Source organism: Vreelandella neptunia, assembly GCF_000712975.1.
GTDB lineage: Bacteria > Pseudomonadota > Gammaproteobacteria > Pseudomonadales > Halomonadaceae > Vreelandella > Vreelandella qaidamensis.
The window spans coordinates 288,358-403,700 of sequence record NZ_JHQL01000003.1 but is presented as its reverse complement, the minus strand read 5'-3'; the positions used below and the strand labels follow the sequence as shown (position 1 = coordinate 403,700).

The window sequence follows — 115,343 nt, the reverse complement described above, 5'->3', positions numbered from 1 at the left end:
GTTGACCTGCTTGTTCCGGGGCGATATCCACCCACTGTACTTCCCGCCCTTCGGACATTAACGCTCACTCCTGGTGTGATCTTATAGCAACAGGCTAAAAACGGCATTCTAGCGTAGACCAATGCGCATTGCGTCAATTGCTGGTAGTTGTCTTTACTGTTATATTCCAAAACGTTCAGCGGCCAAGTGTGGCTTACCCGTAAAAAGACACGTCGTAACGGGTGCGTTACCACGCTTCGCCTAGCGCCTGCCCGACAAACACGCAGGCCAGAGCATAGGCAAAATGGCGTAGTGTACGCATTACCCAAACGCCTAACGCATTGAAGCGACTACTGAAATAACGTACTGGATAGACAGTTACTTTGTCGTATGTTTTTTGGCGGCAAATACACATTTGCTTTGCCCGCAATGGCAAGCAATTTGAATTAACAAACGTCACGCCCCAAGCGGCTTCTCCTGTTCGTCACAAGGTGCTGCTCGACTTGGGGCGCCAAGTTCAACGCTGTGCCGATAACCGGCGTTGACGAATCGATGAATGCCAGGTGTTGGCGGTGTCAGCAGAGCCGGATGGACGTGACAGCCACCGAAACATGTTCTGCCTCCGCCACGTACTCAACGCCCTTTCGGCCGGGATGGCATAATTGCCTTTCCGGTTTAATGCGTCAGCATAGCAATGCGCCGAGCACAAGCACGCAGCACCCAACGATTCGTCTACTCCACGGCTCGTCGGCACGCAATGCTATGTGAGAAAACATGAAACGGATGCTAATTAACGCAACCCAGCCAGAAGAGCTTCGGGTTGCACTGGTAGACGGGCAACGCCTTTACGATTTAGACATCGAATCTGGCGCCCGAGAGCAGAAAAAAGCCAATATTTACCGGGGTAAGATCACCCGAGTAGAACCCTCCCTTGAAGCCGCCTTTGTTGATTTCGGTGCCGAGCGTCATGGCTTTCTGCCGTTAAAAGAAATTTCACGCGAATATTTTATTAAAGATGTTTCTGGCCGCCCCAGCATCAAAGAAGTGCTGAAAGAAGGACAGGAAGTTATTGTCCAAGTTGATAAAGAAGAGCGCGGCAATAAAGGTGCTGCACTCACTACTTTTATTAGCTTAGCGGGTCGCTTTCTTGTACTGATGCCTAACAACCCTCGCGCGGGTGGCATTTCACGCCGCATTGAAGGTGATGACCGCAGCCAACTGAAAGACGCGATGGGCCAACTGACAGTGCCGGACAAAATGGGCCTGATCGTTCGCACCGCTGGTATCGGCCGCAGCCCGGAAGAGCTTCAGTGGGATCTGGATTACCTCGTCCAAGTGTGGGAATCCATCACCACTGAGGCAGGCAAGCGTTCGGCCCCTTTCCTGATCTATCGCGAATCTAATGTCATTATTCGCGCCATGCGTGATTACCTGCGCCAAGACATTGGCGAAGTGTTAATTGACAGCCCTGAGATTCATGCAGAAGCGCTGGGCTTTATTCGTCAGGTAATGCCTTCTTACCAGCAGAAAATTAAACTTTACGCAGATGAAGTCCCTCTTTTCTCGCGCTTTCAAATTGAGTCGCAAATCGAAACTGCTTACCAGCGCGAAGTAAAACTTCCTTCTGGTGGCTCTATTGTTATCGATCACACCGAAGCACTGGTCTCTATTGATATCAACTCTGCCCGGGCTACACGTGGCAGCGATATTGAAGAAACCGCACTGCAAACTAACTCTGAAGCAGCTGACGAGATTGCTCGACAGTTGCGCTTGCGTGATATCGGTGGCCTTGTAGTTATCGACTTTATCGATATGGGCCCTGCGCGAAATCAGCGCGAGGTTGAAAACCGCATGCGCGATGCGCTGAAGCTTGATCGTGCACGCGTTCAGATTGGTCGGATTTCACGCTTTGGCTTAATGGAGATGTCGCGCCAGCGCTTACGTCCTTCGCTTGGTGAGACCAGCGGTGTGGTTTGCCCACGTTGTAACGGCCAGGGCACGATTCGTGACGTACGCTCATTGTCGCTCTCCATTATGCGCCTGATTGAAGAAGAGGCGATGAAAGAGCGCAGCGCTCAAATTCGCGCTATTCTGCCGGTACCAGTGGCTACCTACCTGCTGAACGAAAAGCGTAGCGTTCTAGCAGACATCGAATCACGCCAAGGCGTGCGGGTAGTTCTTTTGCCGAATCCCGAAATGGATACGCCGCATTATGACGTTCAGCGGCTGCGTGATGACCACTTAGACGATGACGAGAGCCTAACGCTATCCAGCTTCGAGCTATCGACTGATACCGAAGTGGGCAAAGAACCAGACCCAAGCTTTACTCCGCCCGCCATGCGCGCTGAAGCCGCGGTTAAAAGTGTTGTGCATAACGCACCAGCGCCCGCCTCTCTTCAGACAGAAGAGAAGGCAGAGAAGGTTACAAAAGCAGACAAAGTCGTTGCTGCGACCACCCCTGTTGCTGAAGAGCAGCCTAGTGTGATTGGCCGCTTTATCAGAGGCTTTGCCAAACTGCTAGGGGGGGAAGATAGCAGCACGAGCGAGCCTAAACAGGAAGCTCCTGTTGCCCGTAAGCAGCCTGAAAAAACAGGCAGCAACCGCACGCAGCGCAGCGAAAGCAAGCCAAAGCCGGCTCGTGAACGTGGCGAAAGCACTAGCAAAAACGAGCAACGCAGCCAGCAGCAGCCGAGTAATCAGCAACCTAGCCAACCGCGTAATACTGATAATAACGACGACGCTAACGACAAACGCAGCGGTCCTAGCCGTACTCGTAATCGTCGACGCCACCCTCAGCAAGACGATGCCAAGACCCTAGACAACGACCAGAAGAGCAGTCGTCAAAAAGAACAGCAGACAAATCAAGCGGCCAAAGAATCGCCTAAAGATGAGCCAGCTAAACCTACTGCTCAACCAGAAAGCCGTCGTGATAAACCGCGTGATGCAAAGCAGAAAAACGAAACTACCCGTGAGCCTGCATCACAAACGGACGACAAACAAGATGACGGCAAACCGAAGCGCACGCGTAATAATCCGCGTAACCGCACGCGTAAACAGGCCGTTAACCCTCAAGCCGAAGCGGAACAGCTGAAACTGCAAGCCGAAGCGGCTGAAGCCACCTCTGCGGAAGCCACCTCTGCGGAAGCCCCTTCTGCTGAATCACCCGCTGTTGAAGTACCCAGCAGCGAAGCAGCGCCTGCAAGCCCCTCTTCACATGATGAGGCCAGCACAACAGCGGTGCCAAGCGATGAAGTAGCGACTGAAGCGCCTGACCAAGCTGTAGAAGAAACAACAGTTGCCGATGGAACAACGGCTGAGCGCCCTGCTGAAAAGGCAGATAAAGCACGTAAAGCTACTCGCCAGCGTCGTCAACCGCAGAAAACGGAAGATAACGCTGAAACTGCCGCAACAGAAGCGAGCGTAGAGAAAAGCTCTGAGGATAAACCTCAACAGCCGACTGATGACCAAACCACTGTTCAAGAAGCGCCTCAAGAGGCTAACAGCCGCTCGTCTGAGGTCGAGAATATTGAACCTTCGTCAGTTAATACGGAAGTAGAGCCACAGGAAGAGCCTGCTGCAAACGTGAAGGAGTTTGATACCGCACATAGCGAATCAACAAGCTCACGTGATGAAGAAACTACACAAGAGACTGATAAGCCCCAGCAGCCGACACCTCAAGAACTTGTGCGCCAGGAACCGGTGTTGCCTCAAGTGACTCAAGAGACAGCACAAGAAACATCAGCACCCGCTAGCACACAGGCAGAAGTGCCAAAAGTTGCTGAGGACGAGACTGTCGATAGCACTGATAACCGTCAGGTGCCCTCGCACGACGTAGCGGCTAGCACTGAGGCCAGCTCACCAGAGACAGCTGAGCAACCGGAAGCTTCTTCAGACAATAACGCGGAGAGCAATACGAACGCTTCAGACACTAAAACCGCGCCAGAAGCCGCTGACATTACTGCTACTGATCAAGAAAGCGATCTTCAGCCTACGTTAGCGAACAATGAAGAAGAGGCTCAAACGCCTTCACCAGAAGCTCCCGAAACAGTAACACCTGAAGAAGCACAGCAAGTGACTACCGTTTCTACACAAGACGAAGTACCCAAGCCACGTCGCCGTCGTCGCGCTCATAACGATCCTCGTGAACTGCGTAAACAAGCACAGAACACGACGAATGAGTGATCGCTAGCACTTAAGACACGTGCTGCACTAAAAACCCCGCTAAGCGGGGTTTTTTCATGCTTGTATTAAGCGTGGTTCGGGCTCTAACTCAACACCAAATTGGCCATAGACCTTGCGGACAATATACTTAGCAAACTGCAGTAGCTCAGGGCGATCACCGCCGCCAAAATGCACAAGCACCAATGCTTGCTGTGTGTGAACACCGAAAGCTCCTTGCCGAGCTCCTTTCAACCCGCACTGGTCAATTAACCACCCCGCTGCCAGTTTGCTTTTCCCATCAACCTGGGGAAAATATGGCATGTTAGGATGCGCTTGTAACAAGCGCGATAGCTGTTCGCTACTAACCAGCGGGTTTTTAAAAAAGCTTCCCGCATTCGCGAGCATATTAGGATCCGGCAATTTTTCTCGACGAATAGCGCACACCGCTTGAGCTACCGCCAAGCAACTTGATGAGGCCGATACACGGGCAGCTAAATCCCCATAACCTAGTCTTGGTTGCGGTTTTTTTGATAATCGAAGCGCCAACTGAGTAATAACAACTTTATCTGCTAGCGCTTTTTTGAAAATGCTATCACGGTAACCAAACTGGCAATCATCGGTGCTTAACCAACGGACCTTGCCTGAGGCTAGTTCTACTATTTGCACTCCCTCTATGACGTCTTTAAGCTCAACACCATAAGCACCGATATTTTGCACTGGTGCTGCACCGCAATCACCTGGTATTAACGCTAAGTTTTCAATACCCCACAGGCCACGAGCCGCTAGCGTCATTACTAACGAGTGCCAATTAACACCAGCCCCCACATAGGCAACAACCGACTCTCCGCGACTTTCTAGCCACCACTGCTGTATACCTGGCCGAATCGCAATGCCTTTCAATGCCGTAGGAAGCAGCACGTTACTGCCACCTCCCAAGAGGGTAATGCGCCACCGTTTATCAACGGCTTCACGCACGACATACTGGAGCGCATTTAGTGTTTTAGGAACCACATACCGTTCCGCCTGACAGGGTAAACGCAGCGTATTTAAAGAGGTTAAATCGACCGATTGGCAACAACTGAGCAAGTCACTAACACTTCTTTCACACCCTGTGTTTTCACAACCTGTGTTTTCACAACCTGTCATTTCTCAGCCCGTCGTTTCTCAGATGGGCAATTAGCCCTACAGAAGCCGCCTCAATTAAATCCAGGACATGTTCAAAACCCTCGTCTCCACCATAATAAGGGTCGGGCACTTCTGCCTCAGGCAGATCAGCAAACTCTAAAAAAAGCCCCACATGGGCACGACTATTGCTCGGCTGAAGCGCTTGCATCGCCTTGAGGTTGTCGCGATCCATGCCTAATACGTAGTCAAATTCAAGAAAGTCACCAGCACTGAGCTGACGAGCGCGCAAATGACCAATATCGATACCACGCCTTGATGCGGCTACTTGCGCGCGGGTGTCTGGCGCTTTTCCAACATGCCAGTTACCTACACCACAAGAGTCAACGATAATATGACGATTTAACCCAGCCTCTTCAACAGCGTGCCAAAAGACGCCTTCGGCCGTTGGCGAACGGCAAATATTACCTAGGCAGACAAACAGTACACGCTTCATTCGCTGTCACCTCCACTCGCTAGTAGCGCTCTCACCCGGACTAAGTCTTCAGGCGTATCCACACCCGGCGGGTTAATAGTGCTGGCAAGCGCAACTTGAATGGCATAGCCATGCTGAAGCGCACGCAACTGTTCCAATTGCTCCAACTGCTCAAGACTCGATGGTGCCAGCTCACGATAAGCAGCAAGAAAACTGGAACGGTAGGCGTATATACCGATATGACGCAACCAAGCATCGGTAGCTAACAGCTCGGGCTGTGTTTTAAATTGCTCTCGATCCCACGGAATGGGCGCACGAGAAAAGTACAGGGCTCGGCCCTGTAAGGAGCGAACCACTTTGACGACGTTAGCGTTAAATAACGTTTCAACATCGGCAATGGGCTCAGCAAGTGTCGCAATGGCTGCTTCTGGGTCTTCGGCTAACCGCATGGCCACTTGGTCAATTAAAACCGGCGGAATAAGCGGCTCGTCTCCTTGCACGTTCACTAACAAAGCGTCATCGCTTAGCCCAAGGCATTCTGCCACCTCAGCCAATCGATCGGTGCCAGAAGGATGATCCGAGCGCGTCATCACGACCTCTGCACCGTAGGGCAACATCGCCTCACGGATGCGTGAATCATCAGTGGCCACCACAACACGGCTTGCTTGGCTTTGACAAGCCCGGCGCCAGACATGGGCAACCATAGGCTCGCCCGCTATATCCAGCAGCGGCTTACCCGGTAAGCGGGTTGAGCCAAATCGTGCGGGAACCACAGCAATAAATTCGGTTTGAGCGACTGACATTACGCCTCTCCGGTACGACCTGGCGAGATAGGCAATTTTTCATCGGCATCCATCGTGCGCGCCTCTTCAGGAAGCATCACAGGAATGCCTTCTTGAATAGGATACGCCAAACCGTCGTAGTGGCAGCAAAGCTCTTGGGCTTCACGGTTATACTTGAGCTTGCCGTTGCAAAGTGGGCAAACCAGCATTGCCAATAGTTCTTTATCCATCGGTGTATCCCTTTTTAGAAAGCGCTGACAATTTAGCTGCCAGCCAGTGTTCAAACTCTGGCGGAAGCAAGGCTTCTACCTCTAGCACCCAGCTATCGGGTGGCGCAAACGCTTGGCACTTCACTGCATCTTTGGCAGTCATTACAACTGGGCGCTGATGACTAAAACGGAAAGTCTGGTCATCAAACCGCTGATGATCTGCTAGCGGACGCATCTCGCCGTCCACACCCAAACTGCGCAGCGTATTAAAAAAACGCTCAGGATGGCCAATACCCGCCACAGCATTCACAGGTGGCACAAATGGTAGCGGAGTGATCGGCACACGCTGACCATCCCGCATTCGACGCCAACTTAGCGGCGCTAATTGCATCGCTATTCCTTCAACTGGCAAGGGGCAACACTGCTCACCATTAATAATCACAGCATCAACTTGAGCTAATCTACTAGGCGATTCTCTCAGCGGCCCAGCGGGTAAACACCAACCATTACCCAGTCCCCGCGCCCCATCAATGACGACTAATTCAATATCACGTCCTAACGCCAAATGCTGTAATCCATCGTCACTAACAATAATATCGCACCCTTTATCAACCAAGGTTTTAACACCTCGTGCACGGTGCGGGTCAGCCACTACCGGACAGCTCGTTTGCTGCACCAGCATTAATGGCTCATCACCACTTTGGGCCGGATCGGTTAGTGCGGTTACTTCTAATGGATAGTGCGATGCTTTACCACCGTACCCACGAGTAATGATGCCTGGGGACCACCCCTGCGTCCTCAGCCAGTTGACCAGCCACGCAACTAAAGGCGATTTACCAGTTCCACCAAGGGTAATATTACCCACCACAATAACGGGCACACCTGCTTTAAAAACTGGTTTTTTACCAGTGTGGTAGCGGGTGTTTCTCCACATCATAAGATAACGGTATAAACAACCCAATGGATATAACGGTGTTAGCCAACGGCTTCCATGATAGGCCGCTTTGAGCCAGCGTTGCTCAACACTCATTCATTATCCTGGAACTGAAGTTGATGCAGTGCCGCGTAAGCGCCTCCGGCTTCTAATAGCGCTTGGTGGGTCCCCTGCTCAATAATACGCCCTTGGTCCATGACCAAAATACGGTCAGCTCGTTCAATCGTGGATAGGCGGTGGGCAATGACCAGCGTTGTTCGGCCTTTACACACATGCTCTAGCGCTTTTTGTATATAGCGCTCGGATTCGGTATCCAGTGCTGATGTCGCCTCGTCCAAAATAAGAATAGGCGCATCTTTAAAAATCGCCCGCGCGATGGCCAAGCGCTGACGCTGGCCACCCGAAAGCATCACGCCATTTTCACCCACTACCGTGGCATAGCCCTGGGGCAGCTTCTCAATAAACTCACTGGCATAAGCCGCCTGAGCAGCGGCTTCAATAGCGGCTGGATCTGGGTTGGTTACGCCATAGCCAATGTTATCTGCAATGGTGGCATTGAATAGCGTGACTTGTTGCGATACCAATGCAATATGCTGACGCAATGGACCCAGCGCATATTCATCAACATTTACCCCATCAATCAAAATACGTCCTTCGCTAGGCCGATAAAAACGCGGCAACAGGCTGACCAATGTCGACTTACCGCTGCCTGAGCGGCCAACAATTGCCACTAACTCGCCTGGGGCGACGCTAATGTTAATATCACGTAGTACGTTAGGCTGATCGTCAGCGTAGCGAAAACTAACATTATCGATCACTACGCTACCCGTTAGCTGTTGAGGAATTTTTTTACCTTCATCCTGTTCAGGGGTCATATCAAGTAGGCCAAATAGCTCAGCCGCCGCCGCGATGCCTTTTTGAATCTCACTGTTCACTTCAGTGAGCTGACGCACGGGTTTGATCATTAGTGCAGCCGCTGTAATAAAGGCTACAAACTCACCCGGCGTCATGTTTTCCATCAGTGCAGGTGCCATCGCTAACCAAACCAAAATCGCCATCGAAATCGCGACCAGCATTAAAATTACTGGTGAGCTTACGGCACGCGTCATCGCCTCTTTCATACTTTGGCGACGATTTTCTTCACTTACTCGCTCAAAACGCTGTTTTTCATACGCTTCAGCCCCATGCGTGCGCACGACACGGTAGCCAGAGAGCGCTTCAGAAGCGACATGGGTAACATCTCCCATGGAGTGTTGAATACGCTTAGAGATTCGTCTAAACCGTTTGCTGACATAGCCCACTACTCCAGCGATCACCGGCGTTACGCCTAAAAATAACAGCGTTAGCATCCAGTTTGTCCAGAAGAGATAACCAATCAACCCAATAACGAATAAGCCTTCACGCAAAATAATAGTGACAGCTTTCGTGGCAGCGCCTGCCACCTGTTCTACATGATAGGTAACCCGAGATACCAAATGACCGCTAGAGTGATGATCAAAAAATCGCCCTGGCAAATGCAGTAAGTGCGCAAAAACATCACAGCGTAAAGTATGAATCACATAGCGTCCGACATAAGACATAAAATAAGTGCTTAAAAATGTCCCTACCCCGCGCGATGCAAACATAATCACCACAAATAGTGGGAGCAGTAGCCGAAAAGTAGCATCAGGATTTTGAATACCATCAATCAGTCGTTTCATCATTTCAGCTAATGCCGTACTGGAAGCGGCATAAATGACGAAGCCCACTATCGCTAACGCAAATGCGCGCCAGTGGGGCTTTACGTAAGTTAACAATCGTTTATAGAGAACCCAACCTGAATCAGTCACACGCGCTCCTGGCCATAGTGTGCAGTTGCCAGGATTCTACCTTATGGTGACGCGCATCAACACCGCTTACGAGCACCCGGTAGTTTTCGCATGGGAATGACCTGAATGGGCTGGGTAGCCATAAGGCTAAATTCAAGCGCCCCATCCTGGGCAGTGCTCCATAAACAGCTCTGCTGTTGGCGAAAGCGGCGGACTACCGCATCAACTGGATGATTAAAGGGGTTGTCTTTTCCAGCACTAAAAATAACATGTTGAGGACGGCTGACCTGCAAAAATTGGATTCCCGAACTTGTATTGCTTCCATGATGCCCAGCCACTAACACGTTAATCGGCGTAATAACTTTTGCTAATATTCTTCTTTCAACGTCCTTGCCTACATCTCCCGTGATAAGCAAACGTTGTTCTCCCGCGCTTACCTGCAGCACACAAGATCGATCATTTGAGGAGAGCGCGTTATCCCCCGCTGGGGGCCATAATATCTGATAGTGAATGCCATCGCGTCGCCACTGCTGCCCTTGAACACATTGTGTACTGGCAACGGGCAGTGACTCGCCTCGTGGAGTCGACCATAGCGTCACTTGATGGTCTTTTAAAAGCGCACTGACACCCCCAGCATGATCGGTATCGGCATGACTTACGATAACACGATCAAACGATTGGCCTGGGGGCCACAAGGTTTGCAGTGGCATAAAACCACTGCGAAAACGTGGCCCGGTGTCATAAAGCAAGCGATAGTTAGTACTACGCAACTCGATCAGTTGACCTTGGCCAACGTCATAAATCACGACACGTACCTCGCCCGGATTAAGCTGTGCATCTGCTGGCCACCAAGGGAAGCTTAGCAGTAGCAATGGTACGCTGAATCGCAGCCAACCTGGGACAGTGGGAAATGCCCAGCATAGCGACATCAGTACCAATATACCTACCAGCGGGTACACCATCATTGACGGCGGCTGCAAAAGCGGCGCCCAATGCACGGTAACAACTAATAAATAGTGAAAAACTTGTAACGCCTGCTCAAAACACCACCACATAAATAACCCTATCCCGGGCAGTGGTGACAATACCCATCCCAATAATGCACTGGGCACCATAACGGAACTGACCCAAGGGACAGCAAAAAGATTAATCAAAGGGGCCGCAGGGGCAACTCTCTCAAACGCCACTAACACTGCTGCCGCCATTAGCGGTGCAATGAGTAGTTGGGAACGAAGTAGCGCCCAGCACCAGCCTTTCACCCCTTGGGGGCGGGGACGGCCTTGCCAAATTACAATCAACCAGGCTACCGCAATAAACGATAGCCACAGTCCAGGTCGCCATAATGCAAGTGGGTCAACGACGATTACGATGCCAAGCGCAAGCCACCAAGCTTGCCATGGGCCAGGTGCATGACGACCGCTTAGCACCCACAAGCCTAACAGCGTCATAATCATGGCCCGCATGGCAGGAGGGGCCAGCCCAGCTAATATGGCGTAACCCACCGCCGCCACTCCTGCTAACCACCATGGCCAAGCTCGTAGACGCCAATGGGTTGGCGTTACCAACCTGGCAATAAAGCGAGCTAATAGCAGCACAAACGAAGCAACAAGCCCGACGTGTAAACCAGAGATAACCACTAAATGCGTCGTACCCGTTGCATTGAGCAAGGTCCAATCATCCTGGGTCAATTGCTCACTATCACCCAGCGTTAGCGCCGCAAGCCAGCGCCGAGTTTGCTCTTGCAACGGTTGACTAGCCAGCCTTTCAATAGCCGATTGGCGAATTGTCGGCGCAGCCTCCGACAAACGTTCAGGCTTCGGCTCTTGGCGCACATAGCCCGTTGCGTGTACCCCTTCTCGCCATAGCCACTGTTGAAAATTAAACGTATTGGGATTAGAAAAGCCACTGGGAGGGCGAAGCCGCAACGTCATTTGCCAGCGCTCTCCCAAGAGGTAGCGTTGATCATCGTAAGCACTTACTCTCACACTGCGTAGAGCGCTACAGCTAGGAAGATGCTCAGGAGAGTGACAGGATTCAATAGATAGGCGTAATCGCGACGACCCGTTTTCCGCTTGAACGTTTACTATCTGGGCCTGAATAATGACATCTTCACCACTGAGCCCGCTTGGCAACCGACGCCCCCACTCATGCTGCACACTGATAAAAACCCAGCTCAAAATAACCAAAAAAATCAGCAGATTACGCCTATACACCACCAAGAAAAGCACGGCCACAAATATACCTGCCAGCAGTGCTTGCAAGCGTGCATCTGGGCCGCTTATCCATGCCAATAGCGCACCCATGAAACCTGCCAATGCAGCGGGTAGTGCAACGCCTATGTGCATATTCCCTCCTTGGAACAAGATCATTCAAAGCCACGCGTAGCCGAAGCACACTGCTATATGGATAATAGGAGGCACCTATTAAAAGAGTACCTGACATGCCGCGCCGTTTCCTGCAGCGCTACATGCCAAAACCCGATACATTAAGGCGTCAGCGTTCTCTACGCTTTATCGCGCCATTAATTGCAGATCCTGGGCTATGGCTTTTAACACGTCGAAGCGTTGCAAATGCGTTTAGCGTGGGGCTTTTTTGCGCCATGCTGCCTATACCGTTTCAAATGGTAGTTGCAGCATTGGGGGCTAGGTTTACCCGTTGCAACTTAGCTCTATCGGTAGGTCTAGTGTGGATCACGAACCCACTCACCATGCCGGTTATTTTTTATTTTAATTACCGTATTGGCACATTTCTTTTAGAAGCCCCCGTTAGAGAGGCTCCATCGCGCATCTCAACGCGCTGGATTGCAGAGCAAATGCACGACATTATGCCGCCGCTGATGCTTGGCTCGCTAATTTCTGCCGTTTTACTAGCGATTATCGCCAATATTGTCATACGGCTAATTTGGCGCTGGCATGTTTCTCATCACTGGAAGCGCCGCCGCCTAAAAAGGCGGCAGCGCCGAGCGCGCATTGAGTCAGAATTCGATGACTAACCTCACAAGCTATTAGGCATTTTGCTGCTCAATTAACTGCCCGCCATCCAATTTCAACACTCGATCTTGATGAGCAGCCAAGCTGACATCATGGGTAACAATAACAAACGCGCAAGCGCTCTCTTTAGCCAGTTCATCCATAAGTGCTAATATAGTTGCTGCGGTAGTTTGATCTAGGTTCCCGGTTGGCTCGTCCATCAGCACAAGACTGGGGTCGGTCACTAGCGCACGAGCAATAGCCACTCGCTGACGCTCCCCACCCGAAAGCTCGCCAGGTTTGTGATCCGCCCGCGTCTTCATGCCCACCCGTTCAAGCAACTGCATTGCGCGCTGCTCCGCCACTTTTTTAGATTGGCCGCGAATAATGAGCGGCAGCGCAGCATTCTCAACTGCGGTGAACTCAGCTAGCAAGTGATGAAATTGATAAACAAAGCCAATATAGCGATTCCGAAAACGACCGAGCGCCGCGTCATTAAGACCCGAAAGCGGCTCGCCAGCAATCACTACGCTACCTGCGCTAGGACGATCAAGACCTCCCAACAGGTTTAACAGCGTTGTTTTACCCGAACCAGAGCTGCCCACAATGGCAACACGCTCTCCTGCATGCACCTTAAGCTCAAGCTGATCTAATACGGTAAGATCTTGAGGACCTTCGTCGTAAATCCTTGTCAGGCTGTTACATTCCAGCATAATCGCTGCTGTGTGCGGTGTACTTGAGGTCATCATTGCGTCCTTATTCATAACGCAGTACGTCGGCAGGCTGAACCCGAGCGGCCCGCCAAGCGGGATAAAGCGTCGAGAGGAAGGTCAGACCAAAGGCAGCGATAACGATATCGCGTACATCGCCCCACTGCAGCTTAGAGGGCAGGTCGCTAATAAAGTAAACCCCAGCATCTAAAAATTGAATACCGAAAGCTGTTTCAAACCAGCCAATTAAATCTGAGATAGTAAGCGCTAAGATAACCCCTGCCGTAACGCCGATCGCAATACCAATCAGTCCGATAGTCAGCCCCTGAACAATGAAAATCCCCATAATTGAACGCGGGGTAGCACCTATGGTTCGTAAAATGGCGATATCCGCTCGCTTATCGGTAACCACCATTACTAACGTAGACACAATATTAAACGCAGCGACAGCAATAATGACGGTAAGTAGCAGTGCTATCATGCGCTTTTCCATTTGAATTGCTTGGAAAAGACTGCCGTGGGAAAAGGTCCAATCCGTACCGCGGTAACCTGAGCCCAGTTCGTTAACAATCGCTTGAGTTTCACTGCCAGATACAAACAGGTCATCCAGCTCCAGCCTCAGACCACCCACCGCATCGCCCAGACGCGCTAAGGTTTGCATATCCTCAATATTGGCATAAGCCAAATTGGCATCTAAATCAGCGCCTACGCTAAAGATACCGCTAACGGTAAACCGTTTTAGCCTTGGAAAAACCCCAGCGGGGGTAATCGATGCCTCCGGAACAAGTAGCGTAACTCGGTCTCCTACCCCTACGCCCAAGCGACGTGCCAACATAGATCCCAAAACTACGTTCCACTCGCCAGGCACTAGATCGGAAAGCTCACCTTCGCGCATATGCTTTCCAATAATCGACACTTGGTCTTCCCAGTCCGGATGGATGCCATTCACCATAGCCCCCTGGTTTCTACCGCCCGCTGAAAACATACCTTGCTGTTCAACATAAGGTGCTGCGCCAATGACCCGCTCTCGCTCAACGAGCCTTTCTGCTAACGCTTGCCACTCGACTAATCCTTCTTGCGACTCAATTTTAGTGTGAGGCACCATCCCCAAGATACGGGTACGGAGCTCATGATCAAAACCATTCATGACCGACAGCACAAGGATTAGCACAGCCACGCCAAGCATTAATCCCAACATTGAAGTTAGCGAAATAAACGAAATAAAGTGGTTCCGGCGTTTAGCGCGCACGTAGCGCAGCCCCACCAGAAAAGGCAAACGATCAAGCATGGCATCATTCCTTAGTAATAAGCGTCCATGGTACGGTTTTTTTAGCATGGGTGCATGTAAGAACGCAGGGTTAGAGTAACAGGACCACTTGCCGTTCCCTCAAGTACGGTAACGCTTGCATGTTAGTAAACAAGCCCCTAAATTGCGCCCGTTCTCCTTGTCTTCGGAGATAACCTCTAGGGCAAGCATTTTTTCGACTATTAAGAGCATCTGTGACGTTGGCTAACAAAACTTACCGTTTATTGCCTGAGTGGTATCCCCAAGACGGCTTGCAACTGACTTGGCCGCGCCCAGATGGCGACTGGGCATCGTTGTTATCGCGTATCGAGGCAACACTTGAGCGTATCGTGATAGCCACGACACGCTATCAGCGCGTGCTGATCAGCGTTCCTGATGTTGCCACCCAGCGCCGCTTGGCTGCGACGTTTGACGCCTATGGCATTCCTCAATCACAACTGATGCTCATTGTCGCGCCCACAGATGACACTTGGGCTAGGGACCATGGGCCGATCACCGTGGTAGACGAAGCTCTGCAGCCGCTCATACTGGATTACACGTTCACTGGCTGGGGCGGTAAATTCCCTGCCGAGCATGACAATCGGCTTACTCAATGGCTGGACGATATAGGCGTGTGGGCCTGCCCTGTCACTACACGGAATATGGTACTAGAAGGCGGTGCAATTGAAACCGACGGTGAGGGCACGCTGCTAACCACCGAGGCCTGCCTGCTGAACCCAAATCGCAATTCGTCACTATCACGCACAGATGTTGAAGCTCAATTAGCGAAAGATTTCGGTGTCGACCGATTCCTATGGCTAGCAAACGGGCATCTTGAAGGTGACGATACCGACAGCCATGTTGATACGCTCGCACGCTTTTGCAACGCCTCGACCATTGCTTATGTCCGCTGCGACGACCCCACCGACCCTCACTACCCAGCATTAAATGCGATGGAGCAAGAACTGATGGCGTTTCGCCAGCGCAACGGCGAACCCTACCAATTAATTGCTTTGCCATGGCCTCAGGCCTGCTTTGATCCTGACGATGGTCATCGCCTTCCTGCTACCTACGCAAATTTTTTAATTATCAATCATGCCGTACTGGTGCCCACTTACGGCGATCCTGCCGATCTGATCGCACTGCAAGCATTGAGTGTTGCCTTCCCAGAACACACGATGATTCCAATTGAGTGTGTTAGCGTCATTCGCCAGCATGGCAGCCTCCACTGTTTAACCATGCAGCTACCAAGAGGCACTCTTGTCCCTGCACTTAGTCACTCCTAAGGAGCCATCATGCCTAACAGCTTAATCGTCGGTGTTGTTCAACAGTCAGCGTGGCCAGATAAAGCACGTAGTCTTGCTGCCAGCGAAGCTGGCATACGCTCAGCCGTTAGCCAAGGGGCACAATTAGTGTTGCTTCAGGAGTTGCATGCCACTCATTACTTTTGCCAGTACGAAGACCCTGCACTGTTTGATTTAGCTGAACCACTAGACGGCCCTACTGGGCAACGCCTAGCCGAACTGGCTAAAGAGTTGGATATCGTGCTGGTAGGGTCACTATTTGAAAAGCGTGCAGCGGGGCTTTACCACAATACAGCCGTCGTTTATGACCGCGCAAAAGGACGTGTTGGGCAGTACCGTAAAATGCACATTCCTGATGATCCAGCCTTTTACGAAAAGTTTTACTTTACCCCTGGCGATGCTGATGACGATCGCGGCCAAGGCTTCACGCCCATTGACACCTCTGTTGGGCGTCTAGGGGTCTTGGTTTGCTGGGATCAATGGTATCCAGAAGCAGCACGGTTAATGGCACTAAGTGGTGCAGAGCTACTTCTCTACCCCACCGCCATTGGCTGGGACCCAAATGATGATGACGCTGAAAAAGCGCGTCAGAAAGATGCCTGGACTATTATACAGCGCTCCCATGGCGTTGCTAACGGGTTACCCGTAATGGTCGCTAACCGTGTGGGCTTTGAACCCGACCACTCTGGCGTTGGTGACGGCATTACGTTCTGGGGTGGAAGCTTCGTATGCGGCCCACAAGGTGAAATGCTAGCGCATGCAGGAGAGGAGTCGCAGCAATTAGTAGTCAAGATAGACATGGCTCGTAGCGAGAACACTCGGCGCATTTGGCCATATTTACGCGACCGCCGCATTGATGCTTACGGTGATTTAACCCGCCGCTATCGCGATTGATAACCAGCCAGTTGGCTAATAAACCTAACCTGATAAAAACCTAACCTGATAAAAACTTTACCTGATAAACCCCTCGCCTGATAAAAACCTCAGATGATAATAACATGGACGCCTGCTCTCATAGAGAGCAGGCGCAGTCATTAAAACACCTGCATGTGGCAGTTGGCTTTATTTCCAAAAATCACGAATAGACGCAATTCCCTGGGCGCCAACGGCGCGTGCATGGCTAGCATCAAAGCGTGTCATACCCCCCAATGCATATACCGGCATACCCGCACGTTCCACTAGCTGTTGAAAGTCATGCCAGCCTAGCGGCGCTACTTCTGGATGAGAAGGCGTGGTGCGTAATGGCGAAAGCGTCACAAAGTCACAACCTAAAACTGCTGCCTGGGAAAGCTGCGTTTGATCATGAGTTGATGCTGATAGCCATTTATTTTCAGCGATCGGGCGACGCTCAAGGCTCATTAACCGCGCGCTCGTCAAATGGATACCGTCAGCATCAATCCTATCAAGCAACGCAGGCTCACCGTTCAATAGAAGCCTTGCATCGTACTGACGACAAAGGCGCAGAGCACGCTCAGCACGGGCGACATAAGCCGCTTCATTAAGATTTTTCGCCCGCAGCTGTACTAACCTTACGCCGTCTTCATGTAATGCTCTTTCTAGCAGGCTATCAAAACGCTCTTCATCGGATTCTTCACCGGTAATCAGGTAGTCAGTGGGCAACATCACTGCACGCAAAATAGGCAAGTTAGCGGCAGGGAAAGGATAATTTGCCAACTCTTCCATGGGCACCCAACGTACAGCCTGCCCTTCACGGCCAAACGGCTCACCTGCAAACTCTTGCACTTGCCAAACATCCAGAAGAATATGCTTATCAGGATACTCATGATGGACGCGGATAAGCGGCCGGGCACGTACAATCTCAACGCCTAGCTCTTCATGCAGTTCGCGTTTGAGACCTTCAAGCCCTGTTTCATAAGGTGCCAGCTTGCCACCGGGAAACTCCCAGAGGCCGCCTTGATCGACATTAGAGGGCCGACGTGCAATCAGCACTCGCTTTTGATCGGCGCTGATCATTGCAGCCGCCGCAACATGAACCCGTCGTTTTACCATTACACTCATTACGTCTTTACCCACTTTGTGCGCGCCGCCTTAAACGAAGACGGCGCTATCTCGCTGCGTTAGCACGTCACTGCAACTGTTTTCAGCTACTTTCCAGCGCTTTTCAGCTACTTTCCAGCGCTTTCAGCTACGGTAATCCGCGTTGATAGTCACATAGCCATGAGATAGATCCGAGGTCCACACAGTGGCGCACTCTTCCCCACGACCCAAGTTAATGCGAATGATGATCTCTTCTTTCGCCATGACCGCACTGCCCGCGGCTTCGGTATAACTGGCTGCTCGGCCACCTTTTTCAACCAAGCGCACGTCACCCAAGTCAATGACCACCTTATTGACATCGAACGCTTCCACTGGCGCGCGTCCTACGGCAGCTAGAATACGCCCCCAGTTAGCATCAGAGGCGTAGAGAGCAGTTTTCACCAATGGCGAATGGGCCACGGTAAAGGCAACATCCAACGCTTCTTGCCGAGTAGACGCTTCATTCACCTGGAGCGTCACAAACTTAGTCGCTCCTTCACCATCACGAATAATCGCTTGAGCGAGTTCAGTCATGACACGCTGGAGCGCATTACGGAAAACGGCTATCTGCTCTTCACTTTCAACACGAGCGCCAGTGCCAGTCGCTGCTAGCATGCATGCATCGTTAGTTGATGTATCGCTGTCAACAGTGATGCAATTAAAAGAGCGATCCACCGTTTCACGTAGCAAGCTCGCTAATAACGTCTGCTCAATCGCTGCATCCGTCACCACGAAACCCAACATGGTAGCCATATTGGGCTTAATCATGCCAGACCCCTTGGTTATGCCGTTGATCGTCACCTGCTGGTCACCGATTGAAACAGTTACGGTAGCCCCTTTGGCCCGAGTGTCAGTCGTCAGAATTCCTTCGCCTGCCTGTTGCCAAGCGAGGCTATCATCTGCCATGGAGCTCAGCGCATTCGGTATACCTGCAAGCAGCCGCGCCATAGGCAGAGACTCGCCAATCACACCCGTTGAAAACGGTATAACCTGACTTTTATCAACATTCGTTTGCTCAGCAAGCGCTTCACAGCTGGCATAAGCATCCTGCAGGCCTGATGCGCCAGTACCTGCATTAGCATTGCCTGTGTTAATTAACCAGTAACGAGGCGCATGCCCTGCGTTTGCGCACGCTTCCAGATGCGCTTTCGCTACGACTACAGGAGCAGCACAAAATGCGTTCTGTGTAAAAACACCTGCTACTGTTGCCGTTTTAGGCAGTTCAATCACCACGACATCACGGCGATCTGGCTTCTTAATCCCTGCCATTGCACTGCCCAGACGCACCCCCTTAAGGGGTGGCAAGTCTGGAAAGGGAACATTACCCACCGCCATGTTTTTCTCCTTTATATTCGCTTTCGCCACGCGTGATTAGCTCAGTTTCCCACAGCACTGCTTATATTTTTTACCCGACCCACATGAGCACGGATCATTGCGCCCTACTTTTGGCCCTTCACGACGCAACGGACGGCCATCAGCCCCTGGCGCTTCTTGTGACACTTCTTCCTGCTGGGCATTAGGATCATCATGACGGCTAGCAGCCATCGAGCGCTCACGCACTGACTCTTCACGACGCTTCTGTTCTAGTGCATCAACCTCTTCTGGCTGGCGAACCTGCACGTGACTTAGAATACGCGTAACGTCAGCTTTGATGTTGGTTAGCAAGTGCTGGAATAGCTCGAAGGACTCACGCTTGTATTCTTGCTTAGGATTCTTCTGGGCGTAGCCACGTAAATGAATGCCACGACGCAGGTGGTCCATCGACTGCAGATGCTCTTTCCAGCGAGTATCCAAAACTTGCAGCATTACCTGTTTCTCAAAACGACGAATTAACGCAGCTCCAGCAGCTTCAACTTTGGCTTGGTAAGCATCGCGGTGCATCGCTTGTAGACGCTCACGCAACTTCTCTTCACTAAAACGCTCATCCTCTGCCGCCCACTGTGTAACAGGAGCCTCAAGATTAAATTCAGTTTTAAGATGCGCTTCTAATCCTGGTAGATCCCACTGCTCAGCAAGGCTCTGAGGCGGCACGAAATCGCTAATGGTATCTTCCATAACTTCTTCACGAATACCAATAACAGCCTCGGAAACCTCATCAGCAGAAAGAATTTCATTTCGTTGCTCATAGATAACGCGACGCTGATCGTTAGCGACATCGTCGTATTCCAGCAGCTGTTTACGGATATCAAAGTTGCGCCCCTCTACTTTTTTCTGGGCACGCTCAACCGCATTAGAAACCATCTTGTGCTCAATCGCCTCGCCTCGCTCTAGACCGAGAGCCAACATCAAGCGTTTCACCCGATCAGAACCAAACAGGCGCATCAAGCTATCTTCTAACGAGAGGAAGAAACGTGTAGAGCCTGGGTCACCTTGACGGCCTGCGCGGCCACGCAGCTGATTGTCAATACGACGCGACTCATGGCGCTCAGAACCAACAACATGTAAGCCACCCGCTTCTAAAACACCATCATGACGCTTCTGCCATTCTGCCTTTAGTGCATCAATCTGCTCTTGAGTGGGATTTTGCAGTTTAGCCGCTTCCGCTTCCCAGTTGCCCCCCAGAACAATATCGGTACCACGACCTGCCATATTCGTTGCGATAGTAATGGCACCAGGACGACCTGCTTGAGCGATAATTTCCGCTTCGCTCTGGTGCTGTTTTGCATTCAACACATTAAATGTCAGGCCAGCCTCGCGCATAAGGCGAGCTAGGTATTCTGACGTTTCAATTGACGCCGTACCCACCAAAACAGGACGCCCTGCTTCAGTTTCAGTTTTCACATCTTTAATAATCGCTTCGTACTTTTCTTCCGCACTGAGATAGACCAAATCATTCAGGTCTTTACGAGCAAGCGGACGGTTCGTTGGAATAACGACCACATCCAGGCCATAAATTTGCCGGAATTCGAATGCTTCAGTATCGGCAGTGCCGGTCATACCAGCGAGTTTTTCATACAGACGGAAGTAGTTTTGGAATGTAGTGGATGCCAGCGTCTGACTTTCTCGCTGAACAGTGACGCCCTCTTTCGCCTCAACCGCTTGGTGCAAGCCTTCTGACCAACGACGCCCCGGCATAGTACGACCAGTATGTTCATCAACGATAACCACCTGGCCTTCAGACACGATGTAGTCAACGTCTAAATGATAAAGGTGCCGTGCACGCAGCGCGGAGTGCATATGCTGAAGCAAGTTTAGATTTTGTGCAGCATAAAGCGATTCGCCTTCACCCAATAGGCCTTCGGCACGCATCAGCTCTTCAACTTTGTTATGCCCCTGCTCGGTAAGCTCTACCTGCTTTTGTTTTTCATCAAGCAGAAAGTCTCCCGTGACGGGTGCATCACTGTCCTCAGAAGCCTCGCCCTCTTCTAACTGCTGAGCTAGACGATTCACAATGCCGTATAAATCAGTATTTTCATCTACTGCGCCCGAGATAATTAACGGCGTACGAGCCTCATCAATTAAGATAGAGTCGACTTCATCGACGATGGCATAATGCAGGCCACGCTGCACTTTATCCTCAAGCGAGAACGCCATATTGTCACGCAAATAATCAAAACCAAACTCGTTATTGGTGCCGTACGTGATATCACACTGATAGGCATGACGCTTCTCTTCGCCAGTTTGTCCAGCAAAAATAACGCCTACCGATAATCCAAGAAACTCATATAAAGGCCGCATCCACTCGGCATCGCGGCGAGCAAGATAGTCGTTAACGGTGACAACGTGCACGCCTTTACCTGGCAACGCATTTAAATATACGGCAAGTGTTGCCACCAGGGTTTTACCTTCCCCCGTTTTCATTTCAGCAATGCGTCCACGATGCAGCGTCATTCCACCGACCATCTGAACATCAAAGTGGCGCATGTTCATTATCCGCTTACTGGCCTCGCGCACCACGGCAAATGCTTCAGGCAACAAGCTATCAATCGACGCGCCTTCTGCTAATTTCTCTCGCAGTAGCCCAGTCTTTGCCTGTAACTCAGCATCGTTTAGTCCTTCAAGCGCTTGTTCTAAAACGTTAATGCTGAGTACGCTTTTTTGCATGCGTTTAACATCGCGATCATTTTTAGAGCCAACGACTTTACGTAACAAATTATTAATCATGAAAGTTCCAAATCTTTACGAGCGGCCCCTAGAGGGGCGCCCTTTTATATAAGGCAAATAAAGGTAAATTAGCGAACAGAAAGAAAAACTGGCGGGCCACGTGGAGTCAACACATCAATTGCAGCAACCAATCGATGTGGAAGATGAGAAAAACAGTAGGCAGAGTGCTTGATGACAGAGGAATAAAAATACCTTTGCTCGCCTATCCAACGGCACAGCGCACACCGTTTTTTAGCTATCCATTTTGATTGGGCGCGCAGCATCGCCGGCACCCAAAAACAGATAATCACACCACGCTCACCGCTACGCAATGTCTCGGAAGGATGTAAACTAGCAGGTAATAAACAGCTCACTAAGAGGCCTGCCAGCCACCAACGCGCTAAGCCGTTTCGGCGTTGCCGCCGCGGCGAAGCAGACAAAACATCTGGCGTTGATGACATACTGTGGGCTGGCTCCTGAGCGTGTTAGGCTCTACCAATGAAAAGACAATATAAGACGCTAGTGGCAACCGTCAGTGTGACGCAACCAATAACGTTCTAGGAATCAAGTTGATGAGTATAAAGGTTAAGCGATCTCGCGCACAGCCCATTACCCAACTGCTGACCAAGTCTGGCAGCATGGGCCAGCTTATGCGACAGTCCCGCTTAATTGATCAGGCCCAACGTCATTTACGCGCCCACCTTCCTGATTCAATGCGAGAGCATATCTTCGTCGGCGGCTTTCAAAACGGACGCTTGACGCTAATTAGCGGCCAAGCAAGCTGGTTGACATGGTTACGCTATGAACAACCTCGTCTGCTGGTTCTATTGCACCAGTTACCAGGATTTGAAAGTGTCACTGGCTTTACCCTTAAGGTGCGTCCTATCCGGCCGATTGAGAGGCCCAAACGCTACAACCGCACACTCTCTGAAAGCGCAGGCAAAGCAGTATCAGACTGTGCGAAAGATACCGACAACCCCTCACTAAAAAGGGCATTAGAGCGTCTAGCTGCTCATGCACCTAAACATCCAGACCACAACTAGAGAAAAAACACCCAAGCTAAGCCTCAAAAAGCACAAAACACCGCCAAGGCGGTGTTTTGTAACGGCGGGAACCGGGGCATGCAATCAATTTGTTTGGTGCTTTTCTTATGCCATTGCTGGTGCCGAGTATGAAATAGGCGCCACGGCTTTTTCTTCTTCAAATGTGACTATTTCGTATGCATCTGGTTGTGCCAGTAGCTCGCGACATAGTTGATTATTCAGCGCGTGACCGGATTTAACGCCACGAAACTCACCAATTAGGCTAAAGCCTAGCTGGTAGAGATCACCGATAGCATCCAGCACTTTATGCTTAACGAACTCATCGTCATAGCGTAAACCGCCTTCGTTTACGATACGGTAATCGTCCACAACAATAGCGTTATCTAAACTACCACCAAGCGCCAGGTTATTAGACCGTAAAAATTCTAGATCGCGCATAAACCCAAAGGTACGTGCACGAGAAACCTCTTTAACAAACGACGTCGTTGAAAAGTCTATCAGGGCAGTCTGTTTTTGCTGTTCAAATACCGGATGGTCAAAATCAATAACAAACGAAACTTTAAATCCTTGATGCGGTAAAAAAACAGCTTCTTTATCACCATCACTGACGCTAATACGGCGCTTGATGCGAATAAATTTCTTAGGTGCTTCTTGTTCTAAAATGCCCGCTGACTGAATTAAGAATACAAAAGGGCTAGCACTGCCGTCCATAATAGGCACTTCAGGCGCACTTACATCAACGTAGGCATTATCAATTCCCAGCCCAGCAAATGCCGACATCAAGTGTTCTACCGTCGCCACCTTCACGCCATTGTAAGAAAGCGCGGTGCATAATGTCGTATCTTCGACCAATTCAGCACGTGCAGGCACTTGTACAATAGGCTCTAAATCGGTTCGAACAAACACGATTCCAGTGTTAACCGGCGCAGGGCGCAAAGCTAAATGAATTTTTTTGCCAGAGTGCAGACCCACTCCGGTAGCGCGAATGACGTTTTGTAATGTGCGTTGTCTGATCATGGGCAGCGGTCGAACTCTAATGACGGCGGTTACCGGCAACGTTGCCAACAAATACCGCCAAGGGAAGAAAATTAAGAAACAGTGTTCACTTTAACAGCAAACAAGCGTTTTAACCATTAAAACTCTTGTTTGCTGTTTCACTGAACCCAATGATGTGATTAATCTGCTTGACGGCGTAAAAACGCGGGGATATCCAAATAATCATCCGCATCCGGCGTGCGGCGTTTTTCTGGACGGGGTTTAGCAGCTGGATCAGATGCTTCAGCTCGCGCCGAGGCTTGCTGACGCATGACAGTGGGCTGCTGCAACTTACGATAATCAGCAGATGCATCAGCAGCGGATCTGCGCGCCGGCTCACGGGAGGCAACTTTCGCTTTATTGCCATCTAAACCAGCAGCAACTACCGTCACACGCAGCTCATCAGACATTTCCATGTCGATTGAGGTACCCACCACAATAGTTGCTTCCTGAGAGGCAAACTCTTGAACAGTGGCACCTACATCATTAAATTCACCAATCGACAAATCAGGACCCGCTGTAATATTGACCAAAATACCGCGAGCGCCGTGTAGATCAATATCTTCAAGCAACGGGCTTCGAATGGCTTTCTCCGCGGCTTCACGCGCACGATTTTCGCCAGTTGCCCCACCAGTCCCCATCATCGCCATGCCCATTTCTGACATAACGGTGCGAACATCAGCAAAGTCAACGTTGATAATGCCCGGGCTAGTAATAAGCTCTGCGATGCCTTGAACCGCGCCAAGCAACACGTCGTTGGCAGCACTAAATGCCGTTAGCAACGTTGCGTTTTTACCTAGCACAGAGAGCAGTTTTTCGTTTGGAATAGTAATTAACGAATCCACATGCTCAGAAAGCTCTTTCATGCCTTCTTCAGCGGCACGCATTCGTTTCGGCCCTTCAAATGGGAAGGGACGGGTAACAACAGCAACAGTCAAAATACCTAGTTCTTTGGCAACTTGAGCAACCACTGGCGCACCACCAGTGCCTGTCCCCCCCCCCATACCGGCCGTAATGAACACCATGTCCGCACCATTCAATAGCTCAGCGATGCGGTCCCGATCTTCCATGGCAGCTTGACGACCCACCTCAGGGTTTGCTCCCGCCCCAAGACCTTTAGTGATTTCTCCACCAAGCTGCAGAACTGTTTTTGCAGACACCCGTTTAAGTGCTTGAGCATCGGTATTGGCGCAAATAAATTCAACGCCTTCAATATTACTTTCAACCATGTGGTTAACAGCATTGCCGCCACCACCGCCAACACCGACCACTTTGATGACCGCACTGCTCGAGGGTGCGTTATCTACCAATTCGAACATAAGCCCCGTCTCCTGAACCGCGCTTGCGGCCCTGTCAGAAATTTCCTTTGAACCAGCCTTTAATTCTTGCCAGCGCCGATTGACCTTCCTTGATATCACGCCGGGTTAACTCATTGCGTCCTTTGTGAACAGCAACAACTCCCCCGTGGCTTTCTAGGCCTTGCCCATGTCGCGCTTCTTGTAAGGCATAATGCAATAACCCCACACCTGTCGCATAGATTGGGTTACGTACCACGTCTGCCAAACCTTTAACATTTTGCGGACAAGCAATACGAACTGGCATATGAAAAATCTCTTCTGCCAATTCACTGACGCCCTCCATGCGTGAGGTGCCCCCTGTGAGCACAACACCAGCAGCCACCATATCCTCATAGCCGCTACGACGTAATTCGTCTCTTACCAACGTAAATAGTTCCTCGTACCGAGGCTCAACCACTTCGGCAAGCGCCTGACGCGATAAATCGCGTGCTGGACGATCTCCTACGCTGGGTACTTTGATCATTTCATCACTTGCAGCTAGCTGTGTTAGCGCACAAGCATATTTAACTTTAATTTCTTCAGCATGTTGCGTTGGTGTTCGTAACGCCATCGCTATATCGTTCGTTACCTGGTCACCCGCAATAGGAATAACAGCGGTGTGGCGAATGGCACCTTCGCTGAATATGGCCATATCGGTGGTACCACCTCCGATATCCACCATACAAACGCCTAATTCCCGCTCATCTTCAGTAAGCACTGCCATACTTGAAGCTAGCTGTTCAAGAATAATAGCATCTACCTCTAGGCCACAGCGGCGTACACACTTTTCGATATTTTGAACAGCGTTTAACGCCGCTGTTACTAGATGCACCTGTGCTTCTAGACGCACACCTGACATTCCAAGAGGCTCACGGATACCACCTTGTGCATCAATTGAGAACTCTTGGGGCAACACATGTAAAACACGTTGTCCTTCTGAAACTGCACGGGCACGAGCAGAATCAATGACTCGCTCGATATCAGACGGCGTGACCTCCCTCTCTTTAATCGCGACAACCCCGTCAGAATTCATTGAGCTGATATGACTACCGGCAACGCCAACATAAACAGAATGAATATCACAACCAGCCATTAACTCAGCTTCTTCAACAGCACGCTGTATAGACTGCACTGTTGATTCGATGTTGATAACCACACCTCGCTTCATACCACGCGATGGATGAGAACCAATGCCTGCTATTTCAATCCCGCCATCATCGGTAGGTTGACCGACTATCGCGACAACTTTGGACGTTCCAATGTCCAGCCCGACAACCATATTGGATGCGTTGGGTGAGCCTGCCATGAGTCGGATAATCTCCCTTGAAAATTTTTTAAACGATATTTTTGCCTAGCAACTGCGCCAAACTGTTAAAATAATGGTGCTAGAATTCAAAGCAGCATTAATGCTTGTTAAAAAAGCAAGCCACATTTTGATGGGGCCAATTAAGGAAACCCACAAAGAAGCATCTGCCACAGCCATCTTTCATAACATAGTATAGAAACAATACTCGCAATACGACTAGCGACATCTTACGATAATGATCTTCTTAGCCAATTTAAACCCTATTCACGGCTTTTCACTGTTGGCAACCACTTACATTTACCTACTTTTTGCACATTTTAAGCCGTTAACTACTCATCTTCCTCCAAAAAGTCACTCTCTCCGTGCCAAGCAACAGCAACACCGTTAGGGTAACGCAAATCGATATAGCGGATATGCTCACCGAGACGAGCAAGTTCACGCTGCCATGATGCTGAAAGCCTAGCCAACCGGATGTCATGCTGACGTCTTCCCAACATGACCCAAGCTCCGTTACTTAACTGAAGTCGCCATGCACCACGAGGCTCTAAGCGCAACTGGGAAAGTGACAGCGATAACCCCTGGAAGTGGGGTGTTAAGCGTCGATAGTAGGTAAGCACTTCTTCACCGCTTCCGGTCGGCCCCGCCAGATCGGGCAACCCCTGAGGAACCTGCAAGGGCGCAAACGCAAATGCCTCTCCTTCGGGGTTAAGCAAAAAATCATCATTCCAGCGGGCCACGGGCGTTTGCTCTACCAGTTCAAACACTAGCGCGTTTGGCCACTCTCTGGAAATTCTTACTTCATGCAGCCAACCAATTCTCAACGCACGCTGGCGCAGCTCACCTAAGTCTGCCGAAAGCCATGTAACCTCTTGAACGAGCGGCGCCAGCTGAGTCTGCAGATAATCGGCACTTACATACTCCCATTCGCCACGTATGGACACACGCTCAATAGGCTTATCTAGCCATAGCCACAATGCTCGGCCACCAGCACCTAGTAACAGTGCTAGCAATATGAGGCCTAACCACGCATTTCGCTTTTTCATGAGTAGCTGCGTTGAACCGCAGTGTTCAATATGCGCAATACCAGCTGATCAAAATCTATTCCCGCATGCGCTGCTGCTTGCGGCACTAAGCTATGATCTGTCATTCCTGGCACTGTATTAACTTCAATCAGCCAAAACTTGCCCATTGCATCGCGCATCACATCGACGCGCCCCCACCCTTCGCCACCTACCGCATCAAATGCTTTTTCGCATAATTCTGCCAAGGCCTGCTCATCAATAGATGGTAAGCCGCTAGGTAGGTGGTACTGGGTGGTGTTAGCAATGTATTTTGCTTCGTAATCATAAAAGCCACCAGGAACTTCAACACGGATGGCCGGCAATACCTCATTATCAAGCAGAGCAACGGTGTACTCTTCACCGACAACGAAACGCTCAGCCATAACACGGGCATCATAGCTCACCGCTTCATAATAGGCGGCTTCCAATGCTTCCTGGCTCTTAACAATACTAATACCCAGCGTGGAACCTTCATGAACAGGCTTCACCATCATTGGCAAGCCAAGCTGTGCTACCACCGATGCCCAGTCAGACGTGTCGCTCAGCATTACGCTTTCGGGAGTAGGCAACCCAACGGCTTGCCAAACCTGCTTCGTGCGCTGCTTATCCATGCCTAGTGCTGACGCCAGCACCCCACTGCCGGTGTAAGGAAGTCCTAGAAGCTCTAGCGCACCCTGTAATGTGCCATCTTCTCCACCACGACCATGTAAGGCAACAAACACTGCCGTTGGTGCCAGCCGCTCTAGCCCCACCAAACCGCCTTCTTTTGGATCGTAGCCAAGGGCATCAATACCTTGGCGCTTGAGCGCAGCAAGCACCGCGGCACCACTTTTAAGAGACACCTCGCGTTCCGCCGATGTGCCCCCATAAACAACAACGACACGCGCTAAGGGGTCGTTCAGTGACATTGTTTCACTCATAGCTCTACCTTATCCAGCGCCAACTTAGCTTGGGCGAAACGAAGCGAAATACCACCCACATCACCAGCACCTTGAGTAATGAAAATATCCTCAGGACGCAAAAGTTTGTTTAATAGTGCAGGTAACTCCTGCTTATGCTCAACGAATAAGGGATCAACTTCGCCCCGCTGGCGAATAGACCCCGCAAGCGTACGCCCTTCTGCCCCGGGAATCACAGCCTCCCCAGCGCTGTAAACATCTAATAGAACAAGCGTGTCCACTTGTGAAAGTACTCGAACGAAGTCTTCATAAAGATCGCGGGTGCGACTATAGCGATGTGGCTGATAAAGCATCACTAAACGGCGATCTGGCCAACCTGCCCGTATCGCCTGGATAACCATGTCAACCTCACGGGGATGGTGCCCGTAATCGTCTACTAACATGACCTCGCCATCGCCATTAGGGGCTTTGAAATGGCCATGCACCTGGAAGCGGCGTCCCACGCCAGCAAAGCCTGCCAGACCAAGTAAAATGGCTTCGTCGCCCACCCCTGCGTCCGTTGCCACCACAATAGCAGCCATCGCATTTAGTGCGTTGTGACGTCCTGGCATCGCTAATCGAATAGCAAGCGGAGCAGCCTCACCAGGGCGTATCGCGGTAAACGATACTTCACCCGCCTGTTGAGTAAAATCCACAATGCGGTAGTCAGCATCTTCATCGAAACCATAGGTCACAAACTGTCGTTTCACCTGATCACGCAACGACCGGATATTTGCATCGTCAATACACAACACAGCCAGCCCGTAAAACGGCAAATTGTGAAGAAACTCAATGAATGTGCTTTTTAGCCGCTCAAAATCACCACCATAGGTGGCCATATGGTCTGCATCTATATTCGTTACAATAGAGACCATCGGCTGAAGATGAAGGAATGATGCATCAGACTCATCAGCCTCAGCGACTAGATAATCGCCCTCTCCCAAGCGCGCATTAGCGCCCGCACTGGTAAGCTTTCCACCAATCACGAAGGTAGGGTCTAGCCCGCCTTCCGCCAGCAGCGTTGCTGTCAAACTAGTGGTGGTTGTCTTACCGTGTGTTCCAGCAACAGCAATGCCATGGCGGAAACGCATTAGCTCGGCCAGCATTTCAGCACGCCTTACTACTGGCACACGATGCTCATGGGCCCAGCGAATTTCAGGATTCGTTACATCAATAGCGCTGGAGACAACGACGACATCAGCCCCCACCACATTCTCTTCAGAATGACCGATAGCAACGTTAACACCACACTGACGAAGGCGTTCAATGACATTTGATTCCTTCATATCGCTGCCGCTGACGCTGTAGCCCTGATTAGCAAGCACCTCAGCGATTCCACACATACCCGCGCCACCGATGCCAACAAAGTGCAAACGCTTAATACGACGCATACCCGGGCCACTTGGACGGACACCTGAGTGCAACGCGTTATTAATAGAATCGGTCACGCAGTCTCTCCTTGTTTAACCAACGCTAGACACCCCTCTGTAAGCCGTTCAGTCGCCTCTAAGTAGGCATTCTGCCGGGCTTTAGAAGCCATCTCTGATAATACGCTTGGGACTAATAGCTCATCCAAATAGTGTGTTAATCGCTCGGGGGTAAGCTCAGACTGTTTAACACAAAGCGCCGCCCCGGCTTTTACTAAAACATCAGCATTGACCCGCTGATGATCATCAACAGCAAATGGAAAAGGCACTAGCAAGGCGGGCTTTGCAGCAGCGGCAAGCTCTGCCACTGTTAGCGCTCCGGCACGGCAAACGACTAAATCTGCCCACTCATATGCGGCCGCCATATCATCAATAAAGGGAGTGACATCTGCCACAATTCCATGCTCAACGTAGGCGCTTGCCGTCGCCACATCTCGGTCTTTGCCAGCTTGGTGGCGAACATCAGGGCGACGCTCAGGAGGTAAACCTGCCAACCCAGGCGGCAAGCGCTCATTCAGTGCCACCGCCCCTAGAGAGCCCCCAACAACTAATAACCGTAGCGGTCGAGCGGCTAGTTCAGAAGCACTCCTAGGATGCTCACCCAGTGCAGCAATATCTTCTCGCACGGGATTGCCAATCACTTCTGCCTTGTCACCAAAAGCCTCGGTAAACGCCGCGTAAGTACGTGTCGCTAACTTCGAGAGCACTTTATTAGTCAGCCCAGCAATAGCATTTTGTTCATGTATCACCAATGGCACCCTGGAAAGCCATGCCGCCAGCCCACCTGGGCCACTGGCAAATCCACCCAACCCAACCACCACATCAGGATTGAAGCGACGAATTACCTTCCGTGCTTGCAGTACAGCTTGGGAAAGATTCAGCGGCGCTTTCAGCCAGCCAACTACTCCTTTACCACGCAGACCGCTTATGTCGATGGTATGAAGCGTAATACCTGCTTCTGGTACCAAGCGATTTTCGATCCCTCTTGGGCTTCCCAGCCATTCAACATCGACATTGTGAGCATTGAGCGAACGTGCTAAAGAAAGCGCCGGGATAACATGACCACCGGTACCCCCTGCCATAATTAAAATGCGTCGACGTGCGTTCGTCGTCACAAACAACTCCTTGAGTAGTCACGATAACCGAGGTTCATGACGTGATTTATAGGGCGTCGATAGACGACGAGGCCGGTGACGCGTTTCGGCATCAACGCGTAGCAATAAGCCAATCATCATACCGGTTACCAATAAACTTGAACCGCCATAGCTAATCAGTGGCAATGTTAACCCTTTCGTTGGCAACAACCCTGAACTTACCGCCATGTTAATAAATGCCTGCGCTGCAATAACAAAACCTATGCCATAGCTGACATAGGCGCCGAACAAGTGGCCCGCCAACTCTGCACGCCGCCCAATCAACATCGCGCGGATAATCAGCAATGTGAACAGCAGTACCACAAGGATAGCGCCAATCATGCCAAGCTCTTCCGCGATCACGGCAAATATAAAGTCCGTGTGGGCTTCCGGAAGATAGTGGAGCTTTTGAACACTATTACCTAAACCAGTACCGGTCACGTGTCCACGACCAAACGCAATCAGTGCCTGAGTCAGTTGATAACCAGTCGCAAACTGATCCGCCCACGGATCTAGAAAGCTAGTCCAGCGCGCTAACCGGTAAGGCTCCATCACCACCATCATCACAGCTCCCGCAGCTAATACGCCACCGCTACCGAAGAGCAAGGTAAGTGAGGCACCACTCATCATTAACATACCAATAACGCACACGGTATAGACCACCATGCCACCAAAATCGGGGGCGAGGAACAGTAATCCCGCAGGAACAGCCAGTACCGCTAAAGGTCGCCACATACTTAAAGCACGACGGCGCAGGTCATAGGTAAAACGAGACATGAACGCTGCCATGTAAAAAATCAAACCAATTTTTCCCAGCTCGGAAACCTGCAAGCTAGGCAAGGGGCCAGGCAGTGAAATCCAGCGCTTACTACCATTGACCTCTTGACCAATCAATAGCACTAGCGCAAGCAACAAAATACTGATCAACAAAAATAACGCCGCGTTTTGACGCCACGCCTCCAGAGGGACACACAGCATGAAAAAGCAGGCTAGAACGGCCAATAATAAAAAGATCCCATGCTGCCGAGCATAGTGATAGCTATTTTCAAGTAGCCCTACTGATGCCGAACTAACCATTACCCAACCCAAGCCAGCTAATGCTATGGCAGCAATAATCAGCCACACATCAGTGGGTAAATGGCGCGTTGTCAGCGCATCGCGAATACGCTGGACTCTGCTCATACCCTACTCCCTGAGTCGTTATGCTGAAGCTGCTTTTGCTCGACCCAAGACCGAAAAGCATCGCCTCTAGCTTGATAGTTTATAAATTGATCTAGGCTTGCACAGGCGGGCGATAACAGCACGCAATCGCCGGGTTCAGCAATTTCCCAAGCGATTTCCATTGCTAGAGTTAAATCGTTAACTACTTGTACTGAAACAGACGATGACAACGCCGACTTAAGGCGATGGGCATCAATACCAAACAGCAATACGGCTTTGGCGCACTCTGCTAAAGGGGCTGCCAACGGTGTGAAATCTGCCCCCTTACCAACGCCACCGGCTAATAATATTACTTTACCCTCAAGCGACGCACTAATACCTTGTATCGCGGCTAGCGTGGCGCCAACGTTAGTACCTTTTGAATCATTCACCCACAAAACGCCATTAACTCGTGCAATGACTTCGCTACGGTGGGGCAACCCTTTAAAAGAAGCTAATGCCTGGCACATAGACACTTTTGCGAAGCCTAACGCACTGCCCATTGCCAGCGCTGCCAGTGCATTGGCATAGTTATGCAGACCAGCAATGGCTAATTTTTCTGTACCAAGCCAGGCAACATCACCATGAAACAGCGTTAGCTCGCCGTCCTTTTGAGCAACTCCCCAGTCATCACCCTCAGGCGCAGAAGCCTTAAAACGCTGGACATGAGAGACTGACACCTCTGGCCAAGTGAGGGGATCATCTGCATTGACAATAGCTGTTTGCGCACCATAGAAAATACGCTGTTTGGCGCGATGGTAACCCGCCATATCACCATGTCGATCTAAATGATCTTCACAGATATTTAAAAAAGCAGCCACTTTAGCGCTCAGACGAGGCGTTGTTTCTAGCTGAAAACTTGAGAGTTCAAGGATGTAAAGCTCGGCATTTGGACAATCAGCTAATAAATCCAACGCTGGCGTGCCTAAATTGCCACCCACGGCAGCGTTCACACCCGCAGCGCTAGCCATCTCACCCAATAGCGTAGTGACCGTTGACTTAGCATTAGAGCCAGTAATGGCAGCAATTGGTGCATTGACAGCCCGCACAAACAAGGCAATTTCGCCTACCAGCATAGGTTCACCCGTTGCTGGATTATAACGCTCTAACAAGCCTTCAAGCCCTGGTGAATGAGGGTCTACACCAGGACTAATAACCACTTCGTGGGCATTCGTAAAATCAAGCGCCGTCAATGGGCCACAATAAACCTCAATATCCGGATATTGCTTCTGAAAATCGTCTAATCCTGGGGGGGCTGCTCGTGTATCTGCCACCATAAATAGCATGCCTTGACGCGCCAAATGACGACAAATAGCTTGCCCAGAGATACCAAGACCAATAACAACAGTGACTCCATTTGCGACACGCACGATGACCGGCTCCTTTACACATCACGCTAATAGCAGCAACACTGCCACTACTACCTTGCTAATCATCGAACTTTCAGCGTAGCAAGCCCTAACAACACCAATACAACGGTAATAATCCAAAAACGAACAATTACCCGCGGCTCTGGCCATCCCTTCAACTCATAGTGGTGATGCAAAGGTGCCATACGGAAAATACGCCGACCGGTAAGCTTATAAGAGCCGACTTGGAGAATCACTGAGATCGTTTCAAGCACAAAAATGCCGCCCATGATAAACAGCACAATTTCTTGGCGCACAATAACAGCCACGACGCCTAGCGCGGCACCAAGTGCCAGCGCCCCCACATCTCCCATAAACACCTGAGCCGGATAGGTGTTGAACCACAAAAACCCCAAGCCAGCGCCAGCAATAGTGGCACAAAAAACAGCTAACTCGCCGGTACCATGAATAAAAGGAATATGCAGATAGTTAGCAAACACAGCGTTACCACTTGCATAAGCAAAGACCGACAAGCCCATAGCCACGAGCACGGTGGGCATGATTGCCAAACCATCAAGACCATCAGTGAGGTTAACTGCGTTAGAACTGCCGACGATCACAAAGTAGGTCAGCACGATATAGAACACGCCAAGGGGTAGCGCGACATCTTTAAACATTGGGATCAATAGGCTAGTTTCAGCCGGTGTAGCAGCGGTAAAATAAAGCACCACAGCAGCACTAATCCCCACCACCGACTGCCAGAAGTACTTCCAGCGCGCGGGAAGTCCACGTGGGTTCTTTTCGACAACTTTACGATAATCATCGACCCAACCAACAGCACCAAAGCCTAATGTGACCAGTAGCACTACCCAAACATAATGGTTAGTTAAATCGCCCCAGACCAGCGTACTGATAGCAATCGCCAACAAAATCATTGCCCCACCCATGGTGGGTGTACCTGCTTTAGACAAGTGAGACTGGGGGCCATCATCACGTATCGCTTGACCAATTTGGCCTTCCACTAACCGACGTATCACCCAGGGGCCAAGCCACAGGCATAACATGAGCGCTGTTAGCGCTGCGAGAATGACACGTAAGGTTAAATAGTTAAAAACTTGGAAAGCAGACTGATATTGGGCTAGAAAATTCGCCAGGTGAAGTAACATGAACGGCGCTTACCTTGTTTCATCCGCACGTAGCGCAGCAATGACATTTTCCATGCCGGCACTACGCGACCCTTTCACCAATAGCGTGGTGTTAGGCGGCAGAGTATTAATAACATGACGCACTAGCGTCTCGTGGTCGTCAAAATGCAGCCCGCGACCGAAGGCTTCACTTGCTGAACGGGCGGCCTCGCCATAGGTCAGTAAGGTGTCGATACCCAATGACGCTGCGTAACGACCAATTTCAGCATGCAGGGCATGCGACTCGCAGCCCAATTCCCCCATGGCGCCAAGCGCGCACCAGCGAGGCGTAGGAAAGTTTACTAATGCATCCAAAGCCGCTTTTACCGCACCAGGGTTTGCGTTGTAGGTATCGTCCAACAAGGTTGTGTTGCGCACGCCTGGTACGATGCTTAAGCGCCCTGACAGCGAGGAGAGTTCAGACAGCCCCGCCGCCACTTGCTCTGGCGCAACACCTAACGTAAGAGCCGCCGCAGCGGCTGCCAAAGCGTTACTCACATTATGCTTACCAATCAACGGGAGCCTTACGTTTCCTATTATTTGCCCACGCTCAACAAGCGTAAAAGCATACCGTCCGAAAGAGTCGCAGGAAAGTGCCGACGCGTGAACGTCCGCATCGCCATGTAAGCCATAGCTTACAATTCTCTTATCTCCTGCACAGGCCGCCCAAAACTCAAAATAGCGGTCATCACGGTTTAGCACTGCAGTACCGCTTTCCGCTAGCCCCGTTAATATTTCACTTTTAGCTTGGGCTATTTGTCCCATACCACCAAATTCTCCAACGTGCGCCCCTGTCACATTGGTAATAATGACAACATTTGGGGAGGCCAGTTGACTGGTCCAGGCAATTTCGCCCAAATGGTTTGCACCCAACTCAATCACGCCTACCTGATGGTGCGTTGCTAAACGTAGCAACGTTAGCGGCGCACCAATGTCATTATTTAAGTTTCCTTCAGTAGCAAGCACATGGCCTAAGGGTGAAAGAAGTGAAGCCGTCATCTCTTTCACCGTTGTCTTACCACTATTACCAGTGACCGCTACCAGTGGTAGATCGCAGTGCTGTCGCCAAGCCCGCGCTAGCAAGCCAAGCCCTAAGCGTGTGTCGGCGCAGACCAATTGGGGCAGCAAGCTACTGACTGGGCGTTCAACCAAAGCGGCCACAGCACCTTTCTCAAGCGCCTGTTCAACAAAATCATGACCATCAAAACGCGGCCCCTTCAAAGCCACAAATAGACAACCAGGAACGATATGGCGCGTATCGGTGATTACCGCTGTCACCGATAACTCGTATAAGGCTTGGGGAATGGAAAGCTTTAGCGCTGAGGCAATACTAGCTAACGACCAGTTCATCACATGGCAGCCCTAAGTTTGAAAGCTTTTAACACTTGTTCGCTATCTTGGTAATCGTGACGAACGCCGCCGATATGTTGATAGGACTCATGCCCCTTTCCTGCCACTAAAATAACGTCTTGTGTATCGGCATGCTGAACCGCATGCCAGATCGCTTGGCTACGATCACCTATTTCCATAAATTCAGCTGCAGCAGAAAAACCCGACACAATTTGTTGGCGAATTTGTTCAGCAGACTCATTACGCGGATTATCATCAGTAACAATCACATAATCAGCCCGCCGCTCCGCCACAGCAGCCATCTCGGTACGCTTACCCGCATCACGCTCACCACCACAACCAAACAAACACCATAACTTCCCAGTGCTCCCTAAATGCTCTTTCAACGCGTCGAGGGCATTAGATAATGCATCCGGCGTGTGGGCATAATCGATAACAACACTGGGCGCATTAGCCTCGCGGTATAGCGCCATGCGTCCAGGGACAGGTTCCAACTCAGCTGCTAATTCAAACAATTGGTCTAATGGTTCGCCCAACCCATAGAGCACACTCATAGCTAGCAACACATTGTCTAGATTAAACCGTCCCATCAAACTTAAATTAAGCGCTTTTTCACCTTCAGGCGTAGCAATAAGCGCCTGCTGGCCGTGTTCGTGTGGATGCCAATCTAGCACGCGAAGCGTTACAGCCTCATCACTGCCCACCGCCAAAACACGCACGCCACTATCACACCCTGCCAGCATCAGTCTCGCAAGAGGGTCATCCGCATTGACAACAGCAAGCACCAGCTCAGAGCGACGAAACAGCTTCGCTTTTGCAGCGGCATAAGCCACCATGCTGCCATGATAATCAAGATGATCGCGAGTTAGGTTGGTAAACACCCCTGCTGTGACGTTTACAGCATCTAAACGACGTTGTTCAAGGGCGTGCGAAGAGGCTTCAAGCGCAACACGTGTTACCCCTTGATGTGCTAGGTCAGCCAAAATTTCTTGCATTGCCAATGAGCCCGGCGTGGTAAGACCTGTATCGACCAGTTGACCAAGGCGACCAACACCTAATGTCCCTATTACCCCAGCGGGTTGGCCAAGCAACTCACTTAACGCTGCAATGTAATGCGTAACCGAGCTTTTTCCATTGGTGCCAGTTACCCCTATTACCTGGAGGTCATTGGGAACACCAAATAGCGCGCGACCCAGCTCACCAAGCCGGATGGATAGGTGTGGCAAATAGAGTATGCCTCCCTCTAGTGTAACGCGGCCTTCTTTTGCATGCGCTAATACAAGCGAAGCACCTGCTGCCAGCGCTTGGTCAACAAATTCATAACCATCACGCTGGCTTCCTGGGATAGCCACGAACACATCGCCCATCGCCAACTTGCGCGTATCAGTTACTAAGCGAAGCTGTTCCGGCAATATAGGCATCGGCTCAGGCAACACGGCATTAGGCCACACCTGCTTTAACGCTACCCATAACCTCTCTGGGGTCAACTTCATGCAATCTCCTTAATGCTACTCGACCTCATGATCAGGTGGCACGTCCAGCAAACGTAGGGCATTACCTGTAACGCTAGAGAACACCGGGGCAGCTACTGCCCCACCATAAAACTGGCCAGCCCGAGGGTGATCAATCATAACAACAGTAACAATACGCGGGTCAGAAATAGGGGCAATACCAGCAAACACACTCCGATAGGCATCGGTCGAATAGCCCTGCTGTCCCGTTTTGCGAACAGTTCCTGTTTTACCGCCCACGCGATAACCTTCAACCCGGGCGCGACGTCCGCCAGAATAGGCACCCACTGACGTTTCTAAAATATCCAACAGATCGTTGGCAACACTTGGTGATATAGCGGGAATGCCTTGGGGTGGCTCAGACAATCTAAGCAGTGACGGGGGCAGACGTTCGCCATTATTTGCCAACGCGGTATAGGCACTGGCAAGCTGCAGCGCAGACACCGACAACCCATACCCATAAGAAAAGGCTGCTCGCTCACTTCGCGACCAACGCACCGGAGCTGGTAAACTTCCGGTAGATTCCCCAGGAAAACCAGTACCAGGGCTTTGCCCCAAACCAAGCTGATTATATTTTTCCCAAATAGCAGTATCGCTGAGCTGCAACGCAAGACGAGACATACCAATATTCGAAGATTTCTCAAGAATCCCTGCTAAATCAAGCTCGCCGTAATTACGGATATCTCGAATAGTGAACTGATCAATGCGCATCCACCCAGGCGAGGTGTCCACCACGACATTTCGATTCACAACACCACTTTCAAGAATCGCCGCCATTGCTAACGGTTTCATCACCGAGCCAGGCTCAAATACGTCAACCAACGCTTGATTCCGCAGCCCTCGTGGGTCGAGCCCCGCTCGATTATTGGGGTTATAGGAAGGTAAATTAGCCATTGCCAACACTTCACCGGAACGCGCATCAAGCATAACGAGCACTCCCCCATCCGCCTCATGTTCCGCGACGGCAGCGCGCAGTTCTCGATACGCCATATACTGAATGCGCTGATCAATCGCCAACGTCAGCTCACCACCAGGTTGTGCCTCACGAATTACACCCAGCTCGCGAACTAATCGACCTCGTCGATCTTTAATAACGCGGCGCTGACCCGGTCGGCCAGCTAAATAGGGCTGATAAGCAAGCTCCAAGCCCTCTTGACCAACATCATCAACATTCGTCACCCCCAATAATTGCGCTGCCACCTCGCCTGCTGGGTAGTACCGCTTATATTCACGCTGGGGATAAACACCAGGAACACGTAGGTCTAGAACACGCTGAGCTGCCTCTGGTGTCATTTGACGGCGCAAATACATAAACTCTCGGTTACTAAAACGAGCAACACGTGATTCAAAATCGTCTAACGAAAGGCCTAGGGCTTGGGCTAACATTAATCGCTGGATAACATCAGTGGGCAGCTCTTGTGGATTTGCCCAAAGCGTCACAACAGGAGTAGAGATAGCCAGTGGCTCACCATTGCGGTCAGTAATCATACCGCGGTGCGCCGATATTGCTTCATGGCGAAGCGTTCGGGCATCACCCTGACTTTGTAAGAAAGGCCGGTCGATCACCTGAAGTAGAGTAATTCGGCCAATAAGGATGACCGAAGCCAACCCAACAATAATAAGAATAAACAAAAAACGACCGCCAGCTAATGGCGGCGCGATAGGCATTTGACGGGATATCCCTCCCCGGCGCTCATGCTTCATGGTCGGATTACCTCGACGTCATTCACATCGGGAATACGCATTTCAAGCCGTTCCGTAGCAATTTGTTCTATGCGGGCCGGGGTAGACCACGCTCCCTCCTCCAACAGCAACTGCCCCCACTCTGTCTGCAGCTGGTTTTTTTCCTGTTCTAATTGCTGTAATTGCGCATATTGAACTCGCGTCATATGCGTCGTAGCAACCACGAAACCACCGGTCACAACACACGCCATAAACAATACAACAAGGATAACCGGCCAAGCGCGCAAACGTAGCTTAAAAGGCCATTCGGTGCGCAGCGTTGACGCCCAACGCTCAATCCGATCCATGCTCATGATCACACTCGTTTACGGGCGGCTCGCATGACGGCACTGCGCGCCCGGGGGTTAGCGTCTACCTCTTCATCACTTGGGCGCATTCCTTTACCCAAAGCTTCAAGACGGCGATTTAGCTGATCATCGCGAATTGGCACGCCCCGTGGCAAGTGCGTATCACCACGAACGTGATGGCGAATGAAACGTTTTACACGACGATCTTCAAGCGAGTGGAAACTAATTACCACCAGATGACCGCCAGGTGCTAGCGCTTCTAAGGCCCCTTCAAGGGCTGCATCAAGCTGATCCAACTCACCATTTAAATAAATACGCAGCCCCTGAAACGCTTTGGTAGCGGGGTGACGCCCCTTTTCCCAAGCAGGGTGAGCCGTCTTTAAGACGTCTGCCAGATCAACGGTGTGCGTAAAAGGCTTTTCTATACGCCGCGCAACAACCGCACGCGCTAGGCGTTTCGCGTAGCGCTCTTCTCCATAAAGTTTGAACACATTGGCAATGTCTGCTTCGCTAGCACGGGCTAAAAACGCAGCAGCACTCTCTCCTTGCGTTGGATCCATACGCATATCAAGAGGCCCATTGCGCATAAAACTAAAGCCACGCTCTGGGTCATCCAACTGTGGAGAAGAAACACCAATATCTAACAGTACACCTGAAAGTTTTCCGTAAACCCCTTGCTCTTGCGCATACTCGGCTAAACGTGCGAACTCACGCTGGGTGATTTCAAAGCGAGGGTCTTGGATGTCTTCAGCAGCAGCGATAGCTTGAGGGTCACGGTCCATAGCCATTAAACGGCCCTGATCACTCAAACGCGAAAGAATAACGCGAGAGTGACCACCTCTCCCAAACGTACCATCTAAATAGATACCGTCGGGATTATGAACAAGTGTATCTACCGCCCCTTCTAATAAAACGCTGGTATGGCGAAAATGGGAAGCAACCTGGTCAGCGTCAGGAGAAGGCATGTTAATCTCACACAATGTTAAGAAAGATGCGCACGGCACATCTTTTATGGAAATGGGGAGTCGGCCGATAAGCCGGGTTCTGTCGTGGACAGTCATTCCTCTAGGCGCTGCGTCACCACAGCGCTCAAGCAACCTACCCGGACCCAGCGCGGGCCACGCCATTGGGTCCCTATTTGGTCTTGCTCCGAGTGGGGTTTACCATGCCACGCACTGTTGCCAGGCGCGCGGTGCGCTCTTACCGCACCCTTTCACCCTTACCGGCCTCGAAAGGCTTAGGCGGTCTACTCTCTGCTGCACTTTCCGTCGGCTTACGCCGCCCAGGCGTTACCTGGCACTCTGCCCTATGGAGCCCGGACTTTCCTCCCCTAAACGCCTTTACAAGCAATTTAGCGGCGACTGTCTGGCCAACTCCGGCGGCAAGCATACCAGTGCCATGCCGTTGCCTCAATCCTCACCTTTCAATGCTTGCAATCTTGCATACCACTCTTGCTTACGACCACCTAACATTTTGGCAGCAACCGCAGCTCCCTGCTTAACGCCCACGCCCTCTCTTAGCAATGCGTTAAGCAGGACTTCCGCAGTTATGGACTGCTCATCACTTTGAACGGCAGGCGGTGCCCCAGCGATCATTACGACAAACTCCCCTCGGCTCTGATTCGGGTCTTGCTTAAGCTGACTAAGTAATGATGACGGCGTACCCTGCAAAAAAGTTTCATAGGTTTTGGTTAATTCTCTTGCCAAAACAACCGCCCTTTCAGGCATTTGCTCACACAACGATTCAAGCGTATGTTCAATACGATGAGGTGACTCGTAGAAAACCAGCGTTTCTTCACGCGCCTGCCATTTCTCAAGTGCTTGCCGTCGTGCGCTTGGCTTGGATGGCAAAAAACCACCAAACGTAAATCGATCAGTAGGCAACCCAGCCGCTGACAGCGCACTAATCAGTGCACAAGGCCCTGGAAGCGGCACAATATCGCGCCCCCTTAGTCGCAATTCCCTAACTAACACGAATCCGGGGTCGCATATCAGCGGCGTTCCCGCATCGCTGATTAAAGCAATATTTTCCCCTGCCATTAGGTAACTATCCAACGTATCGACTCGCCGCGCTTCGTTATGCTCATGCAAAGAAAGCATCGGCGTATTAATGCCTAAATGCGCTAACAAGCGGCTGCTGTGACGTGTATCCTCAGCAGCAATGCGCGATACTTCTGCTAATACCCGTGCAGCACGTGGCGACAAGTCTTCCAAATTCCCAATTGGCGTGGCAACCACGTACAATGTGCCCGGATGTTGGTGTGTCATCGTGACTCCCGATTTGTTAATAGCCGACACTGACGGTGCGCTATGCTTGTGCAATGGTGAATTTATCTGCTCGCTAAGCGACGACAGCGCAAATGAAAACTAAGGAAGGATACATGAAACAGTCGATACGTGGATTTCTAGCCACTGCCTTCATGGCGCTTCTAATCACAGGGTGTGCTATGCAGCCCCCAAGCGTAGTTGACCGCGTCCCGGATCAGGATGCCAGTCAACTGCTTAGTCAAGCGGAGCAGCAAGCCCCAGAGCAAGCCGCCAAAACTCGACTGGAAGCAGCAAACATACTTGCTAGGCAGGGACAACGCGAAGACGCGTTTGACGCCGCTGATGCGATAGATGAAAGCATGCTTACGGAATCAGACCGGGTACGCTGGGCAATGCTTTTCTCTGAACTTGCTCGTAGCCTAGACAACCCCCGCGCGGTACTTCGCGCTACCCAAGTGCTTGATGACGAACTTCCTATGCAAGCTAATCAACAGAATACACTTGCAGAGCGCCAGCAATGGGCACGTCAAGCACTAGACCAAGCAGAGCCTGCGAAAGCGTCTATCCCTGAATTAGAGGGTGTCGACATACAGCGTATTGCAGTGGCACTGCCTGAATCTGGCCCACTAAGTAGTGTAGCTAACGCCATTGCTTCTGCCATGCGCCGTCATCACGACCTCAGCGGCAAAAATGTACAGCTTACTTTTATTGATGCCTCCCAATACTCTCTCGATGAAATTTACCAACGTGCTGAACAAATGAATGCCCAGCTTTTGATTGGCCCAATTGATAAAGATCAAGTCACTCAACTTGAGCAGCGCAATAGCGTGCCGCTACCTACGCTGGCACTAAACTATGGCAACAGTGCCAACAATCAAGCACCTCAGCTCCTTCAGTATGGTTTATCTGCTGAAGATGAAGCTCGCCAAGCAGCTCGCAGAGCCTTTCAGGACGGCCATCGCCAAATGTCCATCATGGTGCCCGACAATGCCTGGGGTAGACGCGTAGGCGAAGCTTTCTGGAATGAATGGCAAAGCCAGGGCGGCGAAATTACCAACGCTGTCCGCTATGATCCTAATAGCGCCGTGGCTAACGCGGTAAAAACAGCCTTAAATGTGAGCGGAGAGCGCGCCCGTCTTGGGAATATCGATGCACTATTTCTACTTGCCCTCCCTGAGTATGCGCGTCAAGTACCTCCCACCATGGACTATTATTACGCCCCTAACCTTCCGATTTATGCTACCTCCCATTTACATGAAGGGCGTTTACAGACTCGCTTGGATCAAGACTTAAATGATGTAATGTTTATCGATATACCCTGGCAAATCCCTGATGCTGCGGTAGGTGGCGAAGAAGCACTGCCCTTTTATTCGACTTATGCAGAGCTTCGCAACGAATCAGACGCTTCAATGTTCCGCCTGATGGCAATGGGTGTAGATGCTTACGAACTTGGCATTCGCCTATCAGACCTGTCGGCCCTTGATGGCATGAATGGAAGCACTGGCACTCTCCGCTTATCTGGTGATGGCAGGGTTTCTCGAGAATTACCATGGGCCAAGTTCCAAAATGGTGTGCCTTCGCCCATTTTGATTCCGGGCCTGCTGAACGATGCCCAATAACCCTCAGAATTCCAATACACCTCAGACGGCACGATTACGAGGTGCAGCCATTGAGCAACAAGCCGCTCAATGGCTGCAACGACATGGTTTAATACTTGTCGCTAGCAACCACCATGTTAAAGGTGGTGAGCTAGACCTAGTCATGAGAGATCGAGATATATTGGTCTTTATTGAGGTAAAACATCGCACCACCACTCGGTACGGTCACCCATTAGAGACGGTCACACCACAAAAGCGAAATCGCTTAATACGAGCAGCCAAGCTGTATATCGCTCGGCATGCTATTTCCAGTCCCTGCCGTTTTGATATTCTAGCAATTACAGGCACGTCGCCCGCACTTGAATTTCAATGGGAAAAGGCTGCCTTTGATGCTTACTGATACATTTACTAGGAAGCCCTAATGGACTTTCAATCACGCATACTTGATCACTTTAACGCCAGCATAGACACCAAGACATATGCCAGCGAAGTGCTACCGCCTTTTATCGAGGTCGCTAGCCAAATGATGGTTCAGTGCTTAGTTAACGAGGGTAAAGTGCTTGCCTGTGGCAATGGTGGCAGCGCAGGTGATAGCCAACACTTTTCATCAGAGCTATTAAATCGCTTTGAACGCGAGCGCCCCAGCTTACCCGCGCTAGCCTTGACTACCGACACCTCAACACTTACCTCCATCGCAAACGACTACAGTTACAATGAAGTATTTTCCAAGCAGATCAGAGCACTAGGTCAGCCTGGCGATGTTTTACTAGCCATCTCCACCAGTGGCAACTCGGCTAATATTGTTCAAGCTATCCAAGCTGCCCACGACCGCGATATGACAGTGGTCGCACTAACCGGCAGAGATGGCGGCAATATGGCGTCACTACTTGGTCAGGATGACTGTGAGATTCGCGTCCCTGCGACATCAACTGCCCGCATCCAAGAAGTACACCTGCTCGTTATCCACTGTTTATGTGATTTAATTGACGAACAGCTTTTCGGTAGTACTGACTAAGTGGATAGGATCAAAGTGGCAGAAGGCCCACCCAAAAACCACGAAAGGAGTCACCCTTATGGCCCTGCGTTATTTTTCACAAAAGATGATTGCCGTTGCGATTGTCAGCACTATTTTTCTTGCTGGATGTGCCAACAATGCTGCCTCTAACCCTTCTAATTATGGTCAGCGTAGCAGCGATGTTGAAGCAGTTGATGCAACCATTGAGCGCGAAACTGAGCGCGCCCTGGCGCGCTCAGATGCTCGGTTAAGAGACGCGCGCATCAAAGCGCACAGCTATAACGGTTCATTGCTTCTTGTGGGCCAAGTGCCGAGCGAAGAGCTGCGCAAAAAGGCAGGCGAAGTAGCAGAGTCTCTCCGTGGCGTCAGCCAAGTGCATAACGAATTAAGCATTGCAGCCAACTTACCTGCCGGCCAACGCTTAACAGATACTTGGCTCACCACCAATGTTATTAGCCAGCTCGCTACGAATGATCGTATCGACTCATCAAAATTGAAAGTGACTACAGAAAATGCAAATGTGTACCTGATGGGTATGGTGACACGCGAGGAAGGTGACCGAATTGTTAATGCCGTATCTTCTGTAGGCGGCATTCAACGTATTGTTAAAGTATTTGATTATATTGATTAAGTAGTACGACCAACAAAAAAGCCTCGCTTAAGGCAAACCACCAAAGCGAGGCTTTTTGCTGTTAGACTGCAACCACCGACAACGAAGCTAATCGGCTTGCTTACTTGACTACCCTCAGCGTCGGCTTCTTCGTCGCTTTACCAGACGCCTGCGTAGACGTCTTGCCCTCGTTCTCAGGCACTGGCTCTGTTACCGTTAACTCAGGCTTAGACGACTCACCAAGTGAATCAGACAAGTCATCACCTAACTCCGTGTCGTCAAACTCTGCTGCATCCAACTCAGGCTCATGACCAAACACCATGCCAGCACCATTTTCACGGGCGTAAATCGCAATAAGCGCTGGCGTCGGGATCATTACCTGCATCGGCTGACCACTGAAACGTGCACTAAAACCAATCGCTTGATTTTCCATAAACAGATCACGTACAGCGGTAGGCGCAACGTTTAATACAATTTGTCCATTTTGAACAAATTGACGAGGCACTTCTACGCCTGGCTGAGTAGCATCTACCACCACATACGGGGTCAGTTCGTTATCTAATAGCCACTCATAAAGCGCTCTAGCGAGATAGGGACGGCTCGATTTCATAAGGCTTCCCCCTCCTAACAAGTAAGCCTCCTTGCCAAATTAAGGAAAAGAGGCAGTATGAATTCAAGCGCGCATCTCTTTTTCACGCTCGTTTAAAGATGCTTTAAACGCTTCACGTTCGAACACACGTGACATATAGCTTAGTAGTGGCTTTACCTGCTTTTCAGGCAGCTCAATATTCAGCTCAGGCAAACGCCACAAAATAGGCGCTAGACAGCAATCTACAAGCGTAAATTCTTCGCTCATAAAATAGGGCATATCTTCAAAGATGGGCGAAATGCCAATAAGGCTTTCACGCAGCTCTTTACGCGCCTTTTCCGCTTCTTTTTTACCACCTGTGCGTATTTGCTCCAGCATCGGGCACCATTCGCGCTCAATACGGTGCATCCATAAACGGCTTTGCGCTCTCGCCACCGGATAAACAGGCAACAGCGGAGGATGAGGGAAACGCTCATCCAGATATTCCATCATCACTTTAGACTCGTAGAGTACCAAGTCACGATCTAGCAGCGTTGGCACGCTGTTATACGGGTTGAGGTCAGCCAACTCTTCCGGCGGCCGCTCATCGCTGACATCAACGATATCAACCGCCACTCCCTTTTCAGCCAGAACAATGCGCACACGATGACTGAAATGATCATCATTACCCGAGTAAAAGATCATCGACGACCGCTTGGCCACAACACCCATGAAAGCATCCTCACATCAAAACAATCATTGATCATAACATGCCAGAGCTAGCTTATGGGAAGCTAACCCGCTTTGCTTTACGCATGGCTAGATAAACAAAAGGCGCACGGCTTACGCCGTGCGCCCGACATGCCTGTCATCACTTGATCGTTAGTGAACGTCTCGCCAGTACTCACGCTTGAGTAGGTAAGCAATTACACCAAAGATAAAGATGAAGATCAGCACTTTTGGAGCCAATGCCTGCGCGTGGAGCTTAGACGGCTCACCAACGTAAGCAAGGAAGTTCGTCAGGTCATAAACCGCTTCCTCAAACTCCGCAGGCTCCATTGAGCCTGGCTGGGTAACTTGCAGCACGTCACAAGACTGGTACTTACCCGATAAAGGATCTGGTGACTGGCCTGCCACCGGCTGATCCGTTTCCGAACAAACCATTTCCTGAACACCCTGGAGCGGCTCTAACACATTCGGCATAGCGACCAGCTCATACACTGTGTTATTGACGCCCAACGGACGACTGGGGTCTTTATAGAACCCCAACAGGTAAGAATAAACCCAGTCGGTACCGCGCAGACGAGTTTCCAGCGTCAGATCGGGCGGCGGAGCGCCGAACCAAGACTCGGCGTCGCCACGATCCATTGCAATGTGCATCTGGTCGTTAAACGCAAGATCAGAGGAAAAAATAAGGTTCTCTTCCACCAGCTCCTGGGGAATACCTAAATCCTCTGCAGCACGCGCGAACCGCTGATGCTCTAGCGAATGACACCCCATGCAGTAATTGACATAGAGCTTCATGCCGTTTTGCAAAGATGTTTGGTCCTGAAGATCAGGGTCCATGCTGTGAGCTACGCTCACGCCACCCGCCGACATCGCCGTTACTGGCACTAACGCGAAGAGCAGTGCAAATAGTTGTTTTTTCATTAGCCAGTCACCCTTTCCGGAACGGGTTTAGTCTTCTCCAGCTTGGTGTAGAACGGCATCAGCAGGAAGAAGGCGAAGTAAATGGCTGTACAGACCTGCGCCAGAAGGGTCCGCCCCTCTGTCGATGGCAGCACGCCCAATACACCCAGAATGACGAAACTAATCGCAAACAACAGCAACATAACTTTGGACATCCAGCCCTTGTAGCGCATAGAGCGGACCGGGCTACGGTCAAGCCAAGGCAGAACAAAAAGAACGGCGATTGCGCCACCCATGAAGAGAACGCCAAGGAACTTAGCATCTAACCCAAACAGCGAGAACGTAATGGCACGCAAAATCGCGTAGAAAGGCGTGAAATACCACACTGGAGCGATGTGATCAGGCGTTTTCAGCGGGTTAGCAGGCTCAAAGTTCGGTTTCTCAATGAAGTAGCCACCCCCTTCCGGGAAGTAGAAAACAACCACACAGAACACAAACAGGAAGATTGCAATACCCACCAAATCCTTCACGGTGTAGTACGGATGGAAGGCAATACCATCCAGCGGCTTACCGGTCTCATCTTTCTTCTGCTTGATGTCGATACCGTCTGGATTATTCGAACCCACTTCGTGAAGCGCAATAATGTGCAGCACGACAAGAGCCAAAATAACAATGGGCAATGCAACAACATGAAGCGCAAAGAAGCGGTTCAACGTAATACCGGAAATCAGGAAATCACCACGCACCCACTGGGCAAGGTCAGGACCGATACCTGGAATCGCAGAGAACAGCGAAATAATAACCTGGGCACCCCAATATGACATTTGTCCCCATGGCAGCAGATAACCCATAAAGGCTTCTGCCATCAAGGCGAGATAGATGGTCATACCGAAGATCCATACTAGCTCTCGCGGCGCTTTGTACGAACCATACAAAAGACCACGGAACATATGCATGTAAATAACCACAAAGAAGGCAGAGGCGCCGGTGGTATGCATATAACGGATCAACCAGCCCCACTCCACATCACGCATGATGTATTCAACGGAGGCAAACGCACCTTCTGCTGAAGGGTTGTAGCTCATTGTTAGCCACACACCCGTCAGGATTTGGTTCACCAGCACCAGCAATGCCAGGACGCCAAACAAGTAGAAGAAGTTGAAATTCTTCGGTGCATAGTACTTCGTGAGATGATCTTGCATCATCTGCGTGGCAGGAAAGCGGTCATCCACCCAGCGCATGATACCGCTTTCTGCTTTGGCCTTATCTGGATTACCCATTATGCAGCCTCCTCGTCTTCGCCTACCACGATGATATCATCGCTTTCAAAACGGTAAGGCGGAACTTCAAGGTTAGTCGGCGCAGGGACGTTGGTGTACACACGACCGGCTAAGTCAAAGCGAGAACCATGACATGGGCAGAAGAAACCACCCGGCCAATTATCCACCCCTACCCCTTCGGCATCCGGCTCAGGCCGAAACAGCGGGGAACACCCCAAATGCGTACAGATACCAATCAGCACACCTATCTCTGGCTTGATAGAGCGTAACCCACCTTGGATATAGGCAGGCTGCTGAGGCACTTCGGAATCAGGGTCAGCAAGACTGCCTGGATCTAAGGCTTCGGTTCGCTCGATCATCTCAGGCGTACGATTAATAATCCAAATCGGCCGTCCACGCCACTCGACGGTCATGCGCTGTCCAGGTTCAAGCTTCGATATATCTGCTTGAACTGGCGCACCTGCCGCCCTTGCCTTGGCACTAGGCTGCCAAGAAGCCACAAAGGGGACCGCAACCCCGACAGCACCCACCGCCCCAACAACGGAGGTGGCGCCCACGAGGAAACGGCGCCGACCTTTGTTTACGCCGTTATCTGCCATTTCTGGTTTCTCCCATCAGCTTACCCGTTCCGCCGCAAAGGCGTCTTGCGGCGACGAATATCAAATACGCTCTATGTTAAAAAAACAAAGCGCTCTGCACAAGAACAACTGCCCGTGACCATGGTGGTATAAGCGTTATAATTTTTTGATATTCCAACAAAAAACGCCCAGGTCGTTGACCTGGGCGTTTTTGCCGCATAGCGTAAAATTAACGCTTAGAGAACTGCGGACGACGACGCGCTTTACGCAGACCGACTTTCTTACGCTCAACTTGGCGAGCGTCACGAGTTACGTAACCCGCAGCGCGCAAGGTCGGGCGCAGATCTTCATTGTAGTTCATCAGGGCACGAGTGATACCGTGACGAATAGCACCTGCTTGGGAGGAGCCGCCGCCGCCAGCAACAGTGACAAATATGTCAAACTGGTTCAGCGTCTCAGTCAACTCAAGCGGCTGACGAACAACCATACGACCAGTAACACGACCAAAATAAAGGTCAAGGTCTTGGTTGTTGACAGTAATTTTGCCAGAGCCCGGCTTCATAAACACGCGAGCGGTGGAAGTCTTGCGGCGCCCGGTACCGTAATACTGCTGTGTCATGGCGAAGATTTCCTCAGATGTTCAGTTCAAGCGGCTGTTGGGCAGCATGCGGATGCTCGGCACCGGCGTACACTTTCAACTTGGAGTACATGGCGCGACCCAAAGGACCTTTCGGCAACATACCTTTAACGGCAGACTCAATGATGCGCTCAGGCGCATGATCAAGCATTTTGTCGAATGTCATAGAGCGCAGACCGCCCGGGTAACCAGTGTGACGATAATAGGTTTTAGCCTTCGCCTTGTTACCGGTTACATGGACTTTTTCAGCATTGATAACGACGATGTAGTCGCCAGTGTCAACGTGAGGAGTAAATTCGGGCTTATGCTTGCCACGCAGGCGGCGAGCAATCTCGGTTGCCAGACGACCGAGCGTTTTGTCCGTAGCGTCGACTACATACCAGTCGCGCTGGACGGACTGCGGCTTAGCACTGAACGTCTTCATGGATGAAATCACCAGATTAAGTGTATTGGGTAACTTACACCGCTAAATAAGCGATGAAGCACCATCCCTATTTTTTTTGGTTGCCAGAAAAGCCCAAGCAACATGTAGCGAGGCGGTATTCTACAGCAAGCGCGGCAGCAAGTTAAGTGCCGCCGTCGTTTTTTATTAGTATCGCTGACTCGTAGTGATGTTGTTGCAAACAACATTTTTACCGACACCATGTTTAACGGCAGTCTGATTGAACCCCAGAGGCCTGCTTGCCAGCTTATGGCTTATGAGGTAATGCTAAATACTCTTTAGACTGCATCTCCTGCAAACGTGACAAAGTTCGCTGAAATTCAAATGTCAGCTTTCCATCGCTATATAGTGCTTCAACCGCTACCTCTGCCGACATCAACAGCTTAACCCCGCGATCATAAAACTCATCGACCATATTAATAAACCTTCGAGCCTGGTCGTCTGTCTTTGCATTCATCTGAATAACGTTAGAAACCAAAACCGTGTGGAATTCTCTGGCAAGCTCTATGTAATCATTCTGGCTACGCGGCCCATCGCACAGCTCAGCGAACTCAAACCATGCCACGTCATCATGCAGACGGCGCGTCTTCAAAACGCGATGATTAATTTCTAGAGGCGCACCTTCTTCACCCTCATTGCCAGCTATTTCGCAAAAGCTTCTGCTCAACTCCCGCTCTGCCGCCTCATCAAGCGGCGCATGAAAAATTTCCGCCCGCTCCAAAGCACGCAAACGGTAGTCAACACCCGAGTCGACATTAACGACCTCACAGTGGCGGTTAACTAGCTCTATAGCAGGAACAAATCTTGCACGCTGCAACCCATCTTTATAAAGGTCATCAGGTATGATGTTTGATGTCGCTACTAATACCACCCCACGCTCAAACAACGCCTCAAGTAAATTAGCCAGAATCATTGCATCAGTAATGTCTTTAACAAAAAACTCATCAAAGCAGATGACACGCGCTTCAGCAGCAAACTTCCCGGCAATCAGCGTTAGAGGGTTCTTTTCACCTTTGTAATGCGTTAACTCATTATGAACACGCTGCATGAAACGATGAAAGTGGGTACGCATTTTCTCAGGAAAAGGAAGAGCTTCGTAGAAGGTATCAACCAGATACGTTTTACCACGCCCCACTCCACCCCAAAAATAAAGCCCCTTCACTTCGGGTAGCGCTGGCTCACCTGAGCTGGCTTTTTTACCAAGTAGACCAGCCATTTTCGCTTTCAACCCTTTGCTAGCAATAACGGCTTTAGGAGCGACAGCAGGCGTAGCCAGTAACTCATCGTACAGACGCTGAAGATGCTTAACCGCTTGCTCTTGGGCTGGGTCATACTGAAAGTCGTCGCGCTTTAGGTCTTCTTGATACCGTGCAAAAGGCGTTAATCGGCTCGCCTGCTCACTGTATTGACGTGCAGATAATGATGACATCAATTCGCTCCCACAGCGCACATCTCGAACGACGCTGTATCACTGCAAGGACACAGCTTGCTCAAATAAAAAAGAAAATATTATACGCTGCTTAACGACTGAGCGCATGAGCGGATTGACCCAACCGACGGATACGCGCCTATAATGGTCAAGTTTTGTTAAGTTGTCTGTTAAGCTATCTGTTAAGTTTCGCCATGCAGCTGGTGGCACGCATCACCTATAGGGAGAAAACTGTGGAAGCAAGCTCGCCATTCACTTTTGCAATTATCGGTCTTATTATTGGGTTTGCTATTGGCCTGGTCTGCTATCGCTTATTTAGCAAAGGTCAGCGTGACCATGCCACCTTAAAGCAAGCACTGCTTGAACGTGAGCATCAAATAGCCGAGTTAAAAAAAGGCATGGGAAGTCATCTCTCTGGCATCCAACAACATTTAATTAATCTTCGCCATGAAGCTGATCAGTTAGAGCAGCACATTGAGAAAGAAGCTGCTGAGTGGAAGCTTGGAACAAGCTTTACAGCGACAACCACCCAGAACAGCTCAATGACTACCACTGGTAGCGAAAGCGATGTTAATACGCCTCGTGACTATGCAGACGGCAAAAGTGGCACGCTGTCTGAAGACTTTGGCTTAAAGGATAGTCAGAAAGATACTGATTCAAACAAAGCACAACCACCTCGTTATTAATAACACCTAATGAGGCCAATGCCTTTGAAAGCATCCGCACAGTAAGCTAATGCGGATGCTTGATACAAGCTCCTAGGCTGGGTTGTCGATGTCGACAAAGCGATGTATTACGCCATACTCACTCGCTAACCATTCGCCCAGCGCCTGAACACCAAATCGCTCAGTCGCGTGATGTCCTGCAGCAATGTAGTGAATTCCCATCTCTCTAGCCAAATGCGTCGTACGCTCTGATATCTCACCAGACACAAACATTTGCGCCCCAGCTTCATACGCCGCTGTAATCATATCTTGAGCACCACCGGTGCACCAGGCAATACGCTCTACAGGGCCAGCGTCAGGCGCCTCGATAACTAAAGGCGTGCGATAAAGCACTGAGGCTAATTGAGCGCCTACTTCACTTACGCTCAGCGGCTCCGCCAATCGACCAGACCACAACAGACCCTCTCCAATCTCACCGTCAATGCAACCTTCTACCTTCCAGCCCAGACGCTTTGCCAGCTCGGCATTATTGCCAAACTCTGCATGCGCATCTAATGGCAAGTGATAAGCAAGTAAACTCATTTCGTTATCAAGCAGCGTTTTAATTCGCCTCTTCTTCATTCCGGTAATAGCGACTGGCTCATTTTTCCAGAAATATCCATGGTGTACTAATACCATATCTGCTTGCCAAGATACTGCCTCCTCTAGCAACGCCTGGCAGGCCGTCACGCCCGACATTACTCGCTTTACGGTATCCCTCCCTTCTACCTGAAGGCCGTTAACGGTAAAGTCTTTAAATTGCGATGATCGCAGCTGATGATCACAGGCGGCTACTAATTGGTCGCGATGAATCACACTGACTCCTTAAAGCGATTAACAGGCTGTCGTGAGGAACGTCTCAATAAAGTGTTACGATAGCGCTATTGTAAATCTCGCTTCGCGTTATCGCGAACCTCGCGACTATTTTAGACTATCATCCGCTGAGGAAACTTCGCATGCACCGCTCTGTGCTGCCCTATATATGGCCAATCATCACCGGGCTATTGCTCGCCGCATTGGTGTTACTTGCCTTTCCAGAATATTTACCTAACCCATTTCGACAAACGCCACCAGCAACCGTCGAACCCCCCTCCCCACTGGTGCCTACCCGTGGTGAACCGGCAGCAAACCGACCAGCTCCTGAAATACGGCAAGCGGAACCACTTAACCGTAACCAAGGGCCTGCCAGTTATTCAAACGCGGTGAATCAAGCGGCACCAGCCGTCGTCAACATATACTCCTCGCGCATTGTTGAGCGCGACCAGCACCCATTGATGTCTGACCCATTTTTCCAGCAGTTTTTCAGCGGCGACGATGCTACCACCCACCAGCGAATGCTATCGAGCCTGGGTTCTGGTGTTATCGTCAGCCAGGACGGCTACGTGTTGACCAATCATCATGTTATTAATGGCGCTGACCAAATACAGGTAGCACTTCGCGATGGTCGGGAAACACTTGCCGAGGTAATTGGCACTGATCCAGAAAGCGATCTTGCTGTTTTACGCATTGTTCTCGATGATTTACCGGTGATTGAGCTTGCTGACTCTGAACAGGTGGCCGTGGGTGATGTAGCACTCGCTATCGGCAACCCTTTCGGTGTTGGGCAAACCGTGACGATGGGTATTATTAGCGCCACAGGACGTAGCCACTTAGGCTTAAATGCCTATGAAGACTTCATTCAGACAGATGCAGCAATAAACCCGGGCAACTCCGGGGGAGCATTAGTTAATCCTGACGGCGCTTTAGTGGGCATTAATACGGCTATCTTCTCACGATCAGGGGGATCACAAGGGATTGGCTTCGCGATTCCAGCCAACCTTGCCCACAGCATTTTGAACGAACTTGTAACTCGCGGTCGCGTCATCCGCGGCTGGTTAGGCATAGAAGCACAAGCGCTTTCCCGCGAGCTAGCCGCATCATTTGGACTAAGAACTCCACAAGGAGTTATTGTCGCCGGCGTCGTGAAAGATGGGCCAGCGGCCAAGGCAGGCTTACAGCCGGGTGATGTACTCCTGTCTATTGACGGCCAAGTGATTTTGGATGCGCGCGCTACAATGAGCGATATCGCCTCCATCCCACCAGGCACGGAACTACCGCTAACGGTAGTGCGAGGCGGCGAGCGCATGGACATAACACTAGAGGTGGGTGAACGGCCCGTGCCCACTAATGCTACGTCTGGAGGGCATCAGAGCGACTCGTAAGCCGCTCTGATGTAAATCAACGCCTGTACAAGGAACGCTTAATCGTTAATACGATACTCAGCTGAACGCGCATGGGCCGTCAGTGATTCACCTCTGGCGAGCACCGATGCTATTTTACCAAGCTCAGATGCACCCTCGGGCGAACAGTGAATGATAGATGAGCGTTTCTGGAAGTCATAAACCCCCAATGGCGAGGAAAAACGCGCCGTGCCAGACGTAGGAAGCACATGGTTCGGCCCCGCACAGTAGTCGCCTAAAGCTTCTGACGTATGCCGCCCCATAAAGATAGCGCCAGCATGACGAATACCATCAAGCCATGTATTTGGCGTCTCTACTGAAAGCTCAAGGTGCTCTGGCGCAATGCGATTGATTAAATCAATAGCTTCAGCTTGGTCTTGGCATAGAATTAACGCACCACGTCGCTGCAGCGAAACACGCGCAATGCCTTCTCGCTCAAGGGTCGGCAATAGGCGCTCAATAGAAGCCTCCACCGCATCGAGATGAGCAACATCCCAGCTGACCAATATTGCTTGTGCATCTTCGTCATGTTCAGCCTGGGAGAATAAGTCCATCGCCAGCCAATCAGGATCTGTTTGGCCGTCGGATACCACCATGATTTCAGAGGGGCCTGCAATCATGTCAATACCGACTTGGCCAAACACCGCCCGCTTGGCGGTAGCCACATAAATATTGCCTGGACCGACAATTTTATCTACCCGCGGGACACTTTCTGTGCCATATGCAAGCGCTGCTACCGCCTGCGCGCCACCTATCGTGAACACATAATCGACACCCGCTAAGTGCGCTGCTGCTAACACAAGATCGTTCAGCACACCATCGGGGGTCGGCACCACCATAACGATTTCGCGCACGCCAGCCACATGAGCAGGAATAGCATTCATCAACACTGAGGAAGGGTAAGCGGCTTTTCCACCTGGCACATAAATACCTGCGCGGTCTAACGGCGTCACCTTCTGGCCAAGCACCGTTCCATCATCCTCTTCGTACTGCCATGAGGTTGGCTTTTGGTGCTCATGGTAACGCTTAATGCGTTCAGCAGCAGCTGATAGCGCGTCACGCTGCTCATCAGGCAGACTGTCAAACGCCTTTTTCAATTGCTCAGGCGATAGCCGCAACTGCTCCATACAACCAACCGATAGTCGGTCAAAGCGATTGGTGGCCTCAATAACAGCACTATCGCCTCGCAGCTTGACGTCTGCCAATATCTCTTCAACACGAGCCTGCACTGCCTTATCAGACACACCTTCCCAGTCCAACAGCGCATTTAAATGCTGGTGGAATGCCCCATCTGCGGTTGAAAGACGTGCAATGGTAGCTGTGGACTTATCGCTCATGGTAAACCTCGCGTCATTCAATAGGCTGAGTCTGGCGCTTTTTAACCGCCTCTTCCAAGCGGGTTAATAGTGGCTTAATTTGATCATGTTTCATGGTCATGGATGCTTTATTCACCACTAGGCGGGTACTGATATGGGCAATCAACTCACGGGGTTCCATGCCATTGGCCCGCAACGTATTACCGGTATCCACTATATCCACAATTTCATCAGCCAAATTCATTAAGGGCGCAAGCTCCATCGCTCCATAAAGCTTGATCACTTCCGCCTGAATACCCTGCTCGGCATAGTAGCGTCTTGCCACGTTAACAAACTTAGTGGCTACACGAAGGCGCGCTTTAGCAGGCAACTGACCGGTGACACCTGCCGTCATCAATTTGCAACGGGCAATCTCTAGGTCTAATGGCTCATACAAGCCCTCTACCCCATGCTCGAGAAGTACATCCTTGCCCGCAATACCCATATCTGCCGCCCCAAGCTGAACGTACGTCGGCACATCGGTTGCCCGTATAATGACCAACTTTACGTTCGGCAAATTAGTATCGAACAGCAGTTTACGGCTTTTACCCAAATCTTCTGCAGGGGCGATGCCCGCATCTGCCAACAGTGGCAGCGTTTCATCCAATATACGCCCTTTTGAAAGGGCTAAAATTAGTTGCTTACTCATTGTTTAGGCCAATGGTTAATAGCATGGCTTAGCCGGGAATACGTCGAATGCGCGCGCCCAACAGCTGTAATTTTTCCTCGATGCACTCATAACCACGATCAATGTGATAAATACGATCTACAAGCGTTTCGCCTTCGGCCATCATGGCTGCGATCACCAATGACGCTGACGCACGCAGATCAGTGGCCATAACCGGCGCACCTGAAAGCTTTTCTACGCCTTCAATTAATGCCGCATTACCTTCAAGGGTAATATTTGCCCCCATCCGGTTTAGCTCTTGTACGTGCATAAAGCGGTTTTCAAAAATGGTTTCCACCACCCGCGAGTGGCCTACGGCAACAGCATTCATTGCAACAAACTGAGCTTGCATATCAGTAGGAAATGCAGGATAGGGTGCCGTACGGATGTTCACCGCCTTTGGGCGCTTACCGTGCATATCTAAGGCGATCCAATCATCGCCGCTGGTAATATCGGCACCGGCTTCCTCAAGCTTCGCGAGCACCGCTTCTAGAATGTCAGCGCGGGTGCGCTTTACCTTCACACGCCCACCCGTCATGGCCGCTGCGACCAAAAAAGTGCCAGTCTCAATACGGTCAGGCATGACATCATGCTCACAACCATGCAGCGACTCCACCCCCTCAATGACAATGGTGTCAGTGCCTTGACCGCGGATGTTGGCCCCCATCTTGATTAAGCACTCGGCAAGATCGACAATCTCGGGCTCGCGCGCTGCATTTTCAAGAATAGTGGTGCCCTCTGCAAGCGTAGCCGCCATCAGCAGATTTTCAGTACCCGTTACCGTTACTGTATCGAAAAAGATGGTGGCACCTTTCAAGCGACCATCTACGTGGGCACGAATATAACCCGCCTCAACGCGAATCTCCGCGCCCATCGCCTCAAGGCCACGAATGTGCAAGTCAACTGGACGCGAACCAATTGCACACCCCCCTGGTAACGACACATCTGCTTTACCAAAATGCGCCAGCAATGGCCCTAATACTAGAATAGAGGCGCGCATCTTCTTAACCAGCTCATAGGGGGCATGACACTGTGTTACCTGAGAGCCGTCAAGCTGGATACTGAGCTTCTCTCCCATCACAGGCTCAACGCCCATTCGCCCTAGCAACTCCAGCGTAGTAGTAATGTCCTGCAAATGAGGCAAATTACCAATAATGACCGGACCATCTGCCAAAAGGCTGGCACACAAAATCGGCAGTGCCGCGTTTTTGGCACCGCTTACCCACACTTCACCATCTACCGACCCATTGCCGGTAATCATTAATTTATCCATGGAACAGCCGCTACTAAACGTTTTCCGGTGCAGTTTGCCACTGCCCCGGAGTAAACGTTTTGATGCTAATAGCGTGAAGAGCGCCCGATGCGATTTCGTCACTCAGTGCAGCGTAAACCAACTGCTGACGCTTAACGGGAGAAAGACCTTCAAAGGCTTCGCCAACCGCAATCACCTGAAAGTTACAGCCCTCACCCTGGATATGAAAATCACATCCATCAATGCGAGACTCAAGCAGTGCTTTTACTTCATTGGGTTGCATAGGGTAAAAAACTCCTTTGGGGTCATTAAAACAAGTAAGGGCGTTGAAATAGTGGAAAACATGATAAAGAAAAGCAGCCCACTTGGCGATGTTGAGTAATCGCTTAGGCTTCAGCGTTGGGCGATTTTATCAATGCATCAAGCTCAGCTAGCGAGGTTAGCCGCTCAAGCGGGGCAGACAACATAATCGACGTAACAACAACCCCCAGTAAATGACAAGCACGCAACCATTCAAATAGCACGCTAATCGCCGCGCTACTTGCCCTGGTGACGCCAAAAAAATCTAAAGTAACTTCCGTTAACTGAGCACTTTCAAGCCATTTGACACCTACAGCGGCCACGTCGGCCGCTGCATTGACAGTAAGGTCACCGTTGACCGACAACGTATTGGCTTGCGCAATCAGCGATACATGCGACGTAGATAACAACGTCGTCACGCGTTGCCCCCTTGCTCAAGCTCATCAACGCCAATTTCAGGCGACCAGTTGCGAATTACTGCATCGTAATCTCGGTTATTTTCGCGCATTGACTGATCAAACTGGTTGCGGAACGTAAGCCCTAGATTAATGCCATTAACAATGACATTGACCACTTTCCACTCACCGTCCGAGAGCCGCAGGCTGTAACTTACTGGGTACACTTGTCCATTGTTAGCAACCACTTCCATATCGACGCTTGCTTGATCCTCATAACGCTGGCCCCGCTGGTCGCTTAACACTCTTAACTCATCATAATCAAACGTCACAAGGCCACGTGTATAGGTATCAATCAGCGTTTGACGAAATACATCGGCGAACCGACTACGCTGTTCCGGCGTTGCATTGCGAAAATAGCTACCCATAACGCTAGCGCCAATATAACGAAAATCAGCCACATCATTCAGGCTGTCGTTAACTAGAGCTTTGAGCTCATCAAGATTATTGGCGTAATAATCTTCTCTACCGTTGATTTGCTCCATAAATTGCTTAACGTTGTCACGCACCAACGCTTCTGGCGACATTGACTGGGCCTGAGCTACAAAAGGCAGTAAAACAAAAGCTAGTACTACCAAAAAAAGCAAACGACGAGCCAACATTACGCTCTTTTCCTTCATAACAATCACCTCATATCAACTAGCAGCACAGAAGGTGCTCAGTTAGTAACCATATTGGATACAAATTGTTGGATAAGTTCTTCAAGCACCAAGGCTGACTGGGTATCTCGAATGACATCACCTTCTTCAAGCATATTCGGGTCACCACCAACGCTTAAACCGATATATTGCTCTCCAAGCAAACCTGCCGTTAAGATCGCTGCTGTAGTATCTTGAGTAAGCTGACCCTGAAGTTCACTATTAAGACTCAGCACTACCCGCGCATCGTACCATTCAGTATCAAGTTCTATGGCCTCAACGCGGCCCACTGTCACGCCAGCCATAGTGACGCGCGCGCGTGGTTTTAGACTACCAATATTGGCAAAGCTTGCCTCAAGACGAAACGTATCAGAAGGCGCCGATAGCGTCATCCCACTGACACGTAAGCCTAAAAAAACAAGCCCTAAGATACCCGCCAGCATAAACAAGCCAACGCCAAACTCCATGGTTTTACTGCGCTTCATGTTATTGCTCCACCCTTCAAAGACCGCCAAACATAACGGCAGTCAATACAAAATCTAGCCCCAAAACAGCAAGCGATGAATACACCACTGTGCGGGTTGTGGCACGTGAAATACCTTCAGATGTTGGCACTAAGTCATACCCTTGAAACACCGCAATCCAGGTAACAACCACTGCGAACACAAGGCTTTTGATGATTCCATTACCGATATCATCAACAAATGAAACGCTAGCCTGCATATTGCTCCAATAAGAGCCTTCGAAAACGCCTAACCACTCCACACCTACTAAATAGCCCCCCCAAATGCCCACCACGCTAAATCCAACGGTAAGAATAGGCAGTGCGATAAAACCAGCCCATAAGCGGGGAGCTACGACCCTGCGCAGTGGGTCAACACCGATCATTTCCATGCTTGTCAGCTGCTCGGTCGCCTTCATAAGACCAATTTCTGCCGTTAAAGCAGAGCCAGCGCGCCCGGCAAACAGAAGCGCAGCGACCACCGGTGCCAATTCACGCAATAGTGAAAGCGCCACCATTTGACCAAGCGCCTGCTCTGCACCGAAGTCAACCAAAATGGTGTAACCCTGGAGGGCAAGCACCATGCCAATAAACAGCCCCGATACCAAGACAATCGCAAGCGACAAAACACCAACAAAATGTACTTGGCGTAGCCATAATAACCAGCCTTCCCGCGAGGGAACCCCTACTGCAGACTGCGCCAAGAAGATACCTGCACGTCCTAACGACTCCAAGGCATCACATCCTTTTCGCCCAAGCCGAACAACATGCGAGATAGCATGTTTAATGTTTGATTGCATTTAGCGCACCTTCCCTGCAGAGGCTTGGCCTAGAATATCGCGGTAGAGGGTCTCAGCTGGGTAATGAAACGGCACGGGGCCATCAGGCTCACCGTGAATAAACTGACTCACCCGCGGGTCTTGGTTTGTATCTAAAGTGCGTGGCGTGCCAGAAGCAACCACCTGTCCATCGGCGATTAAGTACAGGTAATCCGCAATACTAAGAGTCTCTTTGATATCGTGTGAAACGATCACTGACGTAAGTGACAACGCCTGATTAAGCCGTTTAATAAGCTGGACAAGCACACCCATTGAAATAGGATCTTGGCCGACAAAAGGCTCATCATACAAGATTAGCTCTGGGTCAAGCGCTACCGCACGTGCCAAAGCCACACGTCTCGCCATCCCCCCCGAAAGCTCAGCAGGCGATAAGTGCCTTGCCCCGCGCAACCCCACCGCTTGCAACTTGAGAAGCACAAGATCGCGAATCATAGTATCTGGCAAATTGGTATGCACTCGAAGCGGAAACGCGACATTTTCATACACATCAAGGTCTGAAAATAACGCACCACTCTGAAACAACATCCCCATGCGCTTACGAAGACTGAAGAGGGCTTTACGTGACAGGCGGTGCACGTCTTGACCATCGATTAACACTCGCCCTCGGTCGGGTGTTAACTGGCCACCAATCAGCTTTAAAAGGGTCGTTTTACCTGTACCACTTGGCCCCATAATAGCGGTCACTTGGCCACGCGAAATCGTCATATTGATTCCGCGAAAAATATCATGCTCTCCTCGCGAGAAGTACAAATCTTCAATTTCTATGAAGGGAACATCTGTCATGGGCTGGCTGGCCTTGATGATCGTCTTGCCGTGACAGCACTAGCATAAGCTGGTCGCCTGCAAGCGAGATAGTTTAAAAAAACAGTTAATCTGAAAAACAGATAGTTTAAAAAACAGTGTTTTCGAAATATTATCGAACATCGTAACTTAACGCTACTCACAGTAACAGATTCACTCATTGTGGCTGTTCTTGTCAGGACAGTGCGCGCATACCCTACAATCTGCGCCGAGATGTTATTCTTACTGTTTTAACGCTAATGAAAAAGAGACCACCTTATGCGCCAGCCACTATCGACCCCTAGCCCACTGCGTGAAAGTGCGCTGCGCACCTTACAAATTGAGCAGGCAGCCATTGGTGGGCTACAAGCCAAACTTGATGAACATTTTGACCACGCTTGCGAGCTGATTCTTGCCTGCCATGGCCGTGTTGTCGTGACTGGCATGGGTAAGTCAGGTCATATTGCGGGGAAATTAGCAGCTACATTGGCAAGCACCGGTACGCCTGCTTTTTTTGTACACCCAGGCGAAGCCAGTCACGGCGATCTCGGCATGATTACCCGGGCGGATGTCGTATTAGCACTCTCCAACTCTGGTGAAACAGCAGAAGTTACCGCGCTACTGCCGCTACTGAAACGCTTAGGCACTCCTCTTGTTAGTATGACCGGCCGTCCTGGCTCAACATTGGCTAAACATGCGGATGCACACCTCAATAGTGGCGTTGAGCGCGAAGCCTGCCCTCTCGACCTAGCGCCAACAAGTTCAACCACTGCAGCACTTGCCTTAGGCGACGCTTTGGCTGTTGCGTTATTGGAAGCACGCGGATTTACCGCTGAGGATTTTGCACTTTCACATCCAGGAGGTAGCCTGGGCAAACGTTTGCTCCTTCGCGTTAAAGATTTGATGCACAACGGGACACGCCTCCCCCAAGTGGCACTAGGCAGCCCCTTGCGTGATGCACTTATAGAAATCACCCGGCAAGGCCTGGGCTTTACCTGTGTAGTGGATAGTGAGGGGCGTCTTGCAGGCGTCTATACCGACGGTGACTTACGCCGAACGCTGGATCAGTTTCATGACCTGCGTGACGTCATCGTCGATGATGTTATGACGCGCCCTGGAAAACGTATTGGACCCGATATATTGGCGGCTGAAGCCGTTCGCATTATGGAAGATAGTCGAATTACCGCACTCGCAGTTGTGGATGATCAGCAGCGTCCCATTGGTGCGCTGCATATGCACGACCTACTTGCTAGCGGCGTTATATAACCATCTTTTTAAACGTTAATAATAGGGAGGCTATATGGCCCTACCTGAAGCACTACAAGACCGGATTCGCCGCGTAAAACTACTGGCGATTGATGTTGACGGCGTACTTACTGATGGCCGCCTCTACTTTCAAGCGGATGGCATCGAAATCAAAGCGTTTCATACCCAAGACGGTCACGGTCTCAAGCTATTGAAGCGCGTAGGTATCCATGTTGCCTTAATTACCGGGCGGGATTCACCTATGGTCAGCCAACGTGCCGCCTCTTTGGGCATTACGCATGTATATCAAGGGTGTGAGGATAAACTCACTACGCTACGCGCGCTTTGCCAACGCCTAGATATCACACTAGAGCATGTTGCTTATTGTGGCGATGACCTGCCAGACCTTGCACCGATGAAACGCTCAGGCGTTGGCATCACTGTCCCTAATGCCCCTGATTATATGCATACCCATGCTGATTGGATCACTGATCGGCTTGGCGGCCACGGTGCTGTGCGTGAAATCTGCGATACTTTACTGATGTCTCAAGGTCATTGGGACGCTGTGTTAGATACATATTTACACGGTCAATCGTAATGCGCTTTTGGGTTAGGAAACGGTTTTGGATTACCACGCTTGTGGTGGTGCTGGGGGGTATACTTGCCTGGATAGACCCGCGTGGATATAAAGACCAATCGTTTAATCCCGATGCGAGGGCTCAAGAGCCAGGTCACGTACTTGAAAATGCGGAAATGACACTATTTGGTGACACAGGCACCATTCAGCAATCGCTAATGACGCCACGCTTAGTGCACACCCCGCAGACAGCGATGACTGATGTTACCTCTCCCATAGCGACACTCTTTGATAGTGAAGAACGCCAATGGCTGGCTACAGCTGAGACAGGTACCCTAAATACGGATACACAGGCACTCACATTAGCCGGCTCTGCCCAGCTGCTCTCACCTGATGAGGGCTGGCAGCTCAATACAGAGTTATTACATTATAATGGCGTCACGCGTCATGCCTGGAGCGATTCCAAAACAGTGCTACAGCAACCGCCTCAGCGCCTTGACGCATCACGCATGGATATATGGCTAGATGATAGCCAGATTCGCTTAACCAATAACGTGCGCGGCACTCATCCGCCTGCCACTCGTTCTCCGTAGGAGCCGCAATGAACGCTCTCATTCGTACAGCACTCTTCACCATTGCGCTACCCCTCTCTGCGGCAGCGCTACCGGTCATGGCACAAAGCCAAGCCCCTGTAGAAGTAGAAGCTGACCGGTTAGATCTAGACCAACGAGCGGGCACCGCCGTGTATTTTGGGAATGTCGATATTCGGCAGGGCAATATGCAGCTGCGCGGCAATCGCGTTGAAATCCAGCGCAATGATGCTGGCGAACTATCGCGCGCCGTGGCAACCGGTGAGCGAGCCTATATACGCAACCAACCCGAAGGTCAGGCTAGCCCGATGGAAGGCTGGGCAAAGCGGATTATCTATCATGTGGCCGAACGCCGAGTAGAACTGATTGATCAAGCCGAACTTACCCAGCAAACAGATCGTTTTCAGGGCGGCCGATTAGAGTATTTCATTGACCAAGGCGTGGTTCAGGCCCGCTCTGACGTGAGTGGTGGTGAGCCACAACGTATCCGAATGACGCTTCAGCCAGAACAATAGGGAGCGCCCAGTGGCGACAAATAGCGCAGAGCCAGCACCTCAGACCACATCATCAAAACCAACATTCGAAGAGGCGCCGATAAAAACACTCTATGCCCATCACTTAGCCAAAAGCTATAAACGCCGTCGCGTGGTTAAGGACATAAATTTAGAGATCTCTCAAGGCAGCGTCGTCGGTTTGCTTGGCCCTAACGGCGCAGGCAAAACAACATCGTTTTATATGATTGTCGGCCTAGTAAAGTCTGATGCAGGAAAAGTAGGCATTGATGGGCTTGATTTAACGCATGCTCCTATGCACGAGCGCGCCATGGCAGGGATTGGCTATCTGCCTCAAGAAGCCTCTATTTTTCGCAAACTATCCGTTGCCGATAACATCATGGCAATCTTGGAGACTCGTAAAGCACTTGATCACAGCGCCCGCGAACAACGTCTTGAGACGCTACTGGAAGATTTTCATATCACCCACATTCGCGACAATTTAGGTATGAGCCTTTCAGGTGGAGAGCGTAGACGTGTTGAGATTGCTCGCTCCCTCGCAACAGAACCTGCCTTTATTTTGCTTGACGAGCCGTTCGCTGGCGTCGATCCGATCTCAGTAGGCGACATTAAAGCAATTATCCGAGCACTTAAAAAACGTCATATAGGCGTATTGATTACTGACCACAATGTGCGAGAAACGCTGGATATTTGCGATATCGCCTATATTGTTGGCGACGGTCACATCATCGCTAGCGGCCCGCCACAAGAAATTCTCAACAACCAAAAGGTAAGAGATGTTTATTTAGGTGCTGATTTTCGCCTGTAAACAACCACCTGCCTGAAAAATTGTGTCTGTGGCATGCTTATTGCACTTGCACCAAACCATAACTCGCACTAGGGTGGAGCTTTCTGATAAACGAGTGGTTCTCAGATGGTCATGAAAGCTTCTCTTCAATTGCGTATCGGCACACAGCTGACCATGACACCCCAGCTGCAGCAGGCGATTGCCCTGCTGCAGCTATCAACATTGGACCTTCGTCAAGAAATTCAGCAAGCACTTGATGCCAACCCAATGCTTGAGCAGGAAGACGAATTCGGCGAACAGGCTGTTAGTGAACCCCAGGAAACGGAATGGTCCGACAGCATTCCTAACGAACTCTCCACTGATAGTGACTGGTCAGACACTTATCAGGATCTAGGCAACCATAGCAGCGGCGGCGAGGGGCCTGATTTTGAACGTCAAGCCGCTGGTCAAAGCTTACATGGCCACCTACTTTGGCAGCTCGCCATGACGGATTTCTCCTCTCGCGACCATGCCATCGCAGAAAGCCTTATAGATGCTCTGGATGCTAATGGCTATCTAACTCAGCCCCTCAATGACATCCGCGAGGGGCTTAAGGCCCAAGGTCATGAAGGGCTTAGCCAGCGTGAAGTTGAAACAACCTTACTGCGTCTTCAACAGTTTGAACCCACCGGCGTATTTGCTCGTGATCTGCGCGAATGTTTAATGTTGCAGCTCGCCTCACTACCGGAAGATACACCGCTGCTTATGCCTGCCAAGAGGCTAGTGCGTCAATTTCTTGAAGCGCTCGGTAAGGATGATGTGCGTTTGTTAAAGCGACGTTTAAGCTTGGATGATGATCAGCTAGATGATGTAATTCGTTTGATCCGCAGCCTTGATCCTCGCCCAGGCAGCGCCTTTGGAGACACCGATGACAGCTATGTAACGCCAGACCTAGTGGTTCGCCATGACAACGAAGGCTGGCACCTGGAACTAAACCCAGAAGCACTGCCACGACTGCGTATTCAGCCTGACTACGCAAGTCTTATCAAACGGGCTGACAAAAGCCAGGATAACCAGTTTTTAAAGGAGCACCTTCAGGAAGCGCGCTGGCTAATCAAGAGCCTCTCAAGCCGAAACGATACGCTACTGCGTGTTGGCCGAGAAATTATCGCTCGCCAGATAGGCTTTCTGGAACACGGCGAAGAAGCTATGAAACCGTTAATTTTAGCGGATATCGCAGACGCTGTGGAAATGCATGAATCTACTATTTCCAGGGTCACCACCCAGAAATATATCCATACCCCGCGCGGCGTATTTGAACTCAAATACTTCTTTTCCAGCCAAGTGAGCGGGCAAGACGGAGGTGACAGCCACTCTAGCACCGCCATCCGTGCACGAATCAAAAAACTGGTGCAAGATGAACCGCCCGGCAAACCTCTCTCAGACAGCCGTCTTGTATCGCTTTTGGAAGAGGGAGGCATTAATGTAGCGAGGCGTACAGTGGCCAAATATCGCGAGTCGATGGGCATTCCTTCTTCCAGCGAACGTCGCCGCTTACGCTGATAAAACAGCGCTAAAGAGACAAAGTCTGTTTAAGGGCTTTGCAATAGCGCAAAAAGGGTTACAATCGAAGAACAGTCCGACGGATAAGGAGCACGTCAATGCAAGTAAATATCACTGGTCATCACGTAGAACTGACTGACGCCTTGCGTGACTATGTTAATGAAAAGCTGGAACGCGTTGAGCGCCATTACGACAATATTACTACCGTACAAGTGACCTTATCTGTTGAAAAGGAGCGCCAGCAAGCTGCCTGCACGCTGCATGCTGCCGGTGCAGACCTACACGCAGAAGCATTAGATAATGACATGTATGCAGCCATTGATGCGCTAGCAGACAAAATTGATCGTCAACTCGTTAAACATAAGGAAAAAGCACAAGCTCGCGCCCAAGGCGCAGGCGTGCGTTAATTCAATGACGTTGGAAACTATCCTCCCCCCAGAGCGCGTTCTCTATGACGTTCCTGGGGGCAGTAAAAAGAGGGTGCTGGAGTTTTTCAGCACCTTCATTGCACAAAACATCCCAAGTTTAGACAGCCAAGAAGTGTTTAGCCGTCTTATTGGACGCGAACGCCTAGGAAGCACAGGAATAGGCAACGGAGTTGCTATTCCTCATGCACGTAGCCCTCATTGCAGCTCGCCCATCGCTGGCTTTTTAAAGCTTGCTGAGCCGGTAGATTTTGATGCTATTGATGGTGATCCAGTCGATCTTGTATTCGTGCTATTGGTGCCTGAAGAGGCAGACGACACCCACTTAGCATTATTAGGTCAAGTGGCGTCTATTATGAATAACGTCGACACACGTCAACAACTGCGTAAATCCACAAGCCAGCGTGAGCTTTTAGAACTCATCACAGCGAAAATACGCGAGCAGCCTGTTACCTAGATGGCCCACCGCTAAGCACTACACGCTAAACTAACGTTTATCCCCATTTTGATTGGCATGCCAAGAGAAAATCTATGCAACTGGTGATCATTAGCGGCCGTTCAGGGTCCGGTAAATCTATCGCCTTACAAGCGTTAGAAGATCTTGGCTATTACGCCATCGATAACTTACCTGCCATGCTACTTGGCTCCCTAGTAGATGAACTGCGTGAGCAAGGAGAGCGCACTCAGCTAGCGGTCAGCATTGATGCTCGCAATCTACCAGCAGCTTTACAGCAATTGCCGACAATGCTCGAGGCTTTACGCCAGAAAAGCATTCACTTTCAAGTTATCTATCTCACTACGGATGCTCGCATACTTCTTGAACGCTATTCTGCTACGCGGCGGCGACACCCGCTAACCCGGGATAGTGATATGACGTTAGAAGAAGCAATTGATAAAGAAGAAGAAACCCTGCTCGACATTCGAGATCTCGCAGACCTAATGATCGACACCTCTCGCTTATCGGTTCACGATTTGCGACGCCGAATAACAGATCAGGTTGCCCAGCAGCGAGAAGATAGACTTACCCTTACGTTTGAATCGTTTGGCTACAAACGCGGCGTGCCGCTCGATGCAGATCTAGTCTTTGACGTGCGCTGTCTACCAAACCCCTACTGGGATCCTACGTTACGCCAATATACTGGGCGCGATGCTAAAATCGTTACTTTCCTAAGTGGTTATTCCATAGTGGAAGAGATGAGTAATGATATTCAGGTATGGTTGGAAAAGTGGTTGCCTGCCTATCAAAATAGCCAGCGTAGCTATATGACGATTGCCATTGGCTGCACCGGTGGGCAGCACCGCTCTGTTTACATGGTAGAAGACTTAGCGCAAAAGCTAGTTAGGCACACAGGCGAGGTTCAACTCCGCCATCGTGAACTAGGGTTGCAGTACACCCTAAGTGAAACGTTGCCTTTTGCGCCCACATCTTCAACCAGCGAAACATAAGCACAACAGCAATAACTAACGCCTTTTCTTAACGACCCCACTCGGCAAAAAGGAACCAGAGTGCCTGAAAGAACGTTAACACTCACTAACCAGCGCGGTCTTCATGCCCGTGCAGCGACGAAACTCGTCAAGTGTGGCCAACAATTTTCGGCCAATATTCACGTCTACAAACAACAGCAGATGGCAGATGCCGCTAACATTATGTCACTGCTGATGCTGGCTGCCCCCTGCGGCACCGAGTTGAGAATACATGCTGAAGGAGACGACGCCGAACAAGCATTAGAAGCTATAGAAGCGTTGTTCGACGCGCGTTTTGATGAAGAGCAATAATGTCAGGTAACATCTACTGCAAGTAATTCGCCACACGGCTGGCTTCATTAGTTGTTAAGCTTGTTACTAGCTACCCGCAATGGTCATTGCATCAATTAGCCAGCTACCCGTGTGAATGCTGCCACGGGTGTCTGTGTCATCGCCAACAGCCACTAAGCCCGCAAACATGCTATTCAAGTTACTAGCGATAGTGAACTCCTCGACAGGATGCTGCACTTCGCCGTTTTCAATCCAGAAGCCTGCGGCACCTCGTGAGTAATCACCTGTTACGCCGTTAACCCCCTGCCCCATTAGTTCAGTCACCCAAATGCCACGACCCATCTGTTTTAGCAAATCATCCCGGGACGTTAGCGGTGCTAGTAAACGTAAATTGCGCGCCCCGCCTGCATTGCCCGTGGATTGCATTCCCAAGCGCCGCGCACTGTAAGCAGACAACATATAACTTGCCACCGTACCTTGCTCAATAAAGCGGTTATTGCGCGTTTGAACGCCTTCTGCGTCAAACGGCGAACTAGCTGACGCTCCCACTTCCATAGGCCGCTCTTCTAAGCCAAACCAGTTTGGGAATAGCGAGCTACCTAAACGGTCACATAAGAAAGAGGATTCACGATAAAGTGCCCCGCCTGCCAATGCCCCCATCAAGTGGCCTATCAAACCGCTAGAAAGTGACGGATCAAACAGTACTGGGAAAGTACCTGTTGGCGGCCGTTGAGCGCCTAACCGACGTAGAGTGCGTGACGCCGCTTCGCGGCCCACCTCCTCAGGTTCTCGAAGCATGGCAGGATTTCGCGCTGACGTGTAATCATAATCACGCTGCATACCCTTCTCATCTTGGGCAATCAACATACAGGAGAGTGAATGACTGCTGCCCTTCTGGGTGCCCAGAAAACCATGGCTATTAGCATAAACACGAACGCCTTCGCCACTCGATAGTGAGGCACCTTCTGACTGATGAATACCCGCTACGTCACGCCCGGCTTTTTCACACGCTAGCGCCAGATCAATGGCCTCATCTGTTGTTAACGCCCAGGGATAGTGCACTTTAAGATCAGGTAGATCAGTGGCCATTAGCGCTGCATCCGCCAAACCAGCGGCAGGGTCCTCCCCCGTATAACGGGCAATGGCTAAGGCTTTTTCTACGGTCGCTTTAATTGACGCGCTGCTGGCGTCGGTAGACGAGGCACTGCCCTTGCGCTGACCAACGTATAGCGTAATGGCAATTCCCTGGTCGCGTGAAAGCTCGACAGTTTCTACTTCACCAAGACGTACGCTTACTCCAAGGCCTTGATCTACACTGGCGCCTACTTCAGCAGCATCTGCGCCTAATTTTTTTGCCAGCGCCAGCGCTTCTTCAGCACGCTGTGTTAATAATACCTGCTGGGCCGCTGCATCAAATGCTTGTGCCATATTGGCCTCCTTTTCGCCTGAATCGCATTGGCGAATCAATGTTATGGTCGCAGCCTGATATAATGCTGCAAACGAAACTAATTAGTGAGTTCTAGTATGCCTAAGCAACGCCCCGAGCCCTTCGATAGTGATGAACAAGAAGAGCGCCCCAGTAAGTCTCAACTCAAGCGCGAAATGCATGCCCTTCAGGCGCTTGGCGAAACGCTGATCGCTATGAAACCCGCAGAGCGAGCAAAATTTCCGCTTTCTGACGACATGTTACGCGCCATAGAAGAGACATCGCGTATACGCTCTCATGAAGGCCGCCGTCGCCATATGCAATATGTCGGCAAGCTTATCCGCAAAGAGGATCTTGCTGCCATACAGGGTGTTTTCGATGCTATCGAGCAGGAAAAAGAACAGCGTGACCATGCCTTTCACCGACTAGAAAAATGGCGCGACCGGTTAGTTGACGAAGGTGACAGCGCTGTTGATCTATTTTTGGCAGACTACCCAAACGCTGACCGCCAGGTCATACGACAATTGGTGCGCAATGCACGCAAAGAGCGTGAGCAAAGCAAACCGCCAACCAGTTCACGCAAGCTATTTAAACACTTGCGTGACACCCTGGCCCTATAAGCCCTTCATGATGATTGGGTACCGCCCACGGTCAGCTCATCCAGCTTAAGGGTGGGCTGGCCGACGCCTACCGGCACCCCCTGCCCCTCTTTGCCGCAAACACCAATTCCTGTATCCATTTCCATATCATGGCCGATCATTGAAACACGCCCCATAGCTTCAGGGCCGTTGCCAATTAAAGTGGCCCCTTTCACCGGCGCAGTAATTTTGCCATCTTCAATGAGGTAGGCTTCGCTGGCTGAAAACACGAACTTGCCTGATGTAATATCGACTTGGCCACCACCGAAACTGACCGCATAGATACCGCGCTTAACGCTTTTGATAATGTCGGCAGGTTCATCTTGGCCTGCCAGCATGACAGTATTCGTCATGCGCGGCATTGGCAAATGGGCAAAAGATTCACGCCGCGCATTGCCGGTTGGATTCATATTCATTAACCGTGCGTTCAGCTTATCCTGCATATAGCCGGTTAAAATACCGTCCTCAATTAGCGGCGTGTACTGCCCTGGCGTGCCCTCATCATCCACGCTTAACGAGCCACGGCAGTCAGCGACGGTTGCGTCATCAACGACCGTCACACCTTTCGCCGCAACACGTTTCCCCATGCGCCCAGCAAAAGCGGAACTGCCCTTACGATTAAAATCACCTTCAAGACCATGACCCACCGCTTCATGAAGCAAAATCCCAGGCCATCCAGCACCCAGGACCACAGGCATTTGTCCAGCAGGGGCATCAACTGCCTCAAGGTTAACCAAGGCTTGGCGAACAGCCTCTTTCGCATAGTATTCCGCTACGTTTTCATCTCGCAGTCTGGACATTGAGTAGCGCCCCCCACCGCCGGCACTGCCTCGCTCTCGACGGCCGTTTTTAGCTGCAATCACACTTACGTTAAAACGTACTAATGGGCGGATATCTGCCGCTAAGGTGCCATCACTGGCACGTACTAACACGACTTCGTAAGTACCTGATAATGAGGCGCTCACTTGACTAATGCTGGGGTCAGCCGCGCGTGCTATGCGGTCTGCTTCTTTCAACATTGCCACTTTTTCGTCAGCCGTAAGCCCCGCTAGCGGGTCAATTCCTGCATAACGACCAGCAGCGCTAACAGCCACTACCGGCTGGCCAGGCAGCTGCTTTCCGCTACGCACAATGCCCGCCGCGGTGCGGCCAGTATCCATCAACGCATCTGCGGTAATTTGATTGGAGTAGGCAAAGCCTGTCTTTTCACCTGCTAGGGAGCGCACTCCAACGCCACCATCGATGTTATAGCTGGCTTCTTTTACTTCACCATCTTCCAGCACCCAGCCCTCTTGCCAAGTACGCTGAAAATAGAGGTCAGCATAATCAATCCCCCCGCCCATGGCATAAGACAGCCCTGTATCAAGGGCATCTAAATCTAGACCACCCGGTGTTAACAAAATAGAAACAGCGGTGTTTATATCGCTTTTATGTGCGGTCATTGAGGGCCTTCTAAAGTAATCTGCGGCGACGTCCACGGACCTCGCACGCGATAATGAATAGTGGTTGCTTGGTCTAGTGCGTTACCAAAAAGCTGATCCGCTATAAAAAGAGCCCCACCCACAATGGGGGCTCCAACGGCAATGGCTGCGATAGGCAAGCTTTGGCTAATAGGTAGTGTGACGCCTAACCGTTGATCAAGTTCACGTCGTATAAGATTGACGCTTCCCGTCAAGGTTAGCGTAGTGGATGGTGCTTCAATACTCAGCGGCCCGCGCAGTATTAATTGACCTGCGGCGACATCTGCCGTGCCATGCACCCGATCAAATGCGGTTCCCCGCCCCGTAACGTCTGAAAAGTCAAAGCGCAAGCGGCGCAGAATATTGTCAAAATTAAGCAGGCCCACTAAGCGAGCCGGAGTAGACTCCAGGGTCACAAAGCGCCCGTCACGCACATCAGTACGGATATCGCCTTCCGCCCGACTTAATTCAAATTGCCAGGGAGCGCCTGGCCACGTGAGCGCCGCACTGACATCCGTGGTACGACTGCGCATGGCGACTGGTTGGCCTAGACGCTCTAATGCAGTACCCACGTCACCGCCTTGTATCGATACATCAGCACGAGTATGGCTATTGATTGCATTGCCTTCCCACACCAACTCTCCGCGGGCAGAGAGCTGCCCTAGTGTCAGGCCAACTGGGGAAAGGGTAAAACGTTGATCCTGAGTTTGCCAATAAGCGGTTAACGGTCCAAAACGCCCTTCGCCAAGGCTAATATCAGCTAACCGCAGTCTGCCATTAGGCAGTTGGTTAAGCCATTCAGGTATCGCACTTGTGGCAGCGTGTTGAGTTTCGACAGCATCCATCCAAGAACCTGGCGTCGGCGCACTGCTGTCATGCGCTGCGGCAGGCATATCAAATAATCGATCTACCTCTAGCGACGAGATAGCAATATCAAGCGGCAGCGCGCTATCTGGCTGATAATCCACTCGACCTGATACAAGATCACCACTTAACTGCATTGCTAAGCGCTTCCCTTCAATACTGCCTGTCGCCGCTAACTGACCAAAACACGCATCACGAAAATGCACGCAGGGCGTATTAACCATTACTGATATCGGCGTGCCCTCTCTATTGCCGCTTGCCGAAGACGACGCCTGCATGAAGGGAGACAACGCTTCCTGCCAGTCATCGAGAGGTAACTCATCAACATGCGCGGTCACTTTCCAGCCTGGTTGCGTCGGCCAGTTATCAGGTGCGACAGCACCACCAAGAGCAACCTCACCCGCCAGCTCGTCACTGCCAAGCTGCGCGCGGGCATTAACAATATCGGCTACTTGTGTTGCTAAACGGCCACTCGCAAAGTCTGCACTTAACCGCCATGGCCAAGGCTGTTCAGCAGGCTTACTAAACGGTGCCGGCAACCTACTAGTAATACCAAGCAAACGGCTTTCAAGGACGAGTGACGGTGTTGGCTGTAAATTGATCTGCCCACGCCACTGAGTACGCCCCTCGATCAGTTGGCGTGCCTGCTCAGAGGGAATGTCAGCTAATTGAAACAAAGCAGCGATATCAATATTACCGCTGAGGATAATACCATCGTCTGGAACGTTGATATCCGCATCTATAGAGCTACCTAACAGCTGACCTGACATCTGGCCAAGTAAGGCACTTTTTTCGCCTTGCTGCTGCCAAGTCATCTCCCCCTGGAGATTTTCTAGTGGAATATTGATAGGTTGAAAAGCAAGCGTTGAGAAATTTGGTCGAGCATTAATCTCTAACGCCAGTAAGTCTGGCGCGTTCAGCGGTAACGATAATGCGATCTCCCCTTCAACACTACCTTCAGCACGAACATCGTTAAGCAAGGGCATATCAATCTCTGGCATCGCCTGAAGAAATGCCAGTAGTGCATCACTATCACCAGAGAGACTTCCCGATAGATCAAGCCTCTCATCAGCCATCTTTAGCACCCCATCAGAAACGCCGATGCCAAGACTTTCAGCGTGCTGAATAGTCGCTTCCAACACTTGGTCTTGCCAAATCAACCTGCCCTCAACCTCCTCAAGCATCGGCCACTCTGGAGCAATAGGTAACCGTCCTTGCGTGACAGAAAGCGCCAACGTAGAGGAAAGTTGATCTGCAGGCTGCCTTTCTGAACTAGACTCTTCACCAGTAAAGGGGAGACTAAGCTTAAGCGAGCCATGGGAGACATAGCCGCCTATATCGGTTAATAGCCACTCACGAAGCTCAGGTTCGAGTATTTTAATGGGCAGCCACTGCGAAAGCGGGTAGTTAAGCGCATCAACATTCTCAAAACCAATATCAAGCCCGAACTGCCCCCCTTGCTTAGCTGCAATTAAACCAAACCCTCCGACCACCTCGGCCCCGTCCCACTCTAAGCGCAGATCTCTACCGCTAATCATGGTGCTCGGACCGTCATACACCCACTCCACCACACCTTCTGCATGGCTTAATTGCATGGGCGATTCAAATAATTCAGGGAAATTAAGCGAGCTGCCTCCAGCACTATTAAATGTTACTCTGCCTCGAAAGTCTCTTGCCTGTACCCAGGCATCTAATGGGCCACCACCTGGCGCTTGCTCCCAAGGCAGCACTGCCACATTGGTCAACGCCGCATCAACTCCCCAATGGCCTTCCTGTTGACCTAGACGCAAACCTTGCACCTGACCACGGGGAGATAAAGTTTGTAATACTCGGGTTAATGATTCAGGCAGTAAAATATAGTCACGCCAAGCAGCCAAAGAGGCCAGTTCAAAGGCACTGGTGCGTACTTCCCATTGATCAGGCTGATGAGTTAGGTACCAATGTCGCGGCAAGGCTGGGCCTTCACTACCTCCCTCAGGCCGCGCCCACTCAACGTTTTCAGCATTACCACTAAGCCACGCTTCGCCGCCCTCACCGTCTCGTTGCCATAAACCATTCGCCTGAATATTTTGAAGTACGGCGTATTGAATCTCGTGACGCAGAGTTAGCTGTGGAACATCGACAGCCAAACGCGCTTCATCCAAGCGCCCAGCGTGCCAGCGCCCCCACAGCTTAACTTCGCCTCCCGCTTGCTCTAAGGCCGGCATACTATCGGAACGTAAAACAGCGGCTAATGCCACTAAATGATCCAGCTGCATATCCAATTGAAGCGCCGCTGAAAAATCACGAAATCCCTGCTTTCCAGGCTGCATCTCAACGTTCATGGCAATGGCTGGCAGCGCTTCTTGTTCTTGAGCCTCTTGTTCTTGAGCTTCTTGTTCTTGAGCTTCTTGTTTTGGTGACCCTGCTACCTGCGAATCCTCGCCTTGAGATTCTAAGATCATGATCGCGCCTTCTAGGCGCGTCCGCCGCTCATCGCCATTGAGCAGTAAGGTAGGCGCATGTAAGGTAACGACTTGCTGGCTACCATGCAGCACTAACCGAGTATTATCGACCCACAGGCGCTGACGAAGAATAAGGCCAGCCCAGGCATCTAGTGCAGCTAAGTCAACGGTTGGCTCCTCGGACATCACAATCGGCAATTCTGCCGGTGCCGGCCAGCCCCAAGCAGCGTCGTCCTGCTGATAAAGATGAAACTCAAGCCCCGTAATACGCGCATCATTAAACACTGGCGCAACACTTTTTAGTGTCGCCCAGCCATCTAGACGTAAATGGGCATTTTCAAGGGAAACCAATGACTGCCCGTCATGCGCGGTTGAATGCACGCCTTCGAGCCGCAACACAAGATCGTTACGGGCCAACGAAAGCGATAGGTGCTCTATAGTAACGGGCACGCCTACCCGGGACTCTAATAACGCTTCTATTTTAGGTGTTAACAAGCTGGACTGGCTAACCAATAAGCGCGCTAGCAGCAACAAGACAGCAAGGCTTCCTAGCAGTGATGCAATCACTACTAGGCACCAGCGAGAGAATGAACGTAGCGCCATCATTACATTAGTACGATGTCGTACTGTTCTTGAGAGTAGTGTTGTTCTACTTGAAAACGAATGGTTTTATTAATGAACGTTTCCAGGTCGGCGACTGCTGCAGACTCTTCGTCTAACAGCCTGTCAACTACCGGTTGAGAAGCAAGCACCATGTACGTTTCAGCACTATAAGCACGCTCTTCACGAAGTATTTCTCGAAAAATCTCGTAACAGACTGTTTCTGGGGTTTTCAACGTGCCGCGCCCACTACACATGGGGCATGCCTCACACAACGTTTGTTCCAAGCTTTCTCGCGTACGTTTGCGGGTCAATTGTACTAAACCAAGCTCAGTCACGCCGGTACACTTCGTTTTAGCATGATCTCGCTCTAACGCCTTCTCCAGCACGCGTAACACTTGGCGTTGATGTTCGACATCCACCATGTCGATAAAATCGATAATAATGATGCCGCCAAGATTGCGTAGTCTTAGCTGGCGAGCAATCGCCGTCGCCGCTTCCAGATTCGTTTTAAAAATTGTTTCTTCAAGATTACGGTGTCCAACATAACCACCGGTATTAACATCAATCGTGGTCATTGCTTCTGTCGGGTCGATAACCAGATAGCCGCCTGACTTCAACTGCACCTTACGCCCAAGCGCTTTTTGAATCTCATCTTCAACACTGTACAAGTCAAAGATAGGTCGCTCTCCGGGATAATACTCGATGCGGTCTACTGCATCTGGCATAAACTCTTCAGCAAACTCGACCAGTTTGACAAAGTTTTCGCGGGAATCGATGCGTACTTTTTCAATATCGTCACGCATAACGTCACGCAACGTGCGCATAAATAAAGGCAAGTCGTCGTAGATTACACTAGGCGATGCTGCCGTTATTTTTCGTTCGCTTACTTTGCGCCAAATCCGCAGCAGGAAGTACATGTCGCTCGCTAGCTCTTCATCGACAACACCCTCCGCCGCCGTACGAACAATAAAACCACCGGTCACCTCGATGGTCTGCTCCTCTATCCCTGAATCAAGCAACGCCTTTAAGCGCTCCCGCTCTCGTTCATCTTCAATGCGTTGAGACACGCCATGATGAGGTGAGTCAGGCATGTAGACAAGATAGCGTGAAGGAATCGAGAGATGGGTCGTGAGTCTAGCGCCCTTGGTACCAATAGGATCTTTGGTCACCTGAACAACAAGCGCCTGCCCCTCATGCAATAGTTGGCCAATGGTCTGCTGTTCATCATTAGGCGTACCTGGCGGCATCACCTCATGGGCATGAATAAACGCCGCACGTTCTAGGCCAATATCAACAAAAGCAGCCTGCATACCAGGCAGTACGCGCACTACTTTGCCTTTGTAGATATTGCCTACAATACCACGCCTACGTGAGCGTTCGATGAGTGCCTCTTGCAAGACACCGTTTTCCACCAATGCAACGCGAGTCTCCATTGGCGTTAAATTGATGAGGACTTCACCGCTCATGCAAAATTCCTTATTGAGTCACAGTATCCTTGCCCTGACAGCAGGCGGCGAAACGGCGGTTATCTACTCTTATAGCAGCCCGACCAGATTGGCACCCCTTGTTGGCAAAGCAAATGCGTTGTTTCGTAAAGCGGCAGCCCGACTACTGCTGAGTGACTGCCCTTAATTTCTTCAACAAAAATAGCGGCTAACCCTTGGATAGCATATCCACCTGCTTTATCAGCAGGCTCACCAGTTTGCCAATAATCAGCTATTTCCTGCTGGCTTATCACGCGCATCTTAACGCTGGTAGTTACACAACAAGAGGATACACCCTTGGTACCAACCACAGCGACCGCTGTTAATACATGGTGACAACGCCCTGACAGCTTCTGAAGCATAACGGCAGCATCATGCTCATCAATTGGCTTACCCAATATTTGATTATCAATTACCACGGCGGTGTCAGCACCCAACACAGGGAGGGCTGTCCTTGAAGCGACCGCTTGTGCCTTGGCAATAGCCAAACGCTCTACATACGCCTGTGCAGATTCATCTTCAAGCAGCGTTTCATCTATGTCGCTCGGGATGACATCTGCTATTACGCCAATTGATGCTAACAAGGCCTTGCGTCTAGGTGACGCTGAGGCAAGGCATAACACGGGGGTCACCTTAGGGGCGACGACAGAACAAGACCCGTCCATTCCAACTCCAAGCTTGCTTATCCCACGATGACGTCGTGGAGTCTCAACCATCACGCATTAGCCAAACGCCGTTCGAGTGCTTTAAGCATGGTCGACCACCAAGGCCACAAAACAGCGCTAATCAATGACGGTATCAAAAAAGATAGGTGGATAGAAAACTCACCTGTTAACGTGCGTAACCACTGCTCTACCAACTGCACCAAGCCTAATAAAACCAAGACAAGAACAGACTGTTGCACCAAAGAATAAGCACGAAAACGGGGATAAACTAGCGCACAGAAAAAGGCTAACAGTGACAATATCAGTGCATGCTGACCAAGCGCTGTACCCTCAATCAAATCCAATAGGATGCCGATAATAAAGCCATGAAAAACACCTACTCTATCAGGTGTTCGCATGCACCAATAAACCAGCATTAGCCCTATCCACTCTGGACGGAATACTTGCCAACCTTCTGCTAATGGCATGACTTGTAAGCATAGCGCGAACACAAGCGTGAACCACACAAAGACAAGCGGCACCACTGGCATCTTTGCCATTATGGCACCTCCCGAGCAGTATCCTGCGGCACATCAATCTGCTGTAAACCAACACGCTGAGCAGCGTGCAACGCAGCGGGTGAAATATCCATATCCTCCCCCCAAATAGTATCCTCGATTTCTTCGCGGGGCGGCGGGAATAACAGGAGGAAGTGACGTGAACGCTGCAATTGCGCAGAAGGTTCTGCGGTCACTTGAGCAAAAGGTTGGCCTGGGTCGTGGTAAACATTCGTCACTCTCGCGACGGGGTGTCCAGGCGGGAAGCGTCCCGCTAAACCAGAGGTCGTAAGCAAATCACCTTCACGAATATCTGCCGTATCAGGCACATGCAGAACATTAACGCTGCCGTAACGGCCAGCGCCTTGCACAATGAATCGCAGACCGTTGCGATTGACTTGTACAGGTAACGCATGGCTAGCATCAGCTAACAGTAAGACACGGCTTGAATAAGCCGAGACAGAGGTTACTTGGCCCACTAAACCAAATGCATCAATGACTGGCTGTCCAACATAAGCGCCATTGCGGTGACCACGATCAACCACCATTTGGTGGCTAAAAGGATCGTTATCCAGCGACAGAAGTTCAGCGGTAATATAGGGGATATCGCGTCGCTGGGCGGCTTTTAGCAGTTCGCGCAGCTCAGCGTTTTCCGCTGTCAAGTTAGCTAACCGTTGGCCACGGTGTGAAAGCGTTAAAATTTGCTCCCGCAGGCGTCGGTTTTCATCAACAAGCGCTTGTTGATCCGATAACGCAAGTGCCCCCCAGTTCAGTAGGTCGCTAGGCACACTAACAACCCACTGAATGGGGGCAACAAGCATAGTCATTTGGGCGCGCACGTCTTCCATACGTGTAAAACGCTGGTCAACAAACATCAAAGCGCTTGCCAATAGCATACAGAAAAATAATCGGTACCCTGGCAAAGACCCGTGCGAAAATAGCGGTTTAATAGGCAATCCCCCGCGATAAACCGCTACGATCAGTCGCTCGACAGCAGCTCGAAAGTATGCTGATCAATCATCTCTAGCGCCTTGCCGCCACCGCGGGCCACACAAGTGAGCGGGTCTTCCGCCACGATCACCGGCAAGCCTGTCTCTTCAGCGATTAATTTATCGAGATCACGCAACAGTGCACCCCCACCGGTTAGTACCAAACCACGTTCGGCAATATCAGAGGCTAGCTCTGGCGGTGATTGCTCAAGGGCACTCTTAACTGCCGCCACAATAGAACCTAAGGTTTCTTGTAACGCTTCAAGAATCTCGTGGGAGTTCAGTGTAAAGCTGCGCGGAATGCCTTCTGCCAAGTTACGGCCACGCACATCAATTTCGCGTAATTCGCCACCTGGATACGCACAGCCGATCTCTTCTTTGATTCGCTCGGCAGTAGCTTCACCAATCAAACTGCCATAGTGGCGGCGCACATACGCAGTGATAGCCTCATCAAAGCGGTCACCACCAACGCGAATAGATTCTGAATAAACCACGCCATTGAGCGAAATAATGGCAATTTCGGTAGTACCACCACCGATATCAACCACCATAGAGCCCTGTGCTTCTTCAACCGGAAGCCCTGCTCCAATTGCCGCAGCCATCGGCTCTTCAATCAAAAACACTTCACGTGCGCCAGCACCTTCCGCCGACTCGCGAATCGCGCGCCGTTCAACCTGTGTCGACATGCAAGGAACGCATACCAAGACACGGGGGCTGGGCGTTAAGAAAGTGCTTTGATGCACCTTGCGGATAAAATGTTGAAGCATCTGCTCCGTCACGGTGAAATCGGCGATAACACCATCTTTCATCGGGCGGATGGCGGTGATGTTGCCTGGCGTGCGCCCGAGCATACGTTTTGCATCGGCGCCAACCGATGCGACGCTGCGCATGTTGCCAGACTGGCGGATAGCAACTACGGACGGTTCATCGAGCACGATGCCACGACCGCGTACATAAATCAGTGTGTTGGCCGTACCCAAGTCGATCGACAGATCGCTGGAAAACAGCCCCCTCAAACGTTTGAACATGGATGTTGTTACCTAGTGCAGACCGGGAACCCTGTGCGGATGCAAACGGTATCACCGCAACCCCTTGGCAGCAAGCACGAGTAGTGCCTAATACTGCCCGTTAGGGCCAATATGTGGTACCTTTTGCGGCTATTTTCTACGTCTGCTACACAAGACGAATTTAAGATGACCGTATGTATACCGCTTAACACGGAATATGTTCCATCACGATTGCGAGGAAAATTCGATCATGGCGCTTGAAGAATCTCATGTGCGCCGGGCCGCACACTTGGCCCGACTCGCCGTTAGCGATGACCAAGCCAGTGGTTTTGTCGACGATCTAAGCCGCATACTGGACATGGTCGACCAGCTACAGAGCCTGGACACCGATGGCGTTGCGCCGCTTGCGCACCCGTTGGATGCTACGCAACGCCTGCGCGCCGACGAAGTCACGGAAATTGATCAGCGCGACGCTTTCCAGCGCTGTGCTCCGGCAGTAGAAAATGGCCTCTACCTTGTGCCTCGCGTGGTGGAGTAACCAGATTACCACGCCTAGGCCGCTATTTTCTGCTCTTTCTATTCGCCCCCGAACGGAGCTTCCGGGTCATGCATGATAAAACCGTAACGCAGCTTGCTGCCGCCCTGAAAAGCGGTGAATTTTCCAGCCGAGAGCTGACTTCGCACTTTTTACAACGTATTGAGAAAGCTGACGGTTCCCTCAATAGCTTTATTACCGTCACCGCCGAGCAAGCCCTTAATGAGGCAGAAGCCGCCGACAATGCCCGTGCTGCAGGCAAGGCTGGCAAGCTAACAGGCATTCCCTTCGCACTGAAAGACATCTTTTGTACCCAAGGTGTTAAAACCAGCTGCGGCTCAAAAATGCTCGACAACTTCATCGCGCCTTACAGTGCTACCGTAGTAGAAAAACTCAACGCAGCGGGCACCATCAGTTTGGGTAAAACCAACATGGACGAGTTCGCGATGGGCTCTTCCAATGAAAATAGCTATTTTGGCGCGGTAAAAAACCCCTGGGACCTCACAGCAGTTCCCGGTGGAAGCTCAGGTGGCAGCGCCGCAGCCGTTGCAGCAGGCCTTGTACCTGCTGCGATGGGTACAGACACAGGCGGCTCTATCCGTCAGCCAGCGGCGTTTTGTGGCATCACCGGCTTAAAGCCTACCTATGGCCGGGTTTCTCGCTATGGCATCATTGCCTATGCATCTAGCCTCGATCAGGCTGGCCCTATGGCAAAAAGCGCTGAAGACTGCGCGCATCTGCTTAATGTCATTGCGGGACATGACGTGCGCGACTCTACCAGCGTTGCCCGCGGCGTTCCCGACTACACTGAAACGCTCAACGCCCCGCTTTCCGGCCTCAAAATCGGCCTGCCGAAGGAGTACTTTGGCGATGGTTTGGACGCTGACGTCGAAAAAGCGGTTCGTGAGGCAGTGAAGGTGTATGAATCACTGGGAGCGACCGTGCGCGAAGTAAGCCTGCCGCATACCCACTATGCGATTCCAGCTTATTACGTCATCGCACCCGCCGAGGCTTCCTCAAACCTCTCCCGCTATGATGGCGTGCGTTTTGGGCATCGCTGCGATGCCCCGGCTGATCTCATTGACCTCTACACGCGCTCTCGTGCGGAAGGCTTCGGTGATGAAGTAAAGCGACGCATTCTGATTGGTACGCACACGCTGTCAGAAGGCTTCTTTGACGCCTACTACACCAAAGCACAGAAAGTCCGCCGTTTAATTCGACAGGACTTCCTTGACGCCTTTGAAGATGTAGACGTACTGATGGGACCAGCATCGCCAACCCCCGCGTTTGACCTTGGCGCTAAGAAAGATCCGGTGTCTATGTACCTACAAGATATTTACACCATCGCCGTTAACCTAGCTGGCATTCCTGGCATCAGCGTTCCTGCGGGTTTTTCAAATGGTCGTCCGGTTGGCCTGCAAATTCTGGGCACCCACTTTGCAGAAGCACAGCTGCTAAACGTGGCGCACCAGTTCCAGCAAGCCACTGACTGGCACTTACAACGCCCTGCTTTTGCCGAGGAGAACGCCTAATGCAATGGGAAACCGTGATTGGGCTGGAAGTACACGTTCAGCTCGCGACTCGTTCGAAAATATTCTCCGGTGCCTCCACCGCCTTTGGCGCAGAGCCGAACACTCAAGCCTGCGCCGTTGACCTTGGCTTGCCCGGCGTTCTGCCAGTGCTTAACGAGCAAGCTGTCGCCATGGCTGTCCAGTTTGGACTTGCGGTACATGCCGACATTCCTGAAGTATCGGTATTCGACCGTAAAAACTACTTCTATCCGGATTTGCCCAAGGGCTATCAAACCAGCCAGATGTATCATCCGATCGTCGGCGCGGGTGATGTCGAAATCACCCTAGATGATGAGTCAACCAAACGCATCCGTATCCATCACGCCCACCTTGAGGAAGATGCCGGCAAATCGTTACATGAAGACTTTCACGGCATGACGGGCATCGACCTTAACCGGGCAGGCACACCGCTACTAGAAATCGTTTCTGAACCGGATATGCGCAGTGCAAAAGAGGCCGCTGCATATCTCAAAGCGATCCACTCTATTGTGACCTATCTGGGCATTTCCGATGGCAATATGGCGGAAGGCTCAATGCGCTGCGATGTTAACGTTTCAGTGCGCCCTAAAGGCCAAGAAGCTTTCGGCACCCGCGCGGAAATCAAAAACGTCAACTCGTTCCGCTTTGTTGAGCGCGCCATTGCCTTTGAGGTTGAGCGACAAATTGAACTGATCGAAGATGGCGGCAAGGTCGTGCAGGAAACCCGCCTGTTTGACCCAGAGCGCGATGAAACCCGCAGCATGCGCACCAAGGAAGAAGCTAACGACTATCGCTACTTCCCCTGCCCAGACCTTTTACCCGTAGTGCTAGATCAAGCCTACCTTGATCATCTTCGCAGCCAGTTACCAGAGCTACCCGCCGACAAGCGAGCGCGCTTTCAGACGTCGCTAGGCCTATCGGTTTACGACGCCCACGTGCTGTCTGCAAGTCGAGAAATGGCTGAATTTTTCGAAGAAGTACACCGCGTATGCGGCGATGCAAAACAGGCTGCCAACTGGGTACAAGGTGAGCTTTCAGGTGCGCTTAATCGAGAAAATCTAAGCATTCAAAACAGCCCTGTTTCTGCGAAACAGCTCGGCGAGCTGATTAGTCGCGTACTGGACGACACCATTAATGGCAAAGCCGCTAAGCAAGTCTTTCAGGCGTTGTGGAATGGCCAAGGTGATAGCGCCGATGCCATCATTGATGCAAAAGGCTTGAAACAGGTCACCGACACCGGCGCGATCGAAGCAATGATTGATCAGGTAATTGCTGACAGCCCCGCCCAAGTTGCCCAATATCGAGATTCGGAACCAGAAAAACGCGGCAAGATGATTGGCTACTTCGTTGGCCAAGTGATGAAAGCATCCCGTGGCACAGCGAATCCTCAACAGGTGAATGGCTTGTTAAAAGAGAAGCTAGACGCGCTGCTGTAGCACTAACCATCGATTCTCATCAACGTTAAAGCGGCTGCCGAGGCAGCCGCTTTTTTGTACTGTAAATATAAAACGTTACGACAGCTGGCTTGGTTGGGTAAAGCGTTTTAGCGTTGCGCATCCAGTAGCCAACACCTCAGCCTCCAGCTCTGCAATAGCAGCAGTCGGGAAACTCATTCCTTGGCTAAGGGCACCTTCCACTAGCCGGCCCGTTAACTCACCTACCAGCGGCATATGGCTGACTAGCATGATAGGGCCATCGTCTGGCAAGTTCAGTAGCCAATTACCAACCGTTGAAAGCCTGTCGTCTGGGGTAAGAAATGACAGCGTTTGTAACGAACAACCTAGCGCATCAGCGATAAGCTGGGCGGTCTGCTGTGCGCGCACAAAAGGGCTAGCATAAAGCGTCGGGCAAGGTAGCTCACCTTGCTCAATGCGCTTGGCCAACCACTGTGCCATGACGCTAACCTCTTTCACACCTCGCGGTGTTAGTGGTCTAGCGTGATCGGGAAACCCCTGCCCAGCCTCCCCGTGCCGCATAATCAATACATTTTTCACATCACTTTTACCACTACCCATGCTCGCCTCCACTGTCGAAATGCGCTTGGTCGCGATGGGCCTGCTGAACAGCTTCGCGAGGCAGTATAAATTCTACATCACTGCTTTGCTCACCCATCATCAGGGTGCGCGCCATCTCTTGGGCCGGAACACCCTCAAACAGCACACGATTCAGGCCCTCAGCCAATGGCATATAGACCCCCATTTCCCGCGCTTTAGCACACACAAGCTTAACGGTATTAACCCCTTCTGCCACCTGGCCTAGCGCCGATACTGCTTCATCAAGGCCTCGCCCTTCACCCATGGCGTAACCAACCCGATAGTTACGGGATAGGTTAGACGAGCAGGTAACAATTAAATCACCGACGCCAGCTAAGCCTAAAAACGTCATCGGGTTAGCACCCTGCGCCACGGCAAAGCGGCTCATTTCGGCAAGTGCTCGCGTCATCAGCATGCTGCGGGTATTTTCACCCATCCCTAACGCTGCTGCCATACCTGCTGCAATCGCATAGATATTTTTAAGCGCCCCACCTAATTCAACGCCATGGCGATCATTGCTGGCATATACCCGAAAATAGCGGCAGCCTAACGCTTGCTGAACCCGTGTTCTGGTAAGCGCATCAGCACTAGCAATAACAGTGGCAGTCAGCTGTTTATCCGCAATCTCAGACGCCAAGTTTGGCCCTGCAATCACGCCAACGTGAGGGAATCCTGTCTCCTGCTCAAGCACCTGGCTCATGAGTAAGAAGCCATCTTGCTCAATACCTTTAGTGGTACTGACGAGAATTTGCTCTGCCGTTAGCCAAGGCTTGGCAGCCTGAACAACACTACGAAACGCCTTAGAAGGGATCGCAATTAATACTAACTCAGCACCTTCTAACACTACCTGCAGGTCTGTGGATGCGCTGACAGCGGAGTTAATTACGTAATGCGGTAAATAGCGCCCGTTGCGGTGCTCTTGGTTTATTTGCGTCACCAAAGCCTCATCACGCATCCACTGGCGTACCTTTGCGCCGTTATCGGCTGCAATGCTCGCCAGAGCGGTACCAAAGCTTCCGCCCCCCAGCACTGCGACATTCATCTGCTGCTCATCAGCCATGACGATATCCTGATCGTTGGTCTCGTGCGTTTAACGCTTATTTTATCACCATCTCTCTTAAAACAAGCGGCCCGCTTGGGTATCCAAGCGGGCCGCTTCAATCAACTACTTACTCATCAAGCCGTTAAAACACTATTGAGCCGCTTAACGTAAGCAGCAGGGTCATCAAGATGACCTCCTTCGGCAATAATCGCTTGATCAAGCAGAATATGCGCTAACTGGCCAAACAGATCACCATCCGCATTTTCTAGACGCGCCACTAACGCATGATCTGGGTTTAGCTCCAGAATCGGCTTCACCTCAGGCATTGGCTGGCCAGCGGCTTCCATAATACGGCGCATCTGGTAGCCCATTTCATGCTCAGGAAGCACCACACAGGCGGGCGAATCAGTTAGACGATGGGTGATTTTCACCTCTTGAACACCATCGCTTAATGCCTCTTTGACGCGCTTAACCAGATCTTCCTTGGCTTTAGCCGTTTCCTCTTGAGCTTTCTTTTCTTCCTCGTCTTCCACATCACCAAGGTCTAATTCACCTTTGGCCACATCGGCAAACGATTTACCATCAAACTCAGTAAGATGGCTCATTAACCACTCATCAACTCGGTCTGACAGCAGTAAAACTTCGATTCCCTTCTTACGGAAAATCTCAAGATGAGGGCTATTTTTTGCCGCATTAAAGCTGTCTGCCACCACATAATAGATTTTCTTTTGGCCCTCTTTCATACGCTCGACGTAATCACTTAGCGCATGTTCTTGGGCAGCTGTATCGGTATGGGTTGATGCAAAGCGTAGCAGGCCAGCAATCTTTTCACGATTGGCAGCGTCTTCACCTGGCCCCTCTTTCAACACGCTACCAAACGTGTTCCAGAACGTTTGATACTGCTCACTGTCTTTAGTCAGTTTTTTGAGCATATCCAGCGCACGCTTGGTCAGCGCACCTTTAATCTTATCAACCTTAGGATCTTGCTGAAGCAGCTCGCGGGACACGTTCAAAGACAGATCGCGGGTATCTAACACACCTTTAATAAAGCGCAGGTAGAGCGGCAGGAACTGTTCGGCATCATCCATAATGAATACGCGCTGAACGTAAAGCTTAACGCCTCGAGCGCCATCACGATCGAACATATCAAACGGTGCACGGCCCGGCACATAAAGCAGGCTGGTATATTCTAACTTACCCTCTACCTTATTATGGCTCCACGTCAGCGGATCGCTAAAATCGTGCGCAACGTGCTTATAAAACGCTTTGTACTCGTCCTCAGTGACCTCGCTTTTCGGACGCGCCCACAATGCAGTCGCTTCGTTGACCGTTTCCCAGGTAGTGATTTCACTGCCTTCAATATCGTTGCCTTCGTCGTCTTTTGCCGTTTCGGTTTTAGGCATGCGTACGGGCACTTCGATATGATCGGAATATTTGCGCACGAGGCTTTGCAGGCGATAGTCGTCGGCAAACTCTTTGGCATCATCTTTAAGATGAAGCGTGATCTCAGTACCGTGACGCTCGCATTCAATATCAGCAACAGTGAATTCACCTTCACCTTTAGAACGCCACTCAACCCCTTCTGAGGCGTCAGTGCCCGCTTTGCGAGTGCGTACAGCCACTTCATCAGCAACGATAAATCCAGAGTAGAATCCCACCCCGAATTGGCCGATCAGCTTAGCGTCTTTTTGCTGTTCGCCAGAAAGCTGCTTAAGAAACTCAGCGGTACCTGAACGAGCAATAGTACCAAGATTTGCAATAACGTCATCGCGGTTCATACCAATGCCATTATCACGTAGCGTAATGGTATTAGCCTCACGATCGTGCTCAATTTCAATGCGCAGCTCACTATCACCTTCATAGAGCGCATCGTTATCAAGCGCTGCATAGCGCAACTTGTCACAGGCATCAGCTGAGTTAGAAATCAGCTCGCGTAAAAAAATCTCCCGATTAGAATACAAAGAGTGAATCATTAAATTCAGGAGTTGCTTAACTTCCGTTTGAAAGCCAAGAGTTTCTTCGTGGGTCGCCGTCGTCATGCGCTTAGCCCTCATTCATCACGTTGTGCTTGGCGCTCTTGCCTAACGCTAGGCAAGAGCGAAAAAGGTTGTGAACCCAATATGGGGTTAAGCAGTGAGATTTCAAGAAGGTGAATGAGAAGAAGCGGCTGGTGTTTCTTCTGCATATTTCCAAGCGCGGTAGTCAGACAAATGATCATCAACACGGTTTAGCAACCAGCCCACAATCAACACATCATCAACAACGCCAATCATTACTAGAAAATCGGGAATCAGATCAAAAGGCATGACAAGATAAGCAAGCGCTAGCACCATCAAACCAAATGCAGACCAAGGGATAGGGCGGAAGTCCCCTCGCAGCACGTCACGCGTCATAGGCAAAAAAAGTTTTAGAGCTCGGCCAATGCGTTTTACAGCCCAAACACGAGTTTTGAGCCGACGAAACAACCACCACGTAGACATTCGTGCCATCGTTATTGAATCCTCTAGGTATCGTAATTGTCAGAACATTGTTTACACATTTAGTTCATCATCTATCCAGCAGTACAGTCCTAGCAATATAGCAACTAGACACCATTAGCGAGCAAGAGGGAGTGCCATGCAAGCTTCGCCATTTCGATTAACGTTTCGCAGCCTATGCGCGGCGGTGCTTATCGGTTTACCCACTGCCTCCTGGGCAACCTCAGACGCAGCGATGCGCGAGGCACTTGAAGCTGCACGCCAACAGCAGTGGCAACAAATAGATAATCGCGCCATTGAGGGGCACATCCTCAGTGGCTACATTGACTACCACCGCCTGCGTAACCAGTTGCCTAACGCTGATCCTAGCCAAGTGCTTCAGTTTATCGAGCGCCATGCTGACTCACCGTTATCAGAATGGATGCGTGGCCAAGCGATAGCAAAGTATGGTTATGCGGGCCGTTTTGGCGACTTACTTGCCGTTGCTGACGGCGTTCCTGCGGGTACTGCTCGTCAGTGTTACTACTACACTGCCCTACTGGATAGAGCGCCTACAGAAGCTCGTGAAGCGGGGCTTGAGCTGTGGCGCGTGGGCAGCTCCCAGCCGGATGCCTGCGACCCTCTGTTTAATCGCCTTCGTGCAGAGGGCACCATTGATGCCACGGCAATTTGGGAGCGTAAAATGCTTGCTTGGCAGGCGGGCGAAGAGCGCTTAAGCAGCTATTTAGGCGGGTTACTGAGCGGTCAGTGGCAAACAGCCTTGAATACCGCTGAAACTGTCAAAAACTCATCAAGCGCACTTGCCTCAGCGCCTACCTGCCTTGGCCCTGAATGCGCTGCCACGGGAGCATTTTATAAAGCCGCCATGCAGCGCTACACGCGAGAAAATACACCTGCCGCCTACTCCGCCTGGCAAGCTATTGGGCCACGCCTCAACCTAACCCATAGTGATCGCCAAGCGATCGAAGAAGAACTTGCGTTTTATGCACTCGTGCGTAGCGTTCCAGGCACCCTTTCCTGGGTTGACAGCGTTTTGCCCTCGCTAAACAGCGAACGCGTATTGGAGTTGCGCGTTCGCGACGCGCTGGCCAAAAAACAGTGGACAGATGTCGTCCACTGGATTACCGAAATGCCTGACAGTCAGCAAGAAAGTAGCCGTTGGCAATATTGGCTAGCAAGGGCCAATGAGCAACTAGGCAATCGTGAAGCAGCATTAGCGCGTTACCAGCAAGCAGCCACAGACCGTAGTTTTTATGGTTTTGCGGCTGCTGAAAAGCTCAATCAACCCTACCAGCTCAACTTAGAACGCAACCATTTTGACGAAGCAACCAGAGCACAAACGGCGCGCCTGCCGGCGGTTCAGCGCACCGAAGCGCTCCTACGTATTGGGGAAGATGGGCTAGCCAATAGCGAGTGGCTCTACGCTGCACAAAATGCCACGCCTCATCAGGCCCGAGCACTCGCTGATTACGCCGCTCATCAGCAGTGGCATGCACGCCTCGTGCAAACCACGATTGCGGCGGAAATGTGGGATGCACTGGACTGGCGTTTTCCAGCAGCGTATCGCGACAGCTTCCTGCATTGGGGCCGCATCACCGGCGTTGACCCTTATTTATTGATGGCCATCACTCGTCGTGAAAGTGCTTACAACCCAGTCGCGCTCTCGCCTGCGGGTGCACGAGGATTAATGCAGTTAATGCCAGGGACTGCTAGCCAAGTTAGTCGTCAGCTTGGGATTAATGACCCAGGTCCTTACGGCGTTTTAGAACCAGAACTTAATATTCGCTTAGGAAGTACCTACCTGCGTGACAAGTTGGAACGTTATCGAGGTAACCGATTAGCTGCCACCGCTGCTTATAACGCAGGGCCAGGCCGAGTAGATCAATGGCTGGGCAACAACAGCATGGAGTCATTTGACCTATTTGTAGAAAGCATTCCGTTCCGGGAAACCCGAGATTACGTACAGGCAGTGTTGAGCTATCGGGTTATTTTCGAAAGTTTGGCAAATGGTGGCAACAGCGAAGGTGTCTCGCTGCTTAGTGAGAGTGAGCAAGCCGTTCGCTATGACCGGGCACTGCTGGTAAGCCGATAGACTCGCCTATCTTCCACTGATACAGCGCCCAGTTATACCGGGCGCTGCTCTAACGCCAAACGAACGCCAAACACCACCAGCACCACGCCTGTTGCGGCATTGAGCGTTTGTGCAAAACGTGCACTAGCCAACCATTTACTTGCTCCCCCCACCATTAGTACCACGCTAATTTGCCAGATATTGGCAATCACGAAATGAATCCCTGCTAACCATAACGATTTCAGCAGCGCAGGGTCAGTCGGTGAAATAAATTGGGGTAAAAATGCCATATAAAACACAACGGTTTTGGGGTTCAGTATATTGGAAAGCAATCCTTCTTTGATGGGCTGCCAAAACGAAACGGGTGAGCAGCTTGTCATTACGCCCCGAACAGGTAAGGGGGTACCGCGGCGCGCCGCCAGCAGGCTGGAGATGCCTAGCCAAATCAGGTAAGCCGCCCCCACTAGTTTAAGCATATGAAATGCCCAGGCCGATTGCAGCAGTATCAACGAGATACCCAACGCAGAAATAGTCGCGTGGACGAATAACCCACAGCAAATAGCAAGACTGGTTGCAATACCATCTCGAACACCTCCACGAGCAGTATTGCGAATAACTAATAACGTATCGACCCCTGGACTAATGGATAGCAGCGTTATTGCCACCAGAAAAGGGACAAACTGTGCATCAATAAAGCTGATTTCCATCATAAGAATAAGCCCACCAAACGTTTAAAAAATCTTAAGCCCACAGCTGGACGTCTCAATTATTTACTTCTAAAGTGATTTTGGCAGGCATTTACTACGAATGCTCGCTCAATCATTAAGCATGTTAAGGATATGGACGATGGCGACTGGTACTGTCAAGTGGTTTAACGAGACTAAAGGTTACGGCTTCATCTCTCCTGATGACGGCGGTGACGATCTGTTTGCCCACTTCTCCGAAATTCAAGCTGAAGGCTTCAAGACCCTGCAAGACGGTCAAAAAGTCAGCTTTGAAGTAACTCAGGGTAAAAAAGGCCTTCAGGCTTCTAACATTCGTCCGGTCTAATACCAGAGGAATACAACAAGGCCCGCTCAAAAGCGGGCCTTATTTGTCTTTACTGATGATGTCTGTCTTTACTGGTGATATAAGCACATTATTCCTGAACGCGCTCAGCTGCTTGCTCCTCACCCGCACTGTTCATACTCTCACTTACCGGCCGTTCACGCTCTAGGGCCTCAAACTGCTCTTCTAAACGCTTTTGCGCTTCTTCAAAACGACGCTCAGTGTCTTCGATCAGCGCATCTACGTCGGTGGCTTCTAAATTATCATCTAACTCAGACGTACCAGGTAAGCTGGACTCCGTTTCCCAACTTGGGGTGGGAGCGTCGCCATCCATTGGTTCCAAGGCCGGTGTTTGCTGCTCTACTTCTTTAAACTGCTCATCTAAGCGACGCTGAGCTTCTTCAAAGCGACGCTCGGTTTCAGCAATAACATCATCGACATCTGAACGGGTGGTTTCACCAGGCATGGCACTGGCTTCATCGAGTGCATCTTCTGGATCAGCTGCAAGCGTATCTTCACCTGCTTCCATCTCATCATTATTGGGCGAAACTGAGGTTTCCGATGCATTATTTTCGTCATCTCTCAGTGCCTCCGCTTCTTCTAACTCCTCTGCCGCTTGACGCGCTTCAATATCATCTTCGGTATCCTCAGTACTAGCCGCGTCATCCGCCGCTTCGCTGCCGTCTTCAGATGATGCCTGTTGAGCATCAACGTCGCTACTAGAGGTGTTCTCTTCATTTACAGCGGTATCTTCCTGGGTGTCGCCGCAGGCGCTTAGCAGAAGCGCGAGACTGGCCAGTAGCGGCATCCAAAAGCGATTTCCCATTGGATTTTCTCCTTAATAGCGATTCATATAATACATAATTAGTGGCGATCATTAGCCGTCAGTAGCAAACACCCTTCTGGCAACAGCACCTTTAGGGCAAGCGGCACTACTTCGACGCAAAAGCGTTCATAACGACGCGCCTCTCCATCTAAGGTTAACGGCCAAGGCTCATCATCTGGCTGGGTCGTTACAGATAGCTGGTTGGCGGTAAAGTAGCGCACAAAGCGCCCTTCAGATGGGAATTGCTGCAGCTCATTTAACAAGGTTGGCAGTTCGGCCGCCGATGAAAAATCCTTGACTAGCAGCACATCGAAACGACCATCGTCGAGCTTGGCTCTTGGCGCTAATACTTGCCCACCACCCGACTGACGCCCATTACCTAGTGCAAGAAGTAAAAGGGAGGCTTCTTGCTGCTGATCACCCCAAGACAACGTGCCGCGATAGCTTCGGTGCCGCCAAGCTTTTAGCGCTCCCATCAAGGAATAGGCACCTCCACCCAACATGCGCTTCAGCGTTTTGGGAGTCGATGACGTTATTTCAGCGCCAAAACCACCGGTCAACATATTGATATAATAGCTGATGGCTTCTTCAGTAGCTGATTGAGCGGTTATTCTGACCACATCTATCGGCGAGGATGACAAACGCCCGGCGGCTTCGAGCGCTGGCCCTGGCTCTAACGGCAAGCCAAGAGAAGTAGCAAAATCATTGGCACTGCCTAACGGCACAATGCCTAGTGCAGGACGCCGATCATGGGCGATCCGCATTAGCCCGTTCACCACTTCATTAACGGTTCCATCGCCGCCACAGGCAATCACCCGCGTAGCGCCCAGCTCAACCGACTGGGCAGCAAAGTCAGCGGCGTCGCCCCCTTCCCAAGTCGAACGTACGGTAATCGGCATCCCTGCCTTACGCTGCTGTTCAACAGCGTCACGCAGCGCCGGGTTACCGGCAGACTTACCGTTAATAATCAGTAAATAGTGCTGCTGTATCTCTGTCACCGGCGCCTTCCCTCTCCATGGTTTATTCACTGGTATATCTTATGCCAGCGCTTTCTCAACAACTTCAAACACATTAGACGATAGCGGCTCTTGCTTAATACGTACAAGTTCATCACGCATTAACTGTTGACGCTCTTCGTCAAAACGCTGCCACCGTGTCAATGGTGTTACTAGACGTGCAGCTATTTCAGGATTTAAACGATTTAGCTCGATAACCACATCAGCTAACAGTGCGTATCCCTTACCGTCTAAGCGATGGAAATTAACCCGATTTTGGGCAAATGCGCCTATCAGCGCGCGCACTTTATTAGGATTCTTGATTGAAAATGCGGGATGCTGCATTAAATACTGAACACGATCGAGAACATCAGACTGCGGGCGTGAAACCTGTATGGTAAACCACTGATCCATAACCAGCGGATCGTGTGCCCATTTTTCGCCAAATGCTTTCAATGCAGGAGACGCTATATCATCACGGTCGCTATGCACCAACAACGTCAGCGCATGGCGAACATCGGTCATGTTATGTTCCGCAGCAAACTGCGTTTCACAAAACGCAATGCCCTCTTCGTCCTCAATCGCCATTAAATAGGTTAAGGCGATATTTTTGAGGCTACGCTGGGCAATCTGTTCAGGCGTTGGCGCATAAGGCTCATCGCTTTGATTCGCTTTATACACGGCGACAAATTCATCACGAAGCGCAACCGCCAAGGACTGTCGCACAAATTCGCGAGCGGCATGGATCGCATCCACATCAACGATGGGTTGCTGCTCGGCGATGTAAGCTTCAGAGGGTAGCGTTAGCATTTCAGCAAGCACCGCTTTATCGCTCATAGCACCGGTAAGCAGCGTTCTAAATGCTTCAACAACGCGAGTATCCATGACCTTTTCAACACCATTACGATGCGCAGCGATCAGATCATCTAGCGCCAGCATGGCAAGCCGCTGCCCCGCATCCCAACGGTTAAAGCCATCGCTATCATGAGTCAGTAAAAACGCAAGATCTTCACGTGAATAGGGAAAATGCAGTTTTACAGGTGCCGAAAAATCGCGTAGCAGTGAAGGAACCGGTGCTTCAGCAACGTCAGTAAAGACAAACGTTTGCTCATCGTCAGTGAGATGAATTACAGCATCTTTGCCCAGCTTTTCACCTGACAACGTTAATGTCAGGTCCTGACCTGACTTGGTACCCACTAGCCCCATACGCACAGGAATATGTAGTGGCAGTTTTTCTGGCTGCCCAGGGGTGGCGGGGGTACGCTGGCGCAGAGTGAGATGATACTCCGCATGAGCGTAATCGTACTCGCCGTGCGCATCGATTTCAGGGGTGCCTGCCTGGGAGTACCAACGCATAAATTGGTTAAGATCCGCGCCAGATACTTCGGCCATACAGCCCACAAAGTCTTCTATGGTGACTGCCTGCCCATCAAAACGCTCAAAATAAAGATCTGAGCCGCGACGGAAGTCTTCCCAACCCAGTAAATTACGCAGCATACGCACAACCTCTGCCCCTTTTTCATAAATCGTCAGGGTGTAGAAGTTGGTAATTTCAATAAAGTGGTCTGGTCGGATAGGATGTGCCGTTGGCCCTGCATCTTCGGCAAACTGGGCCGTGCGGAAAAACGAGACATCTTGAATGCGTTTAACGGGAGCTGAATTAGTATCGGCGGAAAAACACTGGTCACGAAAGACCGTAAAACCCTCTTTTAAAGAGAGCTGGAACCAATCGCGACAAGTCACTCGATTGCCCGACCAGTTATGGAAGTATTCATGGGCAACAATCCCCTCCACATTTTGGAAGGTGGCGTCGGTGGCGGTATTGGGATGGGTTAGTACTGCGGCGGAATTAAATATATTAAGTCCTTTATTTTCCATTGCCCCCATATTGAAGTCATTCACCGCCACAATCATAAACAGGTCAAGATCGTATTCACGCCCATAAACCTGTTCGTCCCATGCCATGGCACGCTTGAGAGAGGCCATAGCATGCTCGGTTTTGTCTAGGTTTTCTTGCTCAACCCACAGCTGTAGCGTCACATTGCGGCCGCTCACAGTTTCAAAAGAGTCTTCCACCTTATGCAGATTACCGGCGACCAACGCGAACAGATAGCAAGGTTTCGGGTGCGGGTCTTCCCATATCGCAAAGTGGCGGCCATTTTCTAATACACCTTGGTTAATAGGGTTACCATTAGCGAGCAGCACTGGCTCACTGGTGGCATTGCCAATCACCGTTACTTTAAAGGTGGCCATCACATCAGGACGATCGGGGTAGTAAGTAATTCTCCGAAAGCCTTCTGCTTCGCATTGGGTGCAATACATGCCGTTAGATTGGTATAGCCCTTCCAGTGCCGTGTTGCTGCTGGGAGCAATTTCCACCTCACTCTCCAGCATGAAAGCCTCTGGCACATCTGCTATGTGCAGCACCTCATCTGTTAGCTGATACGCAGCATCAGGCAAAGAGTTACCATCAATAGCGACTGATATTAGCGTCAGTTGTTCACCGTTAAGTACTAGCGGCGCCTGTGAATCAGCGCTGGAATGACGCTCTATATGCAGGCGTGCTTTCACGCGGGTTGCTGCAGGGTCAAGATCAAACGTCAGCTCGGTATGGGTAACTTGGTAGGCGGGCGGCTGGTAGTCGCTTAAATAAACCGGCTGCGGATCAGACATAGTGCGTGACTCCTGTAAGCTTATAAATTATTTGATGGGGCAGCGTCTAATGCTGCTCCATCGCCTTACTATCTAACGTGGTAATTAATCACGGAAGTTATCGAACTGTAGCGGTAATTCAGGCCCCTCTTCGCCACGTAAAAGCGCCATCACGCTCTGTAAATCGTCGCGTTTTTTACCCGTAACGCGTACTTTTTCACCCTGAATTTGAGCCTGTACCTTTAGCTTACTGGCTTTGATACGCTTAACCACATCTTTGGCTTCAGCTTGGTCGAGCCCCTGCTTAAGGATGATTTCCTGACGAGCCTTCACTCCAGATAACACTGGGTCTTGAATATCCATACAGCGGGCATCAATACCACGGGCGATTAGGCGGTTGCGCAATACGTCGATCATTTGCTGAAGCTGAAAATCCACCTGCGCTTCAAGCTGAACCTTTTCACCCTCGAGGGTAAAGCTGGCATCGACGCCTTTAAAATCAAAACGTGTTTGCACTTCACGGTTTGCCTGATCGACAGCGTTGGACGCTTCGTGCTGATCAAACTCTGACACAATATCAAATGAGGGCATGGCAATTTTCCTGGTAAGACATGACCCACTATTCTAGAGCAGCTAGACCCCAACCGGCCAATTCTCTTAAATAATGTGACTCATCAACTCCAATATCGACACCCAAAAGCTTAACAATACCTCTCAATAACTATACAAACCTTATCTTTGGCAATGTTAAATTGACGCCGGATGAATTACCCTAACCGCCACTGAATTAATCACTTGCCAATGGGTACATACCATGAGCGATCGCGATGCACGTCACAAAGCGTCGATGGAAAAACTGAAAGCCCGAGTTGACGAGAAAGTTGCCAACGCCACTGAACAACGTGGGCTGTTATTGATAAACACGGGAAATGGCAAAGGCAAGACCACCGCCGCGTGGGGCACTGTCACCCGCTCGCTTGGCTATGGGTATAAGGTTGGTGTCGTGCAGTTTATTAAGGGGCTGTGGGAGTGCGGGGAACGCAACCGACTTGAAGATGATGCCAACCTAAGCGTTGCCATTATGGCAACAGGCTTTACCTGGGACACTCAAAACCGCGAGGCAGATACCCAAGCTTGCCAAAAAGTGTGGCAAGAGGCTGAAAAAATGCTCGCTGATCCAGACACGTATTTAGTGGTACTAGATGAAATTACCTATATGTTGAAATTCGGCTACTTAGATATTGATACAGTTAAACAAGCATTGATCAACCGCCCACAGGAACAAACAGTAATTATTACCGGACGCAATGCACATCGAGATTTAGTAGCAATGGCCGACACAGTGACAGAAATGCAAGAAGTACGTCACGCTTTCAACAATGGCTTACAGGCTCGTCGTGGTATCGATTTTTAGTTTTAATATGCTTGCTTTAAAGAACTTGCTTTAAAGAACTTGCTTTAAAGAAAAAGGGGCGATCTAATCGCCCCTTTTTTCAATCACTTAATAGCTTCAGCCACTAACCATCACACTAATTAGTCGTGGAATACTACTGGTTTAGCCATCAAACGGGTTACGCAAAACAATTGTCTCCACGCGGTCAGGACCGGTTGAGATAATGTCGATGCTGGTGCCCACCTGCTCTTCTAAGAAGCTAATATAAGAACGAGCGTTTGCTGGCAGGTCTTCAACCCGCTTAGCGCCCAAGGTGGACTCTTTCCAGCCTGGCAGATCATGGTAAAGCGGCTCGACGGCTTCATAGCCTTCTGAATCAACTGGATTATCCAAAACATCGCCATCTTTGCTGCGATAGCCTACACAGACGCGGATATTTTCCAGTCCATCCAACACATCAAGCTTGGTTAAGCAGATACCAGAGACTGAATTGATCTGTACAGCATGGCGTAACGCTACGGCGTCAAACCAGCCACAACGGCGCGGGCGACCAGTGGTTGCTCCAAACTCATGCCCACGCTCGGCTAAATGACGGCCATGGTCGTCAAAAAGCTCGGTTGGGAAGGGGCCGGAACCAACACGAGTGGTGTAAGCTTTGGTGATACCTAGTACGTAGTCTAGGTAAAGCGGGCCCACGCCTGAGCCGGTAGCCGTACCACCTGCCGTGGTATTGGAACTGGTAACGTAGGGGTAGGTACCATGATCAATATCCAACAGCGAACCTTGAGCACCCTCAAACAGAATATTCTCACCGGCTTTACGAAGATCGTGCACCATACTAACGGTGTCTGTGACCATAGGCCGTAGCTCTTCGGCCATCTGCATAGCAGTGTCCAACACTTCCTGGAAGTCTACCGCTGGCTCACCGTGATAGTTCACCAATACAAAGTTGTGGTAGTCCAACACCTCACCAAGCTTCGAGGCAAAACGCTCACGGTGAAGCATATCGCCTAAGCGCAGACCACGACGGGCTACTTTATCTTCGTAAGCAGGTCCGATCCCACGACCAGTCGTGCCAATTTTAGCAATGCCGCGAGCCTTTTCACGTGCTTGATCTAAACGCACATGGTAGGGCAGGATTAACGGGCAAGCAGGCGACAAACGCAGGCGCTCGCGTACCGGCACGCCCTTCTCTTCAAGCTCGCGAATCTCTTTGATCAGCGCTTCAGGCGATAACACAACGCCATTACCGATCACGCAGGTTTTACCTGGGCGCAGCACACCGGAAGGAATCAGGTGAAGAACCGTTTTCTCACCGTCAATCACCAGCGTGTGGCCAGCATTATGACCGCCTTGAAAGCGCACCACCGCTGAGGCTGACTCGGTGAGCAGGTCAACAATCTTGCCTTTGCCTTCATCACCCCATTGGGTACCCAGGACTACGACATTCTTACCCATTATGCACTCGTCTCTTGTGTCAGGGCCGTTGTCTGCCAACGACCGTCAATAAACTCAAGACGGCGGTCACAATTGTGCTCCGCCGGCCCAGTACGCTGCCCAGGCAGCGCTTGAATCACGCGTTCACCCTGCTCACGCAGCGTGGCAATGGCAGCGTTAAGCGACTCTTCTTCTTGGGCAGGCGCCCAAATAGCACCCTGACGGGGTGAAGCTGAGGCCAGCGATGCCAGTTGTTTTAAATCCATGGAGAAACCAGTCGCCGGACGCGCACGGCCAAAAGCACGACCAGTGTCATCATAGCGTCCGCCTTTAGCTAGTGCATGACCATAGCCGGGCACATAGGCGGCAAACATCATGCCAGTGTGATATTGATAACCGCGCAGCTCTGCCAAATCAAAATAGAGCGAAACATTAAAACGCGCCAACACGCCTTTATAAAGCGCTTCCAACTGATCAAGTGCCGCCATTACCGGCGCTGGGGCACCAGCAAAACGGTCTCGAGCTTGCCTTAACACGCTCGCATCACCATGCAGTTCACCAAGCGCTATTAGCATATCTGCCAAGGCTGGGTCGCTGACGCTCCGGCGAACCAGCTCAGCTAATTGGCCGGGCGACTTAAGCGCTAACGCTTCAAACAGCGCACGCTCTTGCTCATCGCTGAGCGCAGCCGCCTCAACAAGGCTACGATAAATGCCAATATGGCCCAGCGCCAAATGAATTTCATCAGCGCCGGCGGCTTTTAAGCTGGCCAGAGCCAAATGAATAATTTCACCGTCAGCCTCTAAACCTGCGTGACCAAACAGTTCGACACCCACCTGCACAGGACTTCGACCGCCCTGGTGCTGGTCGGCTTTAGCACGAAGAACGTTTGTGCAGTAGCACAACCGAACGGGCCCTTGGCGCTTTAGCGAGTGAGCGTCCATACGCGCTACCTGTGGGGTCACATCGGCAGATGCACCCATCATTCGGCCCGTGAGCTGGTCAGTTAATTTAAAGGTCTGAAGATCTAGATCGGTACCGGTACCCGTAAGCAAGGAGTCCAAAAACTCCACCGGCGGTGGCATTACTTGGTCGTAGCCCCAGCAATGGTAGATATCAAGCAGCGCGCGGCGCAGCTCTTCCATGCGGCTTGCCTGAGGCGGCAGCACCTCATCCATGCCGTCGGGCAATAGCCAGCGGTCAGCGATGGTCATGTGAACAATCCTGCGAGACAATGAAGGCCCAAACGCAGCTACCTTATGACGCGTTTTAGGCGTTCATAGACAAGCGCTAGCGAAATAAGGGCCACAAAAAAACCGGGCGACGCCCGGTTAATTAAGTCTATCACGTTTGTGCGCCAGATAAACCCCGCTGAGATTGCATAACCTAGCGGGGCTAAACGCAATAATTACTCAGCGTTGCCAGGGGCTGCACTGCGTAGATAGCGGAAGAAATCACTATCTGGTTCCAGCACCAACAGGTTGTTATCGCCTGCGAAGCTTTCACGGTATGCGTTCAAGCTGCGCCAGAAGGCGAAGAATTCCTGATCCTGTCCATAGGCCTGTGAGAAAATCGCTGCCGCTTCTGCATCACCTTCACCACGCAATGTTTCAGAACGCTCATTAGCCTGGGCAAGCAGTACTTGACGGCGACGATCAGCATTAGCACGAATACGCTCGGCCTCTTCCTGCCCCTGAGCGCGCCACTCCCGAGCTTCACGTTCACGCTCAGAACGCATCCGCTCGAATACCGCTGCCGATACATCTTCTGGTAAGTCGATACGCTTGATACGAATGTCACGAATTGCAACACCCAGCTCATCGCGCATCAGCTCATCAAGCTCTGCAGTTGGTCCTGTCATCAGGTCATCGCGGCGCTCAGCGATAATTTCCTGAAGATTCAAGCGACCAAACTCGTTACGTAAGCTTTCATCTACACGCGGTTGAATTAGGCGAATCGCCATTAATTCGTCACCCGCAGTGGCCTCGTAGTAACGCGTGGGGTTAATCACCTGCCACTTAACGTAGGAGTCCACAATAACCGCTTTCTGCTCAAGCGTTAGATAGCGGCTAGTATCAGTGTCAAGCGTCAGCAAACGCGTATCAAATTTACGAATCGTTTGAGCGATTGGGATTTTAACATGCAGCCCTGGCTGAATGTTCTCCTCAATGACTTCACCAAAGCGTAGCTTTACGGCGCGCTGAGTCTCATCGACTACATACAAGCTATTACTAGCCAGCCAAGCCACAGCGGCCAAGCCACCTACGATTAGAAGGGATCGATTATTAATCATTTAGCGGCCCTCCCTGCGGATAGGATTACTGGATGACGAGGATGAAGAACTACCTTGGTTTCCCCGCAATGAGTCCAACACCCGCGGATCGATTGATTCACCGCTACTGCCCGTATTGGAAGAAGCGTTATCGCTACCCGAGCTTTCGCCACGCATTTGGTCCAGTGGCAAATACATCAAAGGAGCATTTTCACTTACATCCAGCAATACTTTGGGCGTTTTTCCAAAGACATCTTCAATCGCATCTAGGTACATACGCTCACGCATGATGTCAGGCGCATTGCGATACTCGGTTAGCAATGCGGTAAAGCGGTTAGCTTGACCTTGCGCTTCAGCGACAACCGACTCCCGATAACCTTGGCCCTGCTCAACGACACGCTGCGCTTGACCTTGTGCCGCAGGAATAATGGCATTGGCGTAGGCCATCCCTTCGTTGATCGTACGCTGACGATCTTCACGTGCACGAATAACATCATCGAACGCATCAATAACGGGCGCAGGCGCTGACGTGGACTCAATGTTAATTGTCTGCAAACGAATACCAGCACCGTAAGCATCCAGATAAGATTGAAGTCGGCTTGCAACAGAACTACCCAGAATCTCACGCCCAGAGGTCAAGATATCGATCATATCCGTACCGCCGACAACGTGACGCAAAGCAGAGTCCAATGCATTTTCGATGGAAAGCGCTGGATCACGCACGTTTAAGACGAAGTCACGAGGATTAGCCACCTGGTACTGCGCAGAAATTTCCACTTCAACGATGTTTTCATCTCGCGTCAGCATTGACTGCGTTTGAGAAACTGACCGCACGCGGGTCACGTTTACCATACGCACATCATCGATCAGCGGTGGGTTCCACTGTAGACCAGGATCTACGATGCCCTGATACTCGCCGAAGCGTAGCACAACACCACGCTCGGACTGATCGACTAAGTAGAAACCAGAAGCGGCCCAAATAGCCAAGGCAACAATGACCAGTAGACCAGGAAGCGCAAGAGAATTACGAGGCTTACCGCCACCGCTCTTACCACTCCCGTTACCGCCACTGCCTTTCTTGCCACTACCACCTAGCATTCCGTTTAGCTTGTCTTGGAATTTTTTTAGTGCCTCGTCAAGGTCGGGAGGACCTTGATTGTTGCCACCATTATTACCTCCACCATTATTGCCGCCGCGGTCACCGCCGTTATTACTGCCACGTCGGCCACCACCACTCCAGGGGTCGTGCTGGTTGCCACCACCAGGCTCATTCCAGGCCATACGTCTTCTCCACTAAGGTGTTCACCTGCACTTAGCCTTACGGTTAGCAAGGCCGGTGCTTTTCATATTATTGCTATATAAATCTTGTACCATACTTCTACCCAAGTTCACATACGCCTAGCAGCCTGGTTAGCTACCATTCATTTATTTCACGTAATGCGACGGGTAAATAAGTGTTGGCACGCTCACCAAGTTGGGCCATGAGCTGATTAAAATCACGTCTGGGCAAGCGCACATCTAAAACAGACTGCCCTTGCTCATCAAAATACTCTCTACGCACTGCGTTCAGCTCATGCAAACCGGCACGAAGCTTACCTTGCTCTGGCGTCAGTGTTAGCGAGAAGCTAATAACATCATTGGCTAGCCGCTCGGTTAGCGCCTCATGCAGCAAATCAAGCCCCTGCCCCTGCTGAGCAGAAAGCCATACTACTTCAGGGACACCATGACCATCGCGCTCAATACGTGGCGCACTATCTAGCCGGTCGATTTTATTCATGACTTTGAGAACTGGCACACTATCAGCGCCTATCTCTTTAAGCACACGATCAACTTGCTCAACGTTGGCGTCGCGATCAGGATCCGCGGCATCAATTACATGCACCAGCAATGATGCTTCTGCAGCCTCTTGAAGTGTTGCCCGAAAGGCTTCGACGAGCTTATGCGGTAAGTGACGAATAAAGCCTACCGTATCAGCCATCACCACCGGCCCTACGTCTTCGACTTCGAGACGACGAAGGGTGGGGTCAAGTGTGGCAAACAACTGGTCAGCAGCATATACCTTGGCATCAGTAAGCGCGTTAAACAGCGTCGATTTACCGGCATTGGTGTAACCAACTAATGAAACGCTGTGGATTTCAGCGCGTGAACGGGCGCGACGATTCTGGTCACGCTGGCTGCGTACTTTGTCCAGCCGCTTGTGAATTGACTTGATGCGTCCACGTAACAAGCGGCGGTCGGTTTCTAGCTGTGTTTCGCCAGGACCACGCAAGCCAATTCCGCCTTTTTGACGTTCTAAGTGTGTCCACCCTCGCACTAAGCGAGTAGACATATATTCAAGCTGAGCAAGCTCTACCTGCAGCTTACCCTCATGGGTTCGTGCCCGCTGTGCAAAAATATCAAGTATTAGACCTGTGCGATCAAGTACTCGACACTTAAGCTCATGCTCAAGATTACGCTCTTGGGAAGGGCTTAAACTATGGTTGAAGATCACCAGTTCTGCTTGGTGAGCTGCGAGCAATGCTCGCAGCTCTTCCAACTTGCCTGACCCAATAAACGTACGGGAATCAGGGCGTTGTCGGCTAGCAGTGAGTAGCGTCGCGGGCTCTGCACCAGCAGAGCGCACGAGCTCCAAAAACTCACCCGGGTCTTCACGTGCTTGTTCAGCATGAAAATCAACGTGAACAAGTACTGCCGTTTCACCGGCATCTGGGCGTTCAAAAAACAATCAATACCTCGTGGACTCTCAAGCTATCCAGCGGTGTTAGATGTCCGCATCAGGCGCGGCTGGATCTTGTACCGGTAAGCGCACATTGCGCGAAGGCACTACCGTGGAAATAGCGTGTTTATAAACCATCTGACTGACGGTATTGCGCAACAAAATGACAAACTGGTCAAATGATTCAATCTGGCCCTGCAATTTAATGCCGTTCACCAGGAAAATAGAGACCGGAATGCGCTCCTTGCGCAAAATGTTCAGGTACGGGTCTTGAAGGGACTGCCCTTTGGACATGTTGCTCTCCCTAAAACTGTCGTTGGGGTTGGTTATAAATGGCGCGCCCTACTGGTGCTACGCCGCAATCTTGTTGCCCGAAAGGCTTGGCGTTGTCAAAAGAGCCAGCCGGCCACTCGAAAACACTTGCTTACGAAATCACTATCTTACGCTAAGCACCGCTTTCACGCACGAATTTCAGCACCTTATCCAACACGTTGGGCTGCTGCGAGTCTACCCATGTTAGTGATGGCCAACTTCGTAACCAAGTAAGCTGACGCTTAGCGAGTTGACGCGTTGCTATCACACCTCGTTCGACTAACTCGCTTTCGTCGTAAACGCCGTCTAAGTATTCCCATACTTGACGATAGCCAACACTCTTCATTGCTGGCAAGCCAAGATGAACATCAGGGCGTTGTTTGAGGGCGGCAACCTCATCTATCAAGCCTTCAGCTAACATTGTTTTGAAACGCACAGCAATACGACTGTGTAACCAGTGGCGATCGCTAGGCGCTAACGCTATCGACATCACCCGCCAGGGAAAGGTTTCTGGCTGCTGTTCTGCCCACAGCTCACTCATCGGTCGGCCACTTGCATAATAAACTTCAAGCGCGCGCATAAGGCGTTGCGGGTCGTTTGGATGAATCCGCTGCGCAGACACACTATCCACGTCAGCCAGCATACGATGCAACGCCGCTAGCCCTTCATCTTGTCTGATAGCGTCCAGCTGTTGGCGTATATCGGCGTCGGCGGAGGGCAAGTTGGCTACGCCTTCCACCAGCCGTTTGAAATAGAGCATCGTCCCACCGACCAATAATGGCACGCTGCCGGCCGCGCTGATTTGCCGCATCTCCTGCAACGCATCTTCACGGAAATCGGCGGCAGAATAAGGCTCACTTGGATCGCGAATATCAATCAAACGATGCGGTGCACGCGCTAACTCAGCCGCACTCGGCTTAGCACTACCAATATTCATCCCGCGATACACCATCGCAGAGTCTACGCTAATCAGCTCATGCCCCAATCGCTCATGTAGCGCTATCGCCGTATCAGTTTTGCCGGCTGCCGTTGGCCCCATTAAAAAAATCGCCCAGGGGCGTGTGTCAACCATTTGCTTTCAGCACTCCTTTGTTTGTATTTTCTGGCCGCGTCTTCACTGACCACACCACTATTGCCCACGTAAGAATAGGCGGTCGAGTGCTTTCATGCTCATTTGTGTCCACGTTGGGCGGCCATGGTTGCACTGGTCGCTTCGCTCAGTGCGCTCCATATCGCGTAACAGCGCATTCATTTCATCGATAGTTAAACGCCTGTTAGCGCGCACGCTACCATGACACGCCATGGTTGATAGCAATTCATGTATACGTGCCTCGACTTGATGAGTTCGCCCATAGCGCGAGAGTTCTTCTAGCATTTGACGTATCAGGGCTTCTGGATCTGCCTGAGCCAATAGGGCTGGTAATTGACGAACTAGCAAGGTTTCCGGGCCCGCCACATCTAGCTCAACGCCAAGCTGGGCAATGGCGTCGCGCTCGCTTTCAGCCGTTGCCACTTCGGTGCGGCTGGCAGCCAGGGAAACAGGCACCAGCAACGGCTGTGTATCAATTCCGTTAGCTGCGGCCAGTTGGCTCTTCATGCGCTCATAAACAATTCGCTCGTGAGCAGCATGCATGTCTACGAGCACCAACCCCTGGGCGTTTTGCGCCAAAATATAAACACCGTGCAACTGCCCTAGCGCAAAGCCCAATGGAGGTGCCGCAGTAGCATCATGCTCTGGCATTGCCAACGGCGCCTCACGCACCTCCGTGGCCTTTGGTGAGGAAATAACGCCAGGTCCCCTTGGCTGCGGCGTTAATAGTGTCTCCTCATGATCAGGATGTAACGCTTGATAGCCTTGCATAAAACGGCGCACTCGCTCGCCCCCCGGATGCCGATCAGGGGAGTCTGATAGCGCCATGCCTTGCTGCTGCCAACGGGGGGGTGGCGCTTGACCTTGGCCTTTCGCCTCAGACACGCTCACTTCATCGGCTGGTTCAGCAGTTGGCTCTGTAGGCTGACCCTGGCCCACTTCTTGCTCACCGTCATTTGGTTTAGAAGACGCCAGACAGTGGTGCAAACTAGAGTAAAGAAAATCGTGCACCATACGGCCATCGCGAAAGCGCACTTCATGCTTGGTTGGGTGCACGTTGACGTCGACGACATCAGGATCAAGTTCCAGGTAAAGCACAAACACTGGATGACGCCCGTTATACAACACATCACGATAAGCCTGACGCACCGCATGGGCGACTAAACGATCGCGCACCACACGGCCATTCACAAAAAAGTATTGCTGATCCGCCTGGGAGCGAGAGTGTGTGGGCAAGCCGACCCAACCACTAATACGTAACCCACCCGCTTCTCGCTCAATATAACGGGCATGCTCAATAAAGTTTTTACCTAGTAGAGAAGCAATACGCCGCTCGCGTGCGGCTGGTGTCACACCCGGCGGTAGCTGGTGAATCACCTTCTGGTTATGACGTAGCACCCAGGCGACATCGTAACGAGATAACGCCTGGCGACGAAAAGCCTCTTCAACATGGGCAAATTCTGTTTTTTCGGTACGTAAAAATTTGCGCCGTGCGGGCGTGTTAAAAAACAGATCCCGTACTGAAACGCTGGTACCCCGTGGGTGAGGTGCAGGCGTCACTCGCGCCTCCATACCACGCCCCTCAGCAGTCACTCGCCACCCTTGGCGGGGGTCATCTTCCGCATTAGAGATTAGCTCCAGCCGCGAGACCGAGCTGATCGAAGCCAACGCTTCGCCTCGAAACCCCAGTGAACTCACGCCCTCTAGATCTTCAAGACTATTGATTTTGCTGGTCGCGTGGCGAGCAAGCGCTAGGGGTAAGTCTTGTTCGCCAATGCCAATACCATCATCACGTACTTTAATAAGCCGTGCGCCACCTTGCTCTATCTCCACTTCAATGCGCTGACTGCCAGCATCAATAGCATTCTCAATCAGCTCTTTCGTTACTGAAGAAGGGCGCTCAACCACTTCCCCCGCGGCGATTTGGTTTGCCAACCGGGGATCAAGCACATGAATACGCGTTGGCGAAGAGATCAATTCAGACAACCGTCACCTCGGGACTTATGATTATGAACGCGGAATGCGTAACACCTGACCGACACGAATAACGTCACCGTTAATATCATTGGCCTGTTTGAGCTGGTTCACTGGCACACCGTGACGTACCGCAATCGCTGACAGCGTATCTCCTGATTGAATACGGTATTCATTTCCGCTTGGGCGACGCTGATTGTCACGCTGCCACGCCAGTAGGCTTGCAGGCGGAGGGTTTCGCTCAAAGTGATCACGCAAACCATTAAAAATGGCCGTTGATAACCCACGCTGATGCACCGGATCACGTAAGCGACGCTCTTCATCGGGATTAGAAATAAAGCCAACTTCAATAAGTAGCGACGGAATATCAGGCGATTTCAGCACCATAAACCCAGCCTGTTCAACACGAGATTTATGGAGACGATTGATACGCCCTAATTGATCAAGCACCTGCCCACCGATCGATAACGAATCGTTTAACGTCGCCGTCATTGTGAGGTCCAGCAGCACACCGCGCAGCACTTGATCTTTATCGCGCAGGGAGAGATTACCGTCGACACCACCGATCAGATCCGAACGGTTTTCACTATCAGCAAGCCATTGAGCCGTTTCAGACGTTGCTCCTCGCTGGGAAAGCGCATAAACAGAGCTTCCTTGAGGCCGCGGACTGGTAAAGGCATCGGCGTGAATCGACACAAAAAAGTCAGCCTTCTGTTCACGGGCTAGCTGCGTACGCTGGCGAAGCCCAAGATAGTAATCGCCGTCGCGAATGAGAACTGCCTTGAAGCCATGGGTACCATTCACTTCTGCTGCTAAACGTCGCGAAATTTCTAATACAACGTCTTTTTCTCGTGTTCCTGCCGGGCCAATAGCTCCAGGGTCTTCACCGCCGTGCCCTGCATCAATCGCGATAATGATATCCCGCCGCGGATGTGGCTGGGCAGGCTGAACCTCAACGGCCGACTCCTGGGGAGCTTGCGATGGTCTCGTTACTTGCTCCTGGGGCTGGGGCTCGGACTGCGCCTGAGACTGAGCTTGTGCCTGTGTATTTGCTCGTTGGGCGAGTATTTCTTGATCACGAATCATCGCCTCTATAGGGTCAATCGGATTTTCAACCGCACTCTCACCAGGATATTCAAGGTCAACCACTAAACGATGCCCATATTGGTCATTAGGAGGTAACGTAAAGTGACGTGGAGATATCTGACGATTAAGCTCTAATACGACTCTCAAGCCGCCGCCATCACGTACACCGGTGCGCACTTCGTCGATAGCGCTACCGTTCAAGGGAAGTGTTGACACATCGGTATCTAAGTAGCTGTCATCAAGATCAATCACTAACCGCGACGGGTTCTCAAGAGAGAACACATTGGCGTTCGCCGCTGCCGTAAGGTCAAACACCAAACGCGCATGATCTGGGGCTGACCATAGCCGCATACTTTCTACCGTTGCCGCCTGCAGCACTGAAGCACCCGCCGCCATAATAACAACGCCAACCGACACGCTGCGTGCCAAGTAGCTGAGTACGCTTTTTATTGCCATCGAATTCCACCACTGTCGAGCTGCTCGTTGCACCGCTTATCAACCAACTCGCTTATTACCCGTTCACCCAAGCTGGTTTCTGCGGTTAGCGTTACTAAGCGCCCAGGATCATCCACCTCTAGCGTTACTCGAACATCAGGCGCAGGAAGCCACCCTTGACCTCGGCTCGGCCACTCAATTAAACACAGCGCTTCATCGGCAAGCACGTCTCGCCCACCAATAAACTCAAGCTCTTCTGGGTCTGCTAAACGATACAGATCTAAATGATAAATGCGTTGCGCACCTAACTCATAGGGCTCTACCAACGTATAGGTAGGGCTTTTAACCGCTCCCTGGTAACCATAAGCGCGCAATATACCGCGTGTCAGTGTTGTTTTACCTGCGCCTAAGTCGCCTTCCAAATAAACACGCCCGTGGCCTTTCAGCGCTTCCCCCAATGCCTCACCAAAAGCAACGTGGGCCACTTCATCATTCAATTGCACTTGCATGTAGGCCGCCTTCACGGGTTAATTAAGACTCGTGCATAGGATGCCAGATCGCTTGCCAGCAGGCCACGTTCACCCGCTGTTTTAACCGCTTCATCACCTGCTTGTGCATGCACCATCACTCCAAGCCATGTGCCGCGCTCTACACTATCGCTCTGAGCAACCAGAGTGCCCAGCATGCCGCTCAGCACGTCCCCCATGCCACCGCTAGCCATACCAGGGTTGCCGTATGGGCACACCACAAGTCCACTGGGGCCAGCCACCAAGCTGCCCGCACCTTTTAAGATCACAACGCCGCCTCGGGCCCGCTGAAGTGCACGGACAGCCGCAGGACGATCCGCTTGAATATCCGCAACGGAGCAGCCTAGCAACCGAGCCGCCTCACCGGGGTGCGGTGTTAACACCCAATTATCACGGCGAACATCGGGCCAGCGGCTGGCCAACAGATTTAACGCATCCGCATCAACGATCAACGGTACATCTGATTGCAAGGCCTGTTGTAATATCGCCTGCCCCCAAGCATCTTGCCCAAGGCCAGGTCCTACTACCACCACATCCGCAGCGGGTAACAGGCTCGCGTCAGCTCCGCCACGAACACCATGAGCCATCACCTCTGGGCAACGGACTAAACTTGCGACCACATGCTCGGGTGCGGTTGCCAAACTTACCTTACCGGCCCCTAAGCGCGCAGCAGCTTGCGAAGCCAGCAAGGCAGCGCCACCAAACCCTGGTGCCCCCCCCATTACCAGCACATGCCCTAAGTCACCTTTATGGCTAATACGCGAGCGGGGTGCAAAAGCCTCAGCAAGCAGCTCATCATTTAAACGCCAGGCGGTTGGTGGAATATCAAAAAAGGCCTGGGCTTTAACACCTAGCGGACGAAAATCAATTTCGCCCGTATAGGCAGGCGCATCACCCGTGTGCAGGCCAATTTTGTCGCCTATAAACGTCACCGTGCAGGCTGCCGCAACAGCTAACCCCATCACTGCCCCTGTATCTGCCGAGATTCCAGAGGGAATATCCAGCGCCAACACGGGCTGATGCGACGCATTGATCGCTTCAATCACTTGCCTTATTTCTCCGGCAACGTCACCTGATAGCCCAGTACCCAGTAGTGCATCGACAATCACCTCGCCCACCAGTGTGGTGCTTGGCTGCCACTCATCAAAGCCAACGCCCGCCGCTGACGCGAGTTCAGCAGCACGTGCAACATCACCAGTTAACGTGCCTAAAGGCCTAAGCGAAATGCGCTGCACTTTAAGTCCGGACTGCATCGCAAGTGCCGCAAGCACGTGGCCATCACCACCATTATTGCCGCTACCGCAAAGCACCGTCACACTTCGCGCCTGCGGCCAACGAGAACGAAAGCTGTGCCAGGCACTGGAGGCTGCTCGCTGCATTAAGGCAAAACTTTCAATGCCACCGGCAATCGTACGCCGATCAAGTTCACGCACTTGAGCCGCGGTATAAAGGGGGCGTAGCGAGGAAGTACTTAACGTGGGCACGATCTCTCCTTAATCTAGTTACGGTAGGCGATAGTGTGTTGATAACCACTTATGCGTTAGCATAGCGCGCTTAACGCGCTAACGTTGATTTACCATGCAAAGTTCTACCACCTTTTCACTGTCTAATGATGACCTAACGCGCCTTGCGGAGCTAATCAAAACCTGGGGCCGTGAGCTTGGTTTTCAGCAAGTAGGCATCACAGACACCCAGCTAGCTGATCATGAAGCACACCTGAACAATTGGCTTGCGAAGGGCTATCACGGTGAAATGGGCTTTATGGCGAAGCATGGTACTAAACGTACCCGTCCAGAAGAGCTTGAGCCCGGCACCCAGCGGGTAATCAGCGTGCGTTTAGACTACCTGCCCGCTGACGTAGAAAGCGCAAAAGTGCTTGGCAGGCCTAATCTTGCCTATGTCTCACGCTACGCCCTAGGTCGCGATTATCATAAATTAATGCGCAAACGATTGGCGCAGCTGGCTAAACAGATCGAGCAAGAAGTCGGCGCGTTTGGTTATCGTGCGTTTGTCGACTCTGCGCCTGTTATGGAGCGTGCTTTAGCACAAAAAGCGGGCCTGGGTTGGTTTGGAAAAAACGCGATGCTACTTAACCCCAAGGCGGGTTCGCTATTTTTTCTCGGCGAGCTGTATACCGACTTGCCGCTTCCTATCGATGCACCATTTACTCAGGAACACTGTGGCAGCTGTAGCGCTTGCCGCAGCGCTTGTCCAACGGGTGCCATTGTGGACGACAAAGTCGTTGACTCCCGCAAGTGTATCTCCTACCTCACCATAGAGTTACATGGAGCCATACCGATTGAGTTTCGCCGCGCTATGGGCAACCGTATTTATGGCTGCGACGACTGTCAGCTAGTGTGCCCCTTTACTCGTTTTACCCGCGCCACCCAAGAGCGTGATTTTGCACCACGTCATGACCTTGACCGCGCTGATCTTATAAGCCTGTTTGCCTGGGGCGAAGATGAGTTTTTGGATAAAACCGCGGGTAGCCCGATTCGCCGGATTGGCTATGAACGCTGGCTGCGCAATCTCGCCGTTGGCCTTGGCAATGCGCCCTGGAGTCCCGCGGTAGAGGCAGCCTTGTGGGCAAGAAGGGCCTACCCAAGCAGTTTAGTGCGTGAGCACGTTACTTGGGCGCTTGAGGAGCAGCGCCTCAAGCGCGGCGCGAACATTGCTACTGACGCCTCTTAACCACTTTTCTTAACCACGCTTCTCAACCGCTCGTCGCAACCACCTTACTCCTCTTCGTCGGTTACCGTTTCGAGGCGTAAGAATGTGCTGCGATAGTGAGCCAATTCAGCAATCGACTCCTTAATGTCATCCATCGCCAGATGGACATTCTGCTTTTTAAACCCTGCCAAGGCGCCTGGATTCCAGCGCTTTGCCAATTCCTTAACAGTCGACACGTCCAAATTGCGGTAATGGAAGAACGCCCAAAGCGCTGGCATTTCACGCTCTAAAAAACGCCGATCCTGGTGAATACTATTGCCGCACATGGGCGACGAGCCTGACACCACGTAGTGGCGAAGAAAGTCGAGCGTTTGCTGCTCGGCTTCGGCACTGCTCACAGTGCTTGCCTTGACACGCGCTACCAGCCCACTCTCCCCGTGGGTCTTTTGATTCCAGTCATCCATTTGAGCCAGCTGGCTATCTGGCTGTTTCACTGCGATCACAGGGCCTTCCGCTACGACGTTTAAATCAGCATCGGTAATCAGGGTGGCCACCTCGATGATGCGCTCTTTGTTGGGGTCCAGGCCGGTCATCTCCAGGTCTATCCACACCAGCAAATCATCTCGCGGGGAAACGTTGGCAGTAGTTTGTTCGCTCATTACGTTCATTCCTTGGCCAGTATCGCCACTTAAGAGGGCGATTAGAGTAAAAGTATCGCTTATATTGTCATCACCAGCACCCGATACGGGACAGTAGACTGCCCAGGTGGGTACAATGCCACTATTGTACCGAGCATCAGGTGGTCATGAGCAAACGTAAATTAAGTCGCCAGCAACAGTGGCGAGTCGATAAAGTCCAGGCGGAACGTGCTCAACGTGCTGAAAAGCGCGATGTGAAAGACGCTGAAAAACTTGCCGCAGGCGAATATGGGGCCGAGCAACCCGGCCGAGTAATGGCCCACTTCGGGCGCACGTTAGAGGTGCGCGATGCCAATGGCACGCCCGTACGTTGCCATCTTCGCGCCAATTTAGAAGGCTTGGTCACTGGCGACCGGGTGATCTGGCGAGCAGGCCAGGACGGTTCTGGCGTGGTTGTGGCTCGCGAAGAGCGCGACAGCGTGCTTAAGCGCCCAGACCCGCGGGGCCAGTTAAAGCCGGTTGCGGCCAACATCGATCAATTGCTGATCGTATTTGCTGTTGAACCTGCCCCCCACCCCAACCTGATTGACCGCTATCTGGTTGCCGCCGAAGCCACCGGCATTGTCCCCGTGCTGGTGCTGAACAAAACTGATCTGCTGCCAGCTGATGGCGGCAAGCTAGGGCAACTGCTTGAGCGCTACCGCTCCCTAGGCTATACCGTGGTTCGTACCACCACGGCCACTGAGACGGGGCTAGATGAGCTGCGCCAGCAGCTTGAAGGGCGAACATCGGTGTTTGTCGGCCAGAGCGGCGTTGGCAAATCATCGTTGATTGACCTGCTACTCCCTGATGAAACCTTGCGCATTGGCGCGCTGTCAGAAGACTCGCGTAAAGGCACCCACACCACCACTACCGCTCGGCTTTATACAATGAGCAGTGATGAGGTGACCAACGGCGAACTAATTGACTCCCCCGGCATTCGTGAATTTGGCCTGATCCACCTTGATGAGCAGGAGGTCACCGAAGGGTTTATCGAATTTCACCCCTTTATCGGACACTGTCGCTTCCGTGATTGCCGTCACCGTAATGAGCCGGGCTGCGCTTTACTTGAAGCTGTCGAGGCAGGCAAGATTCACCCAGAACGTTTTGCCAGCTATCGGCGCATTCTGGATAGCTTAAATGCTTAACTATTACTAACCTCATGCTTTGTATGTGAATTATTTTAGTTAATTGCCCCAGTTAATTATTAAGGATAGGGAGCTATCAATGAGCACCGCTAGCCACTCATCGGAAACCAATCTCCTGCCGCTGATTGTTGAGCCAGAGCAGCTTCAAGAGCACCTGGATGATCCACAACTGCTGATTATTGATGTTCCAGCGAATGGCGATAGTTATCGACAAGGCCATGTACCGGGCGCCATCTACCTTGATTTCCGCTACCTGATGCGCGGCGAAGGGCCAGTGCCTAACGATGTGCCCACCGTTGAGTTCCTTTCACGGCTGTTTAGCGCACTAGGTCTTACTCGCGACACTCACGTCGTCGCCTATGATGATGAAGGCGGTGGCTGGGCGGCACGGCTGCTATGGACATTGGAGTTGATCGGCCATACCCGCTACTCCTATTTGAATGGTGGTATTCATGCGTGGAGAGATGCTGGCCTGGAAGAGAGCTCCGAGGCCGTCGCGCCGACGCCCAGCGACTACCACGCTGAGATTCTAAACCCACAGGTCCTAATCACCTGTGACGAAATCAAGCAAAAGCTTGATGATAAGCAGTTCGCCGTATGGGACGCTCGCTCCAAAGGCGAGTTCGATGGTGAAAGGGGCAATAACAAGCACCTTGGCCATATACCAGGCGCAGTCAATATGGACTGGCTTGACGTCATGGATCGCCACCGCGCTTTACGTATTCGCGACTACGCCGAGCTCGTCACCGAGCTAGATGCGCTCGGCCTGACACCCGAGATGGAAATTGCCACCCACTGCCAAAGTCATCATCGCAGCAGCTTTACATGGCTTGTTGGTAAAGCGTTAGGCTTTAATATGCGCGGTTACGCTGGCTCTTGGGGCGAGTGGGGCAACCGCGACGACACACCGATTGAGAAGTGAACCTACGACAGTGACTCTATCCCAAAAAGCATTTTCTTTACTTCAGTACCCTCTGCCTCACCACGCGCTGTCGCGCTTGACAGGCAAGGTCGCCCAGTGCGATACCCCATGGGTGAAAGACAGAGTAATTAAGGCATTCATTAAGCGCTTTAACGTGGATATGAGCCAGGCGTTGGAACCCGACCCCACTGCCTACGCCACCTTTAACGACTTTTTCACCCGGGCCTTAAAAGCCGACGCACGCCCACTGGGTGAAGGCTTGTTAAGTCCTGCTGATGGCACGCTGTCGCAGTTCGGTCGTTTACAGGCAGGCCAGTTAGTGCAGGCGAAAGGTCACACCTTTTCTGCCCAAACCCTACTGGGAGGCGACAGCACGCTAGC

108 protein-coding genes and 1 other RNA gene (2 of these 109 only partly in view) are annotated in these 115,343 nt (G+C 51.2%); 32 read left to right on the top strand and 77 right to left on the bottom strand.

The genetic code is table 11. The annotated features are described in order from the left end of the window. Positions 1-58, bottom strand: partial view of an RluA family pseudouridine synthase gene (locus CR46_RS0109900; protein WP_009722038.1) — the 5' portion only. It extends 884 nt beyond the left edge of the window; 58 of the gene's 942 nt are visible here — the first part of the coding sequence; it begins with the start codon at positions 56-58; the stop codon falls past the left edge of the window. Between the two features lie 695 nt (positions 59-753). Here CR46_RS0109900 and rne point away from each other — a divergent pair. Further along, positions 754-4,161 carry a ribonuclease E gene (rne, locus tag CR46_RS0109890; protein ID WP_030072401.1) on the top strand — a complete coding sequence of 1,136 codons (3,408 nt, stop codon included), beginning with the start codon at positions 754-756 and terminating at the stop codon, positions 4,159-4,161. A gap of 54 nt (positions 4,162-4,215) precedes the next feature. Here the strand turns inward: rne and murB are convergent, their stop codons facing one another. The 7 genes from murB to CR46_RS0109855 are packed head-to-tail and all read right to left on the bottom strand — an operon-like array spanning position 4,216 to position 11,815. Further along, positions 4,216-5,286: a UDP-N-acetylmuramate dehydrogenase gene (murB, locus tag CR46_RS0109885; RefSeq protein ID WP_084180437.1), complete on the bottom strand. Its 1,071-nt coding sequence runs from the start codon at positions 5,284-5,286 to the stop codon at positions 4,216-4,218. Next, positions 5,273-5,758 (bottom strand): low molecular weight protein-tyrosine-phosphatase, encoded by a 486-nt coding sequence (locus CR46_RS0109880; RefSeq protein ID WP_030072398.1) that lies wholly within the window; start codon positions 5,756-5,758, stop codon positions 5,273-5,275. Before CR46_RS0109880 ends, murB begins: the two co-directional genes overlap by 14 nt. Then, positions 5,755-6,540: a 3-deoxy-manno-octulosonate cytidylyltransferase gene (gene kdsB, locus CR46_RS0109875; protein ID WP_030072396.1), complete on the bottom strand. Its 786-nt coding sequence runs from the start codon at positions 6,538-6,540 to the stop codon at positions 5,755-5,757. The genes CR46_RS0109880 and kdsB overlap by 4 nt, the downstream gene beginning before the upstream one ends. Further along, positions 6,540-6,749 (bottom strand): Trm112 family protein, encoded by a 210-nt coding sequence (locus CR46_RS0109870; protein WP_030072393.1) that lies wholly within the window; start codon positions 6,747-6,749, stop codon positions 6,540-6,542. The genes kdsB and CR46_RS0109870 overlap by 1 nt, the downstream gene beginning before the upstream one ends. Beyond that, complete coding sequence (lpxK, locus tag CR46_RS0109865) at positions 6,742-7,758, bottom strand: tetraacyldisaccharide 4'-kinase (RefSeq protein ID WP_030072392.1); 1,017 nt, start codon at positions 7,756-7,758, stop codon at positions 6,742-6,744. Before lpxK ends, CR46_RS0109870 begins: the two co-directional genes overlap by 8 nt. Next, positions 7,755-9,491 carry a lipid A export permease/ATP-binding protein MsbA gene (msbA, locus tag CR46_RS0109860; RefSeq protein ID WP_030072390.1) on the bottom strand — a complete coding sequence of 579 codons (1,737 nt, stop codon included), beginning with the start codon at positions 9,489-9,491 and terminating at the stop codon, positions 7,755-7,757. Before msbA ends, lpxK begins: the two co-directional genes overlap by 4 nt. Positions 9,492-9,547: 56 nt before the next feature. Further along, positions 9,548-11,815 (bottom strand): DNA internalization-related competence protein ComEC/Rec2, encoded by a 2,268-nt coding sequence (locus CR46_RS0109855; protein WP_030072388.1) that lies wholly within the window; start codon positions 11,813-11,815, stop codon positions 9,548-9,550. A gap of 95 nt (positions 11,816-11,910) precedes the next feature. On the opposite strand from CR46_RS0109855, the gene CR46_RS0109850 reads away from it, so the two are divergent. Next, a complete protein-coding gene (locus CR46_RS0109850; protein ID WP_030072386.1) occupies positions 11,911-12,462 on the top strand; it encodes a DUF2062 domain-containing protein in 552 nt (183 codons plus the stop codon). A 12-nt stretch (positions 12,463-12,474) separates the two neighbouring features. On the opposite strand, the gene CR46_RS0109845 is transcribed toward CR46_RS0109850, so the two are convergent. Further along, a complete protein-coding gene (locus CR46_RS0109845) occupies positions 12,475-13,185 on the bottom strand; it encodes an ABC transporter ATP-binding protein (RefSeq protein WP_030072384.1) in 711 nt (236 codons plus the stop codon). A 10-nt stretch (positions 13,186-13,195) separates the two neighbouring features. Then, positions 13,196-14,437 (bottom strand): lipoprotein-releasing ABC transporter permease subunit, encoded by a 1,242-nt coding sequence (locus CR46_RS0109840; RefSeq protein ID WP_030072382.1) that lies wholly within the window; start codon positions 14,435-14,437, stop codon positions 13,196-13,198. A 212-nt stretch (positions 14,438-14,649) separates the two neighbouring features. Between CR46_RS0109840 and CR46_RS0109835 the strand changes: the two genes are divergently transcribed. Together CR46_RS0109835 and CR46_RS0109830 are read left to right on the top strand one after the other, a co-directional pair. After that, the gene (locus CR46_RS0109835; protein WP_030072380.1) at positions 14,650-15,720 is read left to right on the top strand and encodes an agmatine deiminase family protein; all 1,071 of its coding nucleotides are present in this window, start codon (positions 14,650-14,652) and stop codon (positions 15,718-15,720) included. Positions 15,721-15,729: 9 nt separating this feature from the next. Beyond that, a complete protein-coding gene (locus CR46_RS0109830; RefSeq protein ID WP_030072378.1) occupies positions 15,730-16,632 on the top strand; it encodes a carbon-nitrogen hydrolase in 903 nt (300 codons plus the stop codon). Positions 16,633-16,800: 168 nt separating this feature from the next. On the opposite strand, the gene CR46_RS0109825 is transcribed toward CR46_RS0109830, so the two are convergent. From CR46_RS0109825 to secA, 3 genes are all read right to left on the bottom strand, one after another. After that, positions 16,801-17,748 carry a Nudix family hydrolase gene (locus tag CR46_RS0109825; RefSeq protein WP_030072376.1) on the bottom strand — a complete coding sequence of 316 codons (948 nt, stop codon included), beginning with the start codon at positions 17,746-17,748 and terminating at the stop codon, positions 16,801-16,803. A 132-nt stretch (positions 17,749-17,880) separates the two neighbouring features. Further along, positions 17,881-19,110, bottom strand: coding sequence for a bifunctional glutamate N-acetyltransferase/amino-acid acetyltransferase ArgJ (gene argJ / locus CR46_RS0109820; protein ID WP_030072374.1), 1,230 nt, complete (start codon positions 19,108-19,110; stop codon positions 17,881-17,883). Positions 19,111-19,146: 36 nt separating this feature from the next. After that, positions 19,147-21,879 carry a preprotein translocase subunit SecA gene (secA, locus tag CR46_RS0109815; protein ID WP_030072372.1) on the bottom strand — a complete coding sequence of 911 codons (2,733 nt, stop codon included), beginning with the start codon at positions 21,877-21,879 and terminating at the stop codon, positions 19,147-19,149. Positions 21,880-22,430: 551 nt separating this feature from the next. Between secA and CR46_RS0109805 the strand changes: the two genes are divergently transcribed. Further along, positions 22,431-22,901 carry a DUF721 domain-containing protein gene (locus CR46_RS0109805; protein ID WP_030072367.1) on the top strand — a complete coding sequence of 157 codons (471 nt, stop codon included), beginning with the start codon at positions 22,431-22,433 and terminating at the stop codon, positions 22,899-22,901. Between the two features lie 105 nt (positions 22,902-23,006). On the opposite strand, the gene lpxC is transcribed toward CR46_RS0109805, so the two are convergent. The 17 genes from lpxC to rsmI form a co-directional block, all read right to left on the bottom strand. Further along, positions 23,007-23,918: a UDP-3-O-acyl-N-acetylglucosamine deacetylase gene (lpxC, locus tag CR46_RS0109800; RefSeq protein ID WP_030072365.1), complete on the bottom strand. Its 912-nt coding sequence runs from the start codon at positions 23,916-23,918 to the stop codon at positions 23,007-23,009. Between the two features lie 158 nt (positions 23,919-24,076). Further along, entirely contained in the window at positions 24,077-25,255 is a 1,179-nt protein-coding gene (ftsZ, locus tag CR46_RS0109795; protein WP_030072363.1) for a cell division protein FtsZ, read from the bottom strand. A gap of 34 nt (positions 25,256-25,289) precedes the next feature. Continuing rightward, positions 25,290-26,579: a cell division protein FtsA gene (gene ftsA, locus CR46_RS0109790; protein ID WP_030072361.1), complete on the bottom strand. Its 1,290-nt coding sequence runs from the start codon at positions 26,577-26,579 to the stop codon at positions 25,290-25,292. 329 nt (positions 26,580-26,908) lie between these two features. Next, complete coding sequence (locus tag CR46_RS0109780; RefSeq protein ID WP_030072358.1) at positions 26,909-27,622, bottom strand: cell division protein FtsQ/DivIB; 714 nt, start codon at positions 27,620-27,622, stop codon at positions 26,909-26,911. Beyond that, positions 27,619-28,560 carry a D-alanine--D-alanine ligase gene (locus CR46_RS0109775; protein ID WP_030072356.1) on the bottom strand — a complete coding sequence of 314 codons (942 nt, stop codon included), beginning with the start codon at positions 28,558-28,560 and terminating at the stop codon, positions 27,619-27,621. Before CR46_RS0109775 ends, CR46_RS0109780 begins: the two co-directional genes overlap by 4 nt. After that, complete coding sequence (gene murC / locus CR46_RS0109770; protein ID WP_051690175.1) at positions 28,557-29,969, bottom strand: UDP-N-acetylmuramate--L-alanine ligase; 1,413 nt, start codon at positions 29,967-29,969, stop codon at positions 28,557-28,559. Before murC ends, CR46_RS0109775 begins: the two co-directional genes overlap by 4 nt. Positions 29,970-30,022: 53 nt before the next feature. Continuing rightward, positions 30,023-31,120, bottom strand: a complete 1,098-nt coding sequence (gene murG / locus CR46_RS0109765) for an undecaprenyldiphospho-muramoylpentapeptide beta-N-acetylglucosaminyltransferase (protein ID WP_084180435.1) — start codon at positions 31,118-31,120, stop codon at positions 30,023-30,025. Positions 31,121-31,138: 18 nt separating this feature from the next. After that, a complete protein-coding gene (ftsW, locus tag CR46_RS0109760) occupies positions 31,139-32,320 on the bottom strand; it encodes a putative lipid II flippase FtsW (RefSeq protein ID WP_030072350.1) in 1,182 nt (393 codons plus the stop codon). Continuing rightward, positions 32,317-33,711, bottom strand: a complete 1,395-nt coding sequence (murD, locus tag CR46_RS0109755) for a UDP-N-acetylmuramoyl-L-alanine--D-glutamate ligase (RefSeq protein ID WP_035536532.1) — start codon at positions 33,709-33,711, stop codon at positions 32,317-32,319. The genes ftsW and murD overlap by 4 nt, the downstream gene beginning before the upstream one ends. A 59-nt stretch (positions 33,712-33,770) precedes the next feature. After that, a complete protein-coding gene (gene mraY / locus CR46_RS0109750) occupies positions 33,771-34,853 on the bottom strand; it encodes a phospho-N-acetylmuramoyl-pentapeptide-transferase (RefSeq protein ID WP_030072348.1) in 1,083 nt (360 codons plus the stop codon). 9 nt (positions 34,854-34,862) lie between these two features. After that, positions 34,863-36,221 carry a UDP-N-acetylmuramoyl-tripeptide--D-alanyl-D-alanine ligase gene (locus CR46_RS0109745; protein WP_030072346.1) on the bottom strand — a complete coding sequence of 453 codons (1,359 nt, stop codon included), beginning with the start codon at positions 36,219-36,221 and terminating at the stop codon, positions 34,863-34,865. Continuing rightward, positions 36,221-37,714 carry a UDP-N-acetylmuramoyl-L-alanyl-D-glutamate--2,6-diaminopimelate ligase gene (locus CR46_RS0109740; RefSeq protein WP_030072344.1) on the bottom strand — a complete coding sequence of 498 codons (1,494 nt, stop codon included), beginning with the start codon at positions 37,712-37,714 and terminating at the stop codon, positions 36,221-36,223. The genes CR46_RS0109745 and CR46_RS0109740 overlap by 1 nt, the downstream gene beginning before the upstream one ends. Before the next feature lie 15 nt (positions 37,715-37,729). Beyond that, positions 37,730-39,436: a peptidoglycan D,D-transpeptidase FtsI family protein gene (locus tag CR46_RS0109735; RefSeq protein ID WP_030072342.1), complete on the bottom strand. Its 1,707-nt coding sequence runs from the start codon at positions 39,434-39,436 to the stop codon at positions 37,730-37,732. Continuing rightward, positions 39,433-39,768: a cell division protein FtsL gene (ftsL, locus tag CR46_RS0109730; RefSeq protein WP_030072340.1), complete on the bottom strand. Its 336-nt coding sequence runs from the start codon at positions 39,766-39,768 to the stop codon at positions 39,433-39,435. Before ftsL ends, CR46_RS0109735 begins: the two co-directional genes overlap by 4 nt. Positions 39,769-39,770: 2 nt before the next feature. Then, on the bottom strand, positions 39,771-40,727 hold the full coding sequence (gene rsmH / locus CR46_RS0109725) for a 16S rRNA (cytosine(1402)-N(4))-methyltransferase RsmH (protein WP_030072338.1): 957 nt from the start codon (positions 40,725-40,727) through the stop codon (positions 39,771-39,773). A 52-nt stretch (positions 40,728-40,779) separates the two neighbouring features. Continuing rightward, positions 40,780-41,139: RNase P RNA component class A (gene rnpB / locus CR46_RS17975), an RNA gene on the bottom strand. Positions 41,140-41,171: 32 nt separating this feature from the next. Next, positions 41,172-42,029, bottom strand: a complete 858-nt coding sequence (gene rsmI / locus CR46_RS0109715; RefSeq protein ID WP_030072334.1) for a 16S rRNA (cytidine(1402)-2'-O)-methyltransferase — start codon at positions 42,027-42,029, stop codon at positions 41,172-41,174. 113 nt (positions 42,030-42,142) lie between these two features. Between rsmI and CR46_RS0109710 the strand changes: the two genes are divergently transcribed. The 4 genes from CR46_RS0109710 to CR46_RS0109695 are packed head-to-tail and all read left to right on the top strand — an operon-like array spanning position 42,143 to position 45,273. Next, positions 42,143-43,648, top strand: coding sequence for a penicillin-binding protein activator (locus tag CR46_RS0109710; RefSeq protein ID WP_030072331.1), 1,506 nt, complete (start codon positions 42,143-42,145; stop codon positions 43,646-43,648). Next, positions 43,638-44,027 (top strand): YraN family protein, encoded by a 390-nt coding sequence (locus tag CR46_RS0109705; RefSeq protein ID WP_030072329.1) that lies wholly within the window; start codon positions 43,638-43,640, stop codon positions 44,025-44,027. The genes CR46_RS0109710 and CR46_RS0109705 overlap by 11 nt, the downstream gene beginning before the upstream one ends. A 21-nt stretch (positions 44,028-44,048) precedes the next feature. Continuing rightward, positions 44,049-44,642: a phosphoheptose isomerase gene (locus tag CR46_RS0109700; RefSeq protein WP_030072327.1), complete on the top strand. Its 594-nt coding sequence runs from the start codon at positions 44,049-44,051 to the stop codon at positions 44,640-44,642. Between the two features lie 58 nt (positions 44,643-44,700). Further along, complete coding sequence (locus CR46_RS0109695; protein ID WP_030072325.1) at positions 44,701-45,273, top strand: BON domain-containing protein; 573 nt, start codon at positions 44,701-44,703, stop codon at positions 45,271-45,273. A gap of 100 nt (positions 45,274-45,373) precedes the next feature. On the opposite strand, the gene CR46_RS0109690 is transcribed toward CR46_RS0109695, so the two are convergent. From CR46_RS0109690 to zapE, 8 genes are all read right to left on the bottom strand, one after another. After that, positions 45,374-45,862 carry a ClpXP protease specificity-enhancing factor gene (locus tag CR46_RS0109690; RefSeq protein WP_030072323.1) on the bottom strand — a complete coding sequence of 163 codons (489 nt, stop codon included), beginning with the start codon at positions 45,860-45,862 and terminating at the stop codon, positions 45,374-45,376. 63 nt (positions 45,863-45,925) lie between these two features. Continuing rightward, on the bottom strand, positions 45,926-46,552 hold the full coding sequence (sspA, locus tag CR46_RS0109685; protein ID WP_009721998.1) for a stringent starvation protein SspA: 627 nt from the start codon (positions 46,550-46,552) through the stop codon (positions 45,926-45,928). A gap of 150 nt (positions 46,553-46,702) precedes the next feature. Then, positions 46,703-47,470 (bottom strand): cytochrome c1, encoded by a 768-nt coding sequence (locus CR46_RS0109680; protein ID WP_030072321.1) that lies wholly within the window; start codon positions 47,468-47,470, stop codon positions 46,703-46,705. After that, entirely contained in the window at positions 47,470-48,729 is a 1,260-nt protein-coding gene (locus tag CR46_RS0109675; protein WP_030072319.1) for a cytochrome b, read from the bottom strand. Before CR46_RS0109675 ends, CR46_RS0109680 begins: the two co-directional genes overlap by 1 nt. Then, on the bottom strand, positions 48,729-49,328 hold the full coding sequence (petA, locus tag CR46_RS0109670; protein WP_030072317.1) for a ubiquinol-cytochrome c reductase iron-sulfur subunit: 600 nt from the start codon (positions 49,326-49,328) through the stop codon (positions 48,729-48,731). Before petA ends, CR46_RS0109675 begins: the two co-directional genes overlap by 1 nt. A 208-nt stretch (positions 49,329-49,536) precedes the next feature. Then, positions 49,537-49,926, bottom strand: coding sequence for a 30S ribosomal protein S9 (gene rpsI / locus CR46_RS0109665; protein ID WP_030072315.1), 390 nt, complete (start codon positions 49,924-49,926; stop codon positions 49,537-49,539). Positions 49,927-49,939: 13 nt separating this feature from the next. Next, positions 49,940-50,368, bottom strand: a complete 429-nt coding sequence (rplM, locus tag CR46_RS0109660; protein ID WP_009721993.1) for a 50S ribosomal protein L13 — start codon at positions 50,366-50,368, stop codon at positions 49,940-49,942. Positions 50,369-50,633: 265 nt separating this feature from the next. Next, positions 50,634-51,815 carry a cell division protein ZapE gene (gene zapE, locus CR46_RS0109655; protein ID WP_030072312.1) on the bottom strand — a complete coding sequence of 394 codons (1,182 nt, stop codon included), beginning with the start codon at positions 51,813-51,815 and terminating at the stop codon, positions 50,634-50,636. Between the two features lie 194 nt (positions 51,816-52,009). Here zapE and CR46_RS0109650 point away from each other — a divergent pair, with 194 nt between their 5' ends. Further along, the gene (locus CR46_RS0109650; protein ID WP_232222368.1) at positions 52,010-52,501 is read left to right on the top strand and encodes a ZapG family protein; all 492 of its coding nucleotides are present in this window, start codon (positions 52,010-52,012) and stop codon (positions 52,499-52,501) included. A 72-nt stretch (positions 52,502-52,573) separates the two neighbouring features. Here CR46_RS0109650 and CR46_RS0109645 read toward each other — a convergent pair whose 3' ends face one another. After that, complete coding sequence (locus CR46_RS0109645) at positions 52,574-53,335, bottom strand: Nif3-like dinuclear metal center hexameric protein (protein ID WP_030072309.1); 762 nt, start codon at positions 53,333-53,335, stop codon at positions 52,574-52,576. 140 nt (positions 53,336-53,475) lie between these two features. Here CR46_RS0109645 and CR46_RS0109640 point away from each other — a divergent pair, with 140 nt between their 5' ends. Continuing rightward, complete coding sequence (locus CR46_RS0109640) at positions 53,476-54,720, top strand: Do family serine endopeptidase (protein WP_030072308.1); 1,245 nt, start codon at positions 53,476-53,478, stop codon at positions 54,718-54,720. Positions 54,721-54,758: 38 nt separating this feature from the next. Here the strand turns inward: CR46_RS0109640 and hisD are convergent, their stop codons facing one another. From hisD to CR46_RS0109595, 9 genes are all read right to left on the bottom strand, one after another. After that, entirely contained in the window at positions 54,759-56,075 is a 1,317-nt protein-coding gene (gene hisD / locus CR46_RS0109635) for a histidinol dehydrogenase (protein ID WP_030072306.1), read from the bottom strand. Between the two features lie 13 nt (positions 56,076-56,088). Next, the gene (hisG, locus tag CR46_RS0109630) at positions 56,089-56,742 is read right to left on the bottom strand and encodes an ATP phosphoribosyltransferase (RefSeq protein ID WP_030072304.1); all 654 of its coding nucleotides are present in this window, start codon (positions 56,740-56,742) and stop codon (positions 56,089-56,091) included. A 28-nt stretch (positions 56,743-56,770) separates the two neighbouring features. Continuing rightward, a complete protein-coding gene (gene murA / locus CR46_RS0109625) occupies positions 56,771-58,033 on the bottom strand; it encodes a UDP-N-acetylglucosamine 1-carboxyvinyltransferase (RefSeq protein WP_030072302.1) in 1,263 nt (420 codons plus the stop codon). 13 nt (positions 58,034-58,046) lie between these two features. After that, positions 58,047-58,295 carry a BolA family protein gene (locus tag CR46_RS0109620; protein WP_030072300.1) on the bottom strand — a complete coding sequence of 83 codons (249 nt, stop codon included), beginning with the start codon at positions 58,293-58,295 and terminating at the stop codon, positions 58,047-58,049. A gap of 103 nt (positions 58,296-58,398) precedes the next feature. After that, the gene (locus tag CR46_RS0109615) at positions 58,399-58,731 is read right to left on the bottom strand and encodes an STAS domain-containing protein (protein WP_030072298.1); all 333 of its coding nucleotides are present in this window, start codon (positions 58,729-58,731) and stop codon (positions 58,399-58,401) included. Further along, the gene (locus CR46_RS0109610; protein WP_404813863.1) at positions 58,728-59,369 is read right to left on the bottom strand and encodes an MlaC/ttg2D family ABC transporter substrate-binding protein; all 642 of its coding nucleotides are present in this window, start codon (positions 59,367-59,369) and stop codon (positions 58,728-58,730) included. Before CR46_RS0109610 ends, CR46_RS0109615 begins: the two co-directional genes overlap by 4 nt. A gap of 56 nt (positions 59,370-59,425) precedes the next feature. Next, the gene (gene mlaD / locus CR46_RS0109605) at positions 59,426-59,890 is read right to left on the bottom strand and encodes an outer membrane lipid asymmetry maintenance protein MlaD (RefSeq protein ID WP_030072294.1); all 465 of its coding nucleotides are present in this window, start codon (positions 59,888-59,890) and stop codon (positions 59,426-59,428) included. 16 nt (positions 59,891-59,906) lie between these two features. Beyond that, positions 59,907-60,707 (bottom strand): lipid asymmetry maintenance ABC transporter permease subunit MlaE, encoded by an 801-nt coding sequence (gene mlaE, locus CR46_RS0109600; protein ID WP_030072293.1) that lies wholly within the window; start codon positions 60,705-60,707, stop codon positions 59,907-59,909. Beyond that, on the bottom strand, positions 60,708-61,529 hold the full coding sequence (locus CR46_RS0109595; protein ID WP_030072291.1) for an ABC transporter ATP-binding protein: 822 nt from the start codon (positions 61,527-61,529) through the stop codon (positions 60,708-60,710). 276 nt (positions 61,530-61,805) lie between these two features. Here CR46_RS0109595 and CR46_RS0109590 point away from each other — a divergent pair, with 276 nt between their 5' ends. The 10 genes from CR46_RS0109590 (at position 61,806) to CR46_RS0109545 (ending at position 68,980) form a co-directional block, all read left to right on the top strand. Next, on the top strand, positions 61,806-62,792 hold the full coding sequence (locus CR46_RS0109590; RefSeq protein WP_030072289.1) for a KpsF/GutQ family sugar-phosphate isomerase: 987 nt from the start codon (positions 61,806-61,808) through the stop codon (positions 62,790-62,792). Positions 62,793-62,826: 34 nt separating this feature from the next. Beyond that, positions 62,827-63,369, top strand: coding sequence for a KdsC family phosphatase (locus CR46_RS0109585; RefSeq protein ID WP_030072287.1), 543 nt, complete (start codon positions 62,827-62,829; stop codon positions 63,367-63,369). Continuing rightward, on the top strand, positions 63,369-63,941 hold the full coding sequence (gene lptC, locus CR46_RS0109580; RefSeq protein WP_030072284.1) for an LPS export ABC transporter periplasmic protein LptC: 573 nt from the start codon (positions 63,369-63,371) through the stop codon (positions 63,939-63,941). The genes CR46_RS0109585 and lptC overlap by 1 nt, the downstream gene beginning before the upstream one ends. A gap of 8 nt (positions 63,942-63,949) precedes the next feature. Beyond that, positions 63,950-64,453 carry a lipopolysaccharide transport periplasmic protein LptA gene (gene lptA / locus CR46_RS0109575; RefSeq protein WP_030072282.1) on the top strand — a complete coding sequence of 168 codons (504 nt, stop codon included), beginning with the start codon at positions 63,950-63,952 and terminating at the stop codon, positions 64,451-64,453. A 79-nt stretch (positions 64,454-64,532) separates the two neighbouring features. After that, positions 64,533-65,258, top strand: coding sequence for an LPS export ABC transporter ATP-binding protein (gene lptB, locus CR46_RS0109570; RefSeq protein WP_030072280.1), 726 nt, complete (start codon positions 64,533-64,535; stop codon positions 65,256-65,258). 105 nt (positions 65,259-65,363) lie between these two features. Next, a complete protein-coding gene (locus tag CR46_RS0109565; protein WP_030072278.1) occupies positions 65,364-66,779 on the top strand; it encodes an RNA polymerase factor sigma-54 in 1,416 nt (471 codons plus the stop codon). Positions 66,780-66,877: 98 nt separating this feature from the next. Continuing rightward, the gene (gene hpf, locus CR46_RS0109560) at positions 66,878-67,186 is read left to right on the top strand and encodes a ribosome hibernation-promoting factor, HPF/YfiA family (protein WP_027335376.1); all 309 of its coding nucleotides are present in this window, start codon (positions 66,878-66,880) and stop codon (positions 67,184-67,186) included. A gap of 4 nt (positions 67,187-67,190) precedes the next feature. Beyond that, a complete protein-coding gene (gene ptsN / locus CR46_RS0109555) occupies positions 67,191-67,661 on the top strand; it encodes a PTS IIA-like nitrogen regulatory protein PtsN (protein WP_030072270.1) in 471 nt (156 codons plus the stop codon). A 74-nt stretch (positions 67,662-67,735) separates the two neighbouring features. After that, the gene (rapZ, locus tag CR46_RS0109550) at positions 67,736-68,650 is read left to right on the top strand and encodes an RNase adapter RapZ (RefSeq protein ID WP_030072268.1); all 915 of its coding nucleotides are present in this window, start codon (positions 67,736-67,738) and stop codon (positions 68,648-68,650) included. Between the two features lie 60 nt (positions 68,651-68,710). Beyond that, positions 68,711-68,980 carry an HPr family phosphocarrier protein gene (locus tag CR46_RS0109545; RefSeq protein WP_030072267.1) on the top strand — a complete coding sequence of 90 codons (270 nt, stop codon included), beginning with the start codon at positions 68,711-68,713 and terminating at the stop codon, positions 68,978-68,980. A 66-nt stretch (positions 68,981-69,046) separates the two neighbouring features. On the opposite strand, the gene pmbA is transcribed toward CR46_RS0109545, so the two are convergent. Then, positions 69,047-70,387: a metalloprotease PmbA gene (gene pmbA, locus CR46_RS0109540; RefSeq protein ID WP_030072264.1), complete on the bottom strand. Its 1,341-nt coding sequence runs from the start codon at positions 70,385-70,387 to the stop codon at positions 69,047-69,049. 96 nt (positions 70,388-70,483) lie between these two features. Between pmbA and yjgA the strand changes: the two genes are divergently transcribed. Further along, on the top strand, positions 70,484-71,005 hold the full coding sequence (gene yjgA, locus CR46_RS0109535; RefSeq protein WP_030072263.1) for a ribosome biogenesis factor YjgA: 522 nt from the start codon (positions 70,484-70,486) through the stop codon (positions 71,003-71,005). Positions 71,006-71,010: 5 nt separating this feature from the next. Here the strand turns inward: yjgA and tldD are convergent, their stop codons facing one another. The 7 genes from tldD to CR46_RS0109500 are packed head-to-tail and all read right to left on the bottom strand — an operon-like array spanning position 71,011 to position 81,096. Then, positions 71,011-72,465, bottom strand: a complete 1,455-nt coding sequence (gene tldD, locus CR46_RS0109530; protein ID WP_030072262.1) for a metalloprotease TldD — start codon at positions 72,463-72,465, stop codon at positions 71,011-71,013. After that, entirely contained in the window at positions 72,462-76,394 is a 3,933-nt protein-coding gene (locus CR46_RS0109525) for a YhdP family phospholipid transporter (RefSeq protein ID WP_051690174.1), read from the bottom strand. The genes tldD and CR46_RS0109525 overlap by 4 nt, the downstream gene beginning before the upstream one ends. Positions 76,395-76,396: 2 nt before the next feature. After that, a complete protein-coding gene (rng, locus tag CR46_RS0109520; RefSeq protein WP_030072258.1) occupies positions 76,397-77,860 on the bottom strand; it encodes a ribonuclease G in 1,464 nt (487 codons plus the stop codon). 59 nt (positions 77,861-77,919) lie between these two features. Further along, positions 77,920-78,543 (bottom strand): Maf family protein, encoded by a 624-nt coding sequence (locus CR46_RS0109515; protein ID WP_051690157.1) that lies wholly within the window; start codon positions 78,541-78,543, stop codon positions 77,920-77,922. 50 nt (positions 78,544-78,593) lie between these two features. Then, positions 78,594-79,082 (bottom strand): rod shape-determining protein MreD, encoded by a 489-nt coding sequence (mreD, locus tag CR46_RS0109510; RefSeq protein WP_030072254.1) that lies wholly within the window; start codon positions 79,080-79,082, stop codon positions 78,594-78,596. Then, positions 79,082-80,035: a rod shape-determining protein MreC gene (mreC, locus tag CR46_RS0109505; RefSeq protein ID WP_030072252.1), complete on the bottom strand. Its 954-nt coding sequence runs from the start codon at positions 80,033-80,035 to the stop codon at positions 79,082-79,084. The genes mreD and mreC overlap by 1 nt, the downstream gene beginning before the upstream one ends. Positions 80,036-80,058: 23 nt before the next feature. After that, positions 80,059-81,096: a rod shape-determining protein gene (locus CR46_RS0109500; RefSeq protein ID WP_018915723.1), complete on the bottom strand. Its 1,038-nt coding sequence runs from the start codon at positions 81,094-81,096 to the stop codon at positions 80,059-80,061. Between the two features lie 229 nt (positions 81,097-81,325). On the opposite strand from CR46_RS0109500, the gene gatC reads away from it, so the two are divergent. The 3 genes from gatC to gatB all read left to right on the top strand — a co-directional run bounded on the left by gatC (position 81,326) and on the right by gatB (position 84,596). Then, positions 81,326-81,613, top strand: a complete 288-nt coding sequence (gene gatC, locus CR46_RS0109495; protein ID WP_030072248.1) for an Asp-tRNA(Asn)/Glu-tRNA(Gln) amidotransferase subunit GatC — start codon at positions 81,326-81,328, stop codon at positions 81,611-81,613. Positions 81,614-81,681: 68 nt separating this feature from the next. Further along, positions 81,682-83,142, top strand: coding sequence for an Asp-tRNA(Asn)/Glu-tRNA(Gln) amidotransferase subunit GatA (gatA, locus tag CR46_RS0109490; RefSeq protein ID WP_030072246.1), 1,461 nt, complete (start codon positions 81,682-81,684; stop codon positions 83,140-83,142). Continuing rightward, a complete protein-coding gene (gene gatB, locus CR46_RS0109485; protein ID WP_030072244.1) occupies positions 83,142-84,596 on the top strand; it encodes an Asp-tRNA(Asn)/Glu-tRNA(Gln) amidotransferase subunit GatB in 1,455 nt (484 codons plus the stop codon). The genes gatA and gatB overlap by 1 nt, the downstream gene beginning before the upstream one ends. Before the next feature lie 75 nt (positions 84,597-84,671). Here gatB and sixA read toward each other — a convergent pair whose 3' ends face one another. The 4 genes from sixA to CR46_RS0109465 all read right to left on the bottom strand — a co-directional run bounded on the left by sixA (position 84,672) and on the right by CR46_RS0109465 (position 88,724). Further along, the gene (sixA, locus tag CR46_RS0109480; protein ID WP_030072242.1) at positions 84,672-85,175 is read right to left on the bottom strand and encodes a phosphohistidine phosphatase SixA; all 504 of its coding nucleotides are present in this window, start codon (positions 85,173-85,175) and stop codon (positions 84,672-84,674) included. After that, positions 85,168-86,253 (bottom strand): NAD(P)H-dependent glycerol-3-phosphate dehydrogenase, encoded by a 1,086-nt coding sequence (locus CR46_RS0109475; protein WP_030072241.1) that lies wholly within the window; start codon positions 86,251-86,253, stop codon positions 85,168-85,170. The genes sixA and CR46_RS0109475 overlap by 8 nt, the downstream gene beginning before the upstream one ends. Before the next feature lie 116 nt (positions 86,254-86,369). Next, positions 86,370-88,274, bottom strand: coding sequence for a molecular chaperone HtpG (gene htpG, locus CR46_RS0109470; RefSeq protein ID WP_030072239.1), 1,905 nt, complete (start codon positions 88,272-88,274; stop codon positions 86,370-86,372). A 102-nt stretch (positions 88,275-88,376) separates the two neighbouring features. Beyond that, positions 88,377-88,724 carry a YkvA family protein gene (locus CR46_RS0109465; RefSeq protein WP_030072237.1) on the bottom strand — a complete coding sequence of 116 codons (348 nt, stop codon included), beginning with the start codon at positions 88,722-88,724 and terminating at the stop codon, positions 88,377-88,379. 127 nt (positions 88,725-88,851) lie between these two features. Between CR46_RS0109465 and CR46_RS0109460 the strand changes: the two genes are divergently transcribed. Further along, complete coding sequence (locus tag CR46_RS0109460) at positions 88,852-90,804, top strand: transglycosylase SLT domain-containing protein (protein ID WP_030072235.1); 1,953 nt, start codon at positions 88,852-88,854, stop codon at positions 90,802-90,804. 32 nt (positions 90,805-90,836) lie between these two features. Here CR46_RS0109460 and CR46_RS0109455 read toward each other — a convergent pair whose 3' ends face one another. Further along, a complete protein-coding gene (locus tag CR46_RS0109455; RefSeq protein ID WP_030072233.1) occupies positions 90,837-91,493 on the bottom strand; it encodes a LysE family translocator in 657 nt (218 codons plus the stop codon). Positions 91,494-91,629: 136 nt separating this feature from the next. Here CR46_RS0109455 and CR46_RS0109450 point away from each other — a divergent pair, with 136 nt between their 5' ends. Next, complete coding sequence (locus tag CR46_RS0109450) at positions 91,630-91,833, top strand: cold-shock protein (RefSeq protein WP_009721950.1); 204 nt, start codon at positions 91,630-91,632, stop codon at positions 91,831-91,833. 88 nt (positions 91,834-91,921) lie between these two features. Here CR46_RS0109450 and CR46_RS0109445 read toward each other — a convergent pair whose 3' ends face one another. The 4 genes from CR46_RS0109445 to CR46_RS0109430 all read right to left on the bottom strand — a co-directional run bounded on the left by CR46_RS0109445 (position 91,922) and on the right by CR46_RS0109430 (position 96,894). Next, on the bottom strand, positions 91,922-92,656 hold the full coding sequence (locus tag CR46_RS0109445; protein ID WP_030072229.1) for a hypothetical protein: 735 nt from the start codon (positions 92,654-92,656) through the stop codon (positions 91,922-91,924). Positions 92,657-92,694: 38 nt separating this feature from the next. After that, a complete protein-coding gene (gene yegS, locus CR46_RS0109440; protein WP_030072228.1) occupies positions 92,695-93,654 on the bottom strand; it encodes a lipid kinase YegS in 960 nt (319 codons plus the stop codon). A 39-nt stretch (positions 93,655-93,693) separates the two neighbouring features. Next, positions 93,694-96,324, bottom strand: coding sequence for an aminopeptidase N (gene pepN, locus CR46_RS0109435; RefSeq protein ID WP_030072227.1), 2,631 nt, complete (start codon positions 96,322-96,324; stop codon positions 93,694-93,696). A gap of 84 nt (positions 96,325-96,408) precedes the next feature. After that, positions 96,409-96,894, bottom strand: coding sequence for a YajQ family cyclic di-GMP-binding protein (locus tag CR46_RS0109430; RefSeq protein ID WP_030072225.1), 486 nt, complete (start codon positions 96,892-96,894; stop codon positions 96,409-96,411). A gap of 223 nt (positions 96,895-97,117) precedes the next feature. Between CR46_RS0109430 and cobO the strand changes: the two genes are divergently transcribed. Continuing rightward, positions 97,118-97,717 carry a cob(I)yrinic acid a,c-diamide adenosyltransferase gene (gene cobO / locus CR46_RS0109425; protein WP_030072223.1) on the top strand — a complete coding sequence of 200 codons (600 nt, stop codon included), beginning with the start codon at positions 97,118-97,120 and terminating at the stop codon, positions 97,715-97,717. A 141-nt stretch (positions 97,718-97,858) separates the two neighbouring features. Here cobO and CR46_RS0109420 read toward each other — a convergent pair whose 3' ends face one another. The 11 genes from CR46_RS0109420 to CR46_RS0109370 form a co-directional block, all read right to left on the bottom strand. Then, positions 97,859-99,154 carry an adenylosuccinate synthase gene (locus CR46_RS0109420; RefSeq protein ID WP_030072221.1) on the bottom strand — a complete coding sequence of 432 codons (1,296 nt, stop codon included), beginning with the start codon at positions 99,152-99,154 and terminating at the stop codon, positions 97,859-97,861. Next, entirely contained in the window at positions 99,154-100,347 is a 1,194-nt protein-coding gene (locus CR46_RS0109415) for an ATP phosphoribosyltransferase regulatory subunit (RefSeq protein ID WP_030072218.1), read from the bottom strand. Before CR46_RS0109415 ends, CR46_RS0109420 begins: the two co-directional genes overlap by 1 nt. Positions 100,348-100,541: 194 nt before the next feature. After that, positions 100,542-101,426, bottom strand: coding sequence for a protease modulator HflC (gene hflC / locus CR46_RS0109410; RefSeq protein ID WP_030072217.1), 885 nt, complete (start codon positions 101,424-101,426; stop codon positions 100,542-100,544). After that, on the bottom strand, positions 101,427-102,686 hold the full coding sequence (gene hflK / locus CR46_RS0109405; RefSeq protein ID WP_030072215.1) for an FtsH protease activity modulator HflK: 1,260 nt from the start codon (positions 102,684-102,686) through the stop codon (positions 101,427-101,429). A gap of 133 nt (positions 102,687-102,819) precedes the next feature. Continuing rightward, positions 102,820-104,130 carry a ribosome rescue GTPase HflX gene (gene hflX, locus CR46_RS0109400; RefSeq protein WP_030072213.1) on the bottom strand — a complete coding sequence of 437 codons (1,311 nt, stop codon included), beginning with the start codon at positions 104,128-104,130 and terminating at the stop codon, positions 102,820-102,822. Between the two features lie 36 nt (positions 104,131-104,166). Next, positions 104,167-104,415: an RNA chaperone Hfq gene (hfq, locus tag CR46_RS0109395; protein WP_030072211.1), complete on the bottom strand. Its 249-nt coding sequence runs from the start codon at positions 104,413-104,415 to the stop codon at positions 104,167-104,169. 151 nt (positions 104,416-104,566) lie between these two features. Continuing rightward, positions 104,567-105,505, bottom strand: coding sequence for a tRNA (adenosine(37)-N6)-dimethylallyltransferase MiaA (miaA, locus tag CR46_RS0109390; protein WP_030072209.1), 939 nt, complete (start codon positions 105,503-105,505; stop codon positions 104,567-104,569). 57 nt (positions 105,506-105,562) lie between these two features. Beyond that, entirely contained in the window at positions 105,563-107,509 is a 1,947-nt protein-coding gene (mutL, locus tag CR46_RS0109385; protein ID WP_404813836.1) for a DNA mismatch repair endonuclease MutL, read from the bottom strand. 21 nt (positions 107,510-107,530) lie between these two features. Beyond that, on the bottom strand, positions 107,531-108,979 hold the full coding sequence (locus CR46_RS0109380) for an N-acetylmuramoyl-L-alanine amidase (protein ID WP_232222379.1): 1,449 nt from the start codon (positions 108,977-108,979) through the stop codon (positions 107,531-107,533). A 50-nt stretch (positions 108,980-109,029) separates the two neighbouring features. Then, positions 109,030-109,527: a tRNA (adenosine(37)-N6)-threonylcarbamoyltransferase complex ATPase subunit type 1 TsaE gene (tsaE, locus tag CR46_RS0109375; RefSeq protein WP_030072203.1), complete on the bottom strand. Its 498-nt coding sequence runs from the start codon at positions 109,525-109,527 to the stop codon at positions 109,030-109,032. A gap of 11 nt (positions 109,528-109,538) precedes the next feature. Beyond that, positions 109,539-111,029 (bottom strand): bifunctional ADP-dependent NAD(P)H-hydrate dehydratase/NAD(P)H-hydrate epimerase, encoded by a 1,491-nt coding sequence (locus CR46_RS0109370; RefSeq protein ID WP_030072201.1) that lies wholly within the window; start codon positions 111,027-111,029, stop codon positions 109,539-109,541. A 94-nt stretch (positions 111,030-111,123) separates the two neighbouring features. Between CR46_RS0109370 and queG the strand changes: the two genes are divergently transcribed. Then, positions 111,124-112,236 carry a tRNA epoxyqueuosine(34) reductase QueG gene (gene queG / locus CR46_RS0109365; protein WP_030072199.1) on the top strand — a complete coding sequence of 371 codons (1,113 nt, stop codon included), beginning with the start codon at positions 111,124-111,126 and terminating at the stop codon, positions 112,234-112,236. A 44-nt stretch (positions 112,237-112,280) separates the two neighbouring features. Here the strand turns inward: queG and orn are convergent, their stop codons facing one another. Continuing rightward, on the bottom strand, positions 112,281-112,874 hold the full coding sequence (orn, locus tag CR46_RS0109360) for an oligoribonuclease (RefSeq protein WP_030072197.1): 594 nt from the start codon (positions 112,872-112,874) through the stop codon (positions 112,281-112,283). A 146-nt stretch (positions 112,875-113,020) separates the two neighbouring features. On the opposite strand from orn, the gene rsgA reads away from it, so the two are divergent. The 3 genes from rsgA to asd all read left to right on the top strand — a co-directional run. Next, positions 113,021-114,040, top strand: a complete 1,020-nt coding sequence (rsgA, locus tag CR46_RS0109355; RefSeq protein ID WP_030072195.1) for a small ribosomal subunit biogenesis GTPase RsgA — start codon at positions 113,021-113,023, stop codon at positions 114,038-114,040. A gap of 79 nt (positions 114,041-114,119) precedes the next feature. Beyond that, the gene (locus tag CR46_RS0109350; RefSeq protein WP_030072193.1) at positions 114,120-114,962 is read left to right on the top strand and encodes a sulfurtransferase; all 843 of its coding nucleotides are present in this window, start codon (positions 114,120-114,122) and stop codon (positions 114,960-114,962) included. A 10-nt stretch (positions 114,963-114,972) separates the two neighbouring features. Continuing rightward, positions 114,973-115,343: the 5' end (the start) of an archaetidylserine decarboxylase gene (gene asd, locus CR46_RS0109345; protein WP_030072191.1), read on the top strand. The gene runs 463 nt beyond the window's last position; 371 of the gene's 834 nt are visible here — the first part of the coding sequence; the start codon lies at positions 114,973-114,975; the stop codon falls past the right edge of the window.

Excerpts from the sequence above, each read along its gene's own strand:
- lpxC (WP_030072365.1), bottom strand. The coding sequence starts at position 23,918 with ATGATCAGACAACGCACATTACAAAACGTCATTCGCGCTACCGGAGTG.
- lptA (WP_030072282.1), top strand. The coding sequence starts at position 63,950 with ATGAACGCTCTCATTCGTACAGCACTCTTCACCATTGCGCTACCCCTC.
- CR46_RS0109695 (WP_030072325.1), top strand. The coding sequence starts at position 44,701 with ATGGCCCTGCGTTATTTTTCACAAAAGATGATTGCCGTTGCGATTGTC.
- CR46_RS0109650 (WP_232222368.1), top strand. The coding sequence starts at position 52,010 with ATGCAGCTGGTGGCACGCATCACCTATAGGGAGAAAACTGTGGAAGCA.
- cobO (WP_030072223.1), top strand. The coding sequence starts at position 97,118 with ATGAGCGATCGCGATGCACGTCACAAAGCGTCGATGGAAAAACTGAAA.
- CR46_RS0109515 (WP_051690157.1), bottom strand. The coding sequence starts at position 78,543 with ATGGACGGGTCTTGTTCTGTCGTCGCCCCTAAGGTGACCCCCGTGTTA.
- CR46_RS0109745 (WP_030072346.1), bottom strand. The coding sequence starts at position 36,221 with ATGAACTGGTCGTTAGCTAGTATTGCCTCAGCGCTAAAGCTTTCCATT.
- CR46_RS0109465 (WP_030072237.1), bottom strand. The coding sequence starts at position 88,724 with ATGGCACGAATGTCTACGTGGTGGTTGTTTCGTCGGCTCAAAACTCGT.
- miaA (WP_030072209.1), bottom strand. The coding sequence starts at position 105,505 with ATGGTTGACACACGCCCCTGGGCGATTTTTTTAATGGGGCCAACGGCA.
- htpG (WP_030072239.1), bottom strand. The coding sequence starts at position 88,274 with ATGACGACGGCGACCCACGAAGAAACTCTTGGCTTTCAAACGGAAGTT.
- rpsI (WP_030072315.1), bottom strand. The coding sequence starts at position 49,926 with ATGACACAGCAGTATTACGGTACCGGGCGCCGCAAGACTTCCACCGCT.
- ftsL (WP_030072340.1), bottom strand. The coding sequence starts at position 39,768 with ATGAGCATGGATCGGATTGAGCGTTGGGCGTCAACGCTGCGCACCGAA.
- CR46_RS0109850 (WP_030072386.1), top strand. The coding sequence starts at position 11,911 with ATGCCGCGCCGTTTCCTGCAGCGCTACATGCCAAAACCCGATACATTA.
- CR46_RS0109840 (WP_030072382.1), bottom strand. The coding sequence starts at position 14,437 with ATGCTTGATCGTTTGCCTTTTCTGGTGGGGCTGCGCTACGTGCGCGCT.
- gatC (WP_030072248.1), top strand. The coding sequence starts at position 81,326 with ATGGCGCTTGAAGAATCTCATGTGCGCCGGGCCGCACACTTGGCCCGA.
- petA (WP_030072317.1), bottom strand. The coding sequence starts at position 49,328 with ATGGCAGATAACGGCGTAAACAAAGGTCGGCGCCGTTTCCTCGTGGGC.
- ptsN (WP_030072270.1), top strand. The coding sequence starts at position 67,191 with ATGACGTTGGAAACTATCCTCCCCCCAGAGCGCGTTCTCTATGACGTT.
- CR46_RS0109735 (WP_030072342.1), bottom strand. The coding sequence starts at position 39,436 with ATGAAGCATGAGCGCCGGGGAGGGATATCCCGTCAAATGCCTATCGCG.
- queG (WP_030072199.1), top strand. The coding sequence starts at position 111,124 with ATGCAAAGTTCTACCACCTTTTCACTGTCTAATGATGACCTAACGCGC.
- CR46_RS0109460 (WP_030072235.1), top strand. The coding sequence starts at position 88,852 with ATGCAAGCTTCGCCATTTCGATTAACGTTTCGCAGCCTATGCGCGGCG.
- CR46_RS0109620 (WP_030072300.1), bottom strand. The coding sequence starts at position 58,295 with ATGCAACCCAATGAAGTAAAAGCACTGCTTGAGTCTCGCATTGATGGA.
- CR46_RS0109565 (WP_030072278.1), top strand. The coding sequence starts at position 65,364 with ATGGTCATGAAAGCTTCTCTTCAATTGCGTATCGGCACACAGCTGACC.
- CR46_RS0109855 (WP_030072388.1), bottom strand. The coding sequence starts at position 11,815 with ATGCACATAGGCGTTGCACTACCCGCTGCATTGGCAGGTTTCATGGGT.
- rapZ (WP_030072268.1), top strand. The coding sequence starts at position 67,736 with ATGCAACTGGTGATCATTAGCGGCCGTTCAGGGTCCGGTAAATCTATC.
- murA (WP_030072302.1), bottom strand. The coding sequence starts at position 58,033 with ATGGATAAATTAATGATTACCGGCAATGGGTCGGTAGATGGTGAAGTG.
- rsgA (WP_030072195.1), top strand. The coding sequence starts at position 113,021 with ATGAGCAAACGTAAATTAAGTCGCCAGCAACAGTGGCGAGTCGATAAA.
- murC (WP_051690175.1), bottom strand. The coding sequence starts at position 29,969 with ATGCGTCGTATTAAGCGTTTGCACTTTGTTGGCATCGGTGGCGCGGGT.
- CR46_RS0109870 (WP_030072393.1), bottom strand. The coding sequence starts at position 6,749 with ATGGATAAAGAACTATTGGCAATGCTGGTTTGCCCACTTTGCAACGGC.
- CR46_RS0109415 (WP_030072218.1), bottom strand. The coding sequence starts at position 100,347 with ATGACCATCGCTGACCGCTGGCTATTGCCCGACGGCATGGATGAGGTG.
- CR46_RS0109380 (WP_232222379.1), bottom strand. The coding sequence starts at position 108,979 with ATGGCGGCGGGTGCTTCAGTGCTGCAGGCGGCAACGGTAGAAAGTATG.
- tsaE (WP_030072203.1), bottom strand. The coding sequence starts at position 109,527 with ATGCAAGTGCAATTGAATGATGAAGTGGCCCACGTTGCTTTTGGTGAG.
- gatA (WP_030072246.1), top strand. The coding sequence starts at position 81,682 with ATGCATGATAAAACCGTAACGCAGCTTGCTGCCGCCCTGAAAAGCGGT.
- CR46_RS0109690 (WP_030072323.1), bottom strand. The coding sequence starts at position 45,862 with ATGAAATCGAGCCGTCCCTATCTCGCTAGAGCGCTTTATGAGTGGCTA.
- CR46_RS0109830 (WP_030072378.1), top strand. The coding sequence starts at position 15,730 with ATGCCTAACAGCTTAATCGTCGGTGTTGTTCAACAGTCAGCGTGGCCA.
- CR46_RS0109700 (WP_030072327.1), top strand. The coding sequence starts at position 44,049 with ATGGACTTTCAATCACGCATACTTGATCACTTTAACGCCAGCATAGAC.
- CR46_RS0109640 (WP_030072308.1), top strand. The coding sequence starts at position 53,476 with ATGCACCGCTCTGTGCTGCCCTATATATGGCCAATCATCACCGGGCTA.
- CR46_RS0109590 (WP_030072289.1), top strand. The coding sequence starts at position 61,806 with ATGCGCCAGCCACTATCGACCCCTAGCCCACTGCGTGAAAGTGCGCTG.
- lptC (WP_030072284.1), top strand. The coding sequence starts at position 63,369 with ATGCGCTTTTGGGTTAGGAAACGGTTTTGGATTACCACGCTTGTGGTG.
- kdsB (WP_030072396.1), bottom strand. The coding sequence starts at position 6,540 with ATGTCAGTCGCTCAAACCGAATTTATTGCTGTGGTTCCCGCACGATTT.
- CR46_RS0109780 (WP_030072358.1), bottom strand. The coding sequence starts at position 27,622 with ATGAAAAAGCGAAATGCGTGGTTAGGCCTCATATTGCTAGCACTGTTA.
- CR46_RS0109825 (WP_030072376.1), bottom strand. The coding sequence starts at position 17,748 with ATGGTAAAACGACGGGTTCATGTTGCGGCGGCTGCAATGATCAGCGCC.
- rsmI (WP_030072334.1), bottom strand. The coding sequence starts at position 42,029 with ATGACACACCAACATCCGGGCACATTGTACGTGGTTGCCACGCCAATT.
- CR46_RS0109500 (WP_018915723.1), bottom strand. The coding sequence starts at position 81,096 with ATGTTCAAACGTTTGAGGGGGCTGTTTTCCAGCGATCTGTCGATCGAC.
- CR46_RS0109680 (WP_030072321.1), bottom strand. The coding sequence starts at position 47,470 with ATGAAAAAACAACTATTTGCACTGCTCTTCGCGTTAGTGCCAGTAACG.
- tldD (WP_030072262.1), bottom strand. The coding sequence starts at position 72,465 with ATGACCGCACATAAAAGCGATATAAACACCGCTGTTTCTATTTTGTTA.
- CR46_RS0109675 (WP_030072319.1), bottom strand. The coding sequence starts at position 48,729 with ATGGGTAATCCAGATAAGGCCAAAGCAGAAAGCGGTATCATGCGCTGG.
- rsmH (WP_030072338.1), bottom strand. The coding sequence starts at position 40,727 with ATGCCTTCTCCTGACGCTGACCAGGTTGCTTCCCATTTTCGCCATACC.
- zapE (WP_030072312.1), bottom strand. The coding sequence starts at position 51,815 with ATGTCATCATTATCTGCACGTCAATACAGTGAGCAGGCGAGCCGATTA.
- CR46_RS0109710 (WP_030072331.1), top strand. The coding sequence starts at position 42,143 with ATGAAACAGTCGATACGTGGATTTCTAGCCACTGCCTTCATGGCGCTT.
- murB (WP_084180437.1), bottom strand. The coding sequence starts at position 5,286 with ATGACAGGTTGTGAAAACACAGGTTGTGAAAACACAGGGTGTGAAAGA.
- sixA (WP_030072242.1), bottom strand. The coding sequence starts at position 85,175 with ATGGGTAGTGGTAAAAGTGATGTGAAAAATGTATTGATTATGCGGCAC.
- ftsA (WP_030072361.1), bottom strand. The coding sequence starts at position 26,579 with ATGGCAGGCTCACCCAACGCATCCAATATGGTTGTCGGGCTGGACATT.
- CR46_RS0109430 (WP_030072225.1), bottom strand. The coding sequence starts at position 96,894 with ATGCCCTCATTTGATATTGTGTCAGAGTTTGATCAGCACGAAGCGTCC.
- hflK (WP_030072215.1), bottom strand. The coding sequence starts at position 102,686 with ATGGCCTGGAATGAGCCTGGTGGTGGCAACCAGCACGACCCCTGGAGT.
- argJ (WP_030072374.1), bottom strand. The coding sequence starts at position 19,110 with ATGGCGGTGGGTAATGTTCCCTTTCCAGACTTGCCACCCCTTAAGGGG.
- CR46_RS0109585 (WP_030072287.1), top strand. The coding sequence starts at position 62,827 with ATGGCCCTACCTGAAGCACTACAAGACCGGATTCGCCGCGTAAAACTA.
- hisD (WP_030072306.1), bottom strand. The coding sequence starts at position 56,075 with ATGAGCGATAAGTCCACAGCTACCATTGCACGTCTTTCAACCGCAGAT.
- CR46_RS0109455 (WP_030072233.1), bottom strand. The coding sequence starts at position 91,493 with ATGATGGAAATCAGCTTTATTGATGCACAGTTTGTCCCTTTTCTGGTG.
- CR46_RS0109610 (WP_404813863.1), bottom strand. The coding sequence starts at position 59,369 with ATGTTGGCTCGTCGTTTGCTTTTTTTGGTAGTACTAGCTTTTGTTTTA.
- rne (WP_030072401.1), top strand. The coding sequence starts at position 754 with ATGAAACGGATGCTAATTAACGCAACCCAGCCAGAAGAGCTTCGGGTT.
- mreD (WP_030072254.1), bottom strand. The coding sequence starts at position 79,082 with ATGGCAAAGATGCCAGTGGTGCCGCTTGTCTTTGTGTGGTTCACGCTT.
- gatB (WP_030072244.1), top strand. The coding sequence starts at position 83,142 with ATGCAATGGGAAACCGTGATTGGGCTGGAAGTACACGTTCAGCTCGCG.
- CR46_RS0109445 (WP_030072229.1), bottom strand. The coding sequence starts at position 92,656 with ATGGGAAATCGCTTTTGGATGCCGCTACTGGCCAGTCTCGCGCTTCTG.
- CR46_RS0109450 (WP_009721950.1), top strand. The coding sequence starts at position 91,630 with ATGGCGACTGGTACTGTCAAGTGGTTTAACGAGACTAAAGGTTACGGC.
- rng (WP_030072258.1), bottom strand. The coding sequence starts at position 77,860 with ATGAGCGGTGAAGTCCTCATCAATTTAACGCCAATGGAGACTCGCGTT.
- orn (WP_030072197.1), bottom strand. The coding sequence starts at position 112,874 with ATGAGCGAACAAACTACTGCCAACGTTTCCCCGCGAGATGATTTGCTG.
- CR46_RS0109595 (WP_030072291.1), bottom strand. The coding sequence starts at position 61,529 with ATGACAGATGTTCCCTTCATAGAAATTGAAGATTTGTACTTCTCGCGA.
- yjgA (WP_030072263.1), top strand. The coding sequence starts at position 70,484 with ATGCCTAAGCAACGCCCCGAGCCCTTCGATAGTGATGAACAAGAAGAG.
- lpxK (WP_030072392.1), bottom strand. The coding sequence starts at position 7,758 with ATGAGTGTTGAGCAACGCTGGCTCAAAGCGGCCTATCATGGAAGCCGT.
- secA (WP_030072372.1), bottom strand. The coding sequence starts at position 21,879 with ATGATTAATAATTTGTTACGTAAAGTCGTTGGCTCTAAAAATGATCGC.
- sspA (WP_009721998.1), bottom strand. The coding sequence starts at position 46,552 with ATGGGTGTTGTGGCCAAGCGGTCGTCGATGATCTTTTACTCGGGTAAT.
- mlaD (WP_030072294.1), bottom strand. The coding sequence starts at position 59,890 with ATGAAGCGCAGTAAAACCATGGAGTTTGGCGTTGGCTTGTTTATGCTG.
- CR46_RS0109350 (WP_030072193.1), top strand. The coding sequence starts at position 114,120 with ATGAGCACCGCTAGCCACTCATCGGAAACCAATCTCCTGCCGCTGATT.
- CR46_RS0109525 (WP_051690174.1), bottom strand. The coding sequence starts at position 76,394 with ATGGCGCTACGTTCATTCTCTCGCTGGTGCCTAGTAGTGATTGCATCA.
- CR46_RS0109475 (WP_030072241.1), bottom strand. The coding sequence starts at position 86,253 with ATGGCTGATGAGCAGCAGATGAATGTCGCAGTGCTGGGGGGCGGAAGC.
- ftsW (WP_030072350.1), bottom strand. The coding sequence starts at position 32,320 with ATGAGCAGAGTCCAGCGTATTCGCGATGCGCTGACAACGCGCCATTTA.
- hpf (WP_027335376.1), top strand. The coding sequence starts at position 66,878 with ATGCAAGTAAATATCACTGGTCATCACGTAGAACTGACTGACGCCTTG.
- mlaE (WP_030072293.1), bottom strand. The coding sequence starts at position 60,707 with ATGCAATCAAACATTAAACATGCTATCTCGCATGTTGTTCGGCTTGGG.
- CR46_RS0109845 (WP_030072384.1), bottom strand. The coding sequence starts at position 13,185 with ATGACCTCAAGTACACCGCACACAGCAGCGATTATGCTGGAATGTAAC.
- CR46_RS0109740 (WP_030072344.1), bottom strand. The coding sequence starts at position 37,714 with ATGAAGTTGACCCCAGAGAGGTTATGGGTAGCGTTAAAGCAGGTGTGG.
- CR46_RS0109420 (WP_030072221.1), bottom strand. The coding sequence starts at position 99,154 with ATGGGTAAGAATGTCGTAGTCCTGGGTACCCAATGGGGTGATGAAGGC.
- CR46_RS0109880 (WP_030072398.1), bottom strand. The coding sequence starts at position 5,758 with ATGAAGCGTGTACTGTTTGTCTGCCTAGGTAATATTTGCCGTTCGCCA.
- hisG (WP_030072304.1), bottom strand. The coding sequence starts at position 56,742 with ATGAGTAAGCAACTAATTTTAGCCCTTTCAAAAGGGCGTATATTGGAT.
- hfq (WP_030072211.1), bottom strand. The coding sequence starts at position 104,415 with ATGTCCAAAGGGCAGTCCCTTCAAGACCCGTACCTGAACATTTTGCGC.
- CR46_RS0109705 (WP_030072329.1), top strand. The coding sequence starts at position 43,638 with ATGCCCAATAACCCTCAGAATTCCAATACACCTCAGACGGCACGATTA.
- mraY (WP_030072348.1), bottom strand. The coding sequence starts at position 34,853 with ATGTTACTTCACCTGGCGAATTTTCTAGCCCAATATCAGTCTGCTTTC.
- rplM (WP_009721993.1), bottom strand. The coding sequence starts at position 50,368 with ATGAAGACGTTCAGTGCTAAGCCGCAGTCCGTCCAGCGCGACTGGTAT.
- pepN (WP_030072227.1), bottom strand. The coding sequence starts at position 96,324 with ATGTCTGATCCGCAGCCGGTTTATTTAAGCGACTACCAGCCGCCCGCC.
- hflC (WP_030072217.1), bottom strand. The coding sequence starts at position 101,426 with ATGATTAATAATCGATCCCTTCTAATCGTAGGTGGCTTGGCCGCTGTG.
- pmbA (WP_030072264.1), bottom strand. The coding sequence starts at position 70,387 with ATGGCACAAGCATTTGATGCAGCGGCCCAGCAGGTATTATTAACACAG.
- ftsZ (WP_030072363.1), bottom strand. The coding sequence starts at position 25,255 with ATGTTCGAATTGGTAGATAACGCACCCTCGAGCAGTGCGGTCATCAAA.
- CR46_RS0109775 (WP_030072356.1), bottom strand. The coding sequence starts at position 28,560 with ATGAGTGAAACAATGTCACTGAACGACCCCTTAGCGCGTGTCGTTGTT.
- CR46_RS0109805 (WP_030072367.1), top strand. The coding sequence starts at position 22,431 with ATGAGTATAAAGGTTAAGCGATCTCGCGCACAGCCCATTACCCAACTG.